Origin of the sequence: Nonomuraea sp. NPDC048881 (assembly GCF_040649795.1) — a bacterium.
In the GTDB taxonomy this organism is placed as follows: Bacteria; Actinomycetota; Actinomycetes; order Streptosporangiales; family Streptosporangiaceae; genus Nonomuraea.
In genome coordinates, this window is sequence record NZ_JBEZGC010000011.1 from 1 (window position 1) to 112201 (window position 112201).

The following is a 112201-nucleotide window of genomic DNA, read 5'->3' on the forward strand; positions in this document are numbered from 1 at the left end:
CAAACTCTCCAAACAATGCTTGGAAAAGTGGTTGAACCCAACCAAAAAGGAATCCGTCCATCCGCCGAAGCAGACGTGGACGGGGTTATGCATGTATTCATGCACTGGCTTTTAACACACTGTTGAGTTCTCAAGAAACGGACGCGTACTTCCTCACCAGAACCCGTTCCCGGATCCTCGCTCAGAGGCGCTCACATTTCATTTCCTTCAGTCTACCAGATCCGGACGATTCTTGTCAAACCGCCCGATCCGGGAGCTTCCGGACCTGCTCCGTTTCGGAGCAACCCTGCTAACTTACTCTAACTTCCGGCCTTTGTCCAACCGCCAGGTCAGACAGCCCGAAAGTCGGGGTTGATCAGAAGGGGTGTCGGGGCTGATCGGCCCCGCGTTGAAAACTCTAGCAGCCCTGAGGACGTCGAAGGTCCATCTTCGGTAACGAATGGACCTTCCCCGCGTTCGTATGCTCTAAACCCCGAGCCCGGACAGCTGTGCCTCAAGGCGCGCGATGTCCGCGGCGGCCTGCTCGGCCCGGCCCCGGACCTTGGCGACCACGTCGTCGGGCGCCTTGGACATGAACTGCTCGTTGCCCAGCTTGCCGGCCGCCTGCGCGGCTTCCTTCCGGGCTGCGGCCAGATCCTTCTCCAGGCGCTTGCGCTCGGCCACGACGTCGATGGCGCCCGCGGTGTCGATCTCCACGGTCACCGCACCCACGCTGAGGCGCGCTGTGGCGTTGAACGTCTCCGCCGGCTCGGTCAGCCGCAGCAGCGCACGGATCGCCCTCTCCTGGGTCTCCAGCGGCGTGCCGGACAACCCCAGACGGGCGGCCACCTTCTGGCCGGGCTTGAGCCCCTGGTCGGAACGGAACCTGCGGACCTCGGTGACGAGCTCCTGCAGCGCGTCGATCTCGGCCTCGGCCGCCGGGTCGGCGTAGCGGGCGTCGGTCTGCGGCCAGGGAGCCACGACGATCGACTCGCCACCCGTCACCGCCCGCCACAGCTCCTCGGTGACGAACGGCACCAGCGGGTGCATCAACCGCAGCAACGCGTCGAGCACGTGCCCGAGCACGAGCCGGGTGTGTTCGAGCCCCTCCCCGAGCTGGATCTTGGCCAGCTCCAGGTACCAGTCGCAGACCTCGTCCCAGGCGAAGTGGTAGAGCAGGTCGGAGGCCTTGGCGAACTCGTACTCGTCGAAGGCCGCGTCGGCGGCGCTCACCACGGTCTGCAGGCGGGACAGGATCCAGCGGTCGGCTGCGGTGAGGTCGAGGCCGTCGAGCGAGCCCACCGCCGCGCCGTTCATCAGCGCGAACCTGGTGGCGTTCCAGATCTTGTTGCAGAAGTTGCGCGAGCCGGCCGCCCATTCCTCGCTCACCGCCACGTCGGCACCGGGGTTGGCGCCACGCAGCAGCGTGAAGCGGGTGGCGTCGGCGCCGAAGCGCTCGACCCAGTCGAGCGGGTCGACCACGTTGCCGAACGACTTCGACATCTTCTTGCCGTACTGGTCGCGGACCATGCCGTGCAAGGCCACGGTCTGGAACGGCGGACGGCCGTCCATGGCGTAGAGGCCGAACATCATCATCCTGGCCACCCAGAAGAACAGGATGTCGTAGCCGGTGACGAGCACGGAGGTCGGATAGAACTTCTCCAGCTCCGGGGTGGAGTCGGGCCAGCCTAGCGTGGAGAACGGCCACAGTCCGGAGGAGAACCAGGTGTCGAGGACGTCGGAGTCCTGGGTGTAGCCGGCCGGCGGTTCCTCGTCGGGGCCGACGCAGACGACCTCGCCGCCCGGGCCGTACCAGACCGGGATGCGGTGGCCCCACCACAGCTGACGGGAGATGCACCAGTCGTGCATGTCGTCGACCCAGTCGAAGTAGCGCTTGGCCAGCTCCGGCGGGTGGATGCGGGTGCGGCCGTCACGCACGGCGTCGCCGGCGGCCTTGGCCAGCGGCGAGACGTTGACGAACCACTGCAGCGACAGCCGCGGCTCCACCACGGTCTTGCAGCGCGAGCAGTGGCCGACCGAGTGCAGGTAGGGACGCTTCTCGGCGACGATGCGGCCCTCGGCGCGCAGCGCGGCGACCACGGCCGGGCGCGCCTCGAAGCGGTCGAGCCCCTCGAAGGGGCCGTGGGCGGTGATGACGCCGCGTTCGTCCATGACGGTGAGGGACGGCAGCGAATGGCGGCGGCCGATCTCGAAGTCGTTGGGGTCGTGGGCCGGGGTGACCTTGACCGCGCCGGTGCCGAAGGCGGGATCGACGTGCTCGTCGGCGACCACGGGGATCATGCGGCCGGTCAGCGGCACCTCGACCATCGTGCCGACCAGGTGGGCGTAGCGCTCGTCGGAGGGATGGACGGCCACGGCGGTGTCGCCGAGCATGGTCTCGGCGCGGGTGGTGGCCACGACGATCTCGTCGGAGTAGCGGATCGAGACCAGCTCGCCCTCGTCCTCGCTGTGCTCGACCTCGATGTCGGACAGCGCGGTCAGGCAGCGCGGGCACCAGTTGATGATGCGCTCGGCGCGGTAGATGAGCCCGTCGTCGAAGAGCTTCTTGAAGATGGTCTGGACGGCTCGTGACAGCCCCGGGTCCATGGTGAAGCGCTCGCGCTCCCAGTCGACGCCGTCGCCGAGCTTGCGCATCTGGCCGAGGATCCGGCCGCCGGACTCCTCCTTCCACTCCCAGACGCGCTCGACGAACGCCTCGCGGCCCAGGTCGTGGCGGGACAGGCCCTGCTTGGCCAGCTCGCGCTCCACGACGTTCTGGGTGGCGATGCCGGCGTGGTCCATGCCGGGCAGCCACAACGTCTCGCGGCCCTGCATGCGGGCGCGGCGGGTCAGCGCGTCCTGGATGGAGTGGTCGAGCGCGTGACCGATGTGCAGGACGCCCGTCACGTTGGGCGGCGGGAGGACGATGCTGTACGGCACGCGCGAGCTGCCCGGGTCGGCGTGGAAGTAGCCTTCGGACACCCAGCGCTCGTAGCTACGGGTCTCGACGTCGGCCGGCGTGTATTGGGTGGGCAGCTCTTGCGTTGTCACAAGCACCAATTCTAGGGAGCCGGACAAGCGAAACGCCCCCGGGACGAACCCGGGGGCGTTTTTTCGAGGACGGTCAGGCCGACTTCTCGCGCGGCGTGCGCTGCTGCTTGGCGGCGAGCTGGTCGCGCGGGACGAGCGTCGGGATCGCGTGTTCCAGCACCGACTCGCGGGTGATGACCACGCGGGCGACGTCCTGGCGGGAGGGCACCTCGTACATGACGGACTGGAGCACCTCCTCCAGGATCGCGCGCAATCCGCGGGCGCCGGTGCCGCGCAGGATGGCCTGGTCGGCGATGGCCTCCAGGGCGCCGTCGGTGAACTCCAGCTCCACGCCGTCGAGCTCCAGCAGCTTGCGGTACTGCTTGACCAGCGCGTTGCGGGGCTCGGTGAGGATCTGGATGAGGGCCTCGCGGTCGAGGTTGTGCACCGAGGTGATGACCGGCAGGCGGCCGACGAACTCGGGGATCATCCCGAACTTCAGCAGGTCTTCGGGCATCACGTCGCCGAAGATGTCGGCCGTGTCGACCTCTTCCTTCGAGCGGATGATGGCGTTGAAGCCGATGCCCTTCTTGCCGATGCGCGACTCGATGATCTTTTCGAGGCCGGCGAAGGCGCCACCGCAGATGAACAGCACGTTGGTGGTGTCGATCTGGATGAACTCCTGGTGCGGGTGCTTGCGCCCGCCCTGCGGCGGCACCGAGGCCGTCGTGCCTTCGAGGATCTTCAGCAGCGCCTGCTGCACGCCCTCGCCGGAGACGTCACGGGTGATCGACGGGTTCTCGCTCTTGCGGGCGATCTTGTCGACCTCGTCGATGTAGATAATGCCCGTCTCGGCCTTCTTGACGTCGTAGTCGGCTGCCTGGATGAGCTTGAGCAGGATGTTCTCGACATCCTCGCCGACGTAGCCGGCCTCGGTGAGGGCCGTCGCGTCGGCGATGGCGAAGGGCACGTTGAGCATCTTCGCCAGAGTCTGTGCGAGGAGAGTCTTTCCCGACCCGGTCGGCCCGAGCAGCAAGATGTTGCTCTTGGCCAGCTCAAGGCCGTCGTCTCTACCCCGGTCACCGGACTGCACCCGCTTGTAGTGGTTGTAGACCGCCACCGAGAGCGCCTTCTTCGCCTTGTCCTGTCCGATGACGTAGGCGTCGAGGAACTCGTAGATTTCCCTCGGCTTGGGCAGGTTGTCCCACTTGAGCTCGGAGGACTCGGAGAGCTCCTCCTCGATGATCTCGTTGCAGAGATCGATGCACTCATCGCAGATGTAGACGCCTGGACCGGCAATGAGCTTCTTGACTTGCTTCTGACTCTTCCCGCAGAAAGAGCACTTCAGCAGGTCTCCCCCGTCGCCGATGCGTGCCACCCCAGATACTCCTTTGCGTGGGACCGCCCTGCTCACGCGAGCAGTGTCTCCGGACATCCTCCGGACTAGGCCGAACCGCTCAGGTTTCGACGTTACCGTCTTCTGGGCCCTCAGTGAGCCCCCTAGCGGCGAGTCGCACCGGAACGTGCCCTATTGGGCAGCGCTCCGGTGCGTCACATCTCAACTAGGAAGCGACGGCCTGAGCTCGTTTCTTCCTGGTCGGGATGATGTCGTCGATCAGACCATACGCCTTTGCCTCGTCCGCGTTGAGAATTTTGTCGCGTTCGATGTCCTTGCGGATGTCGGCGGAGGCCTTGCCCGTGTGCTTCGCCACGATGTCCTCGAGGAGGGATCGCATGCGGAGGATCTCGCGGGCCTGGATCTCGATGTCGCTTCCCTGGCCACCGCCCTCGGTGGAGGGCTGGTGGATCAGCACCCGGGCGTTGGGCAGCGCGAAGCGCTTGCCCGGGGTGCCGCCGGCCAGCAGCACGGCCGCGGCGGACGCGGCCTGGCCGAGGCAGACGGTCTGGATCTCCGGCCGGACAAACTGCATCGTGTCGTAGATCGCCGTCATGGCCGTGAACGAGCCGCCGGGCGAGTTGATGTAGATGCTGATGTCACGGTCGGGGTCGAGCGACTCCAGCGTCAGCAGCTGGGCCATCACGTCGTTGGCCGACGCGTCGTCGATCTGCACTCCGAGGAAGATGATGCGGTCCTCGAAGAGCTTGTTGTACGGGTTCATCTCCTTCACGCCGTAGGACGTGCGCTCGACGAAGGAGGGGAGAACGTAACGGCTCTGGATGTTCATGTCAGCTCCCCCTAGGAGACCGGGCCCACGGAGGGCACCTGCCGCGCGCTGCGCACCACGTGATCGATGAAGCCGTAGTCCTTCGCCTCCTCGGCCGTGAACCAGCGGTCACGGTCGGAGTCGGACTCGATCTGGTCCAGCGGCTGCCCGGTGTGGAAGGCGATCCGCTCGGCGAGCGTCTTCTTCACGTAGAGCATCTGCTCCGCCTGGATGGCGATGTCGGCCGCGGTGCCGCCGATGCCGCCGGACGGCTGGTGCATCATGACGCGGGCGTGCGGCAGGCCGTAGCGCTTGCCGCGGGCGCCGGCGGTGAGCAGGAACTGCCCCATGGAGGCGGCCATGCCCATCACCACCGTGGACACGTCGTTAGGCACATATTCCATCATGTCGTAAATCGCCATACCGGCACTCACCGAGCCCCCGGGCGAGTTGATGTACAGCGTGATGTCGCGCTCGGGGTCGTCGGCCGCGAGCAGCAACAGCTCGGCGCAGATCCGGTTGGCGATCTCGTCGTTGACCTCCTGACCGAGCACGATGATGCGCTCACGCAGCAGGCGCTGGTAAAGCTGGTCCTCAAGCCGGAAGGACGAGCCGTTCTCACGGCCTCGCGACTCAGGCTGATAGAAGGTCGGCGGGCTGGTCACAGCGTCACCTTCCGATGCGTCGTAAGTGATTGGCTTTGCTTGTGACCTTAACGCGCGACGCCCACAGGTCATGCCCGGTCCCCCGTACTGTTCGCTGACGGCGCAGGTCTGGGTGGCCGGTCTTCTGTCAGACTACGCCGTTCCTCCACGTCCAGCTCATGGTCCGGCTCTGTGAGCGTTTCGGCAGGGATGGTGCCGTGCTGGTGGGGCTCGTGGAGCTTGTGGGGTTGCGTACCGGTGGATGCCGTCCGGCGGCGCGGAGGCGGTCGCGCGGGCGGTGGCGGTGAGGGGCTGCCGAGCCGTCGAAGGGCGGGCCGCGCGCCTGAGGGGCCGTTCGCGCCCCGCGGGATCGTCAGGTGCCTTGTGGGCGCGTACACGCGCTCGGCCGTGCTCTCGGACGCGGGAGGCGCGCCGCCGCGGCCGCACAACACGAAGCCCCCGAACCCATGGGGTTCGGGGGCTTCGGGGAAGGTCAGGCTTCGGCCTTCTCCTCGGACTCGGCGGCCTCGTCGGCCTCCTCCTCGACCGGGGCGCCGTTGATCTCGGCGTAGATGGCCTTGAGGTCGACCTCGTTGCCCTCGCTGTCGACGACCTTGGCGGCGTCGCCCAGCACGGACTTGGCCTTGTCGCGGACGATCTCGACCATGGCCAGCGTGAGCTGGTCGTTGTCGGCCAGGTGCTTGGCCAGCTCGTTGGGCTGCACGCCCATCTCCATGGCGCGGCGCACCACGAAGTTGGTCAGCTCCTGCTCGTTGACGCCCAGTTCCTCGGCCTTGACGATCTTGTCGAGCACGAAGCCGACCTTGAGCGCCTTGGCGGAGTTGCTGTCGAACTCGGCGAAACGCTCCTCCTCCGTCGTCTGGTACAGACGGAAGAAGGCGTCGCGGCTGAGGCCGCTCTCGGCGATCTGGTGGTCGAGGTTGTGCTTGCGGGCGTCGACCTCGGCCTTGAGCGCGCTCTCGGGCAGCGGGATGTCGATCTTCTCAAGCAGCGCGTCGAGGGCCTTCTCGCGGGCCTGGACGACCTGGTCGATGAGCTTGTTGCGGCGGGCCTGCTCGCGGATGCTGGCCTTGAGCTCGTCGAGCGTGTCGAACTCGCTGGCGAGCTGGGCGAACTCGTCGTCGAGCTCGGGCAGGACCTTCTCCTTGACCGACTTGACGTTGATGATCACGTCGGCCTCCTCGCCGGCGTTCTCGCCGCCGACGAGCTCGGTCTTGAAGCTCTTCTCCTCGCCCGCGGACATGCCCACGAGGGCGTCGTCGAGGCCCTGGAGCACCGAGCCGGCACCGACCTCGTAGGAGACCTCGCTGGCCTGCTGCTCCTCGATGTTCTCGCCGTTGATCTCGGCGCGCAGGTCCATCACCACGAAGTCGCCGTTGGCGGCCGCGCGCTCGACGCCGGTCAGCGTCGCGAAGCGCTGGCGCAGCGAGTCGAGCTGGGCGTCGACGTCTTCGTCGGAGACCTCGGCGGAGTCGACGGTGATCTCGGCGCCCTGGTAGTCGGGCACCTCGAAGTTGGGCCGGATGTCGACCTCGGCGGTGAACTCGATCTGCTCACCGTCGTCGATCTTCGTGACCTCGATGTCGGGCTGGCTCACCGGGAACACGTCGACCTCGTCGACGGCCTGGCCGTAGAGCTTGGGCACCGCGTCGTTGAGGGTCTCCTCCAGCACTACCGCCCGGCCGAAGCGCTGCTCGATGATGCGGGCCGGAACCTTGCCAGGCCGGAACCCGGGGACGCGCACCTGCTGCGCGACCTTCTTGTACGCCGCATCCATGCTCGGGCGCAGCTCTTCGAACGGCACCTCGACGGTGAGCTTGACCCGGGTCGGGCTGAGCTCCTCGACAGCGGTCTTCACGGAATGGTCTCCTTGATCAAGCTACGAGTGATCGCGGGCGCGTCCATTCGGTACGGCTCACGCGCCGCGCCCACATGAGCGGCGTTGGGCATGCTCCGCCACGGCGGGATCCAACGCCGATGGCCAGTCTAGGGCAGATGCGTACCGAACAACGACGCCGTCGCCGTCAGAACTCCTCGGCGATCGTCCGCAGCAGATCGATCGTCTCATCAGGAGTGGTGCTCACGGCGCACAGCCGCTCCATGACCTCCGTGTATCGGTCCACGTCCTCACGCTTGTCCAGGTACAGGGCGCTGGCCAGTTGCTCGACGTAGACGACGTCGGGCAGGTCGCGGTCGGGGAAGCGCAGGATGCTGAAGGCGCCGCCCTCGGCGCTGTGGCCGCCGAAGCTGAACGGCATGATCTGGATGGTGATGCTGGGCTGCCGCATGAGGTCGATGAGGTGTTCGAGCTGGGCGCGCATGACCTCGACGCCGCCGATGGGCCGGCGCAGCGCCGCCTCGTCGATCACGGCCCAGAAGACGGGACCGTCCGGCCGGTCGAAGATGCGCTGGCGTTCGAGCCTGAGGTCGACCCTCCTGGCGATCTCCTCCGCCGCGATGCCCGCCGCTCCGGCGGTGACGACCGCCCGGGCGTACTCCTTGGTCTGCAGCAGTCCCGGCACGAACTGGACCTCGTAGGTCCTGATCCGGGCGGCGGCCTCCTCAAGGCCGACGTACGCCTGGAACCAGGTGGGCAGGACGTCGTTGAACCGGTGCCACCAGCCGGGTTCGTTCGCGGTCGCCACCAGGTCGAGTACGGCGGCTCGCGCCTGCGGGTCCACGACGCCGTACAGCGTGAGCAGGTCGGAGACGTCACGTTCCTTGAACCCCACCCGCCCCAGCTCCATGCGGCTGATCTTGGATTCGGAGCCCCTGATGAGGTGCCCCGCCTCCTCGCGGGTGACGTTCTTCGCCTCCCTGAGCTTTCGCAGCTGGGAGCCCAGGAGGATGCGCAGCGCCGTCGGCCCGGAACCCGGCTGGTTCTGCGTCACGTTGCCTCCTATCAAGGTCCGCACACACAGTGACACCACATTGCCGGGTATGACAAGGTCTCAACCTCGTGTCCGATTAGGAGAGATTTGCCCCAAAAGGCGCATGCTGTTGCACATTGCAGCTGCACGTGCATTTGGGTCTTGCAGCCGCCGCGTTCGTGACCCATGATGGCTTAGTGCATTGTGGGCCAAACATGCACTAAACCGAGGGCTACGGGGAGGTATCGGCGGCATGGTGGAGGATCCTCTGGCCACTGCCGATTGCCTGCAGATCACCCGTGAGGTGGGGTTCGACCACCTGCTCAAGGGCGGGAAGCCGAACACGACCGCGTGCCCGCTGCCCTTCCAGGCCGACTCGGTGAAGACCGCCAGGGACGTGACCCGCTCCACGCTGCGGGGATGGGGCCTGCACGAGCTGAGCGACGACGCCGCGCTCGTGGTGTCCGAGCTGGTGACGAACGCCGTGAGATACGCGATGTACGCGGCCGGCCGGCGGGAGATCGAGCTCTTGCTGATGCGCGTGTCGCCGCACGTGCTGCTGGCGGTGGCGGACCCGAGCGACGAGGTGCCGCGCCGCAAGGAGCCGGACTTCATCTCCGAGAACGGGCGCGGCCTCTACATCGTCGAGACCTACAGCCAGTGCTGGGGCTGGGACCCGCTCGACCGCGGCGGCAAGGCCGTGTGGGCGTTGTTCCGCGCCGAAGAGGGTTCCGAAGAGGGCTGAGCCCTCGGCCTGGCCGCTACTCGCCGGTGGCGCCGTCGATGCGCTCGCGCAGCAGGTCGGCGTGGCCGTTGTGGCGCGCGTACTCCTCGATCATGTGGACGAGGATCCAGCGGTGGGTGCAGTCCTGGCCGTTCCGGTCGCCCACGGCGTCGAGGGGCTTGGCGGCCGAGATGGCGCGGGCGCGCTCGATCTCGTCCTGCCAGGTGGCGAACGCCTCCTCCACCGAGGCGTCGTCCACGTCGTTGAAGTCGGCGTCGTTGTCGACGTCCTTGTTCCACAGGCGGGGGATGTCCTCGCCGTTCAGCACGCGGCGGAACCAGACGCGCTCCACGTGCGCCAGGTGCCGGACCAGGCCGAGCAGCGACATGGCGGACGGCTCGGCGGAGCGGAGCCTGAGCTGCTCGTCGGTCAGGCCGGCGCATTTGACGGCCAGCGTGCCGCGATGCCATTCGAGCCAGTTGCCGAGCACGGTCCGTTCGTCGCCGGTGAGGGGCGGGGGCACACGATTGTCTGTCACGCCTCGACCTTAATGGGCACTTCGTCCGGGTCCGCGAACCAACAAGGCCCCCTCCGCGTCGGAGGGGGCCGATGACCTGGTCGGGGCGACAGGATTTGAACCTGCGACTTCTTGCTCCCAAAGCAAGCGCGCTGCCAAGCTGCGCCACGCCCCGCCTCGCCGGGTGCGCATGCGGTCCGTGACTCCGGTACGCTTACGCCCTGACGACCGGATGAAGTCTAGACCAGAGTTCGACCGGTTCGCGCGGACGTAGCTCAATGGTAGAGCCCTAGTCTTCCAAACTAGCTACGCGGGTTCGATTCCCGTCGTCCGCTCTCGCAGGCGAAAGGCCAGGTCATCCCCGGTTCGGGGGGCCTGGCCTTTTGTGATCTTCGGGGGCGTAGGCTGGCGTCGATGCGTGCACGTCCGATCTCCCGGGAGGCGCTCGTCGAGGAGCTGGCCGAGCTCGTCGCCGCGCGGCCCAAGGACGCCTGGGTGCGGGTGGCGGTCGACGGGGCGCCCGCGGCGGGGCCCGGCGCGCTGGCCGACGAGCTGGTCGCGCCGCTGCGGTTGCGCGGCAGGCCCGTGCTGCGGGTGTCGGCGGGTGACTTCCTGCGGCCGGCCTCCCTCCGGCTGGAGCACGGCCGGACCGATCCCGACGTCTTCTACGAGGACTGGCTCGACGTCAAGGGCCTGCTGCGCGAGGTGCTCGAACCCTTGGAGCCGGGCGGCTCGGGGCGGGTGCTGCCGGCGTTGTGGGACAGCGGGATCGATCGCGCGTACCGGCTGCCGTACCGGGAGCTGGCGCCGGGCGGGGTGGTGCTCGTGGACGGCACGCTGCTGCTGGGGCGGGGGCTGCCGTTCGAGGTGAGCGTGCACGTGTGGCTGTCGGCGGGGGCGCTGGCGCGGCGCACGCCGCAGGACGAGCGGTGGCGGCTGCCGGCCTACGAGCGGTACGAACGCGAGGCGCGCCCGCAGCGGGCCGCCGACGTGGTGGTCAGGGCCGACCATCCGGACCGGCCGGCGGTGCTGACGGACGGCTGAGCCCGAGCAGCGCGTCCAGCTCGGCGACCGCCTGGGCGTTCGAGGTGAAGCGCACGGCGTGCAGGCCGGCCGCGCGGGCGCCCTCGACGTACGGCTCGTGGTCGTCGAGGAACACCGTGGCGGCGGGGTCGGCGCCGAGGGCGTCGCAGGCCGTCAGGTAGATGCGCAGATCCGGTTTGCGCACTCCCGCCTCGTGCGAGTAGACGATGTGGTCCACCAGGCCGGCGTAGCCGTACGCGGCCTGCTCGCGTTCCCTGGCGCCGACGAAGCTGTTGCTCACCAGGCCCGTGCGGTAGCGCGGACGCAGGGCGCCCAGGTACGCCATGAGCTCGGTGTTGGGCGTGCCGAGGTACTCCGTCCAGACGTCGTCCATGAACGCCCCGGCGTGCGCGCCGAGCACCTTGGTCACCTCGGCGCCGGCCTGCTCCTCCGTCATCTCGCCGACCGCCCCGGCCAGCCAGGTCGGCTCCAGCTGGGCGTCGATGTGCCCGGCGGGCAGGCCGAGCTTCTCCTCCCACCTGGCCGTCACGCCCAGGGACGGCGTCAGCTCCAGCACCCCGCCGATGTCGAACACGACCGCATCGATTTTCATATGCTCCTCCTGTGAACTGATTCAACCAAGGTAAAGAAGGAACGTGTCCGTGTCCAGACCCTTGACGGCCCACAGGGGCGGCTCAAACTGAAACGGTGATCCCTGGCAACTGGTACAACATCGTTCCCGATCTTCCCGTGCCGCCTCCGCCGCCGCTGCATCCCGGCACTCGCCGTCCCGTCGGGCCGGACGACCTCGCGCCGCTGTTCCCCATGGAGCTCATCGCGCAGGAGGTCAGCGGCGACCGCTACGTGCCCATCCCCAAGGAGGTCATCGACGTCTACCGGCTGTGGCGGCCCACGCCGCTGATCAGGGCGCACCGGCTGGAGAAGGCCCTCGACACGCCGGCCCGCATCTACTACAAGTACGAGGGCGTCTCACCGGCCGGGTCGCACAAGGCGAACACCGCCGTGCCGCAGGCGTACTACAACGCCAAGGAGGGCGTGCGGCTGCTGACCACGGAGACCGGCGCGGGACAGTGGGGGTCGGCCCTGGCGTTCGCTTGCGCCCAGTTCGACGTCGAATGCCGGATCTGGATGGTTCGGGCGTCCTACGACCAGAAGCCGTACCGGCGCTCGCTCATGCGCGTGTACGGCGCCACCGTCCACCCCAGCCCCTCCCCCCTCACCGGCGCGGGCAGCAAGGCGCTGGCCGACGACCCCGCCTCCCCCGGCAGCCTGGGGCTGGCGATCAGCGAGGCGGTCGAGGTGGCCGCCGCGAACCCCGAGGCCCGGTACGCGCTCGGCTCGGTGCTCAACCACGTCCTCATGCACCAGACGGTGATCGGCGAGGAGGCCCTGGCGCAGCTGCCCGAGCTGCCCGACCTGGTCATCGGCTGCACCGGCGGCGGCTCCAACTTCGCCGGTCTCACCTTCCCCTTCCTGCGGGAGAAGCTGGCCGGACGGATCGGCACCCGGTTCAGGGCGGTCGAGCCGGCCGCCTGCCCGTCGTTCACCCGCGGCGTGTACGCCTACGACTTCGGCGACACCGCCGGGCTGACGCCGCTGCTGAAGATGCACACCCTCGGGCACTCCTTCGTCCCCGACCCGATCCACGCCGGCGGGCTGCGCTATCACGGCATGGCGCCGCTGCTGTCCCACATGTACGAGCTGGGGCTGTTCGAGGCGGTGACCCGTACCCAGAGCGAGTGTTTTGAGGCGGGTGTGCGCTTCGCGCGGACCGAGGGCATCGTCCCGGCCCCCGAGCCCACGCACGCGCTGGCCGAGACCATCGCCGAGGCCCTGCGCTGCAAGGAGAGCGGCGAGGAGAAGGTGATCCTCACCGCGCTGTGCGGGCACGGCCACTTCGACCTGGCCGCCTACGACCGCCACCTGGCCGGCGAACTGGAGGACTACTCGCTTCCGCAGGAGCGCCTCGACCAGGCGCTCACCGAGCTGCCCGGCTGAGATGACACGGGTGGCCGCGAGATCCGCGGCCACCCGTGTTCAGTTCGCGTTCGGGCGCTTCCCGTGGTTCGCCTTCTTCTTCTTGCGCGCCCTGCCCTTGCGTGCACGTTTCGCCATGGGCTCACCTCCGACGGTCGGGATCGTGACCTACAAGGTCTCCCCTGCCCGCGGGCCGCACAAGCGATACGCCGTGACCTAACATTCCTCAACAAACTCGTGTCATAATTTGGTGGAATCTGTTGGAAGGGGTGGGCGTGCTCGCACAGCAGCGTCAGCAGACGATCCTCGAACGCGTACGCAGCAGCGGCGGCGTCCGGGTGGCCGACCTCGTGCGCGAGCTCGGCGTCTCCGACATGACGATACGCCGCGACCTTGAGGTGCTGGCCGAGCGCGGGCTGCTGGAGAAGGTCCACGGCGGCGCGACGGCCCTCGGCCCCGGCTCGACCGAGGAGCCCGGCTTCACCGCCAAGTCCGCCCGCCAGCAGCAGGAGAAGGAGGCCATCGCGCGGCACGCGGCCACCCTCGTACGGCCGGGCACCGCCGTGGCCCTCTCCGCCGGCACCACCACGTGGGCGCTGGCCCACCACCTCGTCGCGGTGGCCGAGCTGACCGTGATCACCAACTCGATCCCCGTCGCCGAGGTCTTCCACCGCAACCCGCGCGCCGACCGCACGGTCGTGCTGACCGGCGGCGTGCGCACGCCCTCCGACGCGCTCGTCGGCCCCGTGGCGGTGGCGGCCATCCGCCGCCTGCACGTGGACACGCTCTTCCTCGGGGTGCACGGCATGAGCCTGCGCGCCGGGTTCACCACGCCCAACCTGCTGGAGTCCGAGACCGACAGGGAGCTGGTGGCCGCGGCGCACCGGCTGGTGGTCCCCGCCGACCACACCAAATGGAACACGGTCGGCATCAGCACGATCGCCGAGCTGACCGAGGCCGACGTGGTCATCAGCGACGCGGGGCTGCCCGAGGAAGCACGCACCGAGCTGGCCGAACGGGCCGGAGAACTGATCATCGCGGAGGGCACGCCTTGAAGCGCACCATCACCCACCTGGCAGACGGCCGAGAGCTGATCTACTTCGACCGGCGCGACGACGCCGACCGGAGCGCGATCGACCGGCGGCCGCTCGATCCGCGGCCGGTGGCCTCCGAGCTGCGCTACGACCCGCTGACCGAGGAGTGGATCGCGATCGCCGGCCACCGGCAGACGCGGACGTTCCTGCCGCCGGCCGACGAGTGCCCGTTGTGCCCGTCGTCCGCCACGCGGGCGTCGGAGATCCCGGCCCATGACTATGACGTGGTGGTGTTCGAGAACCGCTTCCCCTCTTTCTCCGGAAATTTTGGGACTTACGGGGATGTCGGCGGCCTGAGTGAGGTGCGGCCGGGTGTCGGACGTTGTGAGGTGGTGTGCTTCACCTCCGACCACTCCTCCTCCTTCTCCAGGCTCTCCAATGCGCAGGTCAGGCTGGTCATGGAGGCGTGGGCCGACCGCACGGCGGAGCTGTCCGGCATGGAGGGCGTCGAACAGGTGTTCTGCTTCGAGAACCGGGGCGAGGAGATCGGCATCACGCTCCCCCACCCGCACGGGCAGATCTACGCCTATCCCTACGTGACCCCGCGCACCAAGCTCCAGCTGGGGGCCGCCTCTCGGCACACGGGCGGCAACCTGTTCGCCGACGTGCTGGCCGCCGAGCAGGCCGCCGGCACGCGGGTGGTGGCCGCCAACGAGCTCTGGACGGCGTTCGTGCCGGCCGCCGCGCGCTGGCCGTTCGAGGTGCACGTGTATCCGCACCGGCAGGTGCCCGACCTGGCGGCGCTGTCGGAGGAGGAGCGGGCCGCGTTCGCGCCGCTGTACACCTCGGTGCTGCGGGCGCTCGACGCGCTGTTCGGGGTCGCGATGCCGTACATCTCGGCCTGGCACCAGGCGCCGGTGCGGTACGGCCGCGAGCTGGCCTACCTGCGCCTGGAGCTGTTCAGCATCAGGCGGGCGCCCGGGAAGCTGAAGTACCTGGCGGGCTCGGAGTCGGCCATGGGGGCCTTCGTCAACGACGTGCTGCCGGAGGAGGCGGCACGCATGTTGCGATCACGAATTGATCACTAATTGGTTTCTCATTAAAGTCGCATGACTCGTGATCTACCACTAATATCCCGTTAGACATCGGCCATAACGGTCGTTGTATGCCTAATCCCGGGCGTGTTGCCCGGGAGCCGGGGACCCATCGCATCCGGGGTGAATCCGCGCAAGTGGTAGGGACTGCTCCCGTGCCCGAACCCGTCAGCTAACCCGGCCGGCAGAGGGAGAGGAACAACCACGTGGCGGCTTCGTCCCCCGCGAGTCTTGCCGTCGGTCTCATCACCGCCACCGCCCTGCTCGTCCATCCGGCCGCCGCCTCGGTCTCCGGGGCAGCCGCCGTGGCGGCCGCGCCCAAGCCGTCCGAGGCGCAGCTGCGGGCCCAGCTCAAGGAGCTCAACCGCAAGGTCGACAAGCTCATCGAGACGTACAACCTCAAGCGGGTCGAGCTGGCCAAGGCCCAGCAGGCCGCCACCACGGCCCAGCAGCGGCTCACCGCCGCCGAGCAGGCGCTGGCCACGGCCGAGCAGCGGGTCGCCGAGATCGCCCGGCTGCGCTACCAGAACGGCGACACCTCCCTGCCGGCGTTCATGATGACCCCGGACGGCGGCGGCGCGGCCGTGCTCGAACAGCTCACCGCCGAGCAGCAGGCGGTCGTGGACAGCGTGGCCAAGGCCCGCGACGACCAGAAGAAGGCCGCCACGGCCGCCGCCGCGCTCGCGACGGAGCTGAAGGCGGGCACGGCGGAGGTGGCCGAGCAGCGCGACGACGCCCAGGACGTCATCGACGACATCAAGAAGAAGCTCCAGGACCTGGTGCCGTTCGGGCCGGGCAAGAAGTCCGACGGGAGCTGGGCGCCCGAGCTGCCGGCCGGCTCGGACAACATCACGCCGCGCACCCGGCTGATGCGCGCGCAGGTGCAGAAGAACTTCTCGCTGCCGTACGAGGTGGGCTGCTTCCGGTCCGGCTCCAGCGGCGAGCACCCGCTCGGCCGGGCCTGCGACTTCATGATGAGCACGGGCGGCACCATGCCGAGCGCCGTCAACAACGCCCTCGGCGACCGGCTGGCCGACTGGGCGCTGAAGAACAAGGCCAAGCTGGGCGTCAAGTACGTGATCTGGAAGCAGCGCATCAACCAGGGCTCGGGCTGGCGCTCGATGTCCGACCGCGGCAGCATCACCGAGAACCACTACGACCACGTGCACATCTCGATGAACTAGCCGCGGACCGGCAGCTCAGCGGATGCCGGTGAGCTTGTCGGGGTTGGTGACGGAGTAGACGGCGGCGATCCGGTCGCCCTCGGGCGTGAGATCGACGACGACCACGGCCAGCGGCCCGTCACCGGAGAAGACGAGCGCGCACGGGTCGCCGGCCACCCGCCGGTAACGCAGGTCCACCGCGCCCGGGGTCAGCGTCGCGGCGACGGACATGAACAGCGCCGCCACCTGGTCCCGGCCGTGGACCGGATGCAGGCTGGTGGCCGGTCCCTTGCCGCCGCCGTCGGTCCACAAGGTCACCTCCGGCGCCAGCACCTCCAGCAGGGCCCGCAGGTCACCGCCGAGGGCGGCCGCGGCGAACCGCTCGGTCACCTCGGCGTGGACGTCGGGCTGGGTCCGGTGACGAGGACGGCGCGCGTGGACGTGGCGGCGCGCGCGGGCCGCGAGCTGCCGGACCGCCGCGGGCGTGCGCCCGAGGATGTCGGCCGTCTCCGGGTGGCTGAATCCGAACACCTCGTGCAGCACGAAGACCGCTCGTTCCAGCGGTGACAGGGTCTCCAGCACGACCAGCACCGCCATCGACAACGACTCCCCGCTCTCGGCGGCGCCTCCGGTGTTGTCGGGGGCCGTGACCAGCGGTTCCGGCAGCCAGGGGCCGACGTAGGTCTCCTGCCGGCGGCTCAGGTCCGCCCGCCGGGCGAGCGCCTGGTTCACCGCGATCCGCACCAGGTAGGCCCGGACGTTCTCCACCGGTCCGGCGTCCGGCCTGCGGTGCCGGGCGGACCAGGCCAGCCACGCCTCCTGCAGCACGTCCTCGGTGTCGGCGACGCTGCCGAGCATGTTGTAGACCACGGAGAACAGCAGTTCCCGGTAGCCGAGGAACTGCTCGGTGGCGGCGTCGGCGGGGTGCCGCGGGGTCGGTGTCATGGCGTGCCTCCTCGTCTGTCGTAACCGAAGAGTCCCGACGCGTGGCGATTGTGACATGAAGGCATCAAGCGTGATCTATGCCACTCATGTCACAGTTCCCGGCCGGTTGCCCCTCTGTGGTGGCGTCACGACTCACAAGGGAGAGCTTCGATGCGTACATTGATCCGCGACGTCAGGGTGTTCGACGGCGAGCAGACCGTCGCGACGGCCGACGTGATGATCGAGGACGGCCTGATCGCCGCTGTCGGCAGCGGCGCGGGCCACCTGGCCGACGCCGAGGTGGACGGCACGGGCAGGACGCTGCTGCCCGGCCTGATCGACGCGCACACCCACGTGTTCGACGGCAGCCTGGCCCAGGCCCTGCGGTACGGGGTCACCACCGAGCTCGACATGTTCTGCCTGCCGCAGATCCTCGCCGGGCAGCGGCGGCTGGCCGCCGAGAACGACGACGTGGCCGACCTGCGCAGCGCCGGCACGCTGGCCACCGCTCCGGGCGGGCACCCGACCCAGTTGCTGACGGCCCTGGCGGGCACCGTCCTGGACGGGCTCGACGTCACGGCGATCGACTTCGTCTCCGACCCGGCGCAGGCGCCGGCGTTCGTCCAGGCCAGGCTGGCCGAGGGGGCCGACTACCTCAAGATCGTCATTGACGACGGCGCCGTGCACGGGGCCGACCTCCCCGTCATGACGGCGGAGGTCGCCGCCGCCCTGGCCGCGGCGGCGCACGAGGCGGGCCTGCTGGTCGTCGCGCACGCGGTCACCGCCGCCGAGGTGGGGATCGCGCTCGACGCCGGCGTCGACGGCCTGGCTCACGTGTGGACCGACCTGACGCCGGACGACCCGGCCTCGCCGCGCCTGGCCGGGCGGGTGCGCGACCAGGGGGTCTTCGTGGTGACCACGCTGGCCTACTTCGAGGCGATCACGGCTCAGCACGTCGAGACCGCCGACTGCGCCCGCCCGGGCAGCTCCGCCAACGCCGTCGGCGCGCTGCGGGCCCTGCGCCGCGCGGGCGTGCCGCTGCTCGCCGGGACGGACGCCACGCCATTCGTGCCCGCCCACGGCGCCGGCCTGCACCGCGAGCTGCGGTTGCTCACCGAGGCCGGGCTCGGCGCCGAGGAGGCGCTGGCCGCCGCGACCAGCGTGCCCGCCCGGCACTTCGGGCTGGCCGACCGCGGCCGGATCGCCCCCGGTCTGCGCGCGGACCTGGTGCTGGTCGAGGGCGACGCCACCCAGGACGTCACCGCCGTCGGCGACATCGCCGAGGTCTGGCGTCGCGGGGTGCGCCAGGCGCGGTGACCCCCGCCCGTGACGCGCCGGCCGGGTCAGCCGAGCGTGAGGGGGTTGACCAGGTCGGCGTAGACCAGCAGACCGGCCATGATGATCAGCACGAACGCCATCGCGTACGTGAGCGGCAGCACCTTGGCGATGTCGACGTAGCGGGGCTCGGGGCGGCGCAGGATCTTGGCGTAGCCGCGCTTGATCCCCTCCCACAGGCCGCCCGCGATGTGGCCGCCGTCGAGGGGCAGCAGCGGGATCAGGTTGAACAGGCCGATCGCCAGGTTGAACCCGGCCAGCAGGCTGACGAAGGTGAACAGCTTGCTCTTGTTGGACATGTCGGAGGCCAGGATCTCGCCGCCGAGCCGGCCCGCGCCCACCACGCCGACCGGGCCCTCGGGGTCGCGCTTGTCGCCGGAGAAGGCGGCGTTCCAGACGCCGACCATCTTCGCCGGCAGGTTGACCATCGAGCCCACGACGCGGCCGGTCAGGTCGCTCATGTAGCCCGGCACCTGCCCGATGCTCTGCTGCTCGAAGACCTGGGAGGGCACGACGCCGAGGAACCCGACGCCCTTGTCGATCTTGGTCTCGTCGGTCGGGTTCGCCATGTCGCGGGCGATGAGGGTGACGTCGAGCGTCATCGGCCTGCCGTCGCGAACGATGCCCAGCTTGACGGGGCCGGCGCCGTGGCCGCGGATCAGGCGGGTGGCGTCCTGCCAGGTCGCGATCTTCTGGCCGTCGAGGGAGACGATGTGGTCGCCGACCTTGACGCCCGCCTTGGCGGCCGGGGTGCGCTCGTCGGTGGGCGCGCACGTCTTGCGCACCTCGGTGGTGGGGATCACGCACGTGTTGGTGTCGGGCGACACGATCGGGGCGGTCTTGGGCAGGCCGATGCCGACCAGCAGGACGCTGAAGAAGATGAAGGCGAGCACGAAGTTCATCGCCGGGCCGCCCGACATGATGATGATCTTCTGCCACCACTTCTTGCGGTAGAAGACGCGGTCCTCGTCGCCGGGCCGCACCTCCTCCATGGCGGCCTCGCGGGCGGTCTCGATCAGGCCCTGCCACGGCCCGGTCGACGCGCTGCGCAGCCTGCCGGGGGCGTCGCCGGGACGCGGCGGCAGCATGCCGATCATGCGGATGTAACCGCCGAGCGGCAGCCACTTGATGCCGTACTCGGTCTCGCCCCTGCGGATGGACCAGGCCGTCGAGCCGAAGCCGACCATGTACTGGGTGACCCGGACGCCGAAGATCTTGGCCGGCACGAGATGGCCCACCTCGTGCAGGCCGACGGAGACCATCAACCCCACCAGGAACAGAAGGATCCCGGCGACAAAGAGCCAGTTCATCTACGCGCGCTCCAGGCAGACAGACGGTCTCGACGTTCCCAGACTAGTCGAACTCAGCACATCCCTCGGGCTTGCCCGCACTTTGGTGAATCAACGGACCGCATTGACAGTGAGCGATCAGCCGATCACCCTGGGAGACGATGGAGGGGGACGTCTTGATCCGCATACTCATCGCCGAACACCTGCCCTTGGTGCGACGCGGTCTGCAGGCCACGCTCGAAGCCGAGCCCGACCTGCGGGTGGTAGCCGAGACGGGCAGCCCCGACGGTGTGCTGCCGGCCGCGCGGTCGAGCGCGCCCGACGTCGCGATCGTCGATCTCGACCTGCCGGGCCTGCCGGTCGCCACGCAGCTGACCGAGCAGGTCCCCCGCTGCTCGGTGCTGATCCTCTCCGCCCGGCCGAGCCCCGGCCAGGTGCGCAGGGCGTTCAACGGCAGCGTGCTGGGGTTCATGAGCCTGCGGGTGGCGCCCGAGCGGCTGGCCGAGGGGGTGCGCCAGGTCGCCGCGGGCGGGCGGGCGGTGGAGGCGGAGCTGGCGGTGGCGGCCCTGCAGTCGGCCGCCAACCCGCTTACCCGGCGGGAGCTCGACGTGCTGCGCATCGCGGCGGGCGGGGCGAGATCGACCGAGATCGCCGACCAGTTGTTCCTGTCGGTCGGCACCGTGCGCAACCATCTGTCGCGGATCATGTGCAAGACGGGCGCCCGCAACCGGCTGGACGCCGTGCGCATCGCCAGCGACAGCGGCTGGTTGTAGCGGCTGGTTGTAGCGGCTGGTTGTGCGGGACCGGACGAGATGACGGGCCCGGTGGAGCCGCGCCGCTCCGCCGGGACCCGAACAGTCGAATGATCTCAGCCCGCCGAACCCGTTGCCAGTGACCGCCATCACGACCTGACCCATGTGAAACGTCACTACGGACGCCAGATCAACACCAGCGCGCAGTCGTCGTTGTGGCCCGAGGACATCGCGTTGACCAGCGCCCTGGCGCCGTCGCGGAAACCGGAGGGCAGCAGCCGTTCGGCCTCGCCGAGCAGCCGGTCGAGGCCGGCGTCGATGTCGCGCCCTGGCTGCTCGATCAGGCCGTCGGTGTAGAGCAGCAGCGCGTCGCCCTTGCGCAGGGTGCCGCTGTCGGGCTCGCAGTGGAGGTCGGGCACCACGCCGAGCACCACGCCCTTGGCCGAGGCGACCTGCCAGTTGCCGGTGCCCGAGTCGAGCTTCACCACCGGCGGATGGCCGGCCGAGGTGATCGTGTAGTCGCCGGTGGCGAGGTCGAGGCGTACGTGCACGGCCGTCACGAAGCCCTCGTCGCCGCGCTGGCGGTGGAGGTAGGCGTTGCACGCGGGCAGGAAGTCGTCGACCGAGCCGAGCAGCCCGCCGAACGTGCCCGACAGCAGCAGCGCGCGGGTGCCGGCGTCGACGCCCTTGCCGGAGACGTCGACCAGGGCGATCTCCACGGAGTCGCCGTCGCGCATGGAGACCAGGAAGTCGCCGCCGAACGACGAGCCCCCGGCCTGCTTGAGCACCACCTTGCCGCCCCAGTCCTTCGGCAGCGGGGGCAGCTCGCCCTGGCTCCTGAGCCGGTCGCGCAGCTCCAGCAGCATCGCGTCGCCGCGCAGCCCCTGCACGCCGAGCTTGCCCCGGGTACGGGCCATGAGCACGGCGAGCACGGTGGTGAACACGATCGTCACCGTGAGCCCCAGCCCCACCCGCGCCACCCCGAGCGTGGCCGCGACGTAGGTCAGCGCGACGCCCACCGCCACCAGCAGCTTGACCAGGCTGCGCAGCCGCAGCTGCAGCCCGCCGATCAGGGTGACCAGGATGAGCAGCGACGGCGAGAACCACTCGGTGGACACCTTCGCCGCCAGCAGCCCGATGACGAGCGAGAGCACGGTCAAGGTGATGAGCAGGTTGCGGTCACGGGCCAGCGGCCCTCTTCGGACGAACCGGACGGCGGACACCAGGAACGGCACCCGCACCAGGACCGCACGGACCCGTGGCGGAATCAACGGCGCCGGACGGGAACTCATGATGCGTGTGACTGTATCGGTCTGACCCCTGTTTGGGCAGCCCACTTGACCAAGGCCTTGATCATTAAGCACGGATATTGGGTGGCCGTCCCCCTTTGCCCGCTCCTACCGTGGACGGATGACCTATCCGATCCGTCCCATTGACGAATCCGAGTGGCCGGGCTTCGCCGGCGTGCTCGCAGAGGGGTTCGGCTGGACGCCGCATCCCACCCAGGACGAGCGGTACAAGGCGGCCACGGAGTTCGACCGCACCCTGGTCGCCTTCGACGGCACCACCATGGCGGGCGTCACGTCCGTCTTCAGCCTCACGATGACCGTCCCCGGCGGACGCCAGATCCCCGTGGGCGGGGTGACCGCGGTCAGCGTGCTTCCCTCGCACCGCCGCCGCGGCGTGCTGTCCGCGCTGATGCGCCGGCAGCTGTCCGACATCCGCGACCGCGGCGAGTCGGTGGCCGCCCTCTACGCCTCCGAGTCGCTGATCTACGGCAGGTTCGGGTACGGACGGGCGGCCAGCGAACTGTCGTACAAGATTGACAAGCACCGCTCGGCCTTCGTGCGGGACGCCCCCACCGACCCGGCGCTCCGGCTCAGGGTGGTCTCCCCCACCGAGGCCAGGGCCGAGTTCGAGAAGGTGTTCGCCGCCGTCGTGACCCGGCGTCCGGGCCGGTACGAGCGCACCCGGCACGTCTGGGACGCCTTCCTGGCCGACGAGGAGCACGACAGGGGCGGCTGGGGCTCGCTGCGCGCGGTGCTCGCCGAGGACGACCAGGAGGTGCGCGGTTACGCGCTGTTCCGCACCAAGTCGGCGTGGGACGCCAACGGCGTGCCCAGCGGCGAGCTGCGGGTGTTCGAGCTGGAGGCGACCGATCCGGCGGCCTACGCACTGCTGTGGCGCGACATGCTGGACCGTGACCTGATCACCAGGCTGGAGGCGGAAGCCCGGCCGGTGGACGACGCCCTGATCGCGCTGCTCGCCGACTCCCGCCAGCTGCGCGCGACCTGGTCCGACGAGCTGTGGGTACGCCTGGTGGACGTCGACCGGGCCCTGACCGCCCGCGCCTACGCGGCCCCCGTGGACCTGGTGATCGAGATCGAGGACGACGTGTGCCCGTGGAACGCCGGCCGCCGGCGGCTCACCGCCGACACCACCGGCGCGGAGTGCAAGCCGGTGGACGACGAGCCGCACCTGACGGTGCCGGTGTCCGCGCTCGGCTCGGCGTACATGGGCGACGGCCTGCTCGGCGCGCAGCTCGACGCGGGCCTGCTGCGCGAGCACACGCCGGGCGCGGTGCGGGCGCTGGCCGCGGCCATGGCGTGGAGCCCCAAGCCGCTGGCCGGGCTGGTGTTCTGAGGCACACGACGTAGGCTCTTGAGCATGGCCCTGCAAAGTCTGCAGATCACCGCGACCATCGCCATGCGGGCCCGCGACGTGTCCAGGCCGTCGAAGGAGCAGCAGGAGGCCGCCGACCGGCGGCCCCTGCGCGACGAGACGCCCCGGCGCGAGGCCAGGCGCAAGACCTAGGGCAGCGAGGGCAGCTGGCCGATCGTCTCGTAGGTGGTCAGCTGCGCGATGCGCCTGCTGTGGCGCTCGCTGCCGGAGAAGGAGGTGGTCAGGAAGACCTCGACGAACCTGGTCGCCTCCTCGGTCGTGTGCATGCGCGCGCCGATGCTGACGACGTTCGCGTTGTTGTGCTCGCGGGCCAGCGAGGCGGTCTCCTCGCTCCAGGCCAGGGCCGCGCGGATGCCGCGCACCTTGTTGGCCGCGATCTGCTCGCCGTTGCCCGAGCCGCCGATCACCACCCCCAGGCTGCCGGGGTCGCCGCCCACGCCCTCGGCGGCGCGCAGGACGAACGCCGGATAGTCGTCCTCGGCGTCGTAGACGAAGGGACCGCAGTCGGTCACCTCGTGGCCGTGGTCCTTGAGCCAGGACACGAGGTGGTTCTTGAGCTCATAGCCGGCATGGTCGGCACCGATGTAGACACGCACCCGTCCAGTCTTCCACAGCCCCGCCGATCCCACTCGCTGGCTAGAGTAAGGACCCCTACCGTTCCCCAGTCCTTACGAAAGTGGAGACGCATGCGTGAGATCCGCGTCATCGGCGATCCGGTGCTGCGCACGCCCGCCGAGCCCGTCACCGACTTCGACCGCGAGCTGCGCCGCCTGATCGAGGAGATGTTCCAGGCGATGTACGCGGTCAACGGCGTGGGCCTGGCCGGTCCGCAGATCGGCGTGTCGCGGCGGCTGTTCGTCTACGACATCGCCGGGCGCAAGGGCCATGTCGCCAACCCCGTGCTGACCGTCGACGACGCCGAGGAGGTCTCCGACGAGGAGGGCTGCCTGTCGGTGCCCGACCGCCGCACCCGCACGCCGATCTACGCCCCCGTCGCGCGGGCCGCGGGCGTCACCGTCGAGGGCGTCGACCGGCTCCAGCGGCCCGTGCGCATCAAGGCCCGCGGCTCGCTGGCGCGCTGCTTCCAGCACGAGACCGAGCACCTCGACGGCAGGCTGTACGTCGACCGCCTGCCGAAGGACGAGGCCCGCAGGATCATGCTGCGCGCGTAGGCCGCGGCGGGCCGGGGTCTACAGCTGCAACGACTTGATCTCCAGGTACTCCTCCAGGCCGAACTCGCCCATCTCCCGGCCCACGCCCGACTGCTTGTAGCCGCCGAAGGGGGCCAGCGGGTTGAACTGGCCGCCGTTGACGACGACCTGGCCGGTACGCAGCCTGCGGGCGACGGCGACCGCGCGCTCCTGGCTGCCCGACCAGACCGCGCCGGCCAGGCCGTACCTGGTGGCGTTGGCGATCTCCACGGCCTGGCCCTCGCTCGTGTACGGGATCAGCGCCAGCACGGGCCCGAAGATCTCCTCCTGCTCGATCGTCATGCCCGGCTCGACCGCGGCGAAGACCGTGGGCTCGACGTAGAAGCCGCGCTCGCGCGGGCGCTCGGTGCCGCCGGCGACGAGTCTGGCGCCCTCCTCCTGGCCCCGGTTGATGTAGCGGACCACCCGGTCGCGCTGGGCCGCCGACACCAGGGGTCCGACCCTGGTGGCCTCGTCGAAGGGGTCGCCGACGGTGTACTTGCGGGTCGCCTCGACGGCCAGGCGGACGGCGTCGTCGTACTGGTCGCGGTGGACGATCATGCGGGTCCAGGCGGAGCAGGTCTGGCCGGCGTTGATGAAGCAGTTGGCCACGCCGACCTTGACGGCCGTGGCCAGGTCGGCGTCGGGCAGGATGATGTTGGCCGACTTGCCGCCGAGCTCCAGCGCCACCCGCTTGACGGTCTCGGCGGCGAGCGCGGCGACCCGGCGGCCGGCCACGGTGGAGCCGGTGAAGGAGACCATGTCCACGTCGGGATGGGCGGCCATCGCCTCGCCGACGACCGGGCCGCGCCCGCTGACCAGGTTGAACACCCCGGGCGGCAGGCCCACCTCGTCGAGGATCTCGGCCAGCGCGTACGCCGCCAGCGGCGCCACCTCGCTGGGCTTGAGCACCACCGTGCAGCCGGCGGCCAGCGCGGGGCCGACCTTGCAGATGATCTGGTGCAGCGGGTAGTTCCAGGGCGTGATCGCCGCGACGACCCCGATCGGCTCCTTGACCAGCAGCGAGTTGCCGATGCGGGACTCGCGCGGGTAGCTCTCGGCCAGCTGCGCGTAGGAGGACAGGACGGCGGCGGGCATCAGCGTCTGAACCTTGAGCGCGAAGCCGAGGGGCGCGCCCATGTCGGTGGCGATCGTCGCCGCGACGCTCTCGGCGCGCTGTTTGAGCAGCTCGGCCGCGTGGCCGAGGAGCTTCCCGCGCTGGGCCGCCGAGGTGTCGGACCAGGCGGGGAACGCCTCCCGCGCCGCCGACACCGCCGCCTCGACGTCGTCGGGGGTGCCCGCGGGCACCCGGTCGATGATCTCCTCCGTGGCCGGGTTGGCGACCTCGATGGACTCGTCTGACGTAGAGGCGTTCCAGGAACCGCCGATATACAGCTGGCGCATGGGGCCATCCTCGCGTGCACGTCGTGGGGCTGGCGAGACCACGGATCGAGCAGAGGGGAATTCCTCATCCTCCGCGCGTCCGAGAACCTACCGCCGGGGTATGAGTCTTACCCCGGCGGTGGCGACATATCTAGTCGAAGATGGGCTGTCTGGTACGAGTGCGCTTGAGCTCGAAGAAGTCCTCGAACTCGGTGACGAGAAGCACGCCGTCCCACAGCCTGCCCGCGTCCTCGCCCCTCGGGATGGACGTGATCACGGGGCCGAAGAAGGCGTTGGCGCCGACGCGGATGACCGGGGTGCCGACGTCCTGGCCGACCAGCGTGATGCCCTCCTGGTGGGAGGCGCGTACGGCGTCGTCCCACTCGGTGGAGTGGGCGGCGGCGGCGAGGTCGCGGCTGAGGCCGATCGCCTCCAGGGAGTCCTCGATCAGCTCGCCGAGGCGGCTGAGGTCCTTCATCCCGCGCTCGTTGTGCAGGCGCGTGCCGAGCTCGGTGTAGAGCGGGCCGACGACCTCGTCGCCGTGCGCGGCCCGCGCGGCGGCCACCACGCGGACGGGTTCGATGGCCCTGGCGATGGCCTCACGGTAGGAGTCGGGCACGTCCTTGCCCTCGTTGAGGACGTTGAGGCTTATGACGTGCCAGCGCGGCTCGACGGCGCGTACCTTCTCCACTTCGAGAAGCCATCGTGACGTCGCCCAGGCAAAAGGGCAGAAAGGATCGAACCACAGGTCCACGGGAATCTTCTCAGTCACGTGGGGCCATAACCTGAGGGTGTCGAGGTCCTATTCCCGGCGTGGCAGGATACCGACAAACTACAACGAAGTGGTGAAAAGGAGCGCAACTTGGCAGGCAACCTGACCCGGGACGAGGCTCGCGAGCGTGCCCGGCTGTTGAAGGTCGAGTCGTACGAGGTCGCACTCGACCTGACGGAGGGGGACGAGCGCTTCGAGAGCGTCACGACGGTGCGCTTCACCAGCACCAGCCCGGGCGCCTCCACCTTCATCGACCTGCACGGCGCCAACGTGCGCAAGGTCACCCTCAACGGCGCCGACCTCGACGTCTCCTCCTACGACGCCGACAAGGGCCGCTTCCCGCTCCCCTCGCTGGCGGAGTCCAACGAGCTGCTGGTCGACGCCGACTGCAGCTACATGCGCACGGGCGAGGGTCTCCACCGCTTCGTGGACCCGGTCGACCAGAAGGTCTACCTGCACAGCCAGTTCGAGACGGCCGACGCCCACCGCATGTACGCCTGCTTCGACCAGCCCGACCTCAAGGCCGTCTTCCAGCTCACCGTGCTGGCCCCCGCCGACTGGGAGGTCGTCTCCAACGGCGCCGCGGCCAAGGTCGAGGACCTCGAAGGCCGGTCCGGCCGCCACGGCGGCGTCCAGGCGGCCAGGCGCTGGGAGTTCGAGCCGACGCCGGTGATCTCGACGTACATCACCGCGCTGGTGGCCGGGCCGTACTACAAGGTCACCTCCGAGCACGACGGCATCCCCCTCGGGCTCTACTGCCGCGCCTCGCTCGGCGAGCACCTCGACGCCGACAACCTCTTCGAGGTCACCAGGCAGGGCTTCGACTTCTTCCACCGGGTGTTCGGCGTCCGCTACCCCTTCACCAAGTACGACCAGCTCTTCGTGCCCGAGTTCAACGCCGGCGCGATGGAGAACGCCGGTTGCGTGACGTTCCTGGAGGACTACGTCTTCCGCTCCCGCGTGACCGACGCGGTCGTCGAGCGGCGCGCCGAGACGATCCTGCACGAGATGGCCCACATGTGGTTCGGCGACCTGGTCACCATGCGCTGGTGGGACGACCTGTGGCTGAACGAGTCCTTCGCCACGTACGTGTCCGTGCTGGCCCAGGCCGAGGCCACCCGCTGGGGCAACGGCGCCTGGACCACGTTCGCCAACGTGGAGAAGTCCTGGGCCTACCGCCAGGACCAGCTTCCCTCCACCCACCCGATCGCCGCCGACATCCCCGACATGCAGGCGGTCGAGGTCAACTTCGACGGCATCACGTACGCCAAGGGCGCCTCGGTGCTCAAGCAGCTCGTCGCCTACGTCGGCCTGGACAACTTCCTGGCCGGCGTGCGCGACTACTTCGCCGAGCACGCCTGGGGCAACACCGAGCTGAAGGACCTGCTCGCCGCCCTTGAGCGCACCTCGGGCCGCGACCTGTCGTCGTGGTCGAAGGAGTGGCTGGAGACCGCGTGGGTCAACACGCTGCGGCCCTCCTTCGAGGTGTCCGACGGCCGCTTCACCTCCTTCGAGGTGCTCCAGGAGGCCCCGGCCGACTACCCGACGCTGCGCTCGCACCGCATCGCCATCGGCCTGTACTCGCTGGCCGACGGCGTGCTCACCCGGACCAAGCGGGTCGAGCTCGACGTGGTGGGCGCCCGTACCAGCGTGGCCGAGCTGATCGGCGCCGAGCAGCCCGACCTGGTGCTGCTCAACGACGACGACCTGACCTACGCCAAGATCAGGCTGGACGAGCGTTCCCTGCGCACGCTCGTCGAGGGCGGCATCGCGGCCTTCACCGAGTCGCTGCCGCGCGCCCTGTGCTGGTCGGCGGCCTGGGACATGACCCGCGACGGCGAGATGTCCACCCGCGACTACGTCAGGCTGGTCATCTCCGGCGCGGGCACGGTCTCCGACATCACGGTCCTGCAGGCGGTGCTGCGCCAGGCGCGCCAGGCCGTCCAGCAGTACGCCGCCCCGGCCTGGCGGGCCGAGGGCGAGGCGCTGCTGGCCGCCGAGCTGCGCTCGCTGATCGGCTCGGCCGCGCCCGGCTCCGACCACCAGCTCGCCTTCCTCCAGGCGTTCGCCCCGGTGGCGGTCGCCGGCGCCGACCTCGACCTGCTGCAGGCCATCCTCGACGGCACCGGCGTGCCCGAGGGCCTGACCGTCGACGCCGACCTGCGCTGGACGCTGGTGGCCGCGCTGGTCTCCGGCGGCCGGCTGGGCGAGCCCGACATCGCCGCCGAGCTGGAGCGCGACCCTACGGCGACGGGTGAGCGGTCGGCCGCGCTGTGCCGGGCCGCGATCCCGACGGCCGAGGCCAAGGCGGCGGCCTGGGACCGGATCGTGGGCGGCGACCTGGCCAACCACATCGCCCGCAACACCATCGCCGGCTTCCAGGACGCCCACCACGCCGAGCTGCTGGAGCCGTACCGGGAGAAGTACTTCGCCGAGGTCGGGCGCGTCTACCGCGAGTGGACGTTCGAGAAGGCCTCGACGTTCGCCATGAACTGCTTCCCCGCGCTGCTCATCGAGCCCGCCACGGTCAAGGCGGCCCAGGACTTCCTGGCCGCCGAGCAGCCGCCGCAGGCCCTGCGCAGGCTGATCCTGGAGGGCGCCGACGGCGTCAGCCGCGCCCTGCGCAACCGCGAGACCGACGCCGCGTCGGCCTGATCCGTCCGGGTCCCCGCCACACCCGGCGGGGACCTGGCTTCGCGCTGCGGCGAATACGGCCTGAGCACGGAGACCGGGTGTTAGCCTCAAGTACGTGCTAGGCGCCGGTACCACGCTCAACGACCGCTACATGCTGGCCGACCGCCTCGGCGGCGGTGGCATGGGCGAGGTCTGGCGTGCCGACGACCTCGTGCTGGGCCGGGCCGTCGCGGTCAAGGTGATGATGCCCGCCCTGTCGGAGAACCCCACCTTCACCCAGCGCTTCCAGAACGAGGCCAGGGCCATGGCCACGCTCAGGCACCGCGGCGTGGTGGGCGTCTACGACTACGGCGTCCACGAGGCCGACGGGCGCCGGGTCAGCTACCTGGTGATGGAATACGTCCGGGGCGAGTCGCTCGACCGGGTGCTGCGGCGCGGCCCGCTCGGCGCGGAGGAGGCCATGCGCCTGGTCGCCGAGGTGGGCGACGCGCTGGCCGCGGCCCACGCCCAGGGCATCGTCCACCGCGACGTCAAGCCGGCCAACCTCATGGTCCGGCCCGACGGGCAGGTCGCGCTGACCGACTTCGGGGTCGCCCACTCCGCCTCGGCCGGCCACCTCACGGCCACGGGCACCATGCTCGGTTCGGCCGCCTACTGCGCGCCGGAGATGGCCGCGGGCAACGAGGTCACCCCGGCGGTCGACGTCTACGCGCTGGGCGTGGTGGCCTACGAGTGCCTGACCGGGCGGCTGCCGTACCAGGGGGACACCCCTGTGCAGATCATCTTCAAGCATCTCAACGCGCCCGTGCCCGAGCCGCCCGCCGAGCTGCCGCCGGCCGTGCGCCAGGTGGTGACGCGGGCGCTGCAGAAGGATCCGGCGCAGCGCTGGTCGTCGGCGTCCGACATGGCGCGGGCGGCCCGCGCGTCGGTCAGTGGCGCGGCTTTGCCCGGCTCGCCGCTCACCGTCCCTCCGGCGACCCCGCCCACGACGGGCTCCCACACGGGTCTCCCCACCGGCTCCTACGCAGGTCTTCCCACGGACCCCCACACCGGTCTGCCCATGGGCTCCCACGCGGGCCTTCCCATCGGTTCCCGTCCGGGTCTTCCCACGGGATCCCACCCGAGCCTTCAGCCGACGGGCGTCATGCCCGTGGCCGACCCCGGCTCGCCGCTCACCATGCCGTCGGCCCCCGCCGGCGGCAGCTCCCGCCGTCGTCGCACGCTGACGGCCCTGGCCACGATGGCGGCCGCCGTCGTGGTGTCGGCCGCGGTGGCGGGGTCGGTGTGGCTGCGTCCGGCCGAGCCCGCCAGCACGGGCCAGGTGCTGCCGCCCGCCGACGAGACCACGCAGGTCCACAGCCCGAGCAGCCCCGAGCACACCACCAAGGAGCCCGCGCCGCCGACCAAGGCCGTGCCGAGCGCCAAGCCGAGCGGCACCACCAGCGCGACCCCCGGCCCGACCGTGGCCCCCACCACCCCGAGCGCCACACCCACCGTCTCGCCGAAGCCCACGCCGACCGTGACCACCTCGGAGCCCGAGCCGACACAGGAGCCCACCCAGCCCCCCGAGGAGCCCACGGACGAGCCCACGGTCACCAGCCCGCCGGAAGACGTGCAATGCGTACGCGCCCCATGCCCGTAACCGCCGCGGGCCGTCCGGTGCGTGAACGCGCCCTACCTGTAACCGCTCCGGGACGTCTGGTGCGTGCGTGCCCCATGTCCGTGACTGCTGCAAGATCGTGAGAAAGTCTTCGCGTGGATTCGACTCGTGAGCTGCTGATCGCCCTCGCCCGCCGGTACGCCTTCGCCGATCTGGGGGCGCTCGCCCCCACGGCCGAGATCTCCGACGTGTGCGAGTTCGGGCAGCGGCTGCTCTCGCTCGACGCCGAGGACTTCGCCGCCGAGGCCAGGTCCGTACCGGCCGACCTGCGCCGGCTCGCCCGCGCCTGCCACATGCCGCAGACGCCGCGGGAGCAGCCGCGCGGAGCCCTGGAGTCGCTCAAGCCCGCCTACGGCCTGCTGCTCGAGGTGATCGCCGTCCGCTGGCACCGGCGGGAGCTGAGCCCCATGATCGCGGCCGTGCACATCGCCAGCGAATACCTGCCGCTGCTGGCGTTCGAGCCGCAGCTCGGCCACGCCGGCGACCCGGCCCGCTGGCCCGCCGGGCTGAGCGCGCCCGGAAGCAGGTTCGGCGTGATCGGCGACCGTGAGTGCGACCACACCAAGTCCGAGCAGTCGGCCACGAACCGCACGCTGCGGGTGTCGGTCGAACCCGGCGAGGGCTGGCGAGCCTACTTCGACCGGCAGCACAGCCAGTTGGCGGGCGCGCTCGCGGTCTGCGTCGCGACCTGCCGCAACCCCTGCACGGCCATGGACTGGATCGACCCCGAGCCCCGCGCCGACCTGCAGGTACGCGCCCGTACCGCGCTGACCTTCGCCGAGACGCCGCTCGTCCGGCTGCGGCACGCGGCGCCCGTCGGGCACGGGTTCGGGGTGCCGTCGCCCGAGGAGGTGCTCGACGCCTGGGAGCGCAGCCGGACGGCGCTGGACAAGAACGTGGTGGGCGCCGCGGCCGCCAAGGACGACGATTTCCCGCTGCCGGGGCTGCCCGCCCTGTTCTCGGCCGTGGCCGGAGCGCCGATCGAACCGTCCAGCCTGCTCGCCGGCGTCAGCGACCACGTCGTCACCCTGCTGCAACGCGCCTGACCACACCCCCGAACACACCTGAGCCGACGGGCACGTCCCCCTCGGGGTGCGGGGGGACGGCACGCCTGCCCGTCGCCAGGCACAGCGCACACAGGCTGAGGCAACGGCACATCCAGTCCCGAAAGGACCGCCCCCCTGAGCTGCCGCAGGACACAGCACACCTGAGCCGACGGCGGTGGTGTGCCCGGCACGGAAGGGGGCACGTGAGAGCGTGGCCGACCCGGTGGTGCCATTAGTGGTGGGGGGTGGCTTGGTCGGCGAGGGCGGTGATGCCGTACAGGAGGCCGCCGATCAGGTCGCCCGCGCTGAAGGCGGTGGCCATCGACAGGGCGGTGAGCCGGCAGGCGCCGTCGCTCAGCCGCCGCCTCGCGTTCGCGCCGGTGACGATCTCCAGGGCGTGTCCCGCCGGATCGACGAACACGATCACGGCGTCGGCCGACTCAGCGCCCAGGGCGGTGTGCAGGCGCTCGGCGAAGTGCCGTCGCGCGCCGACCGGCTCGCCCAGGAACACGCCGAAGCGCAGCCCGCTGCGCCGCTCGGCCCTCTGGACGGCCCTCCTGAGATCGTCGACTTGAGCCGTCGTCAGTGCCCGCCTGGGCGCACGGGTCCGCGTCCGCATCGGTGTCTGCGCCGAAGCCTGTGTCGATGACCGTGTCAGGGGTCGCTCCAAAGGCTGCTCTGAGGGGTGGTTCGGGGGGTGCATCGTTGTGTCACCAGCCTGCCGAGGCGCCGCCGAGGTGTTCGTCCGGCTCGACGGCCATGGCCGCGGCCGCCCAGTCGGGTTCGGGCGTCCGTGCCCAGGGGGCGGCGCCGTCGGCCAGCACCCGGGTCGACGTGCTCACGCCGTGCTCGCTCCCGGACGGCCCGCCCAGCCACACCGGGCCCGGCTCCGCCACCCGGGACGAGCCCCGCCCCGGCACCATGACCAGCAGGCTGATCAGTACGAACAGCCCCAAGGACACCCCGATGAGAAAGAGCAGACTTTCCGCCGCGCTGTTCACACGACGAACGTAATCCTCCGGCGGGTGCCCGGCCAGACCCGTACGGGCCCCTCCTACCAGACGGACGGCCGCCGCTCCCCCCAGAACCCGCCCACAGCCGCCTCGACCTGGGCCGACAGCGAGATCAGGGTGCCCTCGCCGCCGATCCGCCCGGCCAGCATGACGCCGATCGGCAGGCCCTCGGCGCTCCAGTGCAGCGGCAGGTTGACCGCGGGCTGGCCGCTGACGTTGTAGATCGCCGGGAAGGCGGCGAAGCGCTTCATGCGTTCGAAGGTCTCCTCGACGTCGTCCACGTCCTCGAACCAGCCGACCGGCCTGGGCGGCTGGGTGAGGGTCGGGGTGAGCACCGCGTCGTAGGCGTTCGTGATCGTGAGCGCGCCCCGGGTGGCGAGCTGGAGGGCGGCCTGGGCCTGGAGGAACGCGGGGGCGGTGGTGGCCAGGCCGCGCTCGCGCAGCCACCGGGTGAGCGGCCTGAGCAGGTGCCCCTGGTCGTCGGCGACCGGGTGCATGCAGGCGAAGGTGTACCAGAGGGTGACGAACTGCGGCACGAGGTCCGCGCCGAACGGCCTGGGGATCTCCACGACCTCGTGCCCGAGGCCGGCGAGGATCGCGGCGGCGCCCTCGTACGCGGCCAGCACCTCGGGATCGACCTCGGCCCCCGGCACGACGGGGTCGGCGTAGCGGGCGATGCGCAGCCGTCCGGGGTCGCGGCCGGCGCAGGCGAGGTACGTGCCCTCGTGCCGGGGCGCGAGGTAGAGGTCGCCGGGCTCGTTGTGCGCCATGACGTCGAGCAGGGCCGCGGCGTCGGCGACGGTACGGGCGATCGGGCCGTTCGTGGACATGCCGGCCAGGTCGGGGATGATCGGGGCGAAGCTGATCCGGCCGCGGGTGGGCTTGATGCCGTACAGGCCGCATGCGGACGCCGGGATGCGGATCGAGCCCGCGCCGTCGCTGCCCTGGGCGGCCGGCGCCAGCCCGGCGGCCACGGCGGCGGCCGCTCCCCCGCTGGACCCGCCGGCCGACGTGCCGAGGTCCCAGGGCGAGCGGGCGGGCGGCGAGACGTCGGTCTCGGTGTAGCAGGGCAGCCCGAACTCGGGGGTGGCGGTCTTGCCCAGCATGACCGTGCCGGCCTCGCGCAGCCGCGTCACGACGGTGTCGTCCACCGGCGCGACGAACCCCCGGTAGACCGCCGATCCGAAGGTGATCGGCACGTCCTTGACCAGATTGAGGTCCTTGACCGGGATCGGCACCCCGGCCAGCGGCCCGTCAGGCAGCTCTTTCTCCAGGCGGCGCGCCTGGTCGAGCGCCTGTTCGGCGGTCACGGTGACGTACGCGCCGACCGAGGGATCGATCCGCTCGATCCGGTCGAGATAGTGCTGGGCGAGCTCGACCGGTGAGACGTCACGGTCGCGGACGGCCCGGGCCTGCTCGAGCGCGGAAAGCTCGTGTATTTCTCGCACGATCGGCACACTAGGCATCTCTAGAGAAGAACGTAAGACATACCCCGAAAACATGAGTGGAACACGATGAGCTGGGCCATAAAACTATGGACAGGTCAACACTAGGAATCATTCCGATCTCCGAGCTACGGTGAGTTACGTGGACTCCGACAACCAGCGAGAAGACGGTCACAACGCGTCACCCATCTGGGTGAGCGACCGGCCAGAGGGCGAGCGCACCGCCGCCGCGACACCATCGGCGCCCACCACCACCTACGCGCCCGTGGAACGCGCGTCCGTGCGTGACCTGCTCCAGGAGCCGCGGTTCCGCCGCATGCGCAACCGCGCGCTCGTGGCGATCGGCGTGGCGATCGTGGTGGGTTTCCTGCTGCGCGACTGGCGTCTGGGCGTTACCGCCGGGGTGGTCGCGGCCATTTTCGAAGCGGTCTACCGCGCGCGGTCCCACTCCACGGTGCCCGCGTGGCGGCGCGCGTCCGTGGCCGAGCGGCGTACCGAGGGGCAGCTCCGCAGCCTGGAGCGCAGCGGCTACCGCACCCTGCACGCCAGGGCGATCCCCGGCAGCGAGGCCCAGATCGACCACCTCGTGGTGGGGCCGACCGGCGTCTACGCCGTGGACTCCGAGAAGTGGGACAAACGGCTTCCCGTCCGCGTCCAGTCGGGCAAGAAGCTCTTCCACGGCCCGTTCGACATGAAGCCGAGGCTGACCGAGGCCAAATGGGAGGCGTCCCAGGCCAGCGAGCTGATCAGCAAGGCGTTCGGCCGCGAGGTCGTCGTCGTGCCGTCCCTGGCCATCTACGGGCCGCCCGTGCCGTGGAAGATCATGACCATCCGCGGCGTGGACGTCTACCAGGGCGACCGGGCGCGCAAGTGGATCACCAAGCGCGAGCGGGCGCTGACCCCGGCCGAGATCGACCGGCTCTACGACATCGCCGCCCAGGTCCTGCCCGCCCGGTACGGCGAGGGCTAGGACAGGCCGGCCGACCCCGCGGAGTCACGCTCCGCGGGGTTTTTTCACGCCCGCCGACAGCCGGGCGCCGAAGTCGTCCAACTCGGCGGCCAGCACGCCGCTGGGCGGCAGCGCGTCCGGCAGGCGGGACAGCAGGGCCGTGCCCACCCCGGCGATGCGGACGATGTGGTCGATCAGCGCCTCCCGGTCCTCGGGCCAGGGGAAGGACGGCTGGGCGATGAGCAGCGAGACGCAGCCGTGCACGGCCGACCAGAGGCCGAGCGCCAGCTCCTCGGGATCGCCTTCGAGCACGCGGGCCGCCACGCAGGCGGCGACGGCGTCCACCATGTGGCGGAAGCACGCGGCGGCGGCCGGCGGCACGCCCTGCACGGCCGAGGGCCGCATCATCAGCACCCGGTACTGCACGGGATGGTCGAGGGCGAAGCGGGCGTAGGCCCGTCCGCAGCGGCCGAGCGCGAGGAACGGGTCGCCCGTCAGGTTCTCGCTGAACATCCGGCCGAACTCGTCCCACACGCGCAGGCAGACGGCCTCCAGCAGCGCCTCTCTGTCGGCGAAGTGCAGGTAGACCGAGGGCGTGGACACCCCGGCGCGCTGGGCGACGGCGCGCAGGGTGAGGGCGTCCTCGCTGCCGGACTCGGTCAGCAGGTGCTCGGCCGCGCGCAGGATCTCCTCCCGCAGCAGGCCGCCTTCTCCGCGCCGGGCGCGCACACGTCTCGCAGCGGTCATGGATCTCAGATTGACGCCGTCAGGTTGACGGTGTCAATCTGACCTTCTGCTGAACGGATATCTGAAGGGATATCGCGAAAAATGGGGACTTTCGGGGAGGCGACCGCGCTGGTCGCCCGCGGCGCGGACGAGTTCGGCGCCACGCTGGACGCCCAGTGGAGCGTGGGCGCCAAGCTGCACGGCGGCTACCTGCTGGCGGTGCTGGCCCGCGCCGCCTGCCAGAGCGGCGCCGGCGAGCGGCACCCGCACGTGACCGCCGTGAGCGGCGCCTTCGTCGAGCCGCCCGCGCCCGGCCCGGCGGACGTGCGCGTGGAGCCGCTGCGGATCGGCCGGAGCCTGGCCCAGGTACGGGTCTCGCTGGCCCAGGAGGGCAGGGTGCGCGTCGAGTCGCACGTCACGCTCGGCGTCCTGGACGACGGCGACCCCTGGTGGACCTCGCTCCCCCCGGTCGAGCTGCCGGCCGAGGAGGACTGCTTCCTCGCGCCCACCGACCCGCCCGGCGCGGACTTCGCCGTGCCGCTGATGGCCGTGGTCGAGGAGCGCGTCGATCCGGCGCATCTGGCGTTCGCGTTCGGGGCGCCGACCAGGAAGGGCGAGATCGCGAGCTGGCAGCGCCTGGCCGACGGCTCCGACTGGGACCCGCTGAGCCTGCTGGTGGCGCTCGACCCCGTGCCGCCGGTCTCGTTCGACCTCGGGCTGTCCGGCTGGGTGCCGACGATTCAGCTCTCGGCCTACATCCGCCGGCTGCCCGCCCCCGGCCCGATCAGGGTCCGTCTGTCGGCCACGGACGTCGGCGGCGACCGCATGGACGAGGTGGCCCACGTGTGGGACTCCAAGGGCCGGCTGGTGGCCCAGGCGACCCAGCTCGCGGCCGTACGGTTGCCGGACTGAGCCGTCCGGGTAGTGGACACGTGTCTCAGGTGCCGGGCGGGTGGCCGTAACATGTGAAGACTCGCCTCATGATGGGAGAAGCACAATGCCGGCCCTCAGGTCACGTACGGTCACCCACGGCAGGAACATGGTCGGCGCCCGGGCCCTGCTCCGGGCGACCGGCGTAGCCGGGAGCGACTTCGGCAAACCCATCATCGCGGTGGCCAACAGCTTCACCCAGTTCGTCCCGGGCCACGTGCACCTGCGCGAGGTCGGCGACGTCGTCTCGGCCGCGATCCGCGAGGCCGGGGCGATCCCGCGCGAGTTCAACACGATCGCCGTCGACGACGGCATCGCGATGGGCCACGGCGGCATGCTCTACTCGCTGCCGTCCCGCGAGCTGATCGCCGACGCCGTCGAGTACATGGTCAACGCCCACTGCGCCGACGCGCTGATCTGCGTCTCCAACTGCGACAAGATCACGCCGGGCATGCTGCTGGCCGCGTTCCGGCTGAACATCCCCACGATCTTCGTCTCCGGCGGCCCCATGGAGGCCGGCAAGACGCCGGGCCGCAAGCTCGACCTCATCGACCCGATGATCGCCGCCGCCGACGCCTCGGTGTCCGACGACGAGCTGCTGGAGATGGAGGAGAACGCCTGCCCGACCTGCGGTTCGTGCTCGGGCATGTTCACCGCCAACTCCATGAACTGCCTGACCGAGGCCATGGGCCTGGCCCTGCCCGGCAACGGCACGATCCTGGCCACCCACAAGCGGCGCAAGCAGCTCTTCGAGGACGCCGGCCGCCAGCTCGTCGAGATCACCCGCCGCTACTACGAGGACGGCGACGAGTCGGTGCTGCCGCGCTCGGTCGCCAGCCGCGCGGCGTTCGAGAACGCCATGGCGCTCGACGTGGCGATGGGCGGCTCCACCAACACGATCCTGCACATCCTGGCCGCGGCCCGCGAGGCCGAGGTCGACTTCGGCCTCAAGGAGATCAACGAGATCTCGCTGCGGGTGCCGTGCCTGTGCAAGGTCGCCCCGGCCACCAGCAAGTACCACGTCGAGGACGTCCACCGCGCCGGCGGCATCCCGGCCATCCTGGGCGAGCTCGACCGGGCGGGGCTGCTGCACAGCGACGTGCCCACGGTCAACGGGGGCACGCTGGCCGACACGCTGGCCGCCTGGGACGTCAAGTCGCCGACCGTGCTGCCCGAGGCCGTCGAGCTGTGGCACGCGGCGCCGGGCAACGTGCGCACGGTGAAGGCGTACTCGCAGGACAACCGCTGGGACTCCCTCGACCTCGACCGCGCGCAGGGGTGCATCCGCGACCTCGACCACGCCTACAGCGCCGACGGCGGCCTGGCCGTGCTCTACGGCAACATCTCGCGCGACGGCGCGGTGGTGAAGACCGCGGGGGTCGACGAGTCGATCTGGAAGTTCAGCGGGCCCGCGGTGGTGTTCGAGTCGCAGGAGCAGGCCGTCGAGGGCATCCTCGGCGGGCGGGTCAAGGAGGGCGACGTGGTGGTCATCCGCTACGAGGGCCCCAAGGGCGGCCCCGGCATGCAGGAGATGCTCTACCCGACCTCCTTCCTCAAGGGCAAGGGCCTGGGCAAGGCGTGCGCGCTGGTCACCGACGGCCGCTTCTCCGGCGGCACGTCCGGGCTGTCGATCGGGCACGCCTCGCCGGAGGCGGCCGAGGGCGGCACGATCGCGCTGGTCGAGGACGGCGACGTCATCGACATCGACATCCCCGGCCGGTCGATGGAGCTGCGGGTGCCCGAGGCCGAGCTGGCCGCGCGGCGCGAGCGGCTGCTGGCCGACCTGGGCGGCTACCGGCCGCGCGACCGCAACCGTCCGGTGAGCGTGGCGCTGCAGGCGTACGCGGCGATGACCACGTCCGCCTCGACCGGCGCCTCGCGTGATCTGTCGCAGCTGTCCCGATAGTTAGGGTGCGGTGGACCCCCGGTCCACCGCACAGATTTTCGAAAATTGTCGGTGGTCGTCCCTATTCTTGGGGTATGACGACAGTCGTGAAGGACGAGACTCGCCCGCTGACGACCGCCGAGATCGCCGCCATCGCCCTCTCCCTCGCTCACCTCGGAGCGGGCCCGCAGGCCGTCGCCGCACGGCGCGGCCTGCAACACGCGCTCGAGCACCTGGAGCTCGACGACGACGTCATCGCGACCACGCTCGCGACCCTGACCGAGCCGCTGCCCGTGGAGACCGCCTCCCGGGCCAGGCTCATCGCCGACGCCATCACCAGCCGCCTCATGATCCGCCTCCACTACCGCGACGCCTCGGGGGCCGTCACCTCCCGCGACGTCGAGCCGGTGACCTGCCTGGTCCACCGCGAATACTGGTACCTGGTCGGCGTGTGCCGGATGCGGCGGGCCATCAGGGCGTTCCGGTTCGACCGCATCATCGCGGTCGAGCCCACCCTGACCCCGTCGCGGCCGCACCTGGCCGACCGGTTCCTGCCCTTCCAGCGCCGCCGCCGGCGGACCACCGCAGCCTGACCTGCCGCAAGCAGATCATCGCGGCGTAACCTGCCGCAAGCTTGACCCTCGGGCCCCCGGGCGTTGGTGCGGGGCGTGACAGGCTCGCGCACATGCGCGTCCGGGGGATCTCGCTCATCGCCGCCCTGCTGCCCGTCGTCGTGCCCGTCGCCGTGTCCGCCTGCGCGGCGGGCCCGCGTCCGGCCCCGCTCCCGATCGTGGCGCACCGCCAGGCGGTGGCCGTGGAACGCCTGCTGCCGCCGGCCACGCGGCGGGCGCTCGACCGGGCGCTGGAACGTCAGCTGCGGGGCCGTCCGGGGCGGGTGGCGCTGTCGGTGTACGACCGCGCGACGGGCGTGCGGTACTCCTACGCCGAGGGCAGGCCGTTCGTGCTGGCCAGCGTGGCCAAGGTGGACATCCTGCTCGCCCTGCTACTGCTCAGGCAGAGCGAGCACCGGCGGCTCGGCGCGTACGAACGCAGGCTCGCCTCCCGGATGATCCGCCAGAGCCACAACGAGAGCGCGCACGAGCTGTACATGACGGTCGGCGGCCAGGAGGGGCTCAGCCGGGTCCTGGGCGCACTGGAGGTGCGCGACACCAGGCCGGGCGCGGGCCTGTCGTGGGGCATGACCCTCAGCCACCCGTCGGACCAGGTGCGGGTGCTGGAGCAGCTCACCGACCCCGCCGGGCCGGTGCCGGCCGCGAGCCGCCGATGGGCGCTGGGGCTCATGTCGTCGGTGGACCGGTCGCAGGCGTGGGGCGTCAGCGCCGCCGGCGGCGAGGTGGCGCTCAAGAACGGCTGGCTGCCGGTGGACGCGCACGACGGGCGGTGGACGGTCAACAGCGTGGGCCGGATCGTGCTGAATGGGCACGAACTGCTCATCGCCGTGCTGTCGGAGCGCAGCCCGGACATGGCGACGGGCGTGGCGACCGTGGAACGGGCGGCCCGGCTCGCCGTGGAGGCGTTCACCCAGGCCCGCCGGTCAGGAGGAGCAGCAACCTCCGCCGCAGCAGCCGCCGCCACCGCCGGCCGGACGGGGAGCGGCGGCGCCACCGGTCATGGAGACGGTGGACAGCAGCTTGACCGTGTCCCCGTGGCCCTCCGGGCAGGTCGCCGGCTCGTCTGAGGCCGACATGGGACGGGAGACCTCGAACGTGGAGCCGCAGGCGCGGCAGCGGAAGTCGTAACGCGGCATGCGGTAAGCCTAACCCGCTGTGGCCGGTGAGCGGGAGCCGGCGTAGGTCAGGTGCGCATGGTCGGAGACGGGCTCGTAGCCGATCGACCGGTAGATCGCGTTGCTGGTCGGGTTGTCCAGGTCGGTGAAGAGCACGACCTGCTCGCACCGTTCGGCCAGCGCCACTTCGCTGGCGTACGCGGCAACCGCGGCCCCGTAACCCTTCCTGCGGCACGACGGCGGCGTGTAGACCGGTCCGACGCGGCACACGCCGCCGGCCGCCCGGCCGAGCCCGGCCACCGAGACCGGCACGCCCTCGGCCTCCCACACGAACAGCTCGCGCCCGGCCACCCGCTGTGCGACGCGCTCGGCGACGTCGTGCGCCTCGCCGAGCCCGACCTCGGCGCCGAACGCCTGGTACCAGCTCACCATCAGCGGGAAGTCGCCGGGCCCGGCGAGCCGGCCGCGGCCGGGCACGGACGGGACGGCGAGCGCGCCGAGACGGTAGAGCCGTTCGGACACCGTCCGGTCGGGCTCGCCGAGCAGCCGGACCACCTCGGCCGTCACCTCGACCGGCCCCACGACCATGGGCACGTCGCCGCCGAGCGCCTCGACCAGCGGGGCGACGGCCTCGGCGGGCATGCGCGTGAGGCTCAGGGGGGCGGGCGGCGTGCGGAAGGCGGCGGCGCGCACCTGGCCCCCGGCGGTCCACCAGGCGAAGAAGGCGGCGTCGGCGGGATGGCCGGCGCGCAGGTTGGCCAGGACGGTCAGCGGAACCGTGTTGCCGACCGGGTCGCCGAGCAGGAACGGCTCGGCGACCGCGGCGAATTCCTCCGGATCGGAGGTGAAGGTCCACATGCCCGTCATGGTGGCAGGCGGTGGCCTCCGGCTTCAAAGGGATTGCTAGGCCGCCGCCTCCAGGTAGGGTGCCCATTGTGGATCGCCGACGAGCGAGGCGCCGATGAGCCGCCAGTGGGCGCCCCTCGGCACCGCCGGGAGGACGCGCAGCGTCCATCCCAGCTCCTCCAGGTATTTGTCGGCCTTGCGGTGGTTGCAGGTCGTGCACGAGGCGACGCAGTTCTCCCACGTGTGGGTGCCGCCGCGCGATCTCGGGATCACGTGGTCGATGGTCTCGGCCCGCTGCCCGCAGTAGGCGCAGCGGTAGTCGTCGCGCCGCATGAGGGCGGCCCTGGTCAGCGGGATTCGGGACCGGTAGGGGATGCGGACGTATCTGCGGAGCCTGATCACCGAAGGCACGTCGAGGGTGCAACTCGCCGAGCGGAGCTGGGCGCCCCGCCCGTCGCGGTGCACGACGTCGGCCTTCTCCCGCAGCACCAGGACGATGGCCCGGTGGAGTGAGAGCGTGGTGAGCGGCTCGTAGGTGGCGTTGAGCAGCAGGACCTGGCGCGTCATCGGGCCTCTCCCTGCCGCGCGCGTATCAAAGGGGACATGCCGTGGCATGTCCCGCCTGTCGGCCCCTCCTGGGGCACTGGTGCTTCCGTCACATGGACCTCCGCCGGACGGTCCAGCGGATGGTCACCACGGCACCGTCCTGTCACCAAGTCTGGCGTTAGCCGTAGCGTCCCCGCCACCCCATAATCTTCAAGCCGGAATGACCAGAGGGACACACGTTACGTTTTATGCCCGCTTCACCAGCGCTTTACGCCCCCACCTTGGCAGTAGGGTTCCTGGCATGACGCGAGAGCCTTATCCGACGGCACGCCGCGAAGACGTCGTCGACATCCTGCACGAAACGCCCGTCCCCGACCCGTACCGGTGGCTGGAGGACCCTGACAGCCCGGACACCAAGGAGTGGCTGCTCGCGCAGGCCGAGCTGTTCAACGCCAGCCGTGGCGAGCAGCGGTTCAAGGACCGCATCGCCGAGCTGCTGCGGTCCGGCTCGGTGGGGACTCCGGCCTGGCGCGGGGAGCGCCGGTTCTTCTCCCGCCGCACGCCCGACCAGGAGCACGCGGTCTACTACGTGGTCGAGGCCGACGGCACCGAGCGGGCGCTGATCGACCCGATGGAGATCGACCCGTCCGGTCTCACCACGCTCGACGCCGTGCAGCCCGACAAGGAAGGGCGGCTGCTGGCGTACCAGATCTCGGTGGGCGGCGACGAGGAGTCGGTCCTCTACGTCATGGACGTCGCGACCGGGATGCGCGTCGAGGGCCCGATCGACCGCTGCCGCTACTCCCCCATCGCCTGGCTGCCCGGCGGCGAGGCGTTCTACTACGTGCGCAGGCTGCCGCGCACCGAGGTGCCGGAGAACGAGGCGCAGTTCCACCGCCGCGTCTACCTCCACCGTGTCGGCACCTCGACCGAGGACGACGTGATGATCTTCGGCCAGGGGCTGAAGATGACCAACTACTACGGCGTCTCCGTCTCGCGCGACGGCCACTGGCTCCAGGTCTCGGCGCACGAGGGCACCGCGCCGCGCAACGACCTGTGGGTGGCCGACCTGACCGCCTCGCCCGCCGACGCCCCCGACCTGAAGGTCGTGCAGGAGGGCGTCGACGCGCAGACCGCCCTGGTGTTCGGCCGCGACGGCCGGCTCTACGTCCACACCGACAGGGACGCCTCCCGCGGCCGGGTGTGCGTGACCGACCCGGCCGACCCCGGCTACGAGACCTGGCGCGACCTGATCCCCGAGGACCCCGAGGCGGTGCTGTCCGACTTCGCCATCCTCGACGACCTGGAGCGCCCGGTCATGCTGGTGGGCTGGACCCGCCACGCGATCAGCGAGATCACCGTCCACGACCTGGCGACCGGCGAGCGCGTCGGCTCGGTGCCGACGCCGGGGCTGGGCACGATCGGCGGCATCTCCGAGCGTCCCGAGGGCGGCTTCGAGGCGTGGTTCGGCTACACCGACAACACCACGCCGCCGACAATCCAGCGCTACGACGCCCGCACGGGCGAGACCACGCTGTGGGCCGCCTCGCCGGGCGCGGTCGAGGTGCCGCCGGTGCGCACGTCGCAGGTGGTGTACCGGTCCAAGGACGGCACCGACGTCCGGATGCTGATCATCTCCCCCGCCGACGAGCGGCCCGGCCCCCGGCCCACGATCCTGTACGGCTACGGCGGCTTCGGCCTGTCCATGACCCCCGGCTACTCGGCCTCGATCCTGGCCTGGGTCGAGGCGGGCGGCGTCTACGCCATCGCCAACCTGCGCGGCGGCGGCGAGGAGGGCGAGGACTGGCACCGCGCGGGCATGCTGGCCAACAAGCAGAACGTGTTCGACGACTTCCACGCCGCGGCCGAGCACCTCATCGAGACCGGCGTCACCACCCGCGAGCAGCTCGGCATCTCCGGCGGCTCCAACGGCGGCCTGCTGGTGGGCGCCGCGCTGACGCAGCGTCCCGACCTGTACGCGGCCGTGGTCTGCTCGGCTCCGCTGCTCGACATGATCAGGTACGAGAAGTTCGGCCTCGGCGCGACCTGGAACGTCGAGTACGGCAGCGCCGACGACCCCGAGCAGTTCGGCTGGTTGTGGGGGTATTCGCCCTACCACCGGGTCGAGGAGTCGGTGGCCTACCCGGCGACGTTGTTCACCGTCTTCCAGTCCGACACGCGGGTGCACCCGCTGCACGCCTGGAAGATGTGCGCGGCGTTGCAGCACGCCTCCACGGCCGGGCGCCCGGTGCTGCTGCGCAACGAGGCCGAGGTGGGCCACGGCGCCCGCTCGGTGAGCCGGACGGTCGACCTGTCGGCCGACACGCTGACCTTCCTCGCCCAGCACACCGGTCTGTAGTGTCGCAGGCATGAGCAGCCTGGGGCCGGCCGTCGTCGAGGCCGTCCCCAGCGCTGCGCTGCGGCCGTACGTCACCCGGCTCTGCGCCTACAGCGAGCACTATCCCGCGCCCGTCACGCGCGCCGAGGCCGCCCTTCCCGGGGCGGTGCTCATCCTGGGCGTCGGCGCGCCGATGGAGGCTTACGGGGAGCGGGTCAGGGCGTTCGCGGGCGGGCTCGCCGACCGGTTCGCGGTCACCCGCGTCAAGGGGCCGTGCGAGGGCGTGGAGGTGGTGCTCACGCCGTTCGGGGCGCGGCGGCTGTACGGGCTGCCGATGCGCCACCTGACGAGCCGGGTGGTCCCGGTGGAGACCGTGCTCGGGCCGTGGGGCGGGGAGCTGCTCGACCGGCTGGCCGCGACGCCGTCGTGGCGGGAGCGGCTGGCCCTGACCGACCGGCTGCTGACCACGCGCATCCTGGCCGGGCCGCAGGTGGGCCCCGAGCTGCCGTGGGCGTGGGCGCGGCTGCTGGAGTCGGGCGGACGGCTCGGCGTGTCGTCGCTGGCCGCGTCGCTGGGCTGGAGCCACCGGCATCTGGTGGCCCGCTTCCACGACCAGGTCGGGCTGGCCCCCAAGACGGCGGCCCGGGTGATCAGGTTCGGCCGGGCGGCGCGGCTGCTGCGCTCCGGCAGGCCGATCGCCGCGGTCGCGGCCGAGTGCGGCTTCTACGACCAGGCCCATCTCAACCGGGAATTCCGGGTGCTCGGCGGCACCACGCCCGGTCAGATTCGTCCAAGACCCGCGGGCGGGCCGCCGGACATGCTGGAGCCATGAAACGCACTGTCTACGCACTGGCCCGCTATGAGCACCCGCAGGCGGCGCTCGACTTCCTGACCGCGGCGTTCGGGTTCCGGGTGCACGAGTCGTCGAAGGACGAGTCCGGGGTCGTCGAGCACGCCGAGCTGTTCGTCGAGGACGACCTGATCATGATCGGCCGGGGGAAGCCGGGCGGGCCCGGCGTCTACATCGCGGTCGACGACGTCGACGCCCACCACGATCGCGCCAGGGACGCGGGGGCCGTGATCACCATGGAGCTCACCGACCAGCCGTACGGCTCGCGCGAGTACGCCTGCGAGGACCCCGAAGGCAACTCCTGGTTCTTCGGGACGTACCGCCCGTAAAGCCTCGAAGAGCGGTCAGCGGGGGAAGACGACGGTCTTGTGGCCGTCGAGCAGGACGCGCTGCTCGGCGTGCCACTGGACGGCGCGGGCCAGCGCCACGCACTCCACGTCGCGCCCGATGCGCACGAGGTCGTCCGGCGAGTGGCTGTGGTTGACCCGGGCGACCTCCTGCTCGATGATCGGCCCCTCGTCGAGGTCGGAGGTCACGTAGTGGGCCGTGGCGCCGATGAGCTTGACGCCCCGGTTGTGGGCCTGGTGATAGGGCTTGGCGCCCTTGAACGACGGCAGGAACGAGTGGTGGATGTTGATCGCCCGCCCGGCCAGCTTCTCGCACAGGTCCTCCGACAGCACCTGCATGTAGCGGGCCAGCACCACCAGGTCGACCTGGTAGTGCTCGACCAGCGCCAGCACCTCGGCCTCCTGCCTCGGCTTGGTCTCGGGCGTGATCGGCAGGTGGTGGTAGTCGATGCCGTACGACTGGGTGAGCGGGCGCAGGTCGGGGTGGTTGGAGGCGACCGCGACGACCTCGATGCCGAGCGTCTTCGACCTGACCCGGTAGAGCAGGTCGTTGAGGCAGTGGTCGAACCGGCTGACCATGATCAGCACGCGCGGCTTCCTGGCCACGTCGCGCAGCCTGAACTCCATGGCGAAGTCGGGGGCCAGGGCCGCGAAGGCGGCGCCCAGCTCGTCCTCGCCGAGCGGGCCGGAGAACTGCACGCGCATGAAGAACCGCTGGGTGACCCGGTCGCCGAACTGCTGGCTCTCGATGATGTTGCACCCGTGCGCGGCCAGCAGGCCGGAGACGGCGGCCACCACGCCGGGGCGGTCGGGGCAGGACAGGGTCAGGATGTACTCGGCGTGGCTGCTCATGCCTTCACTCTCGCGGACGTGGGATCGTAGGGCGCCTTGAGGCTGATCTGGGCAGAGTACAGGTCGCCGGCCACGTCGACCTCCACCTTCTCCAGCGTGACGCCGCCTTCCTGCGAGACCTCGGTGACGAAGCCCAGCGCCACGGACCTGCCGAGCGTGGGGCTGTGGGCCGCCGAGGTGACGTAGCCCACCGGGACGCCGTCGGACAGCAGGGACTCGCCGCCCCACAGGTGTGCGGCGGGGTCGTCCAGCACGATCGAGACTACCCTGCGCGCCGGCGTCTCCAGAGCGTGCCGCGCTCCCCGGTAGCCTCCGCTCTTCTTGCAGGTGAAACGCAGTCCGGCGGCGGCGGGGGTGATCTCGGGGCCCAGCTCGCGGCCCCAGGCGCGGTAGCCCTTCTCGATGCGCATGGCCTCGATGGCGTAGTGACCGGCCTGGGTCAGCCCGCCGGCGCCCATGAGCGTCTCGTGCACGGTGACGGCGAACTCGGCGGGCACGTACAACTCCCATCCCAGCTCGCCCACGTACGTGACGCGGGTGGCGCGCACGGTGGCGTGGCCGAGGTCGACCAGCCGGGACGTGCCGAAGTCGAAGGCGGAGAAGTCGGACTTCGACACCGACTGCAGGATCGTCCTGGACGAGGGGCCCATCACGCCGAAGACCGCGTACGCGCCGGTCACGTCCACCAGGACCGCCCGCCGGTCGCCGAGGCCCTTGGAGATGTGGTCGAAATCCCTGGTGGTCTGGGCCGAGCCGGTCACGATCAGGTACTCGTCGCGGGCCACGCGCGTCACCGTCAGGTCCGACTCGTAGCCGCCCCGGTCGTTGAGCAGGCCGGTGTAGACGACCCGGCCGGGCTCGACGTCCACGTCGGCGGTGCACAGCCACTGCAACGCCTCCATGGCCTCGGGGCCCTTGAGGACGAACTTGGAGAAGGCCGTCTGGTCGAACAGCGCCGCCGCGGTCCGGCAGGCCGCCACCTCGGCGTCCACGTACGGCTGCCATCCCGGCCGCCCGAACGTGGACGGCGTGGCGGGCCCGAAGTAGTTGACCCGTTCCCAGCCCATCTTCGACCCGAAGCGCGCCCCGGCCTGCGCCAGCAGGTGGTGAACCGGCGAGCGGCGCAGCGGCCGGGCGGTCTCCAGCTCCCGGTCCGGCCACGACATCGCGTAGTGCAGCCCCAGCGTCTCGGTGACCCGGTCGCGCAGCCAGGTGTCGTTGCCGGCCCAGCGGGCGAAGCGCCGGATGTCGGCGGGCCACAGGTCGCCGGTCGGCTCGCCGTTCACGATCCACTCGGCCAGCGCGCGGCCGGCGCCGCCCGCCGAGGCGATGCCGGCCGAGTTGAACCCCGCGCCGACGAACAGGCCGCGCACCTCGGGGGTCTCGCCGAGCAGGAACATGTTGTCGGGCGTGAAGCTCTCCGGCCCGTTGTAGAACATCCTGATCCCGGCGCTCTCCAGCGCCGGGACGCGCTGGATCGCGTTCTCCATGATGATCGCGAACTGGTCCCAGTCCGCCTCCAGCAGCTGGAACTCGAAGGGGTGGGGGATGCCGTCCATGCCCCAGGGCTTGGCGTCCGGCTCGAAGCCGCCCACGACCAGGCCGCCGACCTCCTCCTTGAGGTAGGCGTAGCCGTCGGGGTCGCGCAGCACGGGCAGGTCGGGGCGCACGCCGGGGATGCGCTCGGTGACCACGTAGTAGTGCTCGGCCGAGTGCAGCGGGACGGTCGCGCCGGCCATCCTGCCGACCTCCTTGGCCCACTGCCCGGCGCAGTTGACCAGCACCTCGGTCTCGATGTGGCCCTCGGAGGTGTGCACGCCGCGCACGGCGCCGTCGCGCACGGTGACGCCGGTGACCCGGACCCGCTCGATCACCTGGACGCCGTGCCGCTGGGCTCCCCTGGCCAGCGCCTGCGTGAGGTCCGCGGGGTTGGCCTTGCCGTCGCCGGGCAGCCAGACCCCGCCCACCAGGTCGTCGGTGCGCATGACCGGCCACAGCTCGCCCGCCTCGCGCGCGCTGACGACCTCGGCCTGGATGCCGTAGTTCCGGGCGGCGGCCGTGGTGCGTCGCAACTGGGTCATGCGCTCGGGGGTGCGGGCCACGCTGACGCTGCCGCACTGCTTCCAGCCGGTGCCGAAGCCGGTCTCGGCCTCCAGGCGGGCGTACAGGTCGGTGCTGTACTTGATCAGCCTGGTCATGCTCTCGGTGCTGCGGAGCTGGCCGACGAGCCCGGCGGCGTGCCATGTGGTGCCGCAGGAGAGCTGCCCCTGTTCGAGCAGCACGACGTCGGTCCAGCCCAGCTGGGCCAGGTGGTAGGCCACGCTGCAGCCCGCGATGCCGCCGCCGATGATCACGACCTGTGCCCGGGAGGGCAGGGATGTCAAGAGATGCTCCTCAAGCGATTGATCCCCGGCCAGCTGCGGACGTTGCGCAGCATGGCGATGAAGGCCTGCTCGGCGGGCCCCAGCAGCCGGTCGCGGCGGTGGGCCAGCACGATGGGGCGGGGCTTGGGCGCGGGCAGCACCTCCAGGGCCGCCAGCCGCCCGTCGGCGAGCTCCTGCTCGACGCAGTGCTCGGACACCAGCGAGACGCCGAGCCCCGCGGCGACCGCCTGCTTGATCGTCTCCGGGCCCCAGATCTCGCTGCGGCCGGCCTCTTCGAGCCCCCACGTCTCCAGCGCCTGCTCCTGCAGCTCGCGGGTGGAGGAGCCGGGCTCGCGGATGAGGAAGAACTCGCCCGTCAGGTCGGCGGGCTCGGCGCGGCCCTTGCTGGACAGCCGGTGGCCCGGCTGGGTGATGACGACGAGCCGGTCCTCCAGGATCGGCTCGCTGACGAGCTGCGCCGCGCCGGGCTCGCCGGCCAGCACCGCGACGCCGATCTCGCCGTCCACCAGGCCGCGCTCGACCCGCTGGCCGTTGCCGACCTGGATGCCGAGCTCGATGCCCGGATGACGGTCGCGGAAGGCGGCCAGCAACGGCGGCAGGAGGTACGTGCCGACGGTGGTGGTGCCTCCCGCGACCAGCTTGCCGGTCTGCAGCCCGGAGACCTGCCGGATGGCGGCCACGGCCTCGTCGGCCAGCAGGAACACCCGCCTGGCGTACTCCAGCATCACCTCGCCCTCGGGGGTGAGCCTGATGCGGGCGCCGCTGCGGTCGATCAGTGTGGCGCGCAGCGCCTGCTCAAGCTGCCTGACCTGGTGTGACACGGACGGCTGGCTGAGGTAGAGCTTCTGCGCGGCGGCCGAGAAGCCGCCGCACTCCACGACCGTCATGAAGATCCAGAGCCGGTGCAGGTTGAGCTGCATGTCGTCGTCAACCCCTAGCTGCCTCGATCGACTCTCGGAGCGCGTCCTCGAGCTGTTCCAGCCGGTGCCAGGGGATCTCGCCCATCGTGCAGATCCTGAAGAAGTCCGCGGAAAGTTGCCCCTGACCGGCGTAGATAACGTAACCGCGCTTTTTGAGCTCATCATGAAGCGCCGCATAAGTTACGTTTTCGGGGAGATGAAGCATTGTTACGGTGTTTGATCTGAATTGTTCATCAACGAGGATTTGCAGGCCGAGCCGCGCGAACTGGCCGCGGACGAGGGCCGCCCGCTCGCGGTACAGCCGGGTCCGTGCCGCGAAGCCGCCCGCCTCCTCGTACTCCTTGATCGCCTCGTCGAGGGAGTAGCAGACCTGCACGGCAGGGGTGAACGGCACGTCGCCCTTGCGCTGACCGGCCAGGTAGCTGGCGGCGTTGAGGTAGAGGCTGCGCGCGGGCGCCTCCTGGATCCGCTCGATCGCGGCCTCGCTGCACAGGATGAACGACATGCCGGGCAGCCCGTGCAGGCCCTTGTTGGCGGTGCCGCAGACGACGTCCGCCCTGACCTGCGCCAGGTCCTGGTCCTCGATCGCGGTGCCGCTGATCGCGTCGATCACGAACAGCGCGCCGTGCTCGGCCACGACCTCGCCGATCTCCTTGATCGGGTTGATCAGGCCGGTCGTGGTCTCGTGGTGCACGCAGACCACGGCGTCCACGTCGTCGCGCCCGGCGAGTGCCGCCCGGACGGCCTCGGGGTCGGCCGGGACCGTCCAGTCGCTCCTGACCTCGTGGAACGGGATGCCGTGCGCCTTCGCGATCTTGATCATGCGGTCGCCGTAGACGCCGTTGTTCACGACGAGCACGCCGCGTCCCGCGCGGACGGAGCTGATGACCGCCATCTCCATGGCCGCGGTTCCCGACCCGGTGACCAGCAGCGCCTCGTGCGTGCCGCCGAGGTTCAGGCACCGGGGCAGGGCCTCGCGGATCCTGAACAGCAACTCCGTGAACTCGGGCTCGCGGTGGCAGAGGTCGCCGCGAAGCAGGGCGTCCTTGACCCGCTTCGACGTACATGCGGGCCCGGGATTCAACAGAATGAGTTCTTCGTCCATCAATCCACTCGATCTTGGGTAGTTATCGGGCATTACGGACGCTATCCGGGGTGGCGCCGCACGGGACAGCCGCCTTTCACCTATGAGGGCCATAAGGGAATCGGGCTTGTCCGTGCCGAGCAGCGCCGACTGGGATGGGACACGTGCCGTTGGAGACCGTCGTACTGATCGGGGTCGCGGGGCTGTTCGCCGTCGTGTCCGGGATCAACGACGGCGGGGCGCTGCTGGCGACCGGGCTCAAGCTGCCGGTGATCAGGCCGGCCGTCGGCATCCTCGCGCTCGTGCTGCTCGTCACGGTGGTCCCGCTGGTCACCCACCAGGTGGCGCTGACGTTCGTGAACCGGCTGGCGGGCTTCCACGCCCCCGGCGGCCAGGCCGCGATGACCGTGGCCGTGCTCTGCGCGCTGGCGGTGGTGTTCACGCTCAGCGCGAAGGGCCGGCCGACCAGCCTCACGCTGGCCGTGGTGGGCGGGCTCACCGGGGCCGGGCTGGGGTGGGGGCTGCCGGTGTCGGGCGGCTCGGTGGCGCTCGTGCTGGTCTTCGGGCTGGCCGCGCCGTTCGTGGGGGCGCTGCTGTCGTGGCTGCTCATCCGGCTGCTCGTCCGGGTGACCGACGCGCCCGGCCTGGCCCGCTGGCACTGGGCCGGGTTCCTGCTCCAGACGCTCGCCTACGCGGCCAACGACGGGCAGAAGATGCTGGCCGTCTTCATGATCGCGCTCGGCTTCCAGGGCGCGCCCCTGGCCTGCACCTCGCTGGTGGCGGTGCTGTTCGGGCTCGGCGCGCTCTACGGGCTGCCCAGGGCGGGCCGTACGCTGAGCCGCGAGATCATCGTCTCCCGGCCCGCGCACGGCGTCGCGGCCGAACTGGCCGCGGGCACCGCCGTGCTCGCCTGCGCCGCGGTGGGTATGCCCGTGAGCATGACCCAGGCCGTGGCCGGCGGGCTGGTCGGCGCCGGGGTGGCGCAGGGCGGCGGCCGGGTCCGCTGGTACGCCGCCGTCAAGATCGTCGTGGCCTGGCTGCTGACGCTCCCGCTGAGCGGCCTGCTGGCCGCGACGGCGGCGTTCGTCCTGAAGGGGCTGAGGGGGACGTGGTGAAGCGATGGCGCCGGATCCGTGACCTCATGACCGGCCGCATGGACGGCGCGCTCACCGGCGCCCTGCTCGGCCAGCTCAAGGCCACCAAGCAGGGCGCGTGGCTGGCGATGGCCATGATCGGCGGCGAGGTGGGCAGGACCGGCGCGCACGAGCGGATGCGCGCGATCGAGCACCTCGGCGACGAGGAGCGCGCCCGCCTGGTCGAGGAGCTCAAGACCGCGCTGGTCACGCCCATCGACCCCGAGGACTTGTTCCGCCTGTCGCGCTCGATCGACGACGTGCTGGACTCGCTGCGGGACTTCGTGCGCGAGTCGCACCTGTACCGGGTGCCCGACCAGATCCGCTTCACGCCGCTGCTCGACCAGGTCATCGTGGGCATCGACGCCCTGGAGAGCGCCGTGCGCGGCCTGGCCGCCCGGCCCTCGGCGGTGGTGCAGGACGCCCTGGAGGCCAAGAAGGCCGGCGGCGCGATCCGGCGCATGTACCAGTACGAGATCTCCCGGATCTTCTCCGGCGAGGTCACCTCGGACGCACTCAAGCAGCGCGAGCTGGTGCGCCGCCTGGAGATCGTGGGCATGGCCATCGGCGAGGCGGCGGACGCCATCGCCGACGGCGCCATGAAACGCTGACCGTCAGGCGGGCGGCTGGTCCTCGGGGCGCTGCACCAGCCCTCAGCCCGCCCGCCCGGCGAAGGCGTCGACGCCGGTCAGCTCGGCCGACAACCGCCACAGGCGGGCGGCCTGCTCGGGGTCGGTGGCATGGGGATGGACCCCGCCGCCGGAGCCGTCGGCCGGCTCGGCGATGTCGCAGTCTTCGCAGTAGACCCCGCCCATGCCGTCGAGCTGCGGCGAGGTGGCCGCCCACACCTGGGTGGCCGCGCCCTGCTCAGGGGTCTTGAAGCTGGTGTTGAGCTGGTTGCCCTGCTCGTCGATCCAGCCCGCCTCGACCATCTCCTGCTTGGTCAGGTGGCGCTGGAGCGGGGTCAGGATGCCGCCGGGGTGCACCGCGAACGCCCGCACCCCCGCGTCCTCGGCCAGGGCGTCGAGGTGCACGGCGAACAGCACGTTGGCCGTCTTGGCCTGGCCGTAGGCCTGCCACTTGTCGTAGCCGCGGTCGAACATCACGTCGTCCCAGCGCATGCCGGAGCGCCGGTGGCCGGCGGAGGAGACGGCCACGACCCGGCCGCCGCCGCGCTCGACGGCCGGCCACAGGCGGTTGACCAGCGCGTAGTGGCCGAGGTGGTTGGTGGCGAACTGGGCCTCCCAGCCGGGGCCGACCCGCGTCTCGGGACAGGCCATGATGCCGGCGTTGTTGATCACGAGGTGCAGGTCGCGGCCGGAGGCCAGGAACTCCTCGGCGAAGCGCCGCACGCTGTCGAGGTCGCCCAGGTCGAGCTCGCCCACCTCGACGCGGTCGATGCCGGCCAGGGCCTCCTCGGCCGCGCCGCGACGCCGGGCCGGGACGACGACCTGGGCTCCGGCCTCGCTGAGCGCGCGGGTGGTCTGCAGGCCGAGGCCGGAGTAGCCGCCGGTGACGAGCGCGACCCTGCCGGTGAGGTCGATGCCCTTGAGCACCTCGTCCGCGGTGCTTCTCGCGCCGAAACCCGAACCGATCCTGTGCTGAGGCGTTGTCATGGGACCGACGTTACGAACTGAAGTGCGCTCTAAGTCAAACCGACCCGCCGGGCCCGCCCGCCCGGATCAGAGGCCGAGGGCCGGGGCCAGGCGCTGGAGCCGGCTCAGGGCGTCGTCGAGGTCGGGGGCGCCCGGCGACAGCGGCTGGACGGCCACGTGGTCGGCCCCGGCGTCGAGGTGGGCCCGCAACCGCGCGGCGACCTGCCCTTCGTCGCCCCAGGCCACGATGGCGTCGGCCAGCCGGTCGCTGCCGCCGCCCGCGAAGTCGGCGTCGGTGAAGCCCAGGGCGCGCAGGTTGCCCAGGTAGTTGGGCAGGGTCAGGTAGTAGGCCAGGTGGGCGCGGGCGATCTCGCGGGCCTTTCCCGGGTCGGTCTCCAGCACCACGGCCTGCTCGGGCACCAGCAGCCGGTTGGCGCCGAGGACGCGGCGGGCCTGCTCGGTGTGCTCGGGCGGCACGAAGTAGGTGTGGGCGCCGTCGGCCCGGTCTCTGGACAGCTCCAGCATCCGGGGCCGCAGCGCCGCCAGCAGCCGGGGCGCCCTCGCCGCGGGCAGGCCCTCCTCGGCGGCGTCCATGCCGTCGAGGTAGGCGCGCATCGCGCTCAGCGGCTTGTCGTAGGCGTGGCCGCGGCTGCCGACCAGCGGGCCGTGGCTGACCCCGATGCCCAGCACGAAACGGCCGGGGAAGGCGTCGGCCAGCGTCTTCGCGCCCGCCGTCATGCCCGTCGCGTCGCGGCCCCAGATGCTGGCGATGCCGGTCGCGACCGCGACGCGGGTGGTGGCGGCGAGCAGGACGGCCGCGGTGGTGAGCGGCTCCTTGCTCTGCCGGCCCTCGTTGATCCACACGGAGCCGTAGCCCAGCCGCTCGATCTCTGCCGCCGCGCGCCGCGCCTGCTCGGCGGGGGCCTTGCCGATCAGCGGATGCCACACCCCGAAGTGCCCGGTCTCCATGGCCGCTCCCTCGACTAGAATGTTCGATCGAGATGGAACACTACACCAATGTTCGACCGCCATCGAACAGAACGCGCGGCCTGACCCACACCTCGCCCGTCGAGGTGTCTCTGCAGGCCGCCCTCGACGCGCTCGGCGACCCGGTCCGCCGCCGCATCGTCCGCGAGCTGGCCGGGGAGCCCGACTGGGCGCGCGCCTGCGGCACGTTCGCCCACCTGCCGGTGGCCAAGTCCACGCTCAGCCACCACTTCGGGGTGCTGCGCCAGGTCGGCCTGCTGGAGCAGCGCGACGAAGGTGCCCGCCGGCTCAACCGGCTGCGCCGCGCGGAGTTCGACGAACGTTTCCCCGGCCTGCTCGCCCTCGTCGTCGAGGAGCCGGAGGGCGCCTAGGGCATGCGGCGGCCCTGGCGGGTAGGGGCAGGCCCATGCAGATGCGCCCGTTCGCCCGTAACCTCCTCGCCACCACGGCCGCGGTCACCGTCACGGCCACGCTCGGCAGCCTGGCCACCTCCTCCGGCTCGGCCTGGTACCGCCGGCTGCGCAAGCCCCGCTGGCAGCCGCCCAGCCAGGCGTTCGGCCTGGTCTGGACGCCGGTCTACGCCCTCATCGCCTACGCCGGCGCGCGCGCCCTGACCAGCGGCGACGACCGGGCCGGCCTGGCCCGCGCCCTGGGCGCCAACCTCGCGCTCAACGCCGCCTGGACCCCGCTGTTCTTCGGCGCCCGCTCCCCGCGCCTGGCGCTGGCCGACATCGTCGCGCTCGACGCGGCCAACCTCGTGCTGCTGCGCCGCTTCCTGCGCGCCGACCGCCGCGCCGGGCTGGCCCTGCTGCCCTACGTCGGCTGGACGGCCTTCGCCACCGCGCTCAACGCCTCCATCGCCGCCCGCAACCCCTGACCGGAACCCCGCCCGAAGGCGGGGCCCCGCCCGCGCGGTCAGGAGACGCGCAGGTCGTCCACCGCCCAGTGCCAGTTGTTGGTCGCGTCGAAGTAGTGGAACTTGACCCTCATCGACCTGGCCCCGGCCGGCACGGCCACCGCGAGCGACTCGTTCCTGGCGGCCGCGTCGGCCGTGTAGTTCTTCACCAGCGTGTCCGCGCCGCCGTCGAACGACACGAGCACCTGCGCCTTCTGCGCGCCGTCCACGCGGTAGTGGGTGGCGTAGGCGAGGGTGACGGACGTCCGGCCGGTCACGGTGTAGGCGGGCGAGACGAGCGTCGAGTCGAACGTCCCGGTCCCGTGCGCCTTGTCGTCCCATTCGTCGGAGTCGGCCACCGCGAAGGTGCCCCTGGACCGGACGTTCAGCTCCCGCTGCTGGTCACGGGCCGCCCGCGACCAGAACTCGTCGGTGGTGAACGCCCAGCCGCGCCACTCCTGAACGCCCCCTGACGGCATCCTGGACGCGTCCGCCGACCAGCCCGCGGGCGGCGTGTGCGAGTAGCCGAGCACGCCGGCCGGGATGCCGGTCTCGTCGGTCCTGCCGGACAGCGCGACGCCCTCGAACGGGTCGCCGGTCCTGACATCGACGCGCCGGCCGTCGATCCCGCCCGGCACGGCCAGCCCCAGCCCGGTGAAGACCGCGGCCGTCACGTCCACCAGGCGCGTGTCAGCCGGCCGCGCCCCGGCGGCGACGCCCGGCCCGGACGCCAGGACGAACGTGCGGCGTTCCTCGATCGAGGACCCGCCGTGCCCGCCCGCGTCGGTGTGCCCGTGGTCGGTGGCCACGATCACCGTCCAGCGCTCGCTCGCGTACGTCGGCCTGGCCCTGACCGCGGCCAGCAGCCGGCCGATCCGGGCGTCGGCGTCGTGGATCGCGGTCAGGTAGGCGGCCGAGGCGGCGCCGCTGCCGTGCCCGGCGATGTCGATCGCGCCCAGGTAGACGAAGGCGGCGTCCGGGTTCTTCGTGCGCAGGACGGTCTCGCTGACCTGGGTGAGGCGCTCGTCCTCGGCCGGGTAGCCGTCGGCGTCGCCGTCCAGGACCACCCTGGCGTCGATCCGGGGGCCGAAGGTGCCCTGGTCGGCGAGCGGCTTCCAGTCGAGGGCGGCGTAGGTGGAGTGGCCGGCGCCGGTGTTCTCCAGCCGGGTCAGGAAGTCGGGGTAGCGGTCGTAGTGCTTGCCGGCGAAGGTGTTGTCCTTGACGCCGTGCAGGTCGGGCCAGACGCCGGTGGCGATCGTGGACCAGCCGGGGCCGCTGGAGGTGGCGGCCATCGGGCTGGTGTAGAGCAGGCTCGTGCCGAACGTGCCGCCGCTGATCAGGGCGTCGAGGTTGGGGGCGTCGGCGGGGGCGATGCGGTCGTGTCGTAACCCGTCGAGGCCGATGACCAGGACCTTGTCGCTGCTGATGCCGTTCGGGACGTCGGGGACGGGCACGGGCGCGGCCAGGGCGGTCGCGCCGTTGAGGACCTTGCCCTCGGGAGCGGGTGCGGGATCGGCCGCCTGGTTCGCCAGGGCCGCCGGCGCGGGGACCGACACGGCCGCGGCCACGAGAGCGGGCAGGATGCGCCATCGTTGCATGGACGTACTCCTCGCTGAGTGCTGGGGTGATCCGGCTGAAGGATCTCCAGCGTCAGGCGGGTGCGTGAATAGCGTCTTTCCGATGGACGCCATAGAGGGAAAAGGGGGCCCAAATGGGCAGTAGCCAACGTCCCGCCGCCCGCGTCGTCTGCCTCGACCGCGACGGGCGCGTCCTGCTCATGCACTGGTACGACCCGGTCAGCGGCACGGACGTGTGGGAACCGCCGGGCGGCGGCCTCGATCCGGGCGAGACGCCGCTGGAGGCGGCCCGGCGCGAGCTGGCCGAGGAGACCGGGCTGCCCGGCTCGGCCGTCGGCGAGCACCGGGTGGACGTCGAGCGCGACTTCTCCTGGCTGGGCGTGCGCTACGTGAAGACCGAGCCGTTCTTCCTGGCCACCTTCGACGAGGCGCGCCCGCGGGTGACCCCCGCCGCGCTCACCGAGGAGGAGCTCGGCGTCTACCGCGGTCACACCTGGGCCGAGGAGTTGCCGTACGGCGTCGAGCCGCCGGAACTGGCCGCCGTGGTGGCCGCCCTGCGCGCCGCCGCCCGCCGCTGACCCCGCCGCTGAACCCGCCGCTACAGCTCGATCGTGCGGCCCGCCGTGGCCACCGCGAGGTCGCCCTGGTAGGACCTGGCCGCCGCCGCCAGCGCCGGCTCGGGCCGGGTGCCGGGCCACAGGTGGGTGAGCAGCAGCCGGGCGACCCCGGCCGCCGCGGCGGTGCGGCCCGCGTCGGCGGCGCTGGACAGGTAGGGGGCGTCCTCGCCGGGCACCTGCTCGGGATAGGTGGCCTCGGCCACCAGCAGGTCGGCGCCCGCGGCCAGCGTGACGAGGTCGGTGGACGGGCCGGTGTCGCCGGTGTAGGCGATCACCCGGCCGCCCACGCTCAGCCGCAGCCCGGCGTTGGGCACATGGTGCGGCAGCGAGAAGGCGTCGAGCCGGAAGGGGCCGATCTCGCGCGGCCTGCCCGGCTCCAGGTCGTGCAGCTCGAAGCTGCCGGCCAGCATGCCGCGTCGGTCGAGCGCGAGCACGGCGTCGAGCGCGCCGGGCGGCGCGTGCACGGGCAGCGCGGCCGGCGGGGCGTCGCCCAGGGCGCGGGCGCGCAGCAGCGGGTTGAGGTCGCAGCAGTGGTCGGGATGGCCGTGGCTGACCAGGACGGCGTCGATCCGCTCCGCCGGCGTCGTTTCGAGCAGCCGCGGCAGCGTGGCGTAGCCGGGATCGACGAGCACGCGGAAACCGTCGTGCTCGACCAGATAACCGCTGCACGCCTGGCCCGCCGCCGGCCAAGCCCCGCATCCGCCCAGCACTGTGATCAGCACGATCACGACCTTATCGGGGCTTGTGCCCCAGCTCGGCCAGCGTGGTGGACATCAGGCCCCGCAGCAGCGGCCCGGCCAGGCCCTCGTGCACGGACTCGACCGGCAGCCCCTGGGCGATGCGGGCGTGGTAGGACTCGCGGTCGCGCTCGCCGGTGTAGGGCAGCGCGGTCATCGCTACGACCACGGTGGCCCGGGTGCCGCCGCGCGGCAGGACGGCGACGGCGTGGGTGCGCAGGCAGGTCTCGTCGGGGGCGCCGTACCAGCCGCACTTGACGCCGGCCTCGGGCGAGCCGAGCGCCTCGCGGGCGCCGAACGTCTGCTCGCCCGCCACCTGCCGCATCCACGCCAGGACGGTGGCCGCCACCGGGTCGCCCGCCGCCGCGGCCTGCGCGAACACGGCGTAGGCGGCGGCGACCTCCTCGGCCGAGACCTCCACCGAGCCGAAGCGCGACGGGTCGCCGCCCGGCTGGGCCCACCGGACGCCGGTGCGCCGGTAGAGGTCGTCCAGCAGCACGCGGGGGCCGATGGACAGCCAGAGGCTGAGCGTGTCGGCGTTGGAGGAGACGACCACGGCGGGCTCGGCGTGGCGGCGCCAGCGGTCGGCGTCGTCGATGTGGTCGGCGGCCACCCAGGCGTAGAGCGGCTTGAGCAGCGAGGCGCAGCGCAACCGGGCCGGGCCGGAGCGCACGCTCATCGTCCGGGCGGGCGGGCCGCCGTAGCCGCGCCTGATGCCCGCCGCCTGTGCTCCGGCGCTGTCTTGGAGGTCTTTCAGCAGGTCATTGAAGGCCACCGTCCCACCGTAGACCTACGGGGAGGTCCGCCAGCGCCCTTCGTACCACTCGGCGCTCGGTGGCTCGCCGGGCAGCGGGGTCGCGCCGGGGGCGCGCAGGCCGTCGAGCGCGATGGCCAGCAGGCGCTCCTTGACCTGCTGGTGCTCCTCGCTCGGCGGGCCGGGGGCGGGCCTGCTGAACTGCTCGATGAGCAGCGAGACGTCGAGCGTGGTCACGTCGGGCCGCAGCGCGCCGGCCTCGCGGGCCCTGGCGACGAGGGTGCCGGCCAGCTCGGTGGCCCGGCGGGAGGTGCGCCACATCTCGTCGGTGACCTCGATCGTGCCCGCCACCGGGGCCAGCGCGCCGGAGCGGCCGGCGACGCAGGCGCGCACGTACGCCTCCAGCCCGGTCCACGGGTCGGGCTCGGCCAGGGCCGACTCCAGGTTGTCGACCACGCGTTCCATGGCGATCAGGCACAGCCGCTGGAGCAGCTCCTCCTTGGTGCGGTAGCGCCGGTAGAGGCTGCCCATGCCGACGCCCGCCTGCCTGGCGATGGCCGAGACCGGCGCGTCGAACCCCTGGGTCGTGAACACCTCGTGGGCCGCCTGGAGCAGCCGCAGATCGTTCCGCGCCGCCTCGGCCTGCCTGCCGCGTCCTGCCATGCCGTACAGGATATTGCGGAGCGGTGCGCTCCGATATACCGTTCTTTCCGGAGCGCAGCGCTCCGATTAAGGAGGTCTGTCATGCGTGCGGTGGTGTTGCGGGAGCTCGGCGGCCCGGGATCGCTCGTGGTGGAGGAGGTGCCCGACCCCGTCCCGGGGCCGGGTCAGGTGCTGGTCGAGGTGGCGGTCGCGGGCGTCACGTTCGTCGAGACACAGGTGCGCGCCGGACGCGGGCCGCGCGCGGCCGAGCTGCCCGCGGTCCTGGGCAACGGGGTGGCGGGCACCGTCCTGGCGGTGGGGGAGGGCGTGCCCGCGGCGCTGACGGGCTCCCAGGTGGTCACCACGCTCGGCGGGTACGGCGGCTACGCCGAGCTGGCGGTGGCCGCCGCCGAGGACCTGATCCCGGTGCCCGCCGGGCTGTCGCCGCGCGAGGCCGTGGCGTTGCTGGCCGACGGGCGCACCGCCGTGGGGCTGGTCCGCGCCGCCGCGCCGCGGCCCGGCGAGTGGGTGCTGGTGGAGGCGGCCGGCGGCGGGGTGGGCAGCCTGCTGGTGCAGCTCGCCCGCGCCGCGGGGGCGCGCGTGGTCGGCGCGGCCGGCAGCGCCGCCAAGCGCGAGCTGGCCGCGCGCCTCGGCGCCGAGCTGACGGTCGACTACACCGCCCCGGGCTGGGCCGAGGAGGTGCGCGCCGCGACCGGCGGCCTGGACGTCGTCTTCGACGGCGTGGGCGGCGAGATCGGCGCCCAGGCGCAGGACCTGCTGAAGGACGGCGGCCGGCTCAGCGTGTACGGCATGGCCGGCGGCCCCATGACCACCCCCGAGCCCCGGGTGACCGCCGTCGCCTGGCCCGCGGCCGACCCGCGCGAGCTGGCCCGCGAGGCCCTGGAGCTGGCCGCGGCCGGCCGCCTGAGTCCCACGGTCGGCAACGTGCTTCCCCTGGAGTCGGCGGCCGAGGCGCACGCCGCCGTCGAGGCCCGCGCGGTCACCGGGAAGACCCTGCTGCTGCCCGCGCGGGCCAGGACGGTCCTGGTCACCGGCGCCACCGGCAACCAGGGCGGCGCGGTGGCCCGGACCCTGCTGGCCCGCGGCTGGACGGTCCGCGCCCTGGTCAGGGACCCCGCCTCGGACGCCGCCCAGGCCCTGGCCGCGCTCGGCGCCACCCTGGCCAAGGGCGACCTGGACGACCCCGCCTCGCTCCGGACGGCCATGACCGGCGTGCACGGCGTGTTCAGCGTGCAGGCCCTGGCCGTGACGGAGGAGGAGCTGGCCCGCGAGGTGCGCCAGGGCGTCGCGGTCGCCGACCTGGCCGCCGGGCTGGGCCTGGCGCACCTGGTCTACAGCTCGGTCGGCGGCGCCGAACGCGACACCGGCATCGAGCACTTCGCGAGCAAGTGGGCGATCGAGCGGCACGTCGCCGGGCTGGGCCTGCGGGCGACGGTGCTGCGTCCGGCGTTCTTCATGACGAACCTGCTGTACTACGCCGAGCCCGCCGGGGACGAGCGGGTCATCGCGCTGCCGTTCCGGCGCATGCAGCTCGTCGCGCCCGAGGACATCGCCCACTTCGCGGCGGAGGCGTTCGAGCGTCCGGCGGAGTACGCGGGCCGGGCGCTGGAGATCGCGAGCGAGGAGCTCACCGGCGCCGAGATCGCCGCGGTCTACCAGCGGGTCACCGGCACGCCCACCCGGTTCGAGCAGACCGCGCCCGGCGGGGAGCGCATGTACGAGTGGTTCCTGGAGAGCGGCTACCAGGCCGACATCGCCGCGCTCCGCTCCCGCCACCCCGGCCTGCGCACGTTCGAGTCCTTCCTGCGCGACCGGCTTGCCCGCTGACCCCGGGTCAGGACAGCGCCGCCTCGAAGCGGGCCCGCAGCTCCGACAGGCGGCCGACCGGCTCGGCGCTGTAGACGAGGCGGACGTACCGGGGGGCCACGCTCTCGCCCCAGGCCGTCATGGGGGTGGCCGCCACGCGTCCGCGGTCCAGCAGGCGGGCCGACAGGTCCTCGGCGGTCAGCCCCATGGCTTCGGCGTCCACCAGGACGGACCAGCCGCCGCCGGCCCGGACCACCGGCAGCCCGTCGAGCTGGGCGAGCACGGTGTCGTGGCGGGCCTGGTACTCGGCCGCCGCCTCCGCCACCCCCGCGCCCGCCGGGTCGGTGAGCGCGGCGGCGGCGCCGTACTGGTGGTATCCGCTGGCCACGGTGGTGTTGTAGATGGTCGCGACCATGATCCGGGACATGATGTCGGCCGGGCCGGCGACCCAGCCGATCCGCCAGCCGATCATCCGGTACTCCTTGGACATCGAGCCGATGATGATCGTGCGCTCGGCCAGGCCGTCCACCTGGCAGGGGTTGATCCGCGGGTGTCCGTCGAAGACGATGCGCTCCATGGCGGCGTCGTAGATCAGGTACGCGCCCGTGCGCTCGCACACCCGCGCGACCGCCTGCCAGTCCTCCCGGTCGAAGACCACGCCCGACGGCATCGACGGGCTCATCAGCAGCAGCGCCGCCGCGGCGGGCACCCGGGCGAGCGCCTCGCGGTCCAGCCGCCAGCGCCCGTCCTGCACCAGCAGCGGCACCAGGTGGGGACGCGCGCCCGACAGCCGCACCCGCTGCAGCAGGCCGGCGTAGGTGGGGTCGGTGAGCAGCACGGGCTCGCCCGGCTCGGTCGTGGCCAGCAGCACGGGCATCACCGCCGACGTCCCGCCGGAGGTGATGCACACCTGCCGCAAGGGGTCGTAGTCGAGCCCGGTACGCGCCCGCAGCTCTGCGGCGACCGCCTGGCACAACACCGGCAGCCCGGTGAACGGCAGCCAGCTGTTGCCCGTCCCCTCCTCCAGTGACCGCCTGGTCGCCGCCACGGCGGACGGCGGGGGCGGGACGTCGGTGTCGAGGTTCTCCAGGCGCAGGACGTCGGCGTCCGCCCCGGCGGCCGCGGCCACCTTGTCGATGTCGAACGGCTGCACCTGCGCGAACCGGGAATTGGGCCGCATGACCGCACCTCCATGCATCGTTCCGTATATGGAACACCTTGGGGCACCCACGCTCCTCCAGTGGGGACGCGGGTGTCAAGGGGCGGCACGGAGGCGCCGTCGGCGGCCGGGTCGGCCAGTGGCGGCCCAAGCCGGGTCAGGTCGGGTCAGGTCGGGTCAGGTCGGGTCAGGTCGGGTCAGGTCGGGTCAGGTCGGGTCAGGTCAGGGTGCGGTCGGCCGGGCCGTCGTAGTGGTCCGGCCCCTGCATCGACAGGTCCAGCGGCTGGACCATGTCGGAGTTGGCGGAGGCCCGCCAGCCCTTCTCCCTGGTCATCTCCTCGATCGAGTGCGCGCACAGCGACAACGACCGGCACACGATGAACATGGCCTTGAGCTGGAGCGGCTCGTATCCCATGTCGAGGCCGACGCAGCCCATCGAACCGGGGCCGTTGAGCCAGACGCGGCGGCCGAAGACGCCCTCGGTGGCGTCCTCCATCGCGCGGGCGATGCGGACGTACCGGCCGGTGACGCCCAGCTCGTCCGAGAGCTCCAGCAGGCGGACCGTGCGCGGGTCGCGGATGTGCTGGGCGTGGTGGAACCCGGGCATGCGCTCGCGGCGTTCGCGCATCTCGGCGACGACCTTGGCGGCGGCCTCCTCGTCGCTCAGCCCGTCGCGCTCGGCCCGCTCACCGACCGCGAGGAACATCTCGGCGGGCCGGTCGGCGGTGCCGTGCAGGCGGCCGATGCCGGCGACGCCCGCCGCGACGGCCGCGTTCAGCTCGGCGCCGCCGGAGGTGGCGAAGCGCACGGTGGCCGAGGAGGGCGACATGGCGTGCTCGGCCATGTTCACCAGGATCGCCTCGGTCATCCGGCCCACCTCGGGGGTCGGCAGCTCGCCGCGCAGCACCAGGTGGAAGTGCTCGGCGAAGGAGATGTTGCCGGTCAGCTCGTTCACGTCGTACCCGCGTACGACGATCCGGTCCTTGTTCTTCCAGGCGATCGCCGTCTCCCAGGCGAACGGCTTCTTGTCGGTCAACGGGCTTTCCTTTCAGGGAAGTACACGCACGCCGGGTCGATCTCCTCGCGCAGCAGGCGGAGGTCCTCGGGGGCCGACGGCACCACAATTTCCAATGAATCCCGAAATTTCGGGGTAAAGCCGGTGTTGTCCAGTACGTCCGTGACGCTCGCCCCCGGCATGAGCGCCGTCACGGTCAGCGCCGAGTCCTCGGCCTCCATCACGCACAGGTCGGTGACGACCTTGACGCGCAACGGCCCGAGCCCGGCCTTGGCCCGCTCCCCCGGCCCGCCCAGGAACCCCGGGCTGGTGACGTAGTCACAGCGGGCGGGGAAGCGCCGCTTCTCGTGGTCGGTCAGGATCACCACCTGCCGGCAGTGGCTGGCGATGTCGTTGGCGCCGCCGCTGCCGGGCAGCCGCACCCGCGAGCCGTCCGGTCTGGGGACCCAGGTGGAGTTGATGTTGGCGTACTCGTCCACCTGGGCCCCGCCGAGGAACCCCGTACGGACCAGCCCGCGCTGCACCAGCCCGCCCAGCGCCTCGAACAGCGACCCGTGCCGCGCGGCGCCGCGCATCAGCCGCGGATCGACCACGGACACCGGCGTCGGCACGACCTTCGGGAACATCACCCCCGACTCGATGACGAGCTTGGCCTCCGGCGCGTGGGTGCGCTGGGCGAGCGTGGCGGCCAGCAGCGGCAGGCCGGTGCCGACGATCACCAGGTCGCCGTCGCGGATCTGCCGGGCGCCCTCGACGACCAGCAGTTCCCTCGGCAGGGCGGTCCACTCCGCGCTCACACCAGCCTCCCCATCTGCTCGGTCAGCCCGGCCCTGAGCGTGCCCGCCGGGTCGCGGGCCCTGAGGTAGTCGTCGAAGGACGCGCCCAGGTTGGCCCCGATCCACTCGCGCAGTTCGTCGTCCCCGGTCCGGCCCAGCGCCTGGTACTCCTTGATCTCCGGCTCGGCGAAGTCGTACGCGCGGTAGACGGAGGTCGGGAAGGCGCCGAAGGGCTGATGGACGACCGCCGTCACGTACGCCTCCGGGATGGTGACCCGCTCGGGCCGGTCGGCGAACGCCCCGGCGGGCAGCACCTCCTCGGCCGACACGATCGTGGCGCGGGCGGCCCTGACCATGTCCACCTCGTGGGAGGTGACCCCCTCGATCACGACGTTCCCGGCCAGGTCGGCGCGGTTCGCGTGGATGATGGCCACGTCCGGCGTCATCGCCCGCAGCAGCACGACCGGCTGCCCCGTCCACGGATCGGCCGACTCCACCGCCACCCCGTCCGAGACGAGGTCGGCCAGCAGGTCGGTGCCGAGCAGGCTGCGCGTCGGCAGGAAGGGCACCCCGACCGCCCCGGCCGCGAAGCGGGTGGCCATCGCCAGGTGCGAGTGGTCGCCGACGCCGACCTCGCCGCGCTCGACGGCCCGGCGCCAGGCGAACAGCGTGCCGTAACGTTCCAGGTTGCCGGTGCCCTGCTCGGTGCGGGCCACCAGGCCCGCGGCCACCAGCATGTCGAGCGGCAGGGACAGGTTGCAGCCGACCACGGTCAGCCCGCCGATCCCCTGCCTGATCACCTCGTGCACCAGCGCCATCGGGCACCGGTTGATGTTCTGACCGCCCATCCCGACGACGGCCCCGGCGGGGACGTGCCGGGCGACGGCCTCGGCGGCCGTCAGTAACTTATGCACGCCGACCGCCACTCGGTGTAGAAGTCCCAGACCTGCGGCGAGCACTCGGGCGGGCCGAACTGCGACAGCTTGGCGCCCATGTGCGGCAGGTGCGCGTACGCGCCGACGCCGGGCCGGTTGACGTGCAGCATGCCCGCCTCGAAGCGGTCCAGGGCCTCGAAGATGGTCGCCGGGTCCTGCGTGAAGATCGTGCCGCTCATGCCGTACTTGACCGAGTTGGAGATGCGCATGGCGTCGTCGAAGCCGTCGCAGTCCACCACGGACAACACCGGGCCGAAGATCTCCTCCTGGGCGATCTCGCTGTCCCAGGGCACGTCGCGCAGCACGGTCGGCTGCACGTAGCAGCCCTCGGGCACGCCCTCGGTGTGCCGCTCGCCGCCGATGGCGATCTTGGCCCCGGCCTCCTGCGCGGCCTTGACCGCGTCCAGGCAGGCGCGCATGCGGGTCTCGTTCACGACCGGGCCGATCGTGGCCTCCTCCGACAGGCCCGGCCCCACTTTGAGCCGGGCCACCTCGGCGACCAGCCGCGACAGGAACTCCTCCTTGACGGCCCGGTCGACGATCACCCGGGAGGTGGCGCTGCACCGCTGCCCCGACTGCCCGAACGCGCCGAACACGGTGGCCTTGACCGCCTTGTCCAGGTCGGCGTCCGCGAGCACCAGGACCGCGTTCTTGCCGCCCAGTTCGAGCTGGGTGCGCAGCAGCCGCGGCGCGCCGGCCTGGTGGATGGCCAGGCCCACGGGCAGCGAGCCGGTGAAGCTGATCCCGGCCACGCGCGGGTGCGTCACCAGTGCCTCGCCCGCCGCGATGTCGCCCTGCACGAGGTTGAGCACCCCGGCCGGGACGCCCGCGTCCACGAACGCCTCCACCAGCAGCGCGGAGGTCAGCGGCGTGAACGGCGACGGCTTGAGCACCGCCCCGCACCCGGCCAGCAGCGCCGGGGCGACCTTCCACATGGGGATGGCGAGCGGGAAGTTCCACGGCGTCACCAGGCCGACCACGCCGATGGGCGCGCGGAAGGTGTAGGAGAACGTGCGCGGCTCCTCGGCGGGCAGCGTCTCGCCCTTCAGCCTGCGCCCCTCGCCCGCGGTGAAGTCGAGGATGGCCAGGGCCCGCCTGACCTCGCCGCGCGCCTCCTTGATGAGCTTGCCCTGCTCACGCGTGATCGCCTGGGCGAAGTCCTCGGCCCGCTCCTCGATCAGGCGCTCGGCGGCGCGCAGGTACTCGGCGCGCTTGATCGGCCCGAGTCCCTTCCACTCCGGCATCGCCGCCGCGGCGGCCTCCACGGCCAGCTCGACGTCCGCGCCACCGGACTCGGCGAAGTCCCCGATGTGGTCGGAGAGGTCGCCGGGGTTGATGTTCGGCCGGGTCTGCCCGCTCTCGGGGGCACGCCATTCGCCGCCGATGTGGTTGAGCAGGTAGCGACTCGGGATCGTCGCCATCGGGTTCCTTTCCGGTCAACTTCTGATACCGCAAAGCCTCACGGCCTGGGATGTTCCGGACAAGGGGGATTAGACCGATGCCCCCGATAGGCAGCCGTTATATGGCTCCGCCTATAGCGGCGATAGGCAAATCACGCATTGGCCGGACCGTTCCGCTGCACTAGACATGCCGGGGAAAAGACCTGCTCACGGCACTTGTCGAATTCACCCGGAATTAACCGAGGGTCCATATGAAGCATCGCACATGGGCGGTAATTGCCGCCTCATCCCTTTTCGCCCTCACCGCGTGCGGCAGTTCGGCCGGCGCCGGTGAATACGACTGGTCCGCCGCCCCGGACACCGGCAAGATCGCCGCCCAGGGCAAGGACCTGCCGACCTACGGCCTGGCCCCCGACTGGGCCAACTACGGCGAGGTCGTCAAGACGTTCTGCGCCAAGTACCAGGGCACCTGCGCCCACAAGGACACCGACATGTCCTCCTCGGAGGAGATCGTCAAGTTCGACGCCGAGAAGGACAACCCGATCGGCACGGCCAGCGACATCGGCCTCATGTGGGGGCCGGTGGCCGAGGCCAAGGGCGTGGTGCCGGCGTACCTGCCGCCGTCGGCGGCCAAGCTGAAGGACTGGCAGAAGGGCAAGGGCGGCTGGGTCGCCACGTTCGTCGGCGCGCCCGCGTTCGTCGTCAACACCGACAAGGTGAGCAACCCGCCCAAGAGCTGGCAGGACCTGCTCAAGCCCGAGTACAAGGGCCAGATCGCCATCAAGAACCCGGCCTCCTCCGGCACCGGCCAGGCCATGGTCGTCGCCGCCGCGGTCGCCAACGGCGGCTCGGTGGACGACCTGACCCCCGCCTACACCTACTTCAAGAAGCTCAAGGACGCCGGCAACCTCAGCGACGTCAAGATGAGCGAGGAGACCCTGGAGAAAGGCGAGGCCCCGATCCAGATCAACTACGACTTCAACGGCCTGGCCCAGAAGTCCGCGCTGAAGGCCAAGAACGTCAACGTGGAGGTGATCATCCCCTCCGACGGCTCGGTCTGGTCGCCGTCCGGAATGATGATCAACAAGTACAACACGGCCAAGGGCGACTTCCTCAAGGGCCTGCTCGACTACGTGCTCTCCGACGAGGCCCAGACGCTGTTCGCCAAGTTCGGCGCCCGGCCGGTCCGCGCCCTCAACGGCGACCTGCGGCTGCCGGCCGACGCCAAGGCCAACTGGCTGCCCGAGGAGTCGTACACGCCGGTCAAGGAGATCGAGATCACGAAGGTCAATCCCGAGCAGATCGTCGCCGACTGGGAGGCGAAGGTCCTCGCGTGACGTCCCACATCACGGAGTCCGTGGCGGCTCCCCCGGCCGCCGTGCGCCGCAGGGCCCCGGGCAGGCTGTTCACCGCCTGGGGCCCGGCCCTGCCGCTGCTGCTGTTCACACTGGCCACGCTGGTGCTGCCGGCGCTGCGGCTGCTGCACGACACCTTCGCCCTGCCGGACGGCGGCTACGGCTTCGACCACATCGTCAAGGTGGCGCGGAACCCGGTGGACCGCCAGGCCATCGGCGGCTCGCTCGCGCTCGGCCTGACCCAGGCCACCCTGGCCACCGCGCTCGGCGCGCCCGCCGCCTGGCTGATCACCCGGATGCGCCTGGGCGGCCGGGCCTTCTGGCTGTCGCTGATGAACGTCGCCTCGAACTTCGCCGGCATCGGCCTGGCGTTCGGCTTCGTCGCGCTGATCGGCTCGACCGGCATGCTGACGCTCGTGCTCAAGGGCCTGTTCGGGATCGAGGACAACCCGTTCCCCTCGCTCGGCTCCTTCAACGGCATGAACGTCGTCTACCTGTACTTCAACGTCCCGATGTTCGTGCTGCTCACGCTGCCCGCGCTCAGCGTGCTCAAGGACGACTGGCAGGAGGCCGCCGCGGTCTGCCACGCCACCCGGTGGCAGTTCTGGCGCTACGTCGGCCTGCCGGTGCTCGCGCCGTTCGTCATCGCGGGCTGGCTGCTGGTCTTCACCTGGACGATCGGCGTCTACGCCGTCGCGTACGCCATCGGCTCCTCCCCCAGCGCGACCAAGCTCATCACCCTGCAGATCGGCAGCACGCTGGAGTCCTCGGTGTTCGGCCTCGGCCGGGCCGCCGTGCTGTCGGTGCTGCTCATGATCCTGGCCATCGGGGCGACGCTGCTCTACCGGATCTCGCTCAGGCGCGCTGTGAGGTGGCTGTGAGACGGCGCGTCTTCCTCGGCCTGCTGGCGGTCTACTTCGGGCTGCCGCTGCTGGCCGCCCTGCTGTACTCGGTGGCCACCCGCTGGACCGACACCCCGCTGCCCGACGGCTACACCCTGGCCCACTGGGCCGGCGTGTTCGCCGAGCCGGACGTCATGGCCGCGCTCGGCCGCTCGCTCGTGCTCTCGGCGGTCGTCGTGGTGATCGAGATCGTACTGGTGGTGCCGGCCGCGTACTGGTCGGTCGTGCACAACCCGCGCATCGGGTCGATCGTCCAGACGGTCGCGGTGATCCCGTTCGCCGTCCCGTGGGTGGTCGTCGGGGCGGGGCTCCAGCTCGTCACCAAGTCGGTCGCGCCCGAGCTGTTCGGCACGTTCTGGCTGCTGGCCGCGGCCACCGCGGCGATCGCGTTCCCGTTCATGTACCGGGCGGTGGAGAGCTCGCTGCTGGCGGCGGGGGCCGTCCAGCTCAGCGAGGCCGCCGCCACGTGCGGCGCCGGGCCCGCCCGCACGCTGGTCGGCGTGATCCTCCCGGCGATCCGCGGCGGCGTCGTCTCCGGCGCGCTGCTGGTCATCGCGACCGCCATGAACGAGTTCGCGCTCGCCAAGATCCTCACCGGCGTCAGCTACGAGACGCTGCCGCTCTGGTCGGCCAGGCAGTTCGTGTCCCGGACGCTCGGCGACCCCAACGCGCTGGCCGTCGTCACCATCTTCACCTTCGGCCTGCTGTTCGCGCTGTCCGCGCTGGTCGTCTGGCTCGGCCGCGGCCGGGTGAGCGCGTCCATGGCCACCGCTCCGGTCCAGAAGGGCACCACTCCATGAGCCACGTCGTACTCGACCGCATCACCAAGCGCTACGCCGGGCACACCGCGCTGAACGGCGTGAGCGTCAGCGTCGAGCAGGGTGAGCTGCTGGCCCTGCTCGGCCCGTCGGGCTGCGGCAAGACCACGCTGCTGCGCTGCATCGCGGGCCTGACCGGGTTCGACGGCGGGCGGCTGACGATCGGCGGCGCCGACATGGCCGGCGTGCCGGTGCGCAAGCGGCCCATCGGCATGGTCTTCCAGTCCTACGCGCTGTTCCCGAACCTCACCGTGGGCGGCAACGTCGCCTTCCCCCTGACCGTCAGGAAGCGGCCGAAGGAGGAGGTCAGGGACCGCGTGGCCGAGATGCTCGACCTCGTCGGCCTCGACCACCTCGCCGACCGCCTGCCGAACCAGCTCTCCGGCGGCCAGCAGCAGCGCGTCGCCCTGGCCCGCGCGCTCTCCCCCCGGCCCGAGGTGCTGCTGCTGGACGAGCCCCTGTCCGCCCTGGACGCCCAGGTCCGCCACCGCCTGCGCGACGAGGTGCGCCGCATCCAGCACCAGGTCGGCATCACCACCGTCTTCGTCACCCACGACCAGGCCGAGGCCCTGGCCATCTCCGACCGGGTCGCGGTGATGAACGCCGGCGACATCGAGCAGTGCGGGCCGCCCGCGGAGATCTACACCGCGCCCTCCACCCGCTTCGCCGCCGGCTTCGTCGGCAACCGCAACACCCTCGAACTCGACGCGGTCGGCGGCCGGGTCACCGCGGGCGGCGCGTTCGACGTCGAGGCGCCCGCGCCGCGCGTCCTGTGCATGTTCCGCCCCGAGGACGTCGAGCTGGCCGCGGACGGCCCCGGCGCGCGGGCGGTCGTCGACGTGACGGTGTTCCTCGGCGCCACCACCCGCGTGTACGCCCAGGCGGGCCCCTCGGTGATCTTCGCCGACGTGCCGTCCAGGGCCGCCGCCGGCCTGTCGCCAGGGGACGAGGTGCGCCTGCGGGTCGCCGCCGACCACGTCCAGGTGTTCCCCGCCTGACCCGGCCCGGGGCCGCCGGTACCGGGCCGGGGCGTCAGCCGCCGAGCCCGAACCAGAGCACGGCGAACACCCCGCACGGCACGCCGGCCAGCGCCAGCGCGATCAGCACCCGCCACCGCAACGCGAGCCCCGGCCCGGTCACGAACGCCGCGACGGCCCCCGCCCCGGCGAACACGACCGCGGCGCCCACGGCCTGCGCGGCGGTGTACGGCACCGACGGCAGCAGCTTCCCGGCCGCCCAGAACGCCACCGCCGCCCCGGCGGCCACCAGGGCGGCGCGCCGCGCGGGCCGCACGTCCACGCGCTCCAGCACGTACGCGGCTCCGGCGAGCATGACCAGGCTGATCGCCAGGAGAGCGCCGAGGGCCGGGGCCAGGCAGTCCCAGTCGGCGCAGCCGACGCCCGCCCACGCCAGCCGGGCGGTGGCCCACCACAAGACCCCCAGTGCCCCGCACACCCCCGCGGCTCGCCCAATACGCCCCGTCATGCATTAATCGTCCCACTGTCAGGAAGAGGCCGCTGTCAGGAGGAGGCGGCCGCGCGGAGCTCGTCGGCCTCCGCCTCGGCGGTCCTGCCCAGGGCGCGCAGGGCGACGGCGCGGTTGGCGTACAGGTCGGGCTGCCGGTCCAGCTCGACGGCCCGGGTCAGGTCGGCGAGCGCGCCTTCGGCGTCGCCCGTGGCGTAACGCAGCACGCCCCGGTTGCCCCAGGCGGCGGCCAGCTCGGGGGCGCGCTCCAGGGCCAGGTCGAGGGCCGCCGCGGCCTCGTCGAAGCGGCCCGCCGCCGTCTCCAGCTGGCCGAGCACGGTGAGCAGGTGCGGGTTCTCCGGCGCGCGGGCGAGCCCGGCCGTGACGTCGGCCCTGGCCTCCTCGTCCCGCTCCGCCGCCGCCAGCAGCCCGGCGCGGTTGACGTAGGCGTCCAGGTAGCCGGGGTCCAGCTCGATCACCGTGCCGAGGTCGGCGAGCGCTCCCTCCACGTCGCCCCGCACAGTACGCAGCTCCGCCCGGTTGTAGTACGCCTCGGGCAGCGGCGGCCCGGCCCGCATGGCCCGTTCGTAGTCGGCCAGCGCCTCCTCCGGCTGCCCCAGGCGGAACAGCAGGTTGCCGCGTTCCAGGTAGGTGTCGGGGAAGCCGGGGTCCAGGGCGATGGCGGCGGTGTAGTCCTCCAGGGCCTCCTTGGTGTGGCCGAGCGCGCCGAGCAACTGGGCGCGGTTGGTCAGCAGCACCATCCGGTGCAGCGGGTGCCGGTCGCCCAGCTCGCCGGCCAGCTCGACGGCCGACTCCACCAGCGACAGCGCGGCTTCCAGCCGTCCGTGCCGCAGCTCGACCAGGGCCAGGCCGTTGCGGTCGAAGCCGAGTTTGAAGGCCCGTTCCAGGGGGTCGGGCAGCAGCCCGGAGATGGCGATGGCCTCGTTGAGCCAGCGGCGGGCCCGGCCCAGGTCGCGCTGCGCCGGGTCGGGGTGGCGGGCGTCGAGCATGGCCGTGCCGTACGCGGCGGCGGCGTGCACGACCGGGTCCTGGCTGGCCGCGCGGGCCCGGTCCCACAGCTCCCGCGCCTCCTGGACGCGGCCGAGCCCGCCGAGCGCGGTGGCGGTGCGCTGGGCGAAGCGCCACCACGCAGGCTCCCCCGGTTCCGTCCGGGCCAGGCCGAGCCGCCCCAGCTCGGCCGCAGCGTGCAGGAAGCCCTCGCGCATGCAGCGGTCCACCAGGGCCCACAGCTCGTCGGCGCCGCGCTCGTCGGCAGGCGGCTCGGGGCCCTCGGCGTAGACCGTGACGGCCAGCGTGCCGGCCGGGACCCGCCGGGTCAGGACGTCGAGAAGCTCGGTGTCGGTGGGGTCGGCGTGCGCGCCGTTGCACACCGCGAGCCTCGCGCCCGGCCGCACGGCCGCGCGGACGAACTCGGCGATCCCGTTGGCCAGCCTCAACGTACGGCGCGGCGCCGGCACCAGGATGCGCTCCTCGTCCGGCAGCCCGGCGTCGATGGTCGTCCGCCGGACGGGCACCTGACCGGCCAGCTCGGGCGCGACCGCCCGGATCTCGATGTCGTGGGCCGCGACCAGCTCGCGGGGGGCGTCCGGCACCAGGTGCCGCAGCAGCGCGGCGCCCACGGTGTAGGGGCCGCGCGGCCGGCGATGCGCGTCGATGACCGGCATCAGCAGCCGCACGGCCCCCCATCGGGCGGGTGGGCCGCCCTGGACGCTGAGGTGGGACCTGTCCTCGGTCACCCCTTGTGAATGACGCCTGCGGTCCCTGCGAGCCTCGCGGTGCCTGGCTTACGGACGACGATGCGCTTCATGACGTGCCTCTCCGATGGGTGTGACTATCCATTATTCGGACACCCAACCGGATATCAAGATTTATGGTGAATAAGTGGCGGTTTAACGAATAAGAAGCACCTGGCATTTGGGTGCGTCCCGCAGCCTATTGAGACCGAAACCAATGATCGACCGCCGCGACCCGCGCCTGTTCCGATTCCTCCATCAACGTGCACAGGCACCGACCTACCAGCGTGACGGACTGGCAGCAGCCCGGCCCGGGCAGTTTCTTGGCGCGCACGATCGCGGTCGCCCGCTCGATCAACCGCTCCAGGCTCGGCTCCCCGCCGCCCTTGAGCGCGTGGGCGTTCCACGGGCACGCCTCGACGTCCTTGCACGCGCTCTTGGCGATGAACGGCGCAGGCCCCGGCTCGAACCGCAGCCGGTCCTCACGCTTGATCCGCAGGTCGGCCAGCACCAGCGCGGCACGGCGGGAGACCTCCAGCAGGTCGCGCCTGCCCGGCCGGCTCACTTTTCCCCCGGCCGCCCGTTCGGGCAGGGCCAGCAGCATCGCCGCGGCCATCAGCCCGCCGCCCATCACCATGCTCCAGCCCACCTGCTCGTGGAACCAGATCACCGCGATGGCGGCCACCCAGAGGGGCTGCGAGGACATCATGATCGCGCTGGGCACGGCCGGCACGTGCTTCTGCCCGTACGAGCGGGCCAGGAACCCCAGCGCGCACGACACCACGGCCAGGTGCGCCAGGATCGCCCAGTCGGGCAGGCTGGACGGCAGCGTGATCCCGCCGCGCAGCGCGAAGCCCCCGGTGAGGATGCCGATCGTGAACAGCTGGATCGTGGTCAGCGCGTACGCGTGGAAGCGTTCGCCCTTCTTGGACAGCTCGGCGAGCATGAGCGTGTGGGCCGAGTAGAGCGCCGCGGCCGTGAGCGTGACGCCGAGCGCGAGCAGCGAGACCTCGTGGTCCTCGACCCCGCGCAGCAGCGTGAACACGGTCATCCCCGCCATGGCGAGCACCACCCCGGCCCACACCCGCCGCGGCGCCCGGCTCCTGAACATCACCAGGGCCAGGACCGGAGTGATCACCACGCTGCACCCGACGGCGAACCCCGACACCGCCGAGGGCAGGCTGTGCAGCGCCAGCGCCTGGGCGGTCTGCCCCACGCCGAACAGCAGCCCCAGCACGAGCCCGTTGACCCACGTCCGGCGCGACAGCCCCCGCAGCGAGCCCGGCCGGATGACGAGCAGCGTCACCGCGGCGATGAGATACCGCTCGGCGAGCAGATCCTCGACCGGTAACCGGAGAATGAGATCCTTCATCAGCGGGAACGCCGACCCCCAAGCGGCGCTGACGAACAACAGAAGCACGGCTCCCAGGAGGGGTCGGGGAGCGGGCATGCCTGCCATGGAGCAGAGCATGCCACTACTAAATGCATTCGCCAGAGCACGCGGCGAAGCCGGTGAGGTTACTGTTCCACTTGGAGTTAAGACCCTCACTCCAGGCCCGAAACATCCATACCGGCGGCGGCGAAAACAGCTCTTTCTGCGGTTACTGCCCGGTACGGCCGAGCTCTCCACATTCGCACTGTGTACGGACGCGTGCGCGTACCGTGCGAACGGGCCGATGCCTCGCCCCGGAGATCGTCACTCTCTGCGATCATCGCGCGGCGGTATGGTCACGCCTGAGCGTAGAGGTCGCAGGAACGCCGCGGGGGCGGAAAGGGGAAACAAGCCATGGCCCCAGGAGGGGATGGGGCGTGGCCGCCGGATCCGGAAGCGTCGGACCGCGGCGTCGTCGCCGGAGCTTACAGCTCCATGGCCGGCGTGCGCGCCAGCCGTTTCTCGCCGTAGATGACGACGAGGTCGCCCACCTGGCGGCGCGACAGCTCACGCCAGCCCTGACGGGCGTACAGCGCGAGGGCCGCGCCCTGGTTGAGCGTGGTGTCGCCGCGCAGGCTGCTGAAGCCGAGCTCAAGGGCGCGGTCTTCGAGCGCTGAGAGCATGACGCCGCCGTAGCCGCGCCGCTGGAACTCGGGATGGACCCTGAGCCTGCACACCTCGGCGGTCTCCCGGTCGACGGGCTTCAGGCCGCCCATGGCGACCACCCGCGAGCCGGTCTCGCCCACGATGAAGTCACCGCCGCAGGCCAGGTAGATCTCCTGGATGCGGGGGAAGTCGTCGTCGTAGTAGACGCCGTCGCCGGGTTGGAGACCCACCTCGGCGAGGCAGATCCGGTGCAGCGCGAGGATGGTGTCGAGATCGGACCAGCGGTACCGCCGGATCTTCAACGTCATCCACCGCTCCCTTCCTTCTGGGCCAACTTCCGACGCCGCAGCTGGGCGCTGAATTCAGCCAGCATCTGATGTTTGTCGTCCTTCTTCATGATCTGCTGCTCCAACGCGAGCGCTGGGCGGATGATGAGGTCCGTGAGGTATTCATCCCCCAGATTGCGCAAGGCGTTCGTACCAATTTGTAGGGCTTCGTCGATGTCACCCTCCAGGAGGCGGCACTGGGCCTGGTCGAGCCTGATCAGGGTCTGATCGAGGACGTGGTCCTCGTACTTGCCGAGCGCCTGGTCGAGCACCACCTCGGCCTCGATGGTCTGGCCGAGCTTGGTGAGCACGTCGCCCTGGTAGAAGTAGAGCTGCTTCTCGGTGTAGCCGAAGGCCATGTCCTCCTGCTCCTCGCTCTTCATGTGCGAGAAGGCGCTCCTGGCCCGGGCCAGCGCGCGCTTGGCCTGGTCGACGACCTCCTTCTTGCTGTCGGTGCCCGAGAGCATGGCCAGGGCCCGCGCCTCGACGACCGGCGCCATGGCCTGGGCCACGCACGGCGTGGCGCCCGCCAGGTCGCGGCTCTTCTTGGCCAGGTTGAGCGCCTCGCGGGCGTCGCCGTAGTAGAGGGGGACGAGCGACTCCCTGGCCGTGATCCAGGCCCGCAGCGCGCGGTCGCCGGTCTCGTCGGCGGCGATGCGGCCGGTGCGGAAGAACGACCGCGCCAGCCGGTGGTCGCCCAGGTTGATCATCACCATGCCGCTCAGGCCGGCCAGCTGCGCGGCCATGCGGCACAACCGGTCCTGGAGGTCGATCGGCTGACGCCTGGACAACGCCGTGCGGACCGCGCTCAGCTCCAGCAGCACGTCGCACAACAGCCGCAGCGGAGGCGTCGTGGTGTACTGGCGGCCGAAGGCCACCGTCGCCTCCTCCCACTGGTCGAGCATGCCGCCCGACACGGTGGCCGAGACCAGCGTCTCGTCCATCCGCCGCCGGATGCCCTCGCACGCCCCCAGCACCGGCCCGTCGAACTGCTGCTTGAACGAGACGTCGGTGTCGAGGAGGTTTAACAACGTGCGCCGCAGGATGTTCTCGTCCTCCTGGGCGTCGGCCTCGACGGTCATCGGATGGATCACCAGGTCGCGCGGGAGCGACGCCGACCCCTGCAGCCGATTGGCGGGCTCGCCGAGCACGCCGGGCATCCGGTGGCCGTGGCCGCAGATGCAGGGCCCGTCGAAGCCGAGCTCGATGGGCTCGACCCGGTAGACCGAGCACAGGTAGTGGAGGTATTCGGGGCCCGGCCGCTTGAGCCCGCTCTCGTACGCCGACAGCAACGTCTCGCCGATGCCCGGCGGCGCCTTGGCGTCGCGCTCGAACAACGCGCGCACCTGCTCGATCACGTCCGCCAGCGCGATGCCGTAGGACAGGCGGTGCGCTTTGATGCGGGTCGTGCTGAACTGCGGCGAGCACGCCTCGTGGATCTCTTCAGCTATCTGGGCGGAGGTGCGCCCGGTGGCAAGGCCCTTGGCCCTGATCCGCCGGGCGATCTCCGTTTCCCTGTGCTGCCTGCCGGACATCCCGGCCCCTCTCCCGATGTCTCGACCCGTCAAGACTGGTGACTCAGCGTAGCCCTCAGGTAGCTCTTCGCCTAGAGATGACTATGAAGCAGTGAGGGCTGTTTGGAAACGTGCTCATCAAGCCTACGGTTAAGGATCGTCCTCCGAGGGACTGTTTCTTCCAACCCATGAGGGAATAGCCACTCCCTGTGATCAGCAGAGTGGCGTTGCGTGTGCTGTTGACTTGAGCCATGTTTGGCCCACCAGCAACGATTCCCAAGGAGGACGAGAAGGTGACGGACGACAAGATCGGACATCTGCAGCGCCTCGTATCCGAGCTCGGCGCTCGCGGTCTGCTCGCACGAGTGGTCCAGACCCAGAGCGGCCGGCAGTTCGTACGCGTCATCAACCCGAAGGCGACGAGCCTGTCCGAGAACGTCACCTGCCGGCCGGCGAACGCCTCGGACCTTCCCGACTGGTGGTACTGCTGGTCCTGGGGCGAACCCATGCACACGGCCGACGACCCGGCCGGTGCCGCGACCAAGGTCGCACGCGTGCTCGCCGCGGTGGGAGAGTGACCACGCGGTGATCCGGGTGGAGCGCAGCCACCACGGGTCACCGCCCCCACGGCGGCCCCGCGGGGCCGGCGGGACGATCGGTGCGGAGGGCGTCCGGGTTGCCGGGCCCCTGATCGTCCCGCCGGTTCCGGCCCCTTCGCACGGGCGCACGCCCGTGCGCGCAGATCAGCCCGGCGGGTGCGCCCGCCGGGTGCCGGGGGGATCACCTCCCCCCTTGGAACCGGAACGGGCCATGCTTCCGGGTGTGTGGCCCGTCCGAGCCGACCGTCATCGGAGCGTCCGGTCTCTCCCTCCGCGGCCCAGAGACCGGGCGACCCCGTCTTCCCCGGCGTGATGTGACGGCGGCCGGTTCGGTCAGCGGTATTTTTAGATCCAATTGGACTGATTTGCCGCTGACCGAACCGCTTCCTGAGGGGGAATCCACCCAGTGTTCCTGTTGGTGACATCAGGGCCATCGCCTACGCCCACGCCGGCAGAGTCGTCGCTCGTGCAGGACTTGGACAAAGTGAGCTCGCAGATGGCGCAAGCCTGTCAAGGTGACACGGTGTTCTGTGGTCCCCTGGTCGACTGGCTCGACAACGCCTCCTGGGCGCCGTTGCTGGCCAGCTTCATCACCATCGTCCTGATCCTGGTGCTCGGGTTCGTCGTGCGGAACATCTCGCACCGGGTGATCACCAAGGTGGTGAACCGGGCGGCCACCGGCGGCTCGCTCGCCAACAGGTTCCGCCGCAACGCGGCCACCGACGGCATCGACGCGCTGCTGCACGAGCGCCGCAAGCAGCGGGCCGAGACCATGGGGTCGGTGCTCAAGCACATCGCCTCCATCGTCGTCCTCGGCACCGCCATCCTGACCGTGCTCGACCGGCTGACGATCCCCATCGCCCCCCTGCTGACCAGCGTCGGCATCCTGGGCGTGGCGATCGGCTTCGGCGCGCAGGAGCTGGTGAAGGACTTCATCGCCGGCATGTTCATGCTGCTGGAGGACCAGTACGGCGTGGGCGACGTGATCGACGCGGGCGCCGCCGTCGGCACCGTCGAGGCGGTCACCCTGCGGGTCACCCGGCTGCGCGACGCCGACGGCCGCGTCTGGTACGTGCGCAACGGCACGATCACCCGCGTCGGCAACGAGTCGCAGGGCTGGTCGCGGGCCTACTTCGACGTCCCGGTGGCCTACGACGCCGACATCACCGCCGTGCGCGCGGCGCTGGAGATCGTGGCCGAGGAGATCTGGGCCGACCCCGAGTTCCGCGAGAGCGTGATCGTGGAGGAGCCCCAGGTGTACGGCGTGGAGCAGCTCTCCGACAGCGCGCTGGTGTTCCGCATCACCGCCAAGACGCTGCCCTCCCGCCAGGCCGAGGTCGCCCGGGAGATCCGGCTCAGGGTGAAGGCCGCCCTGGACTCCGCCGGAATCCCCATGGTCGCCATTGCATAAGGTGAGAACGTGACAGAGACCTCCTTCTACGACGCCGTAGGCGGCGAGGAGACCTTCCGCCGCCTCGTCCACCGTTTCTACGAAGGTGTCGCGGAAGACCCCCTGCTGCGGCCGCTCTACCCCGAGCCCGACCTGACGGGCGCCGAGGACCGGCTGCGCGGATTCCTGATCCAGTACTGGGGCGGCCCCAACACCTACAGCCAGGAGCGCGGTCATCCCCGGCTGCGCATGCGGCACGTGCCGTTCGTGATCGGGGAGGCCGAGCGCGACGCCTGGCTGCGGCACATGCGTGACGCGGTCGACTCGCTCGGCCTGCCCGACAATCAGGCGAGCAGGCTCTGGGACTATCTGGTCTATGCGGCCCACAGCTTGGTGAACTCGCCGACATAACGGGCATGACGCCCACATGGATATCCCCTGGTGGCGTGATGCCGTCGTCTACGAGATCTACGTTCGCAGCTTCGCCGACGCCTCCGGAGACGGCGTCGGCGACCTGGCCGGGGTGCGGGAGCGGATTCCGTACCTGAGGAGGCTGGGGGTCGACGCCATCTGGCTGACGCCGTTCTACCCCTCTCCGATGGCCGACGGCGGTTACGACGTGGCGGACTACCGCGGCGTCGACCCGCTGTTCGGCACGCTGGCCGACTTCGACGCGCTGGTGGCCGAGGCCCACGGGCACGGGCTGAAGGTGCTGGTGGACATCGTCCCCAACCACAGCTCCTCCGAGCACCCCTGGTTCCAGGCCGCGCTGCGGGGCGAGAAGCGCGACCGGTACATCTTCCGCGACACGACCAACAACTGGCAGTCCACGTTCAGCGGCCCGGCATGGACCCAGGTCCCCGACGGGCAGTGGTACCTGCACCTGTTCGCCCCCGAACAGCCCGACTTCAACTGGCGCAACCCCGAGGTGCACGCGGAGTTCCTCGACGTCCTGCGCTTCTGGCTGGACAAGGGCGTGGACGGGTTCCGCATCGACGTGGCGATGGGCCTGTACAAGGCCGAGGGGCTGCCCGACGTCGGCGACCAGTCGTTCACGTCGGTCTCGCCGGTCTGGGGGCAGCCGGAGGTGCACGGCGTCTACCGCGACTGGCGCAAGGTGCTGGACGCCTACCCCGGTGAGCGCATGGCCGTCGGCGAGGTCTGGACCGACAGCGCCGAGGACCTCGCCCTCTACGTACGCCCGGACGAGCTGCACCAGAGCTTCAACTTCGCCTGGCTGCAGGCGCCGTGGTCGCCGACCGCGTTCAAGAAGGTGATCGACGACACCCTGGCCTCGGTCCCGTACGCCACCTGGGTGCTGTCCAACCACGACGTCGTACGCCATCGCACCCGCTACGAGACCGCCGATCCCGGCACGGGCCTGGCGCGGGCCAGGGCGGCGCTGCTCACGATGCTGGCGCTGCCCGGCTCGGCCTACCTCTACCAGGGCGAGGAGCTGGGCCTGCCGGAGGTGACCGACCTGCCGGCCGAGGCCAGGCAGGACCCGGTGTTCTTCCAGTCGGAGGGCAAGCTGCCGGGCCGCGACGGCTGCCGGGTGCCGCTGCCGTGGTCGGCGGAGTCGCCCTCCTACGGGTTCTCGCCGCCCGGCGTGCGGCCCTGGCTGCCGCAGCCGGCCGCCTTCGCCGAGTTGACGGCCGAGAAGCAGGAGGGCGACGCGGACTCGACGCTGGAGTTCTACCGCCGGGCCCTGGCCTGCCGCCGCGAGCTGGCGGGTGTGATTCCTTACACCCTGGAGTGGCTGGACTCCCCCGAGGGAGCGCTTTTCTTCTCCCGGGGTCCGCTGACCTGCGCGATCAACTGCGGGATGGAGCCCGTACGGCTGCCGGCGCACGACGCGGTGCTGCTGTCCAGCGGCCCCGTCCAGGCCGGGACGTTGCCGCCGGACACCGCCGTGTGGCTGCGCCGGGAGTCATGACCGGGAATCGGCCCGCTGCTCGCCGCGGACGGGGATGACGGGCAGCGACACCAGCGCGCAGGCCAGGCCGGCCGCGTACGCCGCCCAGTACCCCGTCCCGGTGATCAGCGCTCCGGCCAGCGGCGTCACCCCCAGGGCGACGACGTTCTGGACGGTGTTGTGGGTGCCGAGCACCTTGCCCGCCCAGGCGGGGCCGGCCAGCTCGCCCGCCCTCAGGTAGGCCAGCCCATTGCCGGACACGGTGAGCACCGAGGCCGTGGCGAGCGCCACCGGGCCGAGCAGGCTGTCCGTCGCCGTGCCCACGACCAGCAGGGCGAGCACGGCCAGGCAGGCGCAGGTGAGCAGCAGCAGGGGACGCATCCGCAGGCCGACCCGGTCGGACCAGCGGCCGACGGCCACCCGGACCACCGCCCCGGCGACGGCCGACAGGCCGAAGAGCTGGCCGGCGGCCACGGCGTCCCAGCCGTACAGGCCGACCAGGCAGGTGACGCCGTACGTGCTGACCACGATCTGCGGCACCGCGTGCAGCCCGCTGGTCGCGTGCACCCGCCACAGCGCCGGCTGCCGGTACGGCGACCGCGCCGGCCCCGCGCTCCCCCCGGCGATCGAGTGCGGCGGCTCGGCCAGGAACAGCGCGGCCAGGACGGCGGCCAGCAGGCTCACGGCGGAGCAGACGAGCAGCACGCCGGGCAGCCCGTGCGCCCGCGCGACCGGCGGCAGCACGAACGCCGCGACGGCCATGCCGAGGGTGTAGGACACCTGGCGCAGGCCCATGGCGACCCCGCGCTCGGGCGGCTGGAACCAGCGCAGGACGATCCGGCCGCCGCCGACCATGGCCGCCGAGCCGGCCGCGCCCGCCAGCGCGAGCAGCGCGATGACCGCCCAGGCGGGCCCGGCGAAGGCGACGGCGGCGAGCAGCACGGCCGCCAGGCTCACGCCGATGCCGAGCACCAGGCGCTCGCCGTGCCGGTCGGCCAGCGCGCCCCAGGCGACGAGCGCCACCAGAACACCGATTCCCGGGGCATTTCCAATGACTCCGGCCACTGCCAGCGGAACACCGAAATGTCGCTCAATTTCCGGCATGACGAGAGGCAGGCCGAACAGTCCTAAAGTGACGCTCGCATGGGCGTTGACCCCCAGTGCGAGCATCAGCCAGCGCTTCCTGCCCGGACCGGAGGGCGGCTGCGGTTCCAGGGCGGTCAGCCCTGGGCCGAGTAACGCTTGAGCAGGACGAGCTCGTCCTCGCTGAGCCGGCGCGGCGCGGCCCGCTCGACGTCGTAGGCCACGATCACCGAGGTGGCGGTCGCGTAGACCTCGTCGTCGTCGCGGATCTCGTAGGCCAGGGTGAAGCGGACCGGCCTGAGCTGGGTGACCCAGGTCTCGACCCTGACCGGCTCGGGGCGCAGGCCCAGCGGGCGGCGGTAGTCGATCTCGTGGCGGGTGACCACGAGCCCTCCGAAGGGCGCCTCGCCCGCCCTGACCGGATCGATCGCGAACATGCCGAAGCGGGCGTCCTCCAGGTAGTCGAGGAAGCGCACGTTGTTCACATGCCCCTGGGAGTCGATGTCGGCGAATCTGACCATGCGGAGGAAGACGTGCCGGTGCGCCGGGGAGGGTTCTGCCACGTCCGCCACGGTACCCGTACCGTCCGGCCCGCCGGTCACCGGGCCTTGCGGCGGGCCAGGCAGGCCAGCACGGTCAGCACCGAGATCGCGGCCATGCAGGTGAGCGCCCAGCGGTAACCGGTCACGAGCAGGCCGACCGCGTCGCCGGAGAGCTGCGACAGGGTTCCGGCGAAGACGCGCCGGTGCAGCGCGGCGGGCAGCGGCGCGGTGATGATCGACAGCACCAGGCCGGTGCCGACCACGTTGCCGGTGTTCTGGAGCATGAGGCGCATGGCGTTGACGATGCCGAGACGTTCGGACGGCAGGCCGTCCAGGATGGCGGTGGTGTTGGAGGGCAGGAAGACGCCGGAGCCGAGGCCGATGAGCACGAGCCCGGCGGCCACCGCCGGGTACGGGGTGGTCGCCGACATCGTGCCGAGCAGCGCCAGCAGGCCGCAGGTCGTGGTGGCGGCCCCGGCCACCGCGAGGGTGCGCGCGCTGGTCAGCCGCTGGAGGAAGCCCGACGTCACCGACGCGACCATGGCCGCCACCGCCAGCGGCAGCACCTTCAGCCCGGCCTGTACGGGATCGTCCCCCCGCACGGCCTGGAAGTAGAGCGCGACGAGGAAGACCATGCCCATCCGCGCGACGGCGTTGAGGAAGGAGGCGAGCGTGCCGAAGGCGAAGGCCCGGTCGTGGAACAGCCGCAGGTCCACCACGGGATGGGCGGCCCGCCGCTCCCTGGCTGCGAACAGCGGCAACCCCACGGCGAACGCGGCGAGCCCGGCGGCCACCACCGGATGCCCCCACCCCAGCCTGCCGAACTCCGACAACGCCAGCAGCAGCCCGCCGAGCGTGACCAGCACGAGCACGCTGCCCGGCAGGTCGAGCCCGCGTTCGCGCCCGGCCGGTTCGACCCGCCGCAACGTGAGCGCGCCCCACACCAGGCAGACCACCCCGATGGGCACGTTGAACCAGAACACCCAGCGCCAGCCCAGGTTCGAGGCGAGCACGCCGCCGAGCGTCGGGCCGATCAGCCCGGCGATGGAGAAGGAGGCCACGTAGACGCCCATGCCCTCGCCCAGCCGCTCGCGCGGGAAGGCGTCGCTGACCAGGGCGGCGCTGTTGGTGAGCAACATCGCGGCGCCGGCGGCCTGCACGACCCGCATGGCCACGATCACCCACGCGCCGGGAGCCAGCCCGGCGAGCAGGGCGGCCCCGGTGTAGACGGCCAGCCCGATCAGGTACATCCTGCGCCTGCCGAACATGTCCGCCAACCGGCCGAACACCACCATGAGGACGGTCGTGGTCAACTGGAAGCCCAGCAGGATCCAGCCCGCGGCCGTGGCGTCGGCCCCGGTGTGCCGGGCGATCTCGGGCAGCGCGACGTTGATCGCGCTGCCGCCCAGCCCGGTCAGCACGCTGGCCAGGCTCACGACCGACAGCGTGCGCCAGGCGTGGCCGACGGGAGCGGTGGTCGTCGTCACCAAGGGCCTGTCCTTTCTAGATTTTGATACTAGAATCCAGTTCAAATCATCGGCCGGTCAAGGATCGAGGTGTCGGATGAGCGGGATAGTCGAAGGTCGCGTGGTGATCGTCACGGGTGCGGCCAGGGGCATCGGGCGCGGGCACGCCCTGGAGTTCGCCAGACAGGGCGCGAAGGTGGTGGTCAACGACCTGGGCGCGGAGGTGGACGGCACCGGCTCGTCCGGGGCCGCCGCCGAAGTGGTGGCCGAGATCGAGGCCATGGGCGGCCAGGCGATCGTCAACGGCGAGGACGTCTCCGACTTCGACGGCGCCGAGCGCCTGATCGGGGCGGCCGTCGAGCATTTCGGCGACCTGCACGTGCTGGTCAACAACGCCGGGATCCTGCGCGACCGCATGCTGGTCAACATGACCGCCGACGAGTGGGACGCGGTGATCAGGGTGCACCTGCGCGGCACGTTCGCGCCCCTGCGGCACGCCGCCGCCTACTGGCGGGCCAGGGCCAAGTCCGGCGAGCGGGTCGACGCCCGGATCATCAACACGACGTCGTCCTCCGGCATCTACGGCAATCCGGGCCAGGGGAACTACGGCGCGGCCAAGGCGGGCATCGCCGGGCTGACCGTGATCGCCGCCAGGGAGCTGGAGCGCTACGGCGTGACGGTCAACGCCATCGCGCCCGCCGCGCTCACCCGCATGACGGAGAACCTGATCCCGGCCGGGGCGACCGGCGCCGACCCCGACGACATCGCGCCGCTGGTGGTCTGGCTGGCCAGCGCCGAGGCGCGCGGCGTCACCGGACGGGTGTTCAACGTGCGCGGCGGCATGATCAGCGTGGCCGAGGGCTGGCACGCCGGCCCCGGGGTGGACAAGGGCGGCCGCTGGGACCCGGCCGAGCTGGGCGCGGTCATCCCCGCCCTGGTGGACAAGGCCGCCCCCAACGCCCTGACCAACGGCCGCGTCCCCGGGCGGGAGGACTGACATGCCGCTCGACCACTCGCTGATCGGCGTCGAGGGCCCGGCCCACGAGCGCTCCTGGACCGCCGAGGACACCATGCTGTACGCGCTCGGCGTCGGCTCGGGCCTCGACGAGCTGGAGTTCGCCACCGAGAAGGGGCAGCGGGTGCTGCCGACGTTCGCGGTGCTGGCGTCGCAGTCGCCGGGGCGGCGGCTGGGCGACTTCGACCCGGCCCTGCTGGTCCACGCCGAGCAGGGCTTCGAACTGCACCGGGAGCTGCCGCCGGCGGGCGGCGTACGGACGACGTCGAAGGTGACCGGCATCTACGACAAGGGCTCGGGCGCGCTGGTGACCACCGAGGCCAGGGCCGTGGACCTGGAGACCGGCGAGCTGGTGATCGCCTCGCGCAGCTCGGTGTTCATCCGGGGCGAGGGCGGCTTCGGCGGCGACCGGGGGCCCCGCGACGAGTGGGCGGTCCCGGACCGGGCGCCCGACCACGAGGTGACCTACCCGACCCGGCCGGACCAGGCACTGCTCTACCGGCTGTCCGGCGACCGCAACCCGCTGCACAGCGATCCGGAGTTCGCCGCCAGGGCCGGGTTCGACCGGCCGATCCTGCACGGGCTGTGCACGTACGGGGTGACCGGGCGGGCGTTGCTGCACACGCTCGCCGGGTCGGACCCGTCGCGGTTCCGGGCGATGTCCGGCCGGTTCAGCAGCCCGGTGTTCCCCGGCGAACCGCTGACCGTCTCCATCTGGGCCGACGGCGACGACGTGCTGTTCCGCACCGCCAAGGACGACGGGACGGTGGTGATCGACCGCGGCCGGGCGACGATCAGTCGTCGCTGAGCCCCCTGAGGGGATCGAGGCGGTGGATGAGCTTCATCGCCGCCTCGATGATCTCCCTGGCCTCCTCCTCGGTGTCGGAGGTGGCGACCTCGCGGGCGGCCTCGCCGATGATGCTGGTCAGCACCGCGACCGTGAACCGGTCGAGGGGGTCTCCCCCGGCGCCGAGCAGGACGGCGTTCTGGCGCACCCACTCGCGCCCGCGGGTGCGGCGGATCAGCTCGAAGCCGGGCGGGCCGTCGCCGTCGATGAAGAGCCTGACCAGGTCGCGCCGGTCCCAGGCGCCGTCGAGGTAGGCGCGGGCGCCGGCGATCAGCAGCTCGACGGGGTCGCTGACCCCCTCCTTCTTGGCCTTGGCGACGCTGGCGGCCGACGCCTGCTCGTGGGCCGCCTGGTGGTCCTCGTAGAGGGCGAGGAACAGCTCGGTCTTGCCGCCGAAGTGGTGGTACAGGCTGCCGACGCTGGAGCCGGCGCGGGCCACGACCTCCGAGACGTTGGCGTCGGCGAAGCCGTGCTCGCTGAAGACCTCACGGGCCGCCTGCAACATGCTCTTGCGCGTCTGAGCCGTACGGCTCCACTCCCACGAGGACTTGCGTGCCATGCCAGGCATTCTATCCCGCCGAATTCTAGAATCTGATTCTTGACCAGTGCCGCGCGGGGGTTAGAATCGCGTACTAGAGAATGATTCTAGAAATTCAGGAGGCGGCCGTGGACTTCTCGCTCAGCCCGGAGGAACGGCAGATCCGCGACACCGTGCGTGCCTTCATCGAGAAAGAGATCATGCCGCTGGAGCCGGAGGTCCTGCGCAACGAGCGCGAAGGGCGTCCGGGGCTCGACCCGGAGGTCGTGCGCGACCTGCGCGCCAAGGCCAGGAAGTCGGGCTTCTGGGGCATCAACACCCCCGAGGAGTACGGCGGCGCGGCGCTCGGCCCGATCATGTCCGCGATCATCGCCATGGAGATGGGCCGCACGTTCGTGCCCTTCTCCTTCGGCGGCAGCGCCGACAACATCCTCTACGCCGGCACCGACGAGCAGAAGCAGCGCTACCTCGTCCCCACCATCGAGGGCGAACGGCGGTCCTGCTTCGCGATCACCGAGCCGGGCGCCGGCTCCGACGCCCGCAACATCCGCACCCGCGCCACCCGCGACGGCGCCGAGTGGGTGATCAACGGCGAGAAGACGTTCATCACCGGCGGCAGCGAGGCCGACTTCGTCATGGTGTTCGCGGTGGCCGAGGGCCACGGCGTGACGTGCTTCCTGGTCGACCGGGACATGGGCTGGACGTCCGAGCCCATCCCGACCATGGGCGAGTGGGGGCCGGCCGCGCTGGTGTTCCAGGACGTGCGGGTGCCCGAGGAGAACATCCTGGGCGAGCTCGGCAAGGGCTTCGAGCTTGCCATGCAGTGGATCGGGCAAGGACGGTACATGATCCCGGCCCGTGCCATCGGCTCCGCCGAGCGCATGCTCCAGATGGCCATCGACTACGCCAAGATCCGCAAGTCGATGGGACAGACCATCTCGGAGTACCAGGCCATCCAGTGGATGATCGCCGACTCCCAGGTGGAGATCGAGGCGGCCAAGTGGCTCACCCTCCACGCGGCCTGGCAGGTGCAGCAGGGCATGGACGCCCGGCACGCCTCCTCCATCGCCAAGCTCAACGGCGCCGTGATGGCCAACCAGGTCGTGGACCGGGTGCTGCAGATCCACGGCGGCATGGGCTACACCAAGGAGCTGCCGGTCGAGCGGTGGTACCGGGAGCTGCGCCTGCTGCGCATCTTCGAGGGCACCGACGAGATCCAGCGCCGCACGATCGCCCGCAACCTCATCAAGGGCCACGCCAGGCTCGGCCTGATCGGAGAGTAGCCCATGTCGGTCGAGGCACTGTTCAACCCGCGCTCGATCGCCCTGGTGGGGGCCACGGACAAGTCGGGCTGGTCGGTCAGCACGCTGCTGAACCTGCGCACCCACGGCTTCTCCGGGCCCGTCCACTTGGTCAACCCCAGGGGCGGGGTGGTGCACGGGTCGCCGGCCTTCCGCAGCCTGACCGAGATCCCCTCCCCCGTCGACCTGGCCTACGTCATGGTGCCGACGGCCGCCGTGCTCGGCGTGCTGAAGGAGGGCGCCAAGCTGGGCATCGGCTGTTACGTCATCCTCACGGCGGGGTTCGGGGAGGCCGGCGCGGAGGGCGCGCGGCTGGAGGCGGAGATCGCCGGGTTCGCCCGCGAGAACGGCCTGACGATCCTCGGGCCGAACGGCAACGGCTACATCAACGCCGCCGCCGACGTGACCCCGTACGGGCTGCCCGTCCCCGAGCCGCTGCTGCGCGGGTCGGTCGGCGTGGTGCTGCAGAGCGGCGCGCTGGCCAGCTCGGTGCTCGGCTTCGCCCAGGCCCGCAACGTCGGCGTCAGCCTGCTGACCTCGATGGGCAACGAGTCGGTCGTCACGGTCACCGACGTCGTCGACTACCTCGTGGACGACCCGGCGACCCGGGTCATCGCCCTGTTCCTGGAGACGATCAGGAACCCGGCCGAGTTCTCCCGGGTCGCCCGCCGGGCACTGGCGGCGGGCAAGCCGATCGTCGCGCTCAAGATCGGCCGCAGCCGGCTCGCCTCGCACACCGCGCAGGCCCACACGGGCGCGCTCGTGGGCGACGACGACGTCATCGACGCCGCCATGCGCCAGCTCGGCGTGATCAGGGTGCGCTCGCTGGAGGACCTCATCATCACCTCCGGGCTGCTGGCCGCCACCGGCCCGCTGCCCGGCCGCCGGGTGGGCGTCGTCACCCCGTCCGGCGGCGCGTCCGAGATCATCGCGGACCGGGCCGAGGACGAGGGCCTGGAGCTGCCGCCCTTCGCCGCGGCCACGGTCGAGAAGCTGGCCGGGATCGTGCCGTCGTTCGGCACCGTGCAGAACCCGCTCGACGTCACCGGCTACGTCCTCGTCGACCGCACCCTGCTCGGCCGCGCGCTGGAGACGGTGACCGCCGATCCCGGCATCGACCTGGTCATGCTGCTGTCCGAACCGCCCAGGATCGCCCCTGCGGACCCCGCGCCCGTCCTGGCCATGTACGAGGCCAGCGCGCGGCGCATCGCCGAGTCGCCGGTGCCGGTCGTGGTCGTGAGCAACGTGCTGACCGACGTCACGGAGTTCGGACGCCAGGTGCAGCGGGAGACCGGCTTCCCGTACGTCATGGGCGGGATCGAGCACGGCCTGACCGCGCTCGGCGCGGCGGTGCGCTGGTCGGAGGCCCACCGCAGGGCCCTGACCGGCGGCGGCCCGGCCGGGCGGGCGGCGGTCACCGGCGCATCCGGGGGCGCATCCTTGGGTGCGCCCGAGGGTGCGCACGGCGTGTGGGCCGAGCACCGGGCAGCCGCCCTGCTCGCCGCCGCGGGGCTGCCTGTGGTGCCGTCCGAGATCGCCGCGGACGAGGCGGCGGCGGTGGCCGCGGCCGAGCGGTTCGGCTACCCGGTGGTGCTCAAGGCCGCCGCCGAAGGGCTCGGGCACAAGAGCGACATCGGCGGGGTGCGGCTCGGGTTGTCCGGCCCGGAGGAGGTGCGGCAGGCGTACCGGGAGGTGGTGGCCGCGGCGCGGGCGCACGCCCCCGACGCGGGCGTCCTGGTCCAGCCGCAGCGCGGCGGCGGGATCGAGCTGCTGGCGGGCGTGGTGCGCGACCCCGCCTGGGGGCTCACCCTGGCGGTCGGGCTCGGCGGCGTCTGGGTGGAGGTGCTGCGGGACGCGGCCCTGCGCGTGCTCCCGGTGGACGCCGGCGAGGTCCGCCGGGCCCTGTCCGAGCTGCGCGGCGCGGCCCTGCTGGACGGCGCCAGGGGCACCGAGCCCGCCGACCTGGACGCGGTGGCCGACGTGGTGGCCGGGATCGCCGCGTTCGCCGAGAGCCTGGGCGACGACCTGGAGTCCCTGGAGATCAACCCGCTCCTGGTCACCGGCTCCCGCGTCGAGGCCCTGGACGCGCTGATCACCTGGCGCCCGCCGCCCTCCTGACCTGTCCCCGCCCCTGCTCAGTGCCCAAGGCTCTTCAGCAGGATCATCACGGCTCCCAGGGCGCCCGAGCCGGCTCCGCAGAGCAGCCGGATCCAGAGCCGGTCGGTCTTGGGCGCGGCCGCGAAGAAGCCGAGCACGGTGAGCAGGACGACCGACACGCCGATCTCCAGGTACACCGACGCGTCCACGGACATCACGCCGGTCATCGCCACGCACAGGATCACCGTGAGCGGGACCAGTCCCCACAACATGCCCGTGGACCGCGTCACCGCGCCCCGCACCGCCTTGCGCACGTCCGGCGACCGGTCGCCGACGATCTCGGCGAACGCGTGCGCGATCCAGAACACGATGACCGTGCCGATCGCGGTCGCCAGCAGCTCGGCCGGGTCGGCGATCCAGTGCGAGAGCCCGGAGACGACGCCGGCCGTCAGGATGGTCCCGTAGACCGACTCGCCGTTGACGAACCGCCCCACCCCGCGCGCGGCTCCCGTGCTCACCCGACGAATCTAGTACGGCCCTCGCACGCGGCCCGCCGCCCGACGCGCCCGCCCGGACGGTTTTTCGGGGCCTTGTCCGGGGCCTCGTGGCTCCGGGCGTCTCGGTGACGGCCGCCCGCGTCCGCAGCAGCGCGGGCGGCCGTCACCGGTCCGGTGGCCGGGTCGTGGCTACTCGACCTCGATGGGCAGCTCGTAGATCTCCGTCGTGGGATGGCCGGCCTTCTCGTGCACCCGCATCACCGCCTCCTTCGACGGCCCCGACGACAGGCAGAACACCTTGCCCGAGTCCGGATCGAGCCAGGCCCGCTCGAAGTGCACACCCTCGGCCCCCTCGACCGCCAGGTCCCGCTCGTGGGCCTCGCGCAACTGCTCCTCGGTGACGCCGACGAAACCACTGTGCACGTCCATGAACTTCGGCATCGCCGTCTCCTCTTCTCAGGATCTTCCGCTTCCGATGGAGAGGCGTTCCATTCCGTTCCATCCCGTTCCATCGGCCCGTCCGGGCTCGCCTGCCCGGACGGCCGGATGCGGAACCTAGGGCAACCGAGAGGCCAGGACGAGGGTGGCGGCGGAGGCGAACATGCCGCCGTTGCCCAGCACCACGCTCACCTCCACGTCCGGCACCTGGGCCGCGGCCTCGCCCCGGAGCTGCCGCACCGACTCCTGGATGGCGAACATGCCGTACATGCCGGTGTGCGTGTAGGACAGGCCGCCGCCGTTGGTGTTCATCGGCAGCCGGCCGCCGGGTGAGGTGTGCCCCTCGGCGATGAACGCCCCCGCCTCGCCCCGGCCGACGAAGCCCAGGTCCTCCAGGCCGTAGACGGGCACGTGGGCGAAGGCGTCGTACACCATCAGGTGGTCGACGTCGTCGTGGGAGATCCCGGCCTCGGCGAAGGCGGCCCGGCCGGACAGGCGGAAGCCCTTGGAGGTGGTGAAGTCCTCCATCTGCGAGACCATCGGCGCGTCCATGGCCTCGCCGGAGCCGAGCAGGTACACCGGCGGGCGGCGCGACAGCTCCTCGGAGGTGACGACCAGCGCGCCGCCGCCGTCCGTCACCAGGCAGCATTCCAGCAGGTGGAAGGGGTAGGCGACGAGCTTCGACGCGAGCACGTCCTCGACCGTGATCAGGTCGCGGTACATGGCCCGCGGGTTCCTGGAGGCCCAGCGGCGCTGCGCGACCGCCACCTCGGCCAGCTGCTCGTGGGTGAGGCCGGTCTCCTTCATGTGGCGCAGCGCCGTGACGGTGAACGACGTCGGCGGCCCGACCACCCCGTACGGCAGCTCGAACTGCCCGAGCAGCGAGTCCGCGCCCAGCCCCCACCGGCCGGCGCCGACGCGCGACCGTCCCGACTCGCCGTGCGTGATCAGCACGGTACGGCAGAGCCCGGCCCGGATGGCGGCGGCCGCGTGCCGCACGTGGAACAGGAACGACGACCCGCCCACGCCCGTGCCGTCCAGCCAGGAGGGCGTGATGCCGAGGGCGTGGGCGACCTGGATCGGGCCGGGCGTGCCGACCGTGGCGATGCCGTCGATGTCGTGTTTCGTCATGCCCGCGTCGGCGAGGGCGTTGCGCGCGGCCTCCAGGTGGAGCTGGAAGGTGGAGCGGTCCGGCAGACGGCCGATCTCGTCGGTCTCGGCCGCCCCGGCGATCACGATGTTCATCGGGCGCCCTCCGCGGGCTCGAAGAGCGGCACGTGCACGTCGCCGCGCCGCTCGAACACCACCCGCAGCTCCATGTCCAGCGGCAGGTTCTCGGGGGTGTTGGGCACGCCGACGATGTTGGTCATCATCCGCACGCCCTCCTCCAGCTCCACGACGGCGATGGCGTAGGGCCCGCCGGCCTCGAAACCGGGCGCGGGACGATGGTTGATCACGTACGAGTACAGGGTCGCGCGGCCCGTCGCGCGCACCCACTCCACGTCGCCGCCGCCGCAGTGGGGGCAGCTCGGCCGGGGGTAGAAGTAGTGCCGCGCGCACGTCTGGCAGCGCTGGATCCTGAGCTCTCCCGCGGCCGTGCCGTCCCAGAACGGCTGGGTCTCGGGCGTTGGCTTCGGTGCCGGTTTCATGGGCCTCCCCACTCTAGTTCTAGAATTGCACTCTAGAGCTAGGTTCGGTTCCGGGGAAGCCTCCGCGACTCAGGGGCTGGGGATGCCGTCGCCGTTGCGGCCGCGTCCCGCCAGCACCTCCTCCAGCGTCGGGCGGGCCTCGTCCGGGTCACGGAACCCCGGGCAGGCGAGCTGGATGAGCACGCCGTGCGCCTCCTTGGGGTGCAGGAACACCTCCTGCCAGCGCACGTCGGCCCGGTTGAGCCCGTGCAGCCGGTAGCCGCGCCCGGTGAGCCGGGCGACGGCCGCGTCCATGTCCCCGACGTGGAAGTTCAGATGATGGACGCCGCCCCGCCCCCGCGTCAGCTCGAAGAAGCTGTCGAAGAACGTGGACCCGGTCAGCGGCTCCATGAGCTCGACCTTGCTCCCGTTGGAGTAGGTGAGCTGCAGCGTGCGGTACCCGCTGATCCGGTTGTCCCCGCCGCCGCCCAGATGGCGACCGCCGAGCAGGTCGCGATAGATCGGCAGCAGGTCCCTGATCCGGGGAGCGGCCACGGCCGTGTGGTCGAAGGTCACGTCGAGGCCGTCAAGTTCCAGGTCCACGCCCGGCTCCTCACTACGAACGAATCCTAGAATTTGATTCTAATCATCTGATACCGGGTACGCACTCTTGACGCCGGCCGATGCGAGGAGCAGCATCTCAGAAATGGATTCTAGAGCTAGCTTCTAGAACTCATGACGGGGGGCCTAGGCTCGACAGAAAGGCTTGTCATGAGGCTGTCCTACGTCCGCGAGCTCGACGAGTACCCGACCGGCGCCCGCCGGATGAAGATCCTCACCATGGCCGTCCTGGCCATCCTCATCGGCTCCTACGAAGGGCAGATCGCGCCCGTCGTACCCCTGCTGCTCAAAGACCTGAACATGTCCCTGGCCACGTACGGCGCGGTGTCGGGGGCGGCGGCGGTGGCCGGTGCCGTGGCCTCCATCCTGGGCGGGCGGCTCACCGACCGGGTCGGCCGGGTCCGCCTGCTCATCCCGCTCATGGCCCTCACCGCCGTGTGCTGCTTCGCCATGACGCTCGTGCACAGCCCGCGCGACCTGCTGATCGCCCGCATCCTGCTGGCCTTCGTGGACGGCGTCGCCATGGCCTCCACCGCGCCGCTGATCCGCGACTTCTCGCCACGGCTCGGACGGGCGCAGGCGTTCGGGTTCTGGACATGGGGCCCGGTGGGCGCGAACTTCCTGGCCGCCGCCGTCGCCGGCTGGACGCTGCCGATCTTCGACGAGTCGTGGCGGTCGCAGTTCGTCATCATGGGCTGCTTCTCGCTGGTGATCTCCGTGGTCATCGCGTTCAACATCGCCGACCTGTCCCCCGAGCTGCGGGCCAGGATCCAGCACACCGAACGGGCCGCCGAGGAGGTCGTCGACCTGCGGCGTCCGCCCACCGTCCGGTCGTTGTTCGCCCGGCGCAACATCTGGGCCCACGTCGTCGGCATCTCGCTCTGGCTGGTCCTCTACATCACGCTGTCGCTGTTCGGCCAGACGATGCTGGTGGGCGCGCTCGGCATCAGCAGCGCGCAGGCGTCCACGATCATGGCCGCGTTCTGGAGCCTGAACCTGGTCACGCTGATCCTCACCGGCCGCCTGTCGGACCGCCTGCAACTGCGCAAGCCGTTCTCGCTCGCCGGGACGATCGCCGCGGTGCTGGTCACCGCCTACCTCGCCGTCGCGCTCGGCCAGGAAGGCGTCTCCACCGGCACGCTCATGGTGGTCGGCGCCCTGCTCGGCGGCTCACTCGGCGTCGCCTACGCCCCCTGGATGGCCAACTACTCCGAGGACGCCGAGGACGCCGACCCGCGCCTGCAGGGCACGGCCTGGGGGCTGTTCGGCTTCCTGAGCAAGGCGATCGCGGTGGTCGGGCTGCTGGTCATCCCGCACGTCGTGGCGGCCACGAGCTGGCAGACGTGGCTGTTCGTGGCACTGGGCTGCCTCGTGCTGTTCGTCCCCGCGATCCTGCTGTTCAACGGTCCATGGCGCCGCACCGCCCCCACCCCCGTCCAGGTCGCCCTCACCGAGGCCGAAAGCTGACTCCTCCCACCCGAGCCCACACACTGAACCGTCCCAACCGGGGCGAACGCCGAACCGTCCCAACCGAGCCCGAACACTGATCGGCCCTGCCGGAACACGCGAAAGCGGCGCGCCCCCGAAGGGGCCCGCCGCTCGTCGCACGAATGAGACGCTCGTCCCGATGCCAGGACAAGACGTGCCCGTCTCGTCCCGGGGCCGGGATGAGACGTCAGTCCCGGTGCAGCTTCCGGTACGTCACCCGGTGGGGACGGGCCGCGTCGGCGCCGAGACGCTCGATCTTGTTCTTCTCGTAGTCGGCGAAGTTGCCCTCGAACCAGAACCAGTTCGAGCCTTCCTCCCACGCGAGGATGTGGGTGGCGATGCGGTCGAGGAACCACCGGTCGTGCGAGGTGATCACGGCGCAGCCCGGGAAGTCGAGCAGCGCGTTCTCCAGCGACGACAGCGTCTCGGTGTCGAGGTCGTTGGTCGGCTCGTCGAGCAGCAGCACGTTGCCGCCCTGCTTGAGGGTGAGCGCCAGGTTGAGCCGGTTACGCTCGCCGCCCGACAGCACCCCCGCCTTCTTCTGCTGGTCGGGCCCCTTGAACCCGAACGCCGCGATGTAGGCCCGCGACGGCATCTCGACGTTGCCGACCTTGATGTGGTCGAGCCCGTCGGAGACGACCTCCCAGACGTTCTTGTTCGGGTCGATGCCGCCCCGGCTCTGGTCGGCGTAGGAGATCTTCACGGTGTCGCCGACCGTGATCGACCCCGCGTCCGGCGTCTCCCCACCCGTGATCATGCGGAACAGCGTGGTCTTGCCGACGCCGTTGGGGCCGATGACGCCGACGATGCCGTTACGCGGCAGGTCGAACGTCAGGCTCTCCATCAGCAGGCGGTCGCCGAAGCCCTTGGTGAGCTGGTCGGACTTGATCACCGTGGTGCCCAGACGCGGGCCCGGCGGGATCTGGATCTCCTCGAAGTCCAGCTTGCGGAACTTGTCGGCCTCGGCGGCCATCTCCTCGTACCGCTGGAGACGGGCCTTGCTCTTGGTCTGGCGGGCCTTGGGGTTGGAGCGCACCCACTCCAGCTCGTCCTCCAGGCGCTTCTTGCGCTTGGCGTCCTTCTGGCCCTCGACCTTGAGGCGCTGGGCCTTCATGTCGAGGTAGGTGGAGTAGTTGCCCTCGTAGGGGTAGCAGCGACCGCGGTCGAGCTCCAGGATCCAGTTGGCCACGTTGTCCAGGAAGTACCGGTCGTGGGTGACGGCCAGCACCGTGCCGGCGTACTTCTCCAGGTGCGACTCCAGCCACTGCACGCTCTCGGCGTCGAGGTGGTTGGTGGGCTCGTCGAGCAGCAGCAGGTCGGGGGCCTCAAGCAGCAGCTTGCACAGCGCCACGCGGCGGCGCTCACCACCGGACAGCTTGCTCACCTCGGCGTCGGGCGGCGGGCAGCGCAGGGCGTCCATCGCCTGCTCCAGCTGGCTGTCGAGGTCCCACGCGTTGCGGTGCTCCAGCTGGTCCTGGAGCTTGCCCATCTCCTCCAGCAACTCGTCGCTGTAGTCGGTGGCCATCTGCTCGGCGATCTGGTTGTAGCGCTCGAGCATCGCCATCGTCTCGGCGACACCCTCCTGCACGTTGCCCAGAACGGTCTTTTCCTCGTTGAGCGGCGGCTCCTGCTGGAGCATGCCGACCGTGAAGCCCGGCATCAGCTTGGCGTCGCCATTGGACGGCTGCTCCAGGCCGGCCATCATCCGGAGCAGCGTCGACTTCCCGGTGCCGTTCGGCCCCAGGACACCGATCTTGGCTCCGGGCAGGAACGACAGCGTGACGTCGTCAAGGACAACCTTGTCGCCGTGCGCCTTGCGCACGCGCTGCAGCGTGTAGATGTACTCCGGCATGCTCCCTAGCTTAGAGGCTGCACACGCAGGCTTCCGCCGCCCAGCCCCTTTCACCTCCGCCCGTCCCCGCTCGCCCCTGCACCCCCACCCCTCCAACCTCACCTCCCCCGAACGCCGTGACGTCCCGGGGCCGCCCCCCCTTGCGGCCCTCGCACGCTGAATCACCCATGACACCCCAGGCCCCGAGCCCACCTCGGGGAGGGACGCCGTTCGCCGCCCGACCTCAGCCGACCAGGATCCCCATCACGCCCTCCATGCCCCCCTGGCACGGCCTCCCTCGCCGCGCCCCCTTTGCCAGGGCCCCCTTCACCACGGCCCCCTCCACCACGGCCCCCTCCACCACGGCCCCCCTTCCTCCACGGCCGCGTCCGCCACGGCTTCCTAGGTCGCGGCCCCTGAAGTCGCGGCCCCTGCGGTGGTCCCCGTGGTGGTCCGCGCCGTTGTGAGGAGGGCGGCGGCTGCGGCTCGTGCCCGTTGCGCCGGGTGGGTCGAGCGCTCACGTACCGCCGTGACGATGGCCCCGTCCACCAGCAGGACGAACAGGTGCGCCAGCTCGGCGGCATCGGCGCGACCGTCGCGCTCGATCAACCCCGAGACGTACGCCCGCACGCGCTCCTTGTGCTCGGCCGCCACCCGATGTGCCGCACTGTCCGGATCCGCCGTCTCGATCATGGTGTTGATGAAGGCGCACCCACGGAAATCCGCCCGCGCGAACCGTTCGGCCAGGGCGTCGAAGACGTCCAGCGGATGCCCGCCCAGAGCCTCCACGCGTTCGGCCAGCCAGGCCCGCCACCGCTCGTCCCGTCGCCGCAGTACGGCCACGACCAGGTCGTCCTTGCTCGGGAAATGCCGGTAGAAGGAGGCGCGGCCCACCCCCGAGACACTCAGGATCCGCTCGACGCCCACCGCTCTGATCCCCTCCGCGTAGAAAAGGTCCTCGGCGGCGTCGAGCAGTCGTTCACGTGCACGTGTGGGCATACCGCCAAGCTATCCCGAACTTCCCTAAAACGGAACCGTTCGGTATCGTCTTGCCCAGATGGAACCGACCAGTACCGTTTTGGAGACCTCATGCCCCGCCTTCCACAACTGACAGAAGACAATGACGGTTTGCTCGACCAGACCCGCCGCCAGCTCGGCAAGGTCCCCAACCTGTACGCCGCCCTCGCCAACGGCCCAGCCGCCCTGGCCGGCTACCTCGCCATGCGCGAACACCTCAGCTCGGGCGTCCTCACCCCGAGACTGCGGGAGCAGATCGCCCTGCTGGTCGCCCAGGAGAACCACTGCACGTACTGCGTGAGCGCTCACACCATGCGCGGACGCCGCATGGGCATGTCCGACGAGGAACTTCTCAAGACCCGGCAGGGCGCGGACGACGAGCCGCACGCGGCCGCCGTCCTGGCGATCACTCAGGCGATCATGCACACGGGCGGCGCGGTGAGCGACGCGGACCTGGACGCCGCACGGGCCGCCGGCGTCTCGGACGCGGAACTCGCCGAGATCGTGGGCCACATCGCCCTGAACACCTTGTCCAACTACTTCAACCACCTCGCCCAGCCCGAGCTGGACTTCCCGGAGGTGCAGGCATGAACCCCACCTGGAGAAACGGCACCGTCGAACTCCTCGACGGCTACACGCTGACGAACTCCGAGGGCCGCCGGGTGTCTGCCGTGGAAGGAGTGCGGTTCGCCATCGAGGGCGGGTATCTCAACGTCGAGGTCCCCGGCGTACCCCACGTCCAGATCGTCTCGGCTCCCGCCGTCCGGCTCGTCACCTGCGACGGCGTCACCACGCCCTGACTGTCAGGCCACAACCCGAGGGCAGGCCCCTGACCCATCCGTCCCTCAGGCGCCTGCCCGCATTCGCCGCACATCCCACCGCGCACCACACGGCGTGCGCGACGGCACGTCACACGGCTTGTTCCTCCGGCGACGGCGGTTGCGGCGGCTGGACGACGGGGATGCAGACACGGTCCCGGCCCAGCTCCTTGGCCCGATAGAGAGCCAGGTCGGCGGCGGCCAGCAGATCGATCAGATCGTCGCCGTGCACGCACATCAACGCGACCCCGACCGAGATCGTGATCCGGATCAGAGCGTCGTCCACCGGGATGGCCATGTGCCCGACGTGCGTACGAAGTCGCTCGGCGACCTGCCGCGCCTCGTCGACGTCCGCCCCCGGCAGCAGGACGACGAACTCTTCGCCCCCGAACCGCCCCACCACGTCGGACTCCCGCAGTTCCCTGCGCAACATGGCCGCCACCCCGGCCAGCACCTCGTCGCCGACCAGATGCCCGTGGGCGTCGTTCACCCGCTTGAAGTGGTCGATGTCGATGATCAGCAGCGCCAGCGTGCCACCGCTGCGACGCGCACGCAGGATCTCGGTGTCGGCCTCCCGCTGCCAGGCGGCCGCGTTGAGCAGCCCGGTCTTCGAGTCGGTACGGGCGGCGGCCTGCAACTGCGCATGCAACAGACTGCGTTGCAGCAGGACGACCGGCGGCAACGCGAGCACCAGCAGAGCCAGGTTGAGCCCGCACCCGATCGAGACCGTGACCCCGAGACATAGCTCGACGACGTCCAGCAGGACGCTCTCCCGGTTCCACAACACCTCCTGCCACGACCCCTCAGGATCGGACGTGTGCGCCGCGACCGCAATGAGACCGATGTTGAGCAGGGAGAACAGCACGGCGGCCGCAACCGCGTAAGCGATCGGCGGCCCACTCCCCCGCGTCAGCACCCAGGGGTCGGGGACGACCCAGTGGAAGGCGACCGACGCCGTGCAGCCGGCCAGACCGATGGCCGCCGAGCTGAACACCCGACGGTAGAGAACTGTGGCGCGCACGCGCACCTGGAGAAGGATCTGCAGCACGATCGGCGCAAAGAGGGCGTAGACCGGCGGCAGGAGCAGGGCGACCGGCAGCCACCAGGCCGACAACAGGTCACGCGAGACTCCGGCGGGCATGCCCAGACGCCTGCTGGCCTCGATGCAGACCGCGCCGCACGCCATGAGAGCGGCAAAGGTCAGCAAATCCGGCCAGTGGAAATCGGTAGATCTCGTGAACAAGGTAATCGCGACGGCATCTAGGGCGACAATGGCGCACAGATACGCCACAAGCGGGCGCCGTTGCCCGAGCAATGGCCAACGACCGGCCATTCTTGACACACCGTCGCGAGACTTGATCGTGGCGTGACTGGTCGCCGCCATCTCGTCTCCTCCCTGACTAACGATGTGTAACACAATAATTGCGGAGTGTGCGTTATGCGATGGGAACCGCTACGTTGAAACGACCACGCCCGCTCACTCCGCGAGCGGGCAGTGCCGGAAAGGAGCAACCATGGTGCGGGGCGTGACCTGGACATGACCCATGCTCTAGGTATCTGACACGGACAAACACCCCATTAGCCCCCTTCGGGGTGACATCGGGGCCATCAGCCGATGCCCCTCCCCCCTCCCCTTGGCCGTCCCCTGCGCGGGGCGCCGACCCATCGGCTGCTGCCCTCCGCCCCGATCGCTTTCCCCCTGACCGATGGCCGGTGAACCATCGGTCGTACCACTCCTTCGTCCGGTCCATCGAGGAACTCTGACCAGCGCGTCTGGGCCTGCGCAATCAGGGAGTGCATCACGCATACGACTGCCGTCACGTCGCGCTTGCCCGCCGTTGCCCGCACGCGCGCCGCGTCACCGCCTGAGGACGCTGCATGTCCTTCACGCGATGCCGTCCGCCTCGACGCCTGCGTCCCCGAACCCGAGCACCGCCAGGAGGCAAGCGGCACCGACCCCCACCTGGGCAGCGCGCCTCCGAGCGTAGTTACCCCTGCGGTGGATCACCGTGAGACGAACCGGGCCAGTGCGCCTCCGCATGCATGCGCCTCCCTTGGGTGGATTGGCAGTTGCGTGGGTGCCCCGTTCAGGCGGTTAAGGAGCCCATGCAGACAACGGGCAACCCCGTCCAGACGGGTGGGTACGTTGCGCAGCGCGCGAGTGGTCCGTGCAGGTGGGTGCGCAGCCGGCGGGTTGGGCGCTGTGCCGGGGGCGGGCTTTTCGCTTGATCGGCCGCCCACTGCGTCCTCGATATGGGTGCACCTGGGGGGTGTGGTTGTGGGGCGTCGAGGCGAGCGGGCCGGTCGGGTTGGGGCGGGTGTCTTCATGGCGGGTTGCGTAGGTGGGCATGAAGACACCCGCCCTCGTGGGCAGCGGCCACGTGTGCGTCACGGCGGAAGCATCCACTGGTGCAGGTGCTCAGCCGTCAGGTGGCGATGGTGTCAGGCTGCGGCTTTCTCCGGTGTCTGCGTCTTCGTCCGGGGCTTGCTGGACGCGCCCAGGACGCGGACCGTGGCGGCCTTGGCTGACGAACCGCGGCCCGGCTGCTCTGGTGTGACCGTGCCAAGAGCGGTGTCGTCCTCCACGGCGGTGTCAGGCCGGGGCTCGGGACGTGCGCTGGGTTGCGGGGTGGCGGCGTCGGGGTCGGTAGCGGCTATGGCCAGCGTCGTGAGGTCGGCGTCCGGCCCGGCGTCGTCGTGAGGCTGCGCGGGTGCGCTTCGGAGGGCGTCGGCGGTCGCGGGGACCGACGGGTCGGCGGTCGGGTGGAGGGAAGACGGACGGACGGGCTTGGTGCCCATCGCCCAGTCCTGGGTCTCCTCGTCGAGGCGTTCGCGCATCTCCTTGGTCATCGAGCCCAGGCCGCCCCCGCGCTCCGGCTTGGTGAAGACGCCGGTGCCCCAGCGCAGGTCGTGCCCGACCGCGCTGGCCTCGATCTCCGGCATGAACCGGCGGTCGCCTTCCGCGCCGAACTCGCGGATGCGTAGCTTGCCGGACACGACGACGGGCTGCCCCGCCCGTACGCAGTCGGCGACGTTGTCGCCCAGCGCACGCCAGCAGCGGACCGTGAAGCAGACGCGCTCACCGTCGGTCCATTGCCCGGTCTTCCTGTCGAAGTAGCGGTGCGAGGTGAACACCTTCAGCGACGTGACCCTGGTGCCGTCGTCGAAGCTGTACTGCCGTGGCTCTGCTGCGACGTTTCCGGTGAGCGTGATGTAGATGTCGTTCATCCGTGCCTCCCATGCGGCGGGCGGACTGCCCGCGACCTGGGAACACGGTGCCTGAAGCAGGCCGGGTGGGGCGGGGGCGAACGCCGTTCTGTGGATGGGGGGACGGCGACGGAGGAGGGCTGTGGATGACGGCCGGTCGTGCAGGGAGCGTACGAGAAGAGGGGGGTCAGCCCGAGAGGTCGCGCAGGGCCGTGTAGAAGGCGTGGTGGCGGCCGAGCTCGCGTTCGACCGGCTCCACCACCATCTTCGCCGACACCGTCGCCACTCTGCGGCGCATCTCCCGCTCCAGACGTTCCCGCTCCCGCGAGGCCCCCAGCTCCACGAAGTTGCGCGAGGCGATGCCCGACAACGCGCCCAGCCCCAGGACGGAGGCCATCATGAGCGCCACCCACGGCAGCGCCGCGCCGTCGCCGACCAGTTGCAGGGTCGCGGGCAGTTGCGCGGGCACGGTCAGCCCGGCCACCAGCCACACCACCCCGGCCACGAACGCCACCACCAGCAGGTACTGCCAGACCTTGAGCAGCCGCCACCAGCCGGGCACCCGGTCGAGGCGCGGCGCCACCTCCGTGAGCTCCTCGGTCAGCGCCTTCGGCAGCCGGGACGCGTGCGAGCGCGCGGCCTGTTGCACCGCGGTCCGCCACACCGGGTCCATCCCGGCCGACAGCCCGTCGGTGAGCGCCTGCACGGCGTTGGCCACCTCGGCGGAGTGCGCGCTCACCGAGCCGGTCGTGATGCCCCGGATCTCGTCGCCGACGTCTTCGAGACGCAGGCTCTTCAACGGATCCGGACGGAACTTGGCGAACCACCGCGGATAGGGCCAGCCGACCCACTGGCTGGAACGCTCGGCGTAGACGTTCTCCATGGCTTCGCCGACGGCGGGGACGCCGATCGCGTCGCAGAGCGCATCGGTGAGCCCCATCCTGCGCGCCTCGTCGACCGACGACGGCACGAGCAGCGCGTCGCCGAGCGGCATGGCCTCGCCGAGCCGCTGCTCCATCCGCTGGAGGTCGGCCTCCAGCTTCTGGACGGCGGCGCGGCGGCGGCCGACGGCGGTCGCGATCACGCTCTTGAGGCTCTCGACGCCGCGCCCGGTGACGGCCGAGGTCGGTACGACGCTGGGATGCTCGACGCCTTCCCGGCGCAGCAGGTCGTTGAGGTCGATGACCAGCTCGGCCAGCTCCGCCGCGGAGAGCCTGTCGGCCTGGTTGAGCGCGAACACGGTCACCGCGTCGTGCCCGGCCAGCTCGGTCACGTAGCGCCGGTGGGTGGAGGCGTCGGCGTACTTCTGCGGGTCGAGCACCCACACCACCAGGTCGGCCAGCCCGATGAGCCGGTCGGCCTCGTTGTCGCTGAGCGCCCGGATCGAGTCGTGGTCGGGCAGGTCGAGCAGGATCAGCCCGTGGAGCTGACTGTCGCCCTTGTCGAGCGCGCTGGTACGGGAGAAGCGGTGGCGCGGCTGGATCTGCAGCCAGTCGAGCAGCGGCGCCGAGCCCTCCAGCCCCCACACGCAGGCGTGGGTACGGGCGGTCGTCGGTCGGCGTACGCCGGTGGGCGACAGCTCAAGCCCCGAAATGGCGTTGAACAGGGACGACTTGCCGCTGCCGGTGCCGCCCGCGAGGGCGACCACGGTGTGCTCGGACGACAGCTTGAGCCGGTCGCCGGCCCGCGTCAGCAGCGCGCCGGCCTCGGTGAGCAGTTTCTGGTCGAGCCGCCCGGGACCGAGCTCCACCACCTTGTTGAGCGCGGACAACCTGGGCGCGAGGCCCGCCCTCGGGGGCGTGGTCGTCGTCATCGGGCGACCTCAAGGTTGTACGTCGCCTGGTAGAGGCGGGTCGCGATGGACTCGTCCGGGATGCCCGCCGAGTCGAGAGCGTGTACGTAACGCATGGATTCCTCGTCGAACAGCATGCCGATCCTGGCTCGCAGGTCACTGAGCGCCTTGGCGCCGATGCCGCGCAGCGACTCCGCGCCGAGCAGCGCGTTGACGAGCCGGTGCGGCACGCCCGACCCGTCGCCGCCGCTGAACATGGCGACCGTGAAGATCAGGGAGAGCGCGTCGGGATCGAACGAGACGAGCTTGGACACCGAGCGCTTGGTCACGCCCTCGGTGCGTACGAGCTCGTTCAGGTGGTCCTGCCAGGACGCGATGGCGCGCCCGGCGTGCCGCAGCAGGTTGTCCGACGGGCGGTCGAGCCCGTCGGCGAGCTTGGCACCCAGCTCCGAACGGTGCCGCCAGCGCGCGACCACCTCCTCGGCGGCGCGGTTGGCCGCGGCGACGATCACCGACTCCAGCCCGGCCCGGATCGCCGCCTTGAACGCCGTCACCCGCTCGGGCGTCTGCCTGCCCGCCTTGCCGCTCTTGCCGAACTGCAACGAGCGCATGAGGTCGCCGGAGCCCGCGAAGTCCTGCCAGCGGGCCAGCACCTCGCCGTGCAGCAGCGAGCCGTTCTTGGACGCCTTGTCGATCTCGGCCAGCGCACCCAGGTAGGCGGCCTCGACGTCGCTGCGCAGCTCGGCGCGGAACGCCGCCTGGCCCTCCAGATGCCTGGCCAGCGCGGGCACGCGGGTGCGGAAGCTGTTGAGCACCCCGTTCAGGGTCTCCTGCACGGCCTGCGCCCGGCGCCCCTCGTCGACCGAGAGCTCGGCCAGCCACATGCGCAGGTCGGTGACCTCGCTGTCGGGCAGCCTGCCGTCGGTCACCGTCGCCTCGTGGATCACGAACCGGTCGATGTCGCCCAGGCCGTATTCGGTCAGCATGCGGACGAAATGCTTGAGCACGACGTCGGCCGACCGGGGCTGCACCCGCGACAACACGATGGCCAGGCGGGCGCCGCGCTCCTTGGCCAGGCGCAGGAGGCTCCAGGCGGGCGCGTCGGCGTAGCGGGCGGCGGTGGTCACGAAGATCCACAGGTCGGCGGCGTCGAGCATGCGGTGGGCGATCTCGTGGTGCTCCTCGACGACCGAGTCGATGTCGGGGGTGTCCAGCAGCGCGACGCCCTGCGGAAGCTTCTCGGTCGTCACGACGACCAGGCCGCTCGTCTCGCTGTCGGGCGAGGGCCGGTCCAGCCGTTCGAGGCCGCTGAGCAGCTCGCCCTCCGCGAACCACTTCCTGTCGTCGGGGTGGCAGGCCAGGATGGGAGTGCCGGTGGTCGGGCGGCGCACTCCGGTGCGGGAGACGTTCCGCTCGGCCAGGGAGTTGACCAGGGTGGACTTGCCCGCGCCGGTGGAGCCGGCGATCACGATCAGCGCGGGGGCCGTGTTGGTGCGCACCCTGGGCAGGACGTAGTTCTCCAGCTGGGCCAGCAGGTCGGCCCGCGCCTGCCTGGCCTCCTCGGCTCCCGGCAGGTCGAGGCTGAAGCGCAGGTCGGACACGCTTTCGCGCAACGCGCTCAGCGCCGACGTCATCGCCTCGACGACCTCGGCCGGCAACTCCTCGACCCGCGGCCCCTCCTCTGGCGCGCTTTCCGGCTCCGCTACGGCGTCGCCATCCGCGTCGGTCTCCGCGTAGGCGTCGGCGTCGGCGTTCGTGTCGGCGTCGGCGTTCGTGTCCGCGTCGGCGTTCGTGTCCGCGTCGGCGTTCGTGTCCGCGTCGGCGTCGGTGTCCGCGTCGGAGCGGTCGTCGGTTTCGACTTCGGTTGCGGCGTTCGCCTGGACGACGGCATCCGCGTCGGGGTGGATGTCCGGGGCGGTGTCGGTGTCCGCTGCGGAGTGGTCGTCGGTGTCAGCGTCGGCGTTGGCGTCGGTTTCGGCGTTCGCCCGGACGAGGGCGTCCGCGTCGGTGTCCGGGCCTGCGTCGGCGGGGTTGTCGGATTCGGCGTCGATCTGGGCGGGGGCTCCCGTGTCGGTGTCCGCCTCGGTGTTCGGGTCGGCGTCGGGGACGGTCTCGCCGCTGCTGCCTACGGCGTCGGAGCGGTCGTCGGCGGCCGCTTCGGCGTCATCGGTCTCTACGGTGGACGCGACGTCGTCGGCGTCGGCCTCGGAGTCGGGTTCCTCCTCCGCCAGGTCTCCCGGGTCGGTGGGGTAATCGGCGCCGGCGGGGACGTCGGAGGCCGGGGAGAAGGCGTCGAAGCCGGTGGTGGTGTCGGTGGCCACGGAGGTGGCGGTGTCACTGGGGTCGGCGTCGGCGTCGCCGACGGCGCGGCTGTCGTCAGCGTCCATCGCCTCGCTGGCGTCACCGTCGCCTTCCGCAGACGGCGCCGCTTCGGCTTCAGGAGCGGGGTCGTCATCGGGCCGGGGAACGTCGTCGCCCTCCGAGCCGGCATCGGCATGAGCAGAGTTCCCGGCGTCGGCGTCGGGGGCAGCGGCCGCCGCGGGCGGCGCCTGTTCGGCGTCGGAAGGCGCTTCTCCGCTGTCGGCGGCGGTGGCGTTCGGGGTCGCGGGCGTCGGCTCGGTCTCCGGGGACGGGGCGGTGTCCGGTTCCTGGACGGCTCGTTCCCAGAAGGCGGCGGGCCTCGGACGCGTCTCGTTCCCCTCACGCGGGTCGGCGGCACGGGCCGGGGTGAACAGACTCGGACGGTCGGCCGGACGGGACGGCGTGAAGAGGCTGGGCCCCGTGGACGGACCGGGCTCGTCCGTACCGGCGGAGGGCTCCTGCGAAGCAGCCGGGAGCCGCGGGGCGGTGGGCCGCCGAGGGAGGACGGGCTCGTCGGCGCGCGCCGACGGCTGGAAGAGCGATGGCCGGGCAGCGGAGGACGACGGCTCCCCCGAGGCCGACGGACCACCGGATCCCGAAGACGGCGAGCCCGCGAGAGCCGCAGACAGCGGACCGGAGGAAGCCGAAGACGGCGAGCCCGCGGCAGCCGCAGACGACGGGCCCGCAGGAGAGGCGGACGGCGGGCCTGAGGGAGCGGCGGGTGGCGAAGGCGCGGGGGGCCGGGAATCGGGCAGGTCGTCGTCCGTCACCGGGCGGAAGCTCAACGTCTGCTCCCCCAGCGACTCGTGCCGCCCGTCATCCATGGCGGTGTTCACGGCAAGCGCTCCGCTCGAACCATCTCGACCTCCTGGCCGACCCGCACGACGTCGCCGACGATGACGATCGCCGGAGGCCGTATCCCAGCCGCGGACACGCGGTCGGCCACGGTGGAAAGCGGTGCGATTACCGCCCGCTGGGTCGGAAGGGTACCGTCCTGTACCACCATTACGGGAGTCTCCGGCGCACGTCCGTCTCGAAGCAGCGCCTCGGCCACCTTCGGCAGCCGTTCGACGGCCATCATGAGCACCAGCGTGCCCTGGGATCGGGCCAGGGCGGGCCAGTCGACGGTGGAGGCCGGATGGTCGGGCGCGACGTGCACGGAGACGACGTGGAACTCCTGGCTCACCCCGCGATGCGTCACCGGCACCCCGGCCGCGGCCGGGACCGCGACGGCGCTGGTGATGCCGGGGACGACGAGCACGGGGATGCCGGCCTGGGCGCAGGCGATCATCTCCTCGCCGCCGCGCCCGAACACGAACGGGTCGCCGCCCTTGAGCCGGACGACGAACTTGCCCTGCCTGGCCCGGTCGACCAGCAGCTCGTTGATCTTCTCCTGGGACAGCGACCTGCCGTAGGGCACCTTGGCGGCGTCGATCAGCTCGACGTCGGGGGCGAGCTCGTCGAGCAGCGCCCGGGGCGCGAGCCGGTCGGCCACCACGACGTCGGCCTGGGCGAGGAGCTGCCGCCCGCGCACGGTGATCAGGCCGGGGTCGCCGGGGCCGCCGCCGACCAGGGCCACGCCGACGGGCTTGGTGCGGTTGCGGCGGGCGTCGACCGTGCCGTCGCGCAGCGCGCCGACGACCGCGTCGCGGATGCCCGCGGCCCGGCGCGGGTCGCCGCCCGCGGTGACGGCCACGCTGATCTCGTCGACCCGGCCGGTGGCCGGGGTCCAGGCGGCGGAGGCGTCGCGGTCGTCGGCGCGCACGCACCACACCCGCTTGGCCTCGGCCTCGGCGGCGACGGCGGCGTTGACGGACCTGACGTCGGTGCACGCCTGCACGAGCCAGGCGCCGTCGCAGTCGCCCACCTCGTACGGCCGCGCGTGCCAGGTGACCCGGCCCGTCGCGATCAGGTCGTCGAGGGCCGGGGTGACGGCCGGGGACACCACGGTGACCTCCGCACCGGCCTCGAGCAGCGCGGGGACGCGCCGCTGCGCGACGCGGCCGCCGCCCACGACGAGCACCCGGCGGCCGGAAAGCCGCAGGCCGAGGAGGTAGGGACCCATGGGGGGAATCTCCCGTTCGCGAAGGTTGTGTTTGGAGGTAAACCTACCGGCTCACCGTGCGTCGTTCGCTGCGCATGGCTCAACGGCCGTCAAGAAGAGGCTGCGACGGGTCCCAGCGTGGCCCGCCCTGAGCGTCTTTGCGGCGTCTGGCCATGGCCGAGAGTGCCTCAAGAATAACGCGGTTCCCGAGGAACGCGGTGATGTCGGCGTGGTCGTACGGCGGCGAGACCTCGACCACCTCCATCCCGGCCACGGGCAGTTCGTAGCAGATCCGGCGCACGGCGTCGAGGAGCTGCCTGGCCGACAGGCCGCCGGGCTCGGGCGTGCCGGTGCCGGGGGCGTGCCCGGGGTCGCAGACGTCGATGTCCACCGACAGGAAGACCTGGTCGCACTCGTCGAGCGCGATCCCGAACGACTCCGTCAGGCACTCCTCCAGCCCGCGCGTCACGATCTCGGTCATCTCGTACGAGCGCATGCGCTGCGCCGCCATCCAGTCGAGCGTCTCGGGCTCGGGCCAGTAGCCGCGCAGCCCGATCTGCAGGAACCGGTCGCCCCGGATGGCGCCGGACTCGATGAGCCGCCGCATCGGCTGGCCGTGCCCGTGCAGGTGGCCGAACTCGATGTCGCCGGTGTCGGCGTGCGCGTCGAAGTGGATCATCGAGGTGCGGCCCGGCTCGTACGCCCTGGCGGTGCCCCGCGCGTCCGGCAGCGCGACGGTGTGGTCGCCGCCGAGCACCACCGGCACCGCCCCGGAGGAGGCGATCCGGTGCACCGCGTCCTCGATGGCGGCCAGCGAGCCCTCGACGTCGCCGGAGTAGCACTCGACGTCGCCCGCGTCGAGCACCCGCAGGTCGCGCAGGGCGTCGACGCGCAGGGCCAGGCTCGGACGGGACCCGTTGTGCGGCAGATAGCAGGTCTGGCGCAGCGCCATCGGCCCGAACCTGGCGCCCGGCCGGTTGGAGGTGCCCCCGTCGAAGGGCGCACCGATGATCACCACGTCGGCTCCGGCGTAGCTGGCCGGGTCCGCGACGTCGCAGCGGTCCACGCCGAGGAACGTGATGTCAGGGCCGAACATGGGACCGTACCGGGACACTGCTCACCTCACGTGCTGTTTCGAGTGTCCCCCATCATCACACGTGCTTTTCCGTGACCCCCGCCGAGTCGAACGTCGCCACCTCGTGCATCACCCGTACGGCCGCGCACACCAGCGGGTGCGCGAGCAGGCCGCCGGTGCCCTCGCCGAGCCGCAGCTCCAGGTCCACCAGCGGGCGCAGCCCGAGATGGTCGAGGGCGGCGGCGTGGCCGGGCTCGGCCGAGCGGTGGCCGGCCACGCAGTGACCGCTGACGTGGGGGTCGAGGGCGGCGGCGACCAGGGCGGCCGAGCCGGCGATGACGCCGTCGAGGATCACCGGCACCCGGTTCGCCGCGCCGCACAGCACGAAGCCCGCGATCGCCGCGTGCTCGAAGCCTCCCACGGCGGCCAGCGCGCGCAGGGCGTCGCTCGGCCCGGTGCCGCCGGGCAGGCCGTTCACCCGCAGCGCCTCGCGGACGACCTCCACCTTGTGGTCGTAGGTCGCGTCGTCGATCCCGGTGCCCCTGCCGGTCACCTCGGCCGGGTCCTTGCCGGTGAACACCGCGATCAGCGCGGCCGAGGCGGTGGTGTTGGCGATGCCCATGTCGCCGGTGATCAGGCAGCGGGCGCCCCCGTCGATCAGCTCCTGCGCCACGGCGATGCCCGCCTCCAGCGCCCTGACGGCCTGGTCGACGCTCATGGCGGGGCCGCGCGACAGGTCGGCGGTGCCGTACGCGACCTTGCGCTTGACCAGGTCGGGGGCGTCGGGCAGGTCGGTGGCGACGCCGACGTCCACCACCGTCACGGACGCGCCCACCTGGGCGGCGAAGGCGTTGGCGACCGCGCCGCCGGCCAGGAAGTTGGCGACCATCTGCGTCGTGACCTCCTGCGGCCACGGGCTGACGCCGCGCGCGTGCACGCCGTGGTCGGCCGCGAAGATGGCCAGGGCGGCCGGCTCGGGCATGGGCGGCGGGCAGACGCCGGACGCGCCCGCCAGCCGTACGGCCACCTCCTCCAGAGCCCCGAGCGCCCCGCGCGGCTTGGTGAGCCGGTCCTGGTGGGCGCGGGCCTCGGCGAGCGCCTCGGGGTCGGCGGGACGGATGGCCGCCAGGGTCTCGGCGAGCACGGACACCTCCACTTGGTGACACTTGATGGACGAGGTGGGGCGTTGATGGACGAGGGGAGCGTCAGTGGACGAGATGGAGCGCTTCCTCGTACCGGTCGATCACGACGTCGGCCAGCGTCTCGCAGTCGCCGATCACCTCGGCGCAGCGGATGTCGAGGTCGGGGTGGCCCGCGCCGTACGCCAGGGCCTGCGCCCACACGCGCTCCAGCAGGCCGCCCGCGAACAGCAGGTACGGCACCACGATCACCCGCTTGGCGCCCAGCCGGCGGCAGCGTTCGAGCCCGCCGGGCACGCCGGGCGGCGTCACCGAGACGAACGCGGTCTCGACGGTCATGTAGTCGTAGGCGTGCGTCTCCCAGAACAGCCGCGACACCCGGTGGACCTCGGCGTTGGCGGCGGCGTCGGTCGAGCCCTCGCCGACCAGCACGACCGCCGTCTCCCCCGGCTCGACCTGGCCGGGGACGTCGTCGAGGGCCGGGGTGTCGACGGCGCGCAGCCGGGGCCGGGCGCCGACCAGCTCCAGGGGGCGCGGCCTGGCCATCTCGGCGGCGGCCTCGCCGAGCCGGTCGGCCAGCAGCGCCAGCACGCGCGGGTCGGGGCCGAGGGGGCGGCCGTAGTCGTACATGAGGGTGGGGTGGCGCTGCTGTTCGAGCGCCATCGCGGCGGGGAACTCCGCATCCACCTTGCTGAGACTGAGCGGCAGCGCGACGAGACGGTGGTGGCCGCGCGCCATCAGGGACGCCACGGAGTCGCTCAGGCGCGGCGTGGCGCGTTCCAGGTAGCCGCCGGAGACGTCGACGGCCGTGTGGTCGAGGCGGCAGCGCAGCCGGTGGACGAACCTGCCGAACTCCGCGGCGTAGGCGTCATCGTTCGAGCCCTGCCCGATCAGCAGGAGCGGCGGCTTCATTGAGGGATCTCCGGTGCGTAGACAAAGTCACGCGAGGATAACCGATACGTGCCCGTGGGGGACAGGTCACGCTGCGTGCGCGGGCCTGGCGTGCACGACGAAGACGGCATCCGCCGCGGTCAGACGGTGGGAACCGCCGGCGCCGGGCGTCAGCACGGACGCCTGGATCCGCGTGCCCTCGCCACGGTAGCCGAGCTCGCGCAGCAGCTCCAGCACGGCCACCGCCCGCTCGGCCGTGCCGAGCGCGCACACCAGCGCGCGGGGGCCGCGGGCGGCGCACGCCGCGACCACGTCGTCACCGCCCCCGCCGACGAAGACGGCGTCGGGGTCGGGCAGCGGTTCGAGCGCGGCGGGCGCCTGCCCCCTGGTCAGGGCGACCTTGACGCCGTGGGCCAGCACGTTGGCACGCAGCCGCGCGCAGGCGGACTGGTCGCGTTCGACCGCCACGACGGCCGCGCCCAGCCTGGCGCACTCGACGGCGATCCCGCCCTCGCCCGCGCCGACGTCCCAGACCAGGTCGCCGAGCCGGGGACCCAGCTTGGCCAGGACGAACGCCCGCGCCTCGGCGGGCAGCCCGCTCTCCCACGGCAGCGCCCACTCCGCCGGGCCGGGTTGCGCCCCGGCCACCCAGCCCGGCTGCCCGGGCCGGTGCAGCGGGTCGATGACGAGGACCACGTCGGGGTCCTTCCACGGCCGGGTGGTGGCCTCCCCCATGCGGCTGTGCGTGACGCGCTGTCCCGGGCCGCCCAGGTCCTCGCAGACGATCAGGGCGCGCGGCGTGGTCGGCGCCAGCTCCCTGGCGAGCTCGGCGGGGCCGACGCCGGGCGCGACGAGCAGCGCGACCTTGGGGTGGGCGCGGCAGGCGTTCACCACGCGGGCGAGCCGGCCGGGGCCGGAGGGGGCGACGACGAGGGCGTCCTCCCAGTTGAGCCCGGCGCAGGCGAAGGCGCGGCTGATCAGCGAGGTGGCCGGCAGGACGTCCGGCCGCAGGCCGTGCGCCCGTAAGGTGCGGACGACTCCGAAGAAGCCGGGATCGCCCTCGGCGACCACGACGGCCGGGCCCCGGTCCTGCCCGAGATGGCCGTCGAGGGCCTGGAGCACGTCGCCGTCGTCCGCGGCGCGTCCGTCGAGACCGAGCCGGCCGAGAATGGCGGCGGGGCCCACGACGAGCTCCGCCTCACGCAGCCTGCCCGCGGCCCCGGCCGGCAGCTCGATCCCGTCCCAGCCGACAACCGTGATCATTCAGCCTCACCGTCCTCATCCCCAGGGTGACGGTTCCGGCCGGGTTTCACCATGGGCCGGCCAGGCCAGTCCGCTGTGCCCTCAGGCCAGGTCGGACGGGACCAGGCTGTAGACGACCAGGTCCTCGCCGTCGAGCGCGGCGCGGGCCACGCCCTCGCGGGTGAAGCCGGCCTTCTCCGCCACGCGTTGCGAGGCCGGGTTCGACACCGCGGCCCGCAGTTGCAGCCGGCGGAAGCCGTGGCGCTCGAACAGCCAGCGGGCGATCGCGGTCACGGCCTCGCCCGCGT

Annotated in this window: 104 protein-coding genes, 2 tRNA genes and 1 riboswitch (1 of these 107 cut by a window edge); of the genes, 43 read left to right on the top strand and 63 right to left on the bottom strand. The window is 71.5% G+C overall.

Annotated features, from left to right (window positions below; translation table 11 throughout):
* Positions 1-465: 465 nt before the first annotated feature.
* The 6 genes from AB0C33_RS33410 to AB0C33_RS33435 form a co-directional block, all read right to left on the bottom strand.
* Positions 466-3030, bottom strand: coding sequence for a valine--tRNA ligase (locus AB0C33_RS33410; RefSeq protein ID WP_358294634.1), 2565 nt, complete (start codon positions 3028-3030; stop codon positions 466-468).
* 73 nt (positions 3031-3103) lie between these two features.
* Positions 3104-4387, bottom strand: a complete 1284-nt coding sequence (clpX, locus tag AB0C33_RS33415) for an ATP-dependent Clp protease ATP-binding subunit ClpX (protein WP_185067261.1) — start codon at positions 4385-4387, stop codon at positions 3104-3106.
* A gap of 184 nt (positions 4388-4571) precedes the next feature.
* Positions 4572-5195 (bottom strand): ATP-dependent Clp protease proteolytic subunit, encoded by a 624-nt coding sequence (locus AB0C33_RS33420; RefSeq protein ID WP_352323604.1) that lies wholly within the window; start codon positions 5193-5195, stop codon positions 4572-4574.
* A gap of 11 nt (positions 5196-5206) precedes the next feature.
* Positions 5207-5839, bottom strand: coding sequence for an ATP-dependent Clp protease proteolytic subunit (locus AB0C33_RS33425; RefSeq protein ID WP_352323605.1), 633 nt, complete (start codon positions 5837-5839; stop codon positions 5207-5209).
* 472 nt (positions 5840-6311) lie between these two features.
* A complete protein-coding gene (gene tig / locus AB0C33_RS33430; protein WP_352360392.1) occupies positions 6312-7697 on the bottom strand; it encodes a trigger factor in 1386 nt (461 codons plus the stop codon).
* A 166-nt stretch (positions 7698-7863) separates the two neighbouring features.
* Positions 7864-8730: a helix-turn-helix transcriptional regulator gene (locus AB0C33_RS33435; protein WP_352360394.1), complete on the bottom strand. Its 867-nt coding sequence runs from the start codon at positions 8728-8730 to the stop codon at positions 7864-7866.
* Between the two features lie 232 nt (positions 8731-8962).
* Here AB0C33_RS33435 and AB0C33_RS33440 point away from each other — a divergent pair, with 232 nt between their 5' ends.
* On the top strand, positions 8963-9454 hold the full coding sequence (locus AB0C33_RS33440) for an ATP-binding protein (RefSeq protein WP_358294636.1): 492 nt from the start codon (positions 8963-8965) through the stop codon (positions 9452-9454).
* Positions 9455-9470: 16 nt separating this feature from the next.
* Here AB0C33_RS33440 and AB0C33_RS33445 read toward each other — a convergent pair whose 3' ends face one another.
* Together AB0C33_RS33445 and AB0C33_RS33450 are read right to left on the bottom strand one after the other, a co-directional pair.
* Complete coding sequence (locus AB0C33_RS33445; RefSeq protein WP_358294638.1) at positions 9471-9971, bottom strand: DinB family protein; 501 nt, start codon at positions 9969-9971, stop codon at positions 9471-9473.
* A 77-nt stretch (positions 9972-10048) separates the two neighbouring features.
* A tRNA-Pro gene (locus tag AB0C33_RS33450) sits at positions 10049-10125 on the bottom strand.
* 89 nt (positions 10126-10214) lie between these two features.
* Between AB0C33_RS33450 and AB0C33_RS33455 the strand changes: the two genes are divergently transcribed.
* Both AB0C33_RS33455 and AB0C33_RS33460 read left to right on the top strand, forming a co-directional pair.
* Positions 10215-10285: transfer RNA gene (locus AB0C33_RS33455), tRNA-Gly, on the top strand.
* A gap of 79 nt (positions 10286-10364) precedes the next feature.
* Positions 10365-10994, top strand: a complete 630-nt coding sequence (locus AB0C33_RS33460; RefSeq protein WP_358294640.1) for a uridine kinase — start codon at positions 10365-10367, stop codon at positions 10992-10994.
* On the opposite strand, the gene AB0C33_RS33465 is transcribed toward AB0C33_RS33460, so the two are convergent.
* Positions 10948-11586 carry an HAD family phosphatase gene (locus AB0C33_RS33465; RefSeq protein ID WP_358294642.1) on the bottom strand — a complete coding sequence of 213 codons (639 nt, stop codon included), beginning with the start codon at positions 11584-11586 and terminating at the stop codon, positions 10948-10950. The two genes, AB0C33_RS33460 and AB0C33_RS33465, sit on opposite strands and share 47 nt — an antisense overlap.
* A 95-nt stretch (positions 11587-11681) precedes the next feature.
* Between AB0C33_RS33465 and AB0C33_RS33470 the strand changes: the two genes are divergently transcribed.
* From AB0C33_RS33470 to AB0C33_RS33485, 4 genes are all read left to right on the top strand, one after another.
* Positions 11682-12992, top strand: a complete 1311-nt coding sequence (locus AB0C33_RS33470; RefSeq protein WP_358294644.1) for a TrpB-like pyridoxal phosphate-dependent enzyme — start codon at positions 11682-11684, stop codon at positions 12990-12992.
* 254 nt (positions 12993-13246) lie between these two features.
* On the top strand, positions 13247-14026 hold the full coding sequence (locus AB0C33_RS33475) for a DeoR/GlpR family DNA-binding transcription regulator (RefSeq protein WP_352360430.1): 780 nt from the start codon (positions 13247-13249) through the stop codon (positions 14024-14026).
* Positions 14023-15093, top strand: coding sequence for a galactose-1-phosphate uridylyltransferase (galT, locus tag AB0C33_RS33480; RefSeq protein WP_358294646.1), 1071 nt, complete (start codon positions 14023-14025; stop codon positions 15091-15093). Before AB0C33_RS33475 ends, galT begins: the two co-directional genes overlap by 4 nt.
* 68 nt (positions 15094-15161) lie before the next feature.
* Positions 15162-15300: riboswitch (cyclic di-AMP (ydaO/yuaA leader) on the top strand.
* A 5-nt stretch (positions 15301-15305) separates the two neighbouring features.
* Positions 15306-16283: a hypothetical protein gene (locus AB0C33_RS33485; RefSeq protein ID WP_358294648.1), complete on the top strand. Its 978-nt coding sequence runs from the start codon at positions 15306-15308 to the stop codon at positions 16281-16283.
* Between the two features lie 15 nt (positions 16284-16298).
* Here AB0C33_RS33485 and sigJ read toward each other — a convergent pair whose 3' ends face one another.
* Positions 16299-17207, bottom strand: a complete 909-nt coding sequence (gene sigJ, locus AB0C33_RS33490) for an RNA polymerase sigma factor SigJ (protein ID WP_358294650.1) — start codon at positions 17205-17207, stop codon at positions 16299-16301.
* Positions 17208-17357: 150 nt separating this feature from the next.
* Between sigJ and AB0C33_RS33495 the strand changes: the two genes are divergently transcribed.
* Positions 17358-18503, top strand: coding sequence for an amidohydrolase family protein (locus AB0C33_RS33495; protein WP_358294652.1), 1146 nt, complete (start codon positions 17358-17360; stop codon positions 18501-18503).
* A gap of 26 nt (positions 18504-18529) precedes the next feature.
* On the opposite strand, the gene AB0C33_RS33500 is transcribed toward AB0C33_RS33495, so the two are convergent.
* The gene (locus AB0C33_RS33500) at positions 18530-19831 is read right to left on the bottom strand and encodes a M50 family metallopeptidase (protein WP_358294654.1); all 1302 of its coding nucleotides are present in this window, start codon (positions 19829-19831) and stop codon (positions 18530-18532) included.
* A 155-nt stretch (positions 19832-19986) separates the two neighbouring features.
* Here AB0C33_RS33500 and AB0C33_RS33505 point away from each other — a divergent pair, with 155 nt between their 5' ends.
* Complete coding sequence (locus AB0C33_RS33505; protein WP_352360440.1) at positions 19987-20583, top strand: response regulator transcription factor; 597 nt, start codon at positions 19987-19989, stop codon at positions 20581-20583.
* A 155-nt stretch (positions 20584-20738) separates the two neighbouring features.
* Here the strand turns inward: AB0C33_RS33505 and AB0C33_RS33510 are convergent, their stop codons facing one another.
* Positions 20739-21854 carry a PP2C family protein-serine/threonine phosphatase gene (locus AB0C33_RS33510; RefSeq protein ID WP_352323620.1) on the bottom strand — a complete coding sequence of 372 codons (1116 nt, stop codon included), beginning with the start codon at positions 21852-21854 and terminating at the stop codon, positions 20739-20741.
* A gap of 118 nt (positions 21855-21972) precedes the next feature.
* Here AB0C33_RS33510 and AB0C33_RS33515 point away from each other — a divergent pair, with 118 nt between their 5' ends.
* The gene (locus AB0C33_RS33515) at positions 21973-23205 is read left to right on the top strand and encodes a GNAT family N-acetyltransferase (RefSeq protein WP_358294655.1); all 1233 of its coding nucleotides are present in this window, start codon (positions 21973-21975) and stop codon (positions 23203-23205) included.
* Positions 23206-23229: 24 nt separating this feature from the next.
* Positions 23230-23376, top strand: a complete 147-nt coding sequence (locus AB0C33_RS33520) for a hypothetical protein (protein ID WP_352360444.1) — start codon at positions 23230-23232, stop codon at positions 23374-23376.
* Here the strand turns inward: AB0C33_RS33520 and AB0C33_RS33525 are convergent.
* Positions 23373-23840 (bottom strand): ribose-5-phosphate isomerase, encoded by a 468-nt coding sequence (locus AB0C33_RS33525; RefSeq protein ID WP_352323623.1) that lies wholly within the window; start codon positions 23838-23840, stop codon positions 23373-23375. The genes AB0C33_RS33520 and AB0C33_RS33525 overlap by 4 nt on opposite strands.
* A 90-nt stretch (positions 23841-23930) precedes the next feature.
* Between AB0C33_RS33525 and def the strand changes: the two genes are divergently transcribed.
* Positions 23931-24416, top strand: coding sequence for a peptide deformylase (gene def, locus AB0C33_RS33530; RefSeq protein WP_352360448.1), 486 nt, complete (start codon positions 23931-23933; stop codon positions 24414-24416).
* Positions 24417-24434: 18 nt separating this feature from the next.
* Here def and AB0C33_RS33535 read toward each other — a convergent pair whose 3' ends face one another.
* Together AB0C33_RS33535 and AB0C33_RS33540 are read right to left on the bottom strand one after the other, a co-directional pair.
* Positions 24435-25838, bottom strand: coding sequence for an aldehyde dehydrogenase family protein (locus AB0C33_RS33535; RefSeq protein ID WP_358294658.1), 1404 nt, complete (start codon positions 25836-25838; stop codon positions 24435-24437).
* A gap of 130 nt (positions 25839-25968) precedes the next feature.
* Positions 25969-26589: a disulfide bond formation protein DsbA gene (locus AB0C33_RS33540; RefSeq protein WP_358294660.1), complete on the bottom strand. Its 621-nt coding sequence runs from the start codon at positions 26587-26589 to the stop codon at positions 25969-25971.
* A gap of 90 nt (positions 26590-26679) precedes the next feature.
* Between AB0C33_RS33540 and pepN the strand changes: the two genes are divergently transcribed.
* The 3 genes from pepN to AB0C33_RS33555 all read left to right on the top strand — a co-directional run bounded on the left by pepN (position 26680) and on the right by AB0C33_RS33555 (position 31929).
* Complete coding sequence (pepN, locus tag AB0C33_RS33545) at positions 26680-29244, top strand: aminopeptidase N (protein ID WP_358294662.1); 2565 nt, start codon at positions 26680-26682, stop codon at positions 29242-29244.
* Between the two features lie 94 nt (positions 29245-29338).
* On the top strand, positions 29339-30865 hold the full coding sequence (locus tag AB0C33_RS33550; RefSeq protein WP_358294664.1) for a protein kinase: 1527 nt from the start codon (positions 29339-29341) through the stop codon (positions 30863-30865).
* A 113-nt stretch (positions 30866-30978) separates the two neighbouring features.
* On the top strand, positions 30979-31929 hold the full coding sequence (locus AB0C33_RS33555; protein WP_358294666.1) for a hypothetical protein: 951 nt from the start codon (positions 30979-30981) through the stop codon (positions 31927-31929).
* Positions 31930-32161: 232 nt separating this feature from the next.
* On the opposite strand, the gene AB0C33_RS33560 is transcribed toward AB0C33_RS33555, so the two are convergent.
* The 3 genes from AB0C33_RS33560 to AB0C33_RS33570 are packed head-to-tail and all read right to left on the bottom strand — an operon-like array spanning position 32162 to position 34390.
* Positions 32162-32632, bottom strand: coding sequence for a DUF5130 family protein (locus AB0C33_RS33560; RefSeq protein WP_358294668.1), 471 nt, complete (start codon positions 32630-32632; stop codon positions 32162-32164).
* A 7-nt stretch (positions 32633-32639) separates the two neighbouring features.
* Positions 32640-32930, bottom strand: a complete 291-nt coding sequence (locus AB0C33_RS33565; RefSeq protein WP_358294670.1) for a hypothetical protein — start codon at positions 32928-32930, stop codon at positions 32640-32642.
* Positions 32931-32983: 53 nt separating this feature from the next.
* Entirely contained in the window at positions 32984-34390 is a 1407-nt protein-coding gene (locus tag AB0C33_RS33570; RefSeq protein ID WP_358294672.1) for an amidase, read from the bottom strand.
* 139 nt (positions 34391-34529) lie between these two features.
* Here AB0C33_RS33570 and AB0C33_RS33575 point away from each other — a divergent pair, with 139 nt between their 5' ends.
* Positions 34530-35357: a nuclease-related domain-containing protein gene (locus AB0C33_RS33575; protein WP_358294674.1), complete on the top strand. Its 828-nt coding sequence runs from the start codon at positions 34530-34532 to the stop codon at positions 35355-35357.
* Between the two features lie 24 nt (positions 35358-35381).
* On the opposite strand, the gene AB0C33_RS33580 is transcribed toward AB0C33_RS33575, so the two are convergent.
* Positions 35382-36083, bottom strand: coding sequence for a TetR/AcrR family transcriptional regulator (locus tag AB0C33_RS33580; protein WP_358294676.1), 702 nt, complete (start codon positions 36081-36083; stop codon positions 35382-35384).
* Between the two features lie 81 nt (positions 36084-36164).
* On the opposite strand from AB0C33_RS33580, the gene AB0C33_RS33585 reads away from it, so the two are divergent.
* The 3 genes from AB0C33_RS33585 (at position 36165) to AB0C33_RS33595 (ending at position 39470) form a co-directional block, all read left to right on the top strand.
* Positions 36165-36974, top strand: coding sequence for a thioesterase family protein (locus AB0C33_RS33585; protein WP_358294677.1), 810 nt, complete (start codon positions 36165-36167; stop codon positions 36972-36974).
* Positions 36975-37059: 85 nt separating this feature from the next.
* Entirely contained in the window at positions 37060-38898 is a 1839-nt protein-coding gene (ilvD, locus tag AB0C33_RS33590; RefSeq protein WP_358294679.1) for a dihydroxy-acid dehydratase, read from the top strand.
* Between the two features lie 74 nt (positions 38899-38972).
* On the top strand, positions 38973-39470 hold the full coding sequence (locus AB0C33_RS33595; protein WP_357980526.1) for a WYL domain-containing protein: 498 nt from the start codon (positions 38973-38975) through the stop codon (positions 39468-39470).
* Between the two features lie 962 nt (positions 39471-40432).
* Here AB0C33_RS33595 and AB0C33_RS33600 read toward each other — a convergent pair.
* The 3 genes from AB0C33_RS33600 to AB0C33_RS33610 are packed head-to-tail and all read right to left on the bottom strand — an operon-like array spanning position 40433 to position 42037.
* Entirely contained in the window at positions 40433-40645 is a 213-nt protein-coding gene (locus AB0C33_RS33600; protein ID WP_358294681.1) for a zinc ribbon domain-containing protein, read from the bottom strand.
* A gap of 9 nt (positions 40646-40654) precedes the next feature.
* A complete protein-coding gene (locus AB0C33_RS33605) occupies positions 40655-41482 on the bottom strand; it encodes a GNAT family N-acetyltransferase (RefSeq protein WP_358294683.1) in 828 nt (275 codons plus the stop codon).
* Between the two features lie 45 nt (positions 41483-41527).
* Positions 41528-42037: an HNH endonuclease gene (locus AB0C33_RS33610; RefSeq protein ID WP_352322827.1), complete on the bottom strand. Its 510-nt coding sequence runs from the start codon at positions 42035-42037 to the stop codon at positions 41528-41530.
* A 280-nt stretch (positions 42038-42317) separates the two neighbouring features.
* Between AB0C33_RS33610 and AB0C33_RS33615 the strand changes: the two genes are divergently transcribed.
* Genes AB0C33_RS33615 through AB0C33_RS33625 form a run of 3 tightly spaced genes read left to right on the top strand, consistent with a single transcriptional unit; the run spans position 42318 to position 45533 of the window.
* Positions 42318-44375, top strand: coding sequence for a prolyl oligopeptidase family serine peptidase (locus tag AB0C33_RS33615; protein ID WP_358294685.1), 2058 nt, complete (start codon positions 42318-42320; stop codon positions 44373-44375).
* Positions 44376-44385: 10 nt separating this feature from the next.
* Complete coding sequence (locus AB0C33_RS33620; protein WP_358294687.1) at positions 44386-45186, top strand: AraC family transcriptional regulator; 801 nt, start codon at positions 44386-44388, stop codon at positions 45184-45186.
* Positions 45183-45533, top strand: coding sequence for a VOC family protein (locus AB0C33_RS33625; RefSeq protein WP_358294689.1), 351 nt, complete (start codon positions 45183-45185; stop codon positions 45531-45533). Before AB0C33_RS33620 ends, AB0C33_RS33625 begins: the two co-directional genes overlap by 4 nt.
* 15 nt (positions 45534-45548) lie before the next feature.
* Here the strand turns inward: AB0C33_RS33625 and purU are convergent, their stop codons facing one another.
* From purU to AB0C33_RS33645, 4 genes are read right to left on the bottom strand one after another with little or no spacing between them, the layout of a single operon-like run.
* Complete coding sequence (purU, locus tag AB0C33_RS33630; RefSeq protein ID WP_358294691.1) at positions 45549-46403, bottom strand: formyltetrahydrofolate deformylase; 855 nt, start codon at positions 46401-46403, stop codon at positions 45549-45551.
* Complete coding sequence (locus tag AB0C33_RS33635; protein ID WP_358294693.1) at positions 46400-48787, bottom strand: FAD-dependent oxidoreductase; 2388 nt, start codon at positions 48785-48787, stop codon at positions 46400-46402. Before AB0C33_RS33635 ends, purU begins: the two co-directional genes overlap by 4 nt.
* Positions 48784-49707: a LysR family transcriptional regulator gene (locus AB0C33_RS33640; RefSeq protein ID WP_352360491.1), complete on the bottom strand. Its 924-nt coding sequence runs from the start codon at positions 49705-49707 to the stop codon at positions 48784-48786. Before AB0C33_RS33640 ends, AB0C33_RS33635 begins: the two co-directional genes overlap by 4 nt.
* A gap of 7 nt (positions 49708-49714) precedes the next feature.
* Entirely contained in the window at positions 49715-50812 is a 1098-nt protein-coding gene (locus AB0C33_RS33645; protein WP_358294695.1) for an aminotransferase class V-fold PLP-dependent enzyme, read from the bottom strand.
* A 143-nt stretch (positions 50813-50955) separates the two neighbouring features.
* Between AB0C33_RS33645 and AB0C33_RS33650 the strand changes: the two genes are divergently transcribed.
* Positions 50956-51906: an inorganic phosphate transporter gene (locus AB0C33_RS33650; protein WP_358294698.1), complete on the top strand. Its 951-nt coding sequence runs from the start codon at positions 50956-50958 to the stop codon at positions 51904-51906.
* Entirely contained in the window at positions 51903-52535 is a 633-nt protein-coding gene (locus tag AB0C33_RS33655; RefSeq protein WP_352360497.1) for a DUF47 family protein, read from the top strand. Before AB0C33_RS33650 ends, AB0C33_RS33655 begins: the two co-directional genes overlap by 4 nt.
* Positions 52536-52577: 42 nt before the next feature.
* Here the strand turns inward: AB0C33_RS33655 and AB0C33_RS33660 are convergent, their stop codons facing one another.
* Positions 52578-53540, bottom strand: a complete 963-nt coding sequence (locus tag AB0C33_RS33660) for an SDR family NAD(P)-dependent oxidoreductase (RefSeq protein WP_358294700.1) — start codon at positions 53538-53540, stop codon at positions 52578-52580.
* Between the two features lie 66 nt (positions 53541-53606).
* A complete protein-coding gene (locus AB0C33_RS33665; RefSeq protein ID WP_358294702.1) occupies positions 53607-54488 on the bottom strand; it encodes a TIGR03620 family F420-dependent LLM class oxidoreductase in 882 nt (293 codons plus the stop codon).
* Positions 54489-54592: 104 nt separating this feature from the next.
* On the opposite strand from AB0C33_RS33665, the gene AB0C33_RS33670 reads away from it, so the two are divergent.
* A complete protein-coding gene (locus AB0C33_RS33670; RefSeq protein WP_358294704.1) occupies positions 54593-54877 on the top strand; it encodes a helix-turn-helix domain-containing protein in 285 nt (94 codons plus the stop codon).
* Positions 54878-54912: 35 nt separating this feature from the next.
* Positions 54913-55383, top strand: a complete 471-nt coding sequence (locus AB0C33_RS33675) for a TspO/MBR family protein (protein WP_358294706.1) — start codon at positions 54913-54915, stop codon at positions 55381-55383.
* 38 nt (positions 55384-55421) lie between these two features.
* Here AB0C33_RS33675 and AB0C33_RS33680 read toward each other — a convergent pair whose 3' ends face one another.
* Positions 55422-56999, bottom strand: coding sequence for an alkaline phosphatase family protein (locus AB0C33_RS33680; RefSeq protein ID WP_358294708.1), 1578 nt, complete (start codon positions 56997-56999; stop codon positions 55422-55424).
* 113 nt (positions 57000-57112) lie between these two features.
* On the opposite strand from AB0C33_RS33680, the gene AB0C33_RS33685 reads away from it, so the two are divergent.
* Complete coding sequence (locus AB0C33_RS33685; RefSeq protein ID WP_358294710.1) at positions 57113-57556, top strand: NUDIX domain-containing protein; 444 nt, start codon at positions 57113-57115, stop codon at positions 57554-57556.
* 20 nt (positions 57557-57576) lie between these two features.
* Here AB0C33_RS33685 and AB0C33_RS33690 read toward each other — a convergent pair whose 3' ends face one another.
* The 3 genes from AB0C33_RS33690 to AB0C33_RS33700 are packed head-to-tail and all read right to left on the bottom strand — an operon-like array spanning position 57577 to position 59749.
* Positions 57577-58317, bottom strand: coding sequence for an MBL fold metallo-hydrolase (locus tag AB0C33_RS33690; RefSeq protein WP_358294712.1), 741 nt, complete (start codon positions 58315-58317; stop codon positions 57577-57579).
* Between the two features lie 10 nt (positions 58318-58327).
* Entirely contained in the window at positions 58328-59107 is a 780-nt protein-coding gene (locus AB0C33_RS33695; RefSeq protein ID WP_358294714.1) for a hypothetical protein, read from the bottom strand.
* A gap of 15 nt (positions 59108-59122) precedes the next feature.
* Positions 59123-59749 (bottom strand): helix-turn-helix domain-containing protein, encoded by a 627-nt coding sequence (locus AB0C33_RS33700; protein WP_358294716.1) that lies wholly within the window; start codon positions 59747-59749, stop codon positions 59123-59125.
* A gap of 81 nt (positions 59750-59830) precedes the next feature.
* On the opposite strand from AB0C33_RS33700, the gene AB0C33_RS33705 reads away from it, so the two are divergent.
* Positions 59831-61576 carry an NmrA family NAD(P)-binding protein gene (locus AB0C33_RS33705; protein WP_358294718.1) on the top strand — a complete coding sequence of 582 codons (1746 nt, stop codon included), beginning with the start codon at positions 59831-59833 and terminating at the stop codon, positions 61574-61576.
* Positions 61577-61583: 7 nt separating this feature from the next.
* Here the strand turns inward: AB0C33_RS33705 and AB0C33_RS33710 are convergent, their stop codons facing one another.
* The 5 genes from AB0C33_RS33710 to AB0C33_RS33730 all read right to left on the bottom strand — a co-directional run bounded on the left by AB0C33_RS33710 (position 61584) and on the right by AB0C33_RS33730 (position 66861).
* A complete protein-coding gene (locus tag AB0C33_RS33710; protein ID WP_358294720.1) occupies positions 61584-62735 on the bottom strand; it encodes a pyridoxal phosphate-dependent aminotransferase in 1152 nt (383 codons plus the stop codon).
* Positions 62736-62931: 196 nt separating this feature from the next.
* On the bottom strand, positions 62932-63750 hold the full coding sequence (locus tag AB0C33_RS33715; RefSeq protein ID WP_358294722.1) for a citrate/2-methylcitrate synthase: 819 nt from the start codon (positions 63748-63750) through the stop codon (positions 62932-62934).
* On the bottom strand, positions 63747-64526 hold the full coding sequence (locus tag AB0C33_RS33720; RefSeq protein ID WP_358294723.1) for a CoA-transferase: 780 nt from the start codon (positions 64524-64526) through the stop codon (positions 63747-63749). Before AB0C33_RS33720 ends, AB0C33_RS33715 begins: the two co-directional genes overlap by 4 nt.
* Positions 64523-65419, bottom strand: a complete 897-nt coding sequence (locus AB0C33_RS33725) for a CoA-transferase (RefSeq protein WP_358294725.1) — start codon at positions 65417-65419, stop codon at positions 64523-64525. Before AB0C33_RS33725 ends, AB0C33_RS33720 begins: the two co-directional genes overlap by 4 nt.
* Positions 65404-66861, bottom strand: coding sequence for an aldehyde dehydrogenase family protein (locus tag AB0C33_RS33730; protein ID WP_358294726.1), 1458 nt, complete (start codon positions 66859-66861; stop codon positions 65404-65406). Before AB0C33_RS33730 ends, AB0C33_RS33725 begins: the two co-directional genes overlap by 16 nt.
* 230 nt (positions 66862-67091) lie before the next feature.
* Here AB0C33_RS33730 and AB0C33_RS33735 point away from each other — a divergent pair, with 230 nt between their 5' ends.
* The 4 genes from AB0C33_RS33735 to AB0C33_RS33750 are packed head-to-tail and all read left to right on the top strand — an operon-like array spanning position 67092 to position 70913.
* Entirely contained in the window at positions 67092-68177 is a 1086-nt protein-coding gene (locus AB0C33_RS33735; protein ID WP_358294728.1) for an extracellular solute-binding protein, read from the top strand.
* Positions 68174-69076 (top strand): ABC transporter permease subunit, encoded by a 903-nt coding sequence (locus AB0C33_RS33740; RefSeq protein WP_358294730.1) that lies wholly within the window; start codon positions 68174-68176, stop codon positions 69074-69076. The genes AB0C33_RS33735 and AB0C33_RS33740 overlap by 4 nt, the downstream gene beginning before the upstream one ends.
* On the top strand, positions 69073-69897 hold the full coding sequence (locus tag AB0C33_RS33745; RefSeq protein WP_358294732.1) for an ABC transporter permease subunit: 825 nt from the start codon (positions 69073-69075) through the stop codon (positions 69895-69897). Before AB0C33_RS33740 ends, AB0C33_RS33745 begins: the two co-directional genes overlap by 4 nt.
* A complete protein-coding gene (locus AB0C33_RS33750) occupies positions 69894-70913 on the top strand; it encodes an ABC transporter ATP-binding protein (RefSeq protein ID WP_358294734.1) in 1020 nt (339 codons plus the stop codon). Before AB0C33_RS33745 ends, AB0C33_RS33750 begins: the two co-directional genes overlap by 4 nt.
* Before the next feature lie 34 nt (positions 70914-70947).
* On the opposite strand, the gene AB0C33_RS33755 is transcribed toward AB0C33_RS33750, so the two are convergent.
* The 5 genes from AB0C33_RS33755 to AB0C33_RS33775 form a co-directional block, all read right to left on the bottom strand.
* Positions 70948-71400 (bottom strand): hypothetical protein, encoded by a 453-nt coding sequence (locus AB0C33_RS33755; protein ID WP_358294735.1) that lies wholly within the window; start codon positions 71398-71400, stop codon positions 70948-70950.
* A gap of 35 nt (positions 71401-71435) precedes the next feature.
* On the bottom strand, positions 71436-73136 hold the full coding sequence (locus AB0C33_RS33760) for a tetratricopeptide repeat protein (RefSeq protein ID WP_358294737.1): 1701 nt from the start codon (positions 73134-73136) through the stop codon (positions 71436-71438).
* Between the two features lie 196 nt (positions 73137-73332).
* Positions 73333-74604, bottom strand: a complete 1272-nt coding sequence (locus AB0C33_RS33765; RefSeq protein ID WP_358294739.1) for a DMT family transporter — start codon at positions 74602-74604, stop codon at positions 73333-73335.
* Between the two features lie 386 nt (positions 74605-74990).
* Complete coding sequence (locus AB0C33_RS33770; RefSeq protein ID WP_358294741.1) at positions 74991-75479, bottom strand: GNAT family N-acetyltransferase; 489 nt, start codon at positions 75477-75479, stop codon at positions 74991-74993.
* Positions 75476-77032, bottom strand: a complete 1557-nt coding sequence (locus tag AB0C33_RS33775) for an XRE family transcriptional regulator (RefSeq protein WP_358294743.1) — start codon at positions 77030-77032, stop codon at positions 75476-75478. The genes AB0C33_RS33770 and AB0C33_RS33775 overlap by 4 nt, the downstream gene beginning before the upstream one ends.
* A gap of 272 nt (positions 77033-77304) precedes the next feature.
* On the opposite strand from AB0C33_RS33775, the gene AB0C33_RS33780 reads away from it, so the two are divergent.
* The 4 genes from AB0C33_RS33780 to AB0C33_RS33795 all read left to right on the top strand — a co-directional run bounded on the left by AB0C33_RS33780 (position 77305) and on the right by AB0C33_RS33795 (position 80936).
* Positions 77305-77589: a hypothetical protein gene (locus tag AB0C33_RS33780; protein ID WP_352360547.1), complete on the top strand. Its 285-nt coding sequence runs from the start codon at positions 77305-77307 to the stop codon at positions 77587-77589.
* Positions 77590-78133: 544 nt separating this feature from the next.
* The gene (locus AB0C33_RS33785) at positions 78134-79021 is read left to right on the top strand and encodes a mechanosensitive ion channel family protein (protein ID WP_352360549.1); all 888 of its coding nucleotides are present in this window, start codon (positions 78134-78136) and stop codon (positions 79019-79021) included.
* A gap of 9 nt (positions 79022-79030) precedes the next feature.
* The gene (locus AB0C33_RS33790; RefSeq protein ID WP_358294745.1) at positions 79031-79411 is read left to right on the top strand and encodes a globin; all 381 of its coding nucleotides are present in this window, start codon (positions 79031-79033) and stop codon (positions 79409-79411) included.
* Between the two features lie 16 nt (positions 79412-79427).
* Entirely contained in the window at positions 79428-80936 is a 1509-nt protein-coding gene (locus tag AB0C33_RS33795; protein ID WP_358294747.1) for an alpha-amylase family glycosyl hydrolase, read from the top strand.
* Here the strand turns inward: AB0C33_RS33795 and AB0C33_RS33800 are convergent.
* From AB0C33_RS33800 to AB0C33_RS33810, 3 genes are all read right to left on the bottom strand, one after another.
* On the bottom strand, positions 80931-82085 hold the full coding sequence (locus AB0C33_RS33800; RefSeq protein WP_358294749.1) for an MFS transporter: 1155 nt from the start codon (positions 82083-82085) through the stop codon (positions 80931-80933). The two genes, AB0C33_RS33795 and AB0C33_RS33800, sit on opposite strands and share 6 nt — an antisense overlap.
* A gap of 50 nt (positions 82086-82135) precedes the next feature.
* Positions 82136-82519 carry a thioesterase family protein gene (locus AB0C33_RS33805; RefSeq protein WP_352360768.1) on the bottom strand — a complete coding sequence of 128 codons (384 nt, stop codon included), beginning with the start codon at positions 82517-82519 and terminating at the stop codon, positions 82136-82138.
* A 77-nt stretch (positions 82520-82596) separates the two neighbouring features.
* Positions 82597-84027: an MFS transporter gene (locus tag AB0C33_RS33810; protein WP_358294751.1), complete on the bottom strand. Its 1431-nt coding sequence runs from the start codon at positions 84025-84027 to the stop codon at positions 82597-82599.
* A 76-nt stretch (positions 84028-84103) separates the two neighbouring features.
* Here AB0C33_RS33810 and AB0C33_RS33815 point away from each other — a divergent pair, with 76 nt between their 5' ends.
* Together AB0C33_RS33815 and AB0C33_RS33820 are read left to right on the top strand one after the other, a co-directional pair.
* On the top strand, positions 84104-85003 hold the full coding sequence (locus AB0C33_RS33815; protein ID WP_358294753.1) for an SDR family oxidoreductase: 900 nt from the start codon (positions 84104-84106) through the stop codon (positions 85001-85003).
* Between the two features lies 1 nt (position 85004).
* Positions 85005-85829, top strand: a complete 825-nt coding sequence (locus AB0C33_RS33820; protein ID WP_358294755.1) for a MaoC/PaaZ C-terminal domain-containing protein — start codon at positions 85005-85007, stop codon at positions 85827-85829.
* On the opposite strand, the gene AB0C33_RS33825 is transcribed toward AB0C33_RS33820, so the two are convergent.
* Positions 85816-86427, bottom strand: coding sequence for a TetR/AcrR family transcriptional regulator (locus tag AB0C33_RS33825; protein WP_358294757.1), 612 nt, complete (start codon positions 86425-86427; stop codon positions 85816-85818). The genes AB0C33_RS33820 and AB0C33_RS33825 overlap by 14 nt on opposite strands.
* Before the next feature lie 80 nt (positions 86428-86507).
* Between AB0C33_RS33825 and AB0C33_RS33830 the strand changes: the two genes are divergently transcribed.
* Both AB0C33_RS33830 and AB0C33_RS33835 read left to right on the top strand, forming a co-directional pair.
* Positions 86508-87689 (top strand): acyl-CoA dehydrogenase family protein, encoded by a 1182-nt coding sequence (locus AB0C33_RS33830; protein WP_358294759.1) that lies wholly within the window; start codon positions 86508-86510, stop codon positions 87687-87689.
* A 3-nt stretch (positions 87690-87692) separates the two neighbouring features.
* Positions 87693-89825, top strand: coding sequence for an acetate--CoA ligase family protein (locus AB0C33_RS33835; RefSeq protein ID WP_358294761.1), 2133 nt, complete (start codon positions 87693-87695; stop codon positions 89823-89825).
* 17 nt (positions 89826-89842) lie between these two features.
* Here the strand turns inward: AB0C33_RS33835 and AB0C33_RS33840 are convergent, their stop codons facing one another.
* The 5 genes from AB0C33_RS33840 to AB0C33_RS33860 all read right to left on the bottom strand — a co-directional run bounded on the left by AB0C33_RS33840 (position 89843) and on the right by AB0C33_RS33860 (position 92970).
* Entirely contained in the window at positions 89843-90322 is a 480-nt protein-coding gene (locus AB0C33_RS33840) for a hypothetical protein (protein WP_358294763.1), read from the bottom strand.
* A 168-nt stretch (positions 90323-90490) separates the two neighbouring features.
* Positions 90491-90742 (bottom strand): SCO4226 family nickel-binding protein, encoded by a 252-nt coding sequence (locus AB0C33_RS33845; protein WP_358294765.1) that lies wholly within the window; start codon positions 90740-90742, stop codon positions 90491-90493.
* 114 nt (positions 90743-90856) lie between these two features.
* A complete protein-coding gene (locus AB0C33_RS33850) occupies positions 90857-91984 on the bottom strand; it encodes a thiolase (protein WP_358294767.1) in 1128 nt (375 codons plus the stop codon).
* A complete protein-coding gene (locus tag AB0C33_RS33855; protein WP_358294769.1) occupies positions 91981-92388 on the bottom strand; it encodes a Zn-ribbon domain-containing OB-fold protein in 408 nt (135 codons plus the stop codon). Before AB0C33_RS33855 ends, AB0C33_RS33850 begins: the two co-directional genes overlap by 4 nt.
* Before the next feature lie 69 nt (positions 92389-92457).
* Positions 92458-92970: a VOC family protein gene (locus AB0C33_RS33860; protein WP_358294771.1), complete on the bottom strand. Its 513-nt coding sequence runs from the start codon at positions 92968-92970 to the stop codon at positions 92458-92460.
* A 168-nt stretch (positions 92971-93138) separates the two neighbouring features.
* Between AB0C33_RS33860 and AB0C33_RS33865 the strand changes: the two genes are divergently transcribed.
* Positions 93139-94455, top strand: coding sequence for an MFS transporter (locus AB0C33_RS33865; protein WP_358294773.1), 1317 nt, complete (start codon positions 93139-93141; stop codon positions 94453-94455).
* A gap of 208 nt (positions 94456-94663) precedes the next feature.
* Here AB0C33_RS33865 and ettA read toward each other — a convergent pair whose 3' ends face one another.
* A complete protein-coding gene (gene ettA, locus AB0C33_RS33870; protein ID WP_358294775.1) occupies positions 94664-96328 on the bottom strand; it encodes an energy-dependent translational throttle protein EttA in 1665 nt (554 codons plus the stop codon).
* 381 nt (positions 96329-96709) lie between these two features.
* Positions 96710-97306, bottom strand: a complete 597-nt coding sequence (locus tag AB0C33_RS33875; protein WP_358294777.1) for a helix-turn-helix domain-containing protein — start codon at positions 97304-97306, stop codon at positions 96710-96712.
* A 129-nt stretch (positions 97307-97435) separates the two neighbouring features.
* Between AB0C33_RS33875 and AB0C33_RS33880 the strand changes: the two genes are divergently transcribed.
* Positions 97436-97915: a carboxymuconolactone decarboxylase family protein gene (locus tag AB0C33_RS33880; protein ID WP_358294779.1), complete on the top strand. Its 480-nt coding sequence runs from the start codon at positions 97436-97438 to the stop codon at positions 97913-97915.
* Positions 97912-98124, top strand: coding sequence for a hypothetical protein (locus AB0C33_RS33885; protein WP_358294781.1), 213 nt, complete (start codon positions 97912-97914; stop codon positions 98122-98124). Before AB0C33_RS33880 ends, AB0C33_RS33885 begins: the two co-directional genes overlap by 4 nt.
* A 109-nt stretch (positions 98125-98233) precedes the next feature.
* On the opposite strand, the gene AB0C33_RS33890 is transcribed toward AB0C33_RS33885, so the two are convergent.
* The 10 genes from AB0C33_RS33890 to AB0C33_RS33935 all read right to left on the bottom strand — a co-directional run.
* Positions 98234-99526: a GGDEF domain-containing protein gene (locus tag AB0C33_RS33890; protein ID WP_358294783.1), complete on the bottom strand. Its 1293-nt coding sequence runs from the start codon at positions 99524-99526 to the stop codon at positions 98234-98236.
* A gap of 1058 nt (positions 99527-100584) precedes the next feature.
* Positions 100585-101370, bottom strand: coding sequence for a single-stranded DNA-binding protein (locus AB0C33_RS33895; protein ID WP_358294785.1), 786 nt, complete (start codon positions 101368-101370; stop codon positions 100585-100587).
* A gap of 166 nt (positions 101371-101536) precedes the next feature.
* Positions 101537-103162: a YfjP family GTPase gene (locus tag AB0C33_RS33900; RefSeq protein WP_358294787.1), complete on the bottom strand. Its 1626-nt coding sequence runs from the start codon at positions 103160-103162 to the stop codon at positions 101537-101539.
* Positions 103159-105528, bottom strand: a complete 2370-nt coding sequence (locus AB0C33_RS33905) for a dynamin family protein (RefSeq protein WP_358294789.1) — start codon at positions 105526-105528, stop codon at positions 103159-103161. The genes AB0C33_RS33900 and AB0C33_RS33905 overlap by 4 nt, the downstream gene beginning before the upstream one ends.
* An 806-nt stretch (positions 105529-106334) precedes the next feature.
* Entirely contained in the window at positions 106335-107567 is a 1233-nt protein-coding gene (gene cobA / locus AB0C33_RS33910) for a uroporphyrinogen-III C-methyltransferase (protein ID WP_358294791.1), read from the bottom strand.
* 79 nt (positions 107568-107646) lie between these two features.
* Positions 107647-108642, bottom strand: coding sequence for an agmatinase (gene speB, locus AB0C33_RS33915; RefSeq protein WP_358294793.1), 996 nt, complete (start codon positions 108640-108642; stop codon positions 107647-107649).
* Between the two features lie 55 nt (positions 108643-108697).
* A complete protein-coding gene (gene cobT, locus AB0C33_RS33920; RefSeq protein WP_358295070.1) occupies positions 108698-109771 on the bottom strand; it encodes a nicotinate-nucleotide--dimethylbenzimidazole phosphoribosyltransferase in 1074 nt (357 codons plus the stop codon).
* Positions 109772-109826: 55 nt separating this feature from the next.
* Complete coding sequence (locus tag AB0C33_RS33925) at positions 109827-110672, bottom strand: sirohydrochlorin chelatase (protein ID WP_358294795.1); 846 nt, start codon at positions 110670-110672, stop codon at positions 109827-109829.
* Positions 110673-110738: 66 nt separating this feature from the next.
* Positions 110739-111914 (bottom strand): SAM-dependent methyltransferase, encoded by a 1176-nt coding sequence (locus AB0C33_RS33930; protein ID WP_358294796.1) that lies wholly within the window; start codon positions 111912-111914, stop codon positions 110739-110741.
* Between the two features lie 81 nt (positions 111915-111995).
* Positions 111996-112201, bottom strand: the final stretch of a protein-coding gene (locus tag AB0C33_RS33935) for a GNAT family N-acetyltransferase (RefSeq protein WP_358294798.1). It continues 883 nt past the right edge of the window; the window shows 206 of its 1089 coding nt (coding positions 884-1089); the start codon falls outside the window, past its right edge — the gene reads right to left on this strand; it ends in the stop codon at positions 111996-111998.

Excerpts from the sequence above, each read along its gene's own strand:
- AB0C33_RS33420 (WP_352323604.1), bottom strand. The coding sequence starts at position 5,195 with ATGAACATCCAGAGCCGTTACGTTCTCCCCTCCTTCGTCGAGCGCACG.
- AB0C33_RS33440 (WP_358294636.1), top strand. The coding sequence starts at position 8,963 with ATGGTGGAGGATCCTCTGGCCACTGCCGATTGCCTGCAGATCACCCGT.
- AB0C33_RS33460 (WP_358294640.1), top strand. The coding sequence starts at position 10,365 with ATGCGTGCACGTCCGATCTCCCGGGAGGCGCTCGTCGAGGAGCTGGCC.
- AB0C33_RS33465 (WP_358294642.1), bottom strand. The coding sequence starts at position 11,586 with ATGAAAATCGATGCGGTCGTGTTCGACATCGGCGGGGTGCTGGAGCTG.
- sigJ (WP_358294650.1), bottom strand. The coding sequence starts at position 17,207 with ATGACACCGACCCCGCGGCACCCCGCCGACGCCGCCACCGAGCAGTTC.
- AB0C33_RS33495 (WP_358294652.1), top strand. The coding sequence starts at position 17,358 with ATGCGTACATTGATCCGCGACGTCAGGGTGTTCGACGGCGAGCAGACC.
- AB0C33_RS33500 (WP_358294654.1), bottom strand. The coding sequence starts at position 19,831 with ATGAACTGGCTCTTTGTCGCCGGGATCCTTCTGTTCCTGGTGGGGTTG.
- AB0C33_RS33510 (WP_352323620.1), bottom strand. The coding sequence starts at position 21,854 with ATGAGTTCCCGTCCGGCGCCGTTGATTCCGCCACGGGTCCGTGCGGTC.
- AB0C33_RS33515 (WP_358294655.1), top strand. The coding sequence starts at position 21,973 with ATGACCTATCCGATCCGTCCCATTGACGAATCCGAGTGGCCGGGCTTC.
- AB0C33_RS33520 (WP_352360444.1), top strand. The coding sequence starts at position 23,230 with ATGGCCCTGCAAAGTCTGCAGATCACCGCGACCATCGCCATGCGGGCC.
- def (WP_352360448.1), top strand. The coding sequence starts at position 23,931 with ATGCGTGAGATCCGCGTCATCGGCGATCCGGTGCTGCGCACGCCCGCC.
- AB0C33_RS33535 (WP_358294658.1), bottom strand. The coding sequence starts at position 25,838 with ATGCGCCAGCTGTATATCGGCGGTTCCTGGAACGCCTCTACGTCAGAC.
- AB0C33_RS33560 (WP_358294668.1), bottom strand. The coding sequence starts at position 32,632 with ATGCACCCCCCGAACCACCCCTCAGAGCAGCCTTTGGAGCGACCCCTG.
- AB0C33_RS33580 (WP_358294676.1), bottom strand. The coding sequence starts at position 36,083 with ATGACCGCTGCGAGACGTGTGCGCGCCCGGCGCGGAGAAGGCGGCCTG.
- AB0C33_RS33585 (WP_358294677.1), top strand. The coding sequence starts at position 36,165 with ATGGGGACTTTCGGGGAGGCGACCGCGCTGGTCGCCCGCGGCGCGGAC.
- ilvD (WP_358294679.1), top strand. The coding sequence starts at position 37,060 with ATGCCGGCCCTCAGGTCACGTACGGTCACCCACGGCAGGAACATGGTC.
- AB0C33_RS33595 (WP_357980526.1), top strand. The coding sequence starts at position 38,973 with ATGACGACAGTCGTGAAGGACGAGACTCGCCCGCTGACGACCGCCGAG.
- AB0C33_RS33600 (WP_358294681.1), bottom strand. The coding sequence starts at position 40,645 with ATGCCGCGTTACGACTTCCGCTGCCGCGCCTGCGGCTCCACGTTCGAG.
- AB0C33_RS33605 (WP_358294683.1), bottom strand. The coding sequence starts at position 41,482 with ATGTGGACCTTCACCTCCGATCCGGAGGAATTCGCCGCGGTCGCCGAG.
- AB0C33_RS33610 (WP_352322827.1), bottom strand. The coding sequence starts at position 42,037 with ATGACGCGCCAGGTCCTGCTGCTCAACGCCACCTACGAGCCGCTCACC.
- AB0C33_RS33615 (WP_358294685.1), top strand. The coding sequence starts at position 42,318 with ATGACGCGAGAGCCTTATCCGACGGCACGCCGCGAAGACGTCGTCGAC.
- AB0C33_RS33620 (WP_358294687.1), top strand. The coding sequence starts at position 44,386 with ATGAGCAGCCTGGGGCCGGCCGTCGTCGAGGCCGTCCCCAGCGCTGCG.
- AB0C33_RS33625 (WP_358294689.1), top strand. The coding sequence starts at position 45,183 with ATGAAACGCACTGTCTACGCACTGGCCCGCTATGAGCACCCGCAGGCG.
- purU (WP_358294691.1), bottom strand. The coding sequence starts at position 46,403 with ATGAGCAGCCACGCCGAGTACATCCTGACCCTGTCCTGCCCCGACCGC.
- AB0C33_RS33640 (WP_352360491.1), bottom strand. The coding sequence starts at position 49,707 with ATGCAGCTCAACCTGCACCGGCTCTGGATCTTCATGACGGTCGTGGAG.
- AB0C33_RS33645 (WP_358294695.1), bottom strand. The coding sequence starts at position 50,812 with ATGGACGAAGAACTCATTCTGTTGAATCCCGGGCCCGCATGTACGTCG.
- AB0C33_RS33660 (WP_358294700.1), bottom strand. The coding sequence starts at position 53,540 with ATGACAACGCCTCAGCACAGGATCGGTTCGGGTTTCGGCGCGAGAAGC.
- AB0C33_RS33665 (WP_358294702.1), bottom strand. The coding sequence starts at position 54,488 with ATGGAGACCGGGCACTTCGGGGTGTGGCATCCGCTGATCGGCAAGGCC.
- AB0C33_RS33675 (WP_358294706.1), top strand. The coding sequence starts at position 54,913 with ATGCAGATGCGCCCGTTCGCCCGTAACCTCCTCGCCACCACGGCCGCG.
- AB0C33_RS33680 (WP_358294708.1), bottom strand. The coding sequence starts at position 56,999 with ATGCAACGATGGCGCATCCTGCCCGCTCTCGTGGCCGCGGCCGTGTCG.
- AB0C33_RS33685 (WP_358294710.1), top strand. The coding sequence starts at position 57,113 with ATGGGCAGTAGCCAACGTCCCGCCGCCCGCGTCGTCTGCCTCGACCGC.
- AB0C33_RS33700 (WP_358294716.1), bottom strand. The coding sequence starts at position 59,749 with ATGGCAGGACGCGGCAGGCAGGCCGAGGCGGCGCGGAACGATCTGCGG.
- AB0C33_RS33705 (WP_358294718.1), top strand. The coding sequence starts at position 59,831 with ATGCGTGCGGTGGTGTTGCGGGAGCTCGGCGGCCCGGGATCGCTCGTG.
- AB0C33_RS33710 (WP_358294720.1), bottom strand. The coding sequence starts at position 62,735 with ATGCGGCCCAATTCCCGGTTCGCGCAGGTGCAGCCGTTCGACATCGAC.
- AB0C33_RS33730 (WP_358294726.1), bottom strand. The coding sequence starts at position 66,861 with ATGGCGACGATCCCGAGTCGCTACCTGCTCAACCACATCGGCGGCGAA.
- AB0C33_RS33735 (WP_358294728.1), top strand. The coding sequence starts at position 67,092 with ATGAAGCATCGCACATGGGCGGTAATTGCCGCCTCATCCCTTTTCGCC.
- AB0C33_RS33750 (WP_358294734.1), top strand. The coding sequence starts at position 69,894 with ATGAGCCACGTCGTACTCGACCGCATCACCAAGCGCTACGCCGGGCAC.
- AB0C33_RS33755 (WP_358294735.1), bottom strand. The coding sequence starts at position 71,400 with ATGACGGGGCGTATTGGGCGAGCCGCGGGGGTGTGCGGGGCACTGGGG.
- AB0C33_RS33765 (WP_358294739.1), bottom strand. The coding sequence starts at position 74,604 with ATGCTCTGCTCCATGGCAGGCATGCCCGCTCCCCGACCCCTCCTGGGA.
- AB0C33_RS33770 (WP_358294741.1), bottom strand. The coding sequence starts at position 75,479 with ATGACGTTGAAGATCCGGCGGTACCGCTGGTCCGATCTCGACACCATC.
- AB0C33_RS33775 (WP_358294743.1), bottom strand. The coding sequence starts at position 77,032 with ATGTCCGGCAGGCAGCACAGGGAAACGGAGATCGCCCGGCGGATCAGG.
- AB0C33_RS33795 (WP_358294747.1), top strand. The coding sequence starts at position 79,428 with ATGGATATCCCCTGGTGGCGTGATGCCGTCGTCTACGAGATCTACGTT.
- AB0C33_RS33800 (WP_358294749.1), bottom strand. The coding sequence starts at position 82,085 with ATGCTCGCACTGGGGGTCAACGCCCATGCGAGCGTCACTTTAGGACTG.
- AB0C33_RS33805 (WP_352360768.1), bottom strand. The coding sequence starts at position 82,519 with ATGGTCAGATTCGCCGACATCGACTCCCAGGGGCATGTGAACAACGTG.
- AB0C33_RS33815 (WP_358294753.1), top strand. The coding sequence starts at position 84,104 with ATGAGCGGGATAGTCGAAGGTCGCGTGGTGATCGTCACGGGTGCGGCC.
- AB0C33_RS33820 (WP_358294755.1), top strand. The coding sequence starts at position 85,005 with ATGCCGCTCGACCACTCGCTGATCGGCGTCGAGGGCCCGGCCCACGAG.
- AB0C33_RS33825 (WP_358294757.1), bottom strand. The coding sequence starts at position 86,427 with ATGGCACGCAAGTCCTCGTGGGAGTGGAGCCGTACGGCTCAGACGCGC.
- AB0C33_RS33830 (WP_358294759.1), top strand. The coding sequence starts at position 86,508 with ATGATTCTAGAAATTCAGGAGGCGGCCGTGGACTTCTCGCTCAGCCCG.
- AB0C33_RS33835 (WP_358294761.1), top strand. The coding sequence starts at position 87,693 with ATGTCGGTCGAGGCACTGTTCAACCCGCGCTCGATCGCCCTGGTGGGG.
- AB0C33_RS33845 (WP_358294765.1), bottom strand. The coding sequence starts at position 90,742 with ATGCCGAAGTTCATGGACGTGCACAGTGGTTTCGTCGGCGTCACCGAG.
- AB0C33_RS33850 (WP_358294767.1), bottom strand. The coding sequence starts at position 91,984 with ATGAACATCGTGATCGCCGGGGCGGCCGAGACCGACGAGATCGGCCGT.
- AB0C33_RS33855 (WP_358294769.1), bottom strand. The coding sequence starts at position 92,388 with ATGAAACCGGCACCGAAGCCAACGCCCGAGACCCAGCCGTTCTGGGAC.
- AB0C33_RS33865 (WP_358294773.1), top strand. The coding sequence starts at position 93,139 with ATGAGGCTGTCCTACGTCCGCGAGCTCGACGAGTACCCGACCGGCGCC.
- ettA (WP_358294775.1), bottom strand. The coding sequence starts at position 96,328 with ATGCCGGAGTACATCTACACGCTGCAGCGCGTGCGCAAGGCGCACGGC.
- AB0C33_RS33875 (WP_358294777.1), bottom strand. The coding sequence starts at position 97,306 with ATGCCCACACGTGCACGTGAACGACTGCTCGACGCCGCCGAGGACCTT.
- AB0C33_RS33885 (WP_358294781.1), top strand. The coding sequence starts at position 97,912 with ATGAACCCCACCTGGAGAAACGGCACCGTCGAACTCCTCGACGGCTAC.
- AB0C33_RS33890 (WP_358294783.1), bottom strand. The coding sequence starts at position 99,526 with ATGGCGGCGACCAGTCACGCCACGATCAAGTCTCGCGACGGTGTGTCA.
- AB0C33_RS33895 (WP_358294785.1), bottom strand. The coding sequence starts at position 101,370 with ATGAACGACATCTACATCACGCTCACCGGAAACGTCGCAGCAGAGCCA.
- AB0C33_RS33900 (WP_358294787.1), bottom strand. The coding sequence starts at position 103,162 with ATGACGACGACCACGCCCCCGAGGGCGGGCCTCGCGCCCAGGTTGTCC.
- AB0C33_RS33905 (WP_358294789.1), bottom strand. The coding sequence starts at position 105,528 with ATGGACGCTGACGACAGCCGCGCCGTCGGCGACGCCGACGCCGACCCC.
- cobA (WP_358294791.1), bottom strand. The coding sequence starts at position 107,567 with ATGGGTCCCTACCTCCTCGGCCTGCGGCTTTCCGGCCGCCGGGTGCTC.
- speB (WP_358294793.1), bottom strand. The coding sequence starts at position 108,642 with ATGTTCGGCCCTGACATCACGTTCCTCGGCGTGGACCGCTGCGACGTC.
- AB0C33_RS33925 (WP_358294795.1), bottom strand. The coding sequence starts at position 110,672 with ATGAAGCCGCCGCTCCTGCTGATCGGGCAGGGCTCGAACGATGACGCC.
- AB0C33_RS33930 (WP_358294796.1), bottom strand. The coding sequence starts at position 111,914 with ATGATCACGGTTGTCGGCTGGGACGGGATCGAGCTGCCGGCCGGGGCC.